Annotated in this window: 106 protein-coding genes and 1 pseudogene (1 of these 107 running past the window's edge); 54 read left to right on the forward strand and 53 right to left on the reverse strand. The window is 36.6% G+C overall.

The window, feature by feature from the left end; translation table 11 throughout:
- The 5 genes from KHA93_RS15750 to KHA93_RS15770 form a co-directional block, all read left to right on the forward strand.
- Positions 1-159 (forward strand): IS3 family transposase (locus tag KHA93_RS15750; protein WP_213112972.1); only part of this gene is annotated, 159 nt, incomplete at its 5' end.
- 655 nt (positions 160-814) lie between these two features.
- Positions 815-1516: a response regulator transcription factor gene (locus tag KHA93_RS15755; protein ID WP_213111609.1), complete on the forward strand. Its 702-nt coding sequence runs from the start codon at positions 815-817 to the stop codon at positions 1514-1516.
- Positions 1513-2877, forward strand: coding sequence for a sensor histidine kinase (locus KHA93_RS15760; RefSeq protein WP_213111610.1), 1365 nt, complete (start codon positions 1513-1515; stop codon positions 2875-2877). The genes KHA93_RS15755 and KHA93_RS15760 overlap by 4 nt, the downstream gene beginning before the upstream one ends.
- Positions 2878-2919: 42 nt before the next feature.
- On the forward strand, positions 2920-3615 hold the full coding sequence (locus tag KHA93_RS15765) for a PepSY domain-containing protein (protein ID WP_213111611.1): 696 nt from the start codon (positions 2920-2922) through the stop codon (positions 3613-3615).
- Positions 3616-3721: 106 nt separating this feature from the next.
- On the forward strand, positions 3722-4291 hold the full coding sequence (locus KHA93_RS15770) for a PepSY domain-containing protein (protein WP_213111612.1): 570 nt from the start codon (positions 3722-3724) through the stop codon (positions 4289-4291).
- A 272-nt stretch (positions 4292-4563) separates the two neighbouring features.
- On the opposite strand, the gene rlmD is transcribed toward KHA93_RS15770, so the two are convergent.
- The 4 genes from rlmD to KHA93_RS15790 all read right to left on the reverse strand — a co-directional run bounded on the left by rlmD (position 4564) and on the right by KHA93_RS15790 (position 8757).
- Complete coding sequence (gene rlmD / locus KHA93_RS15775) at positions 4564-5964, reverse strand: 23S rRNA (uracil(1939)-C(5))-methyltransferase RlmD (RefSeq protein WP_213111613.1); 1401 nt, start codon at positions 5962-5964, stop codon at positions 4564-4566.
- Positions 5965-6097: 133 nt separating this feature from the next.
- Complete coding sequence (locus tag KHA93_RS15780) at positions 6098-6982, reverse strand: hypothetical protein (RefSeq protein WP_233711182.1); 885 nt, start codon at positions 6980-6982, stop codon at positions 6098-6100.
- An 88-nt stretch (positions 6983-7070) separates the two neighbouring features.
- Positions 7071-7580 (reverse strand): TetR/AcrR family transcriptional regulator, encoded by a 510-nt coding sequence (locus KHA93_RS15785; protein ID WP_432806320.1) that lies wholly within the window; start codon positions 7578-7580, stop codon positions 7071-7073.
- A gap of 250 nt (positions 7581-7830) precedes the next feature.
- On the reverse strand, positions 7831-8757 hold the full coding sequence (locus tag KHA93_RS15790) for a substrate-binding domain-containing protein (RefSeq protein WP_213111614.1): 927 nt from the start codon (positions 8755-8757) through the stop codon (positions 7831-7833).
- A 145-nt stretch (positions 8758-8902) separates the two neighbouring features.
- On the opposite strand from KHA93_RS15790, the gene modA reads away from it, so the two are divergent.
- From modA to KHA93_RS15810, 4 genes are all read left to right on the forward strand, one after another.
- Positions 8903-9679 (forward strand): molybdate ABC transporter substrate-binding protein, encoded by a 777-nt coding sequence (modA, locus tag KHA93_RS15795; protein WP_213111615.1) that lies wholly within the window; start codon positions 8903-8905, stop codon positions 9677-9679.
- 5 nt (positions 9680-9684) lie between these two features.
- Positions 9685-10338: a molybdate ABC transporter permease subunit gene (gene modB, locus KHA93_RS15800; RefSeq protein ID WP_213111616.1), complete on the forward strand. Its 654-nt coding sequence runs from the start codon at positions 9685-9687 to the stop codon at positions 10336-10338.
- 259 nt (positions 10339-10597) lie between these two features.
- Positions 10598-11434 carry an aldo/keto reductase gene (locus KHA93_RS15805; RefSeq protein WP_432806321.1) on the forward strand — a complete coding sequence of 279 codons (837 nt, stop codon included), beginning with the start codon at positions 10598-10600 and terminating at the stop codon, positions 11432-11434.
- Entirely contained in the window at positions 11418-11693 is a 276-nt protein-coding gene (locus KHA93_RS15810) for an SDR family oxidoreductase (protein ID WP_213111618.1), read from the forward strand. The genes KHA93_RS15805 and KHA93_RS15810 overlap by 17 nt, the downstream gene beginning before the upstream one ends.
- 143 nt (positions 11694-11836) lie before the next feature.
- Here KHA93_RS15810 and KHA93_RS15815 read toward each other — a convergent pair whose 3' ends face one another.
- Positions 11837-12103 (reverse strand): DUF4190 domain-containing protein, encoded by a 267-nt coding sequence (locus KHA93_RS15815; protein WP_213111619.1) that lies wholly within the window; start codon positions 12101-12103, stop codon positions 11837-11839.
- 55 nt (positions 12104-12158) lie between these two features.
- Positions 12159-12482, reverse strand: coding sequence for a winged helix-turn-helix transcriptional regulator (locus KHA93_RS15820; RefSeq protein WP_213111620.1), 324 nt, complete (start codon positions 12480-12482; stop codon positions 12159-12161).
- A gap of 165 nt (positions 12483-12647) precedes the next feature.
- Here KHA93_RS15820 and KHA93_RS15825 point away from each other — a divergent pair, with 165 nt between their 5' ends.
- Together KHA93_RS15825 and mgrA are read left to right on the forward strand one after the other, a co-directional pair.
- Entirely contained in the window at positions 12648-13505 is an 858-nt protein-coding gene (locus KHA93_RS15825; protein WP_213111621.1) for an NAD-dependent epimerase/dehydratase family protein, read from the forward strand.
- A 30-nt stretch (positions 13506-13535) separates the two neighbouring features.
- Positions 13536-14528 carry an L-glyceraldehyde 3-phosphate reductase gene (gene mgrA / locus KHA93_RS15830; protein ID WP_213111622.1) on the forward strand — a complete coding sequence of 331 codons (993 nt, stop codon included), beginning with the start codon at positions 13536-13538 and terminating at the stop codon, positions 14526-14528.
- Positions 14529-14572: 44 nt separating this feature from the next.
- Here the strand turns inward: mgrA and KHA93_RS15835 are convergent, their stop codons facing one another.
- Together KHA93_RS15835 and KHA93_RS15840 are read right to left on the reverse strand one after the other, a co-directional pair.
- On the reverse strand, positions 14573-15757 hold the full coding sequence (locus KHA93_RS15835; RefSeq protein WP_213111623.1) for a hypothetical protein: 1185 nt from the start codon (positions 15755-15757) through the stop codon (positions 14573-14575).
- 132 nt (positions 15758-15889) lie between these two features.
- A complete protein-coding gene (locus KHA93_RS15840) occupies positions 15890-18976 on the reverse strand; it encodes an efflux RND transporter permease subunit (RefSeq protein ID WP_213111624.1) in 3087 nt (1028 codons plus the stop codon).
- A 139-nt stretch (positions 18977-19115) separates the two neighbouring features.
- On the opposite strand from KHA93_RS15840, the gene KHA93_RS15845 reads away from it, so the two are divergent.
- The 3 genes from KHA93_RS15845 to KHA93_RS15855 all read left to right on the forward strand — a co-directional run bounded on the left by KHA93_RS15845 (position 19116) and on the right by KHA93_RS15855 (position 21275).
- Entirely contained in the window at positions 19116-19952 is an 837-nt protein-coding gene (locus KHA93_RS15845; RefSeq protein ID WP_213111625.1) for a TetR/AcrR family transcriptional regulator, read from the forward strand.
- A gap of 24 nt (positions 19953-19976) precedes the next feature.
- Positions 19977-20744 (forward strand): purine nucleoside phosphorylase YfiH/LACC1 family protein, encoded by a 768-nt coding sequence (locus KHA93_RS15850; protein WP_213111626.1) that lies wholly within the window; start codon positions 19977-19979, stop codon positions 20742-20744.
- Positions 20745-20819: 75 nt separating this feature from the next.
- Positions 20820-21275, forward strand: a complete 456-nt coding sequence (locus KHA93_RS15855) for an SRPBCC family protein (protein ID WP_213111627.1) — start codon at positions 20820-20822, stop codon at positions 21273-21275.
- A 108-nt stretch (positions 21276-21383) separates the two neighbouring features.
- Here the strand turns inward: KHA93_RS15855 and KHA93_RS15860 are convergent, their stop codons facing one another.
- The 8 genes from KHA93_RS15860 to KHA93_RS15895 all read right to left on the reverse strand — a co-directional run bounded on the left by KHA93_RS15860 (position 21384) and on the right by KHA93_RS15895 (position 30449).
- Entirely contained in the window at positions 21384-22847 is a 1464-nt protein-coding gene (locus KHA93_RS15860; RefSeq protein WP_233711184.1) for a protein adenylyltransferase SelO, read from the reverse strand.
- Between the two features lie 212 nt (positions 22848-23059).
- Complete coding sequence (locus tag KHA93_RS15865) at positions 23060-23962, reverse strand: HD domain-containing phosphohydrolase (RefSeq protein ID WP_213111629.1); 903 nt, start codon at positions 23960-23962, stop codon at positions 23060-23062.
- 78 nt (positions 23963-24040) lie between these two features.
- A complete protein-coding gene (locus tag KHA93_RS15870) occupies positions 24041-24757 on the reverse strand; it encodes a hypothetical protein (protein WP_233711185.1) in 717 nt (238 codons plus the stop codon).
- A gap of 213 nt (positions 24758-24970) precedes the next feature.
- A complete protein-coding gene (locus tag KHA93_RS15875; protein ID WP_213111630.1) occupies positions 24971-25864 on the reverse strand; it encodes a sugar phosphate isomerase/epimerase family protein in 894 nt (297 codons plus the stop codon).
- Between the two features lie 105 nt (positions 25865-25969).
- Positions 25970-26851, reverse strand: a complete 882-nt coding sequence (locus tag KHA93_RS15880) for a TolB family protein (RefSeq protein ID WP_233711186.1) — start codon at positions 26849-26851, stop codon at positions 25970-25972.
- 415 nt (positions 26852-27266) lie between these two features.
- Positions 27267-28610, reverse strand: coding sequence for an MATE family efflux transporter (locus KHA93_RS15885; RefSeq protein WP_213111631.1), 1344 nt, complete (start codon positions 28608-28610; stop codon positions 27267-27269).
- 172 nt (positions 28611-28782) lie between these two features.
- Positions 28783-29562 carry an ABC transporter permease gene (locus tag KHA93_RS15890; RefSeq protein ID WP_213112977.1) on the reverse strand — a complete coding sequence of 260 codons (780 nt, stop codon included), beginning with the start codon at positions 29560-29562 and terminating at the stop codon, positions 28783-28785.
- Positions 29563-29567: 5 nt separating this feature from the next.
- Positions 29568-30449, reverse strand: a complete 882-nt coding sequence (locus tag KHA93_RS15895) for an ATP-binding cassette domain-containing protein (RefSeq protein WP_213111632.1) — start codon at positions 30447-30449, stop codon at positions 29568-29570.
- A 181-nt stretch (positions 30450-30630) separates the two neighbouring features.
- On the opposite strand from KHA93_RS15895, the gene KHA93_RS15900 reads away from it, so the two are divergent.
- The 3 genes from KHA93_RS15900 to KHA93_RS15910 all read left to right on the forward strand — a co-directional run bounded on the left by KHA93_RS15900 (position 30631) and on the right by KHA93_RS15910 (position 33344).
- Positions 30631-31416, forward strand: coding sequence for a TetR/AcrR family transcriptional regulator (locus tag KHA93_RS15900; protein WP_349772308.1), 786 nt, complete (start codon positions 30631-30633; stop codon positions 31414-31416).
- A gap of 249 nt (positions 31417-31665) precedes the next feature.
- Positions 31666-32340 (forward strand): response regulator transcription factor, encoded by a 675-nt coding sequence (locus KHA93_RS15905; RefSeq protein ID WP_213111633.1) that lies wholly within the window; start codon positions 31666-31668, stop codon positions 32338-32340.
- Entirely contained in the window at positions 32337-33344 is a 1008-nt protein-coding gene (locus tag KHA93_RS15910) for a sensor histidine kinase (RefSeq protein ID WP_213111634.1), read from the forward strand. The genes KHA93_RS15905 and KHA93_RS15910 overlap by 4 nt, the downstream gene beginning before the upstream one ends.
- Positions 33345-33633: 289 nt before the next feature.
- Here KHA93_RS15910 and KHA93_RS15915 read toward each other — a convergent pair whose 3' ends face one another.
- The 3 genes from KHA93_RS15915 to KHA93_RS15925 all read right to left on the reverse strand — a co-directional run bounded on the left by KHA93_RS15915 (position 33634) and on the right by KHA93_RS15925 (position 36939).
- Positions 33634-35550, reverse strand: coding sequence for an ABC transporter permease (locus KHA93_RS15915; protein ID WP_213111635.1), 1917 nt, complete (start codon positions 35548-35550; stop codon positions 33634-33636).
- The gene (locus KHA93_RS15920; protein WP_213111636.1) at positions 35537-36313 is read right to left on the reverse strand and encodes an ABC transporter ATP-binding protein; all 777 of its coding nucleotides are present in this window, start codon (positions 36311-36313) and stop codon (positions 35537-35539) included. The genes KHA93_RS15915 and KHA93_RS15920 overlap by 14 nt, the downstream gene beginning before the upstream one ends.
- A 458-nt stretch (positions 36314-36771) precedes the next feature.
- Positions 36772-36939 (reverse strand): hypothetical protein, encoded by a 168-nt coding sequence (locus KHA93_RS15925; protein ID WP_213111637.1) that lies wholly within the window; start codon positions 36937-36939, stop codon positions 36772-36774.
- Positions 36940-37199: 260 nt separating this feature from the next.
- On the opposite strand from KHA93_RS15925, the gene nagE reads away from it, so the two are divergent.
- Positions 37200-39086 carry an N-acetylglucosamine-specific PTS transporter subunit IIBC gene (gene nagE, locus KHA93_RS15930; protein WP_213111638.1) on the forward strand — a complete coding sequence of 629 codons (1887 nt, stop codon included), beginning with the start codon at positions 37200-37202 and terminating at the stop codon, positions 39084-39086.
- Between the two features lie 179 nt (positions 39087-39265).
- On the opposite strand, the gene KHA93_RS15935 is transcribed toward nagE, so the two are convergent.
- The 4 genes from KHA93_RS15935 to KHA93_RS15950 all read right to left on the reverse strand — a co-directional run bounded on the left by KHA93_RS15935 (position 39266) and on the right by KHA93_RS15950 (position 43698).
- A complete protein-coding gene (locus KHA93_RS15935) occupies positions 39266-40192 on the reverse strand; it encodes a methyl-accepting chemotaxis protein (RefSeq protein ID WP_213111639.1) in 927 nt (308 codons plus the stop codon).
- A 57-nt stretch (positions 40193-40249) separates the two neighbouring features.
- Positions 40250-41254, reverse strand: coding sequence for an EAL domain-containing protein (locus KHA93_RS15940; RefSeq protein WP_213111640.1), 1005 nt, complete (start codon positions 41252-41254; stop codon positions 40250-40252).
- Between the two features lie 30 nt (positions 41255-41284).
- Positions 41285-42592 (reverse strand): diguanylate cyclase domain-containing protein, encoded by a 1308-nt coding sequence (locus tag KHA93_RS15945; protein ID WP_213111641.1) that lies wholly within the window; start codon positions 42590-42592, stop codon positions 41285-41287.
- A 128-nt stretch (positions 42593-42720) separates the two neighbouring features.
- Complete coding sequence (locus KHA93_RS15950) at positions 42721-43698, reverse strand: MerR family transcriptional regulator (RefSeq protein WP_233711187.1); 978 nt, start codon at positions 43696-43698, stop codon at positions 42721-42723.
- 212 nt (positions 43699-43910) lie between these two features.
- Between KHA93_RS15950 and KHA93_RS15955 the strand changes: the two genes are divergently transcribed.
- From KHA93_RS15955 to KHA93_RS15990, 8 genes are all read left to right on the forward strand, one after another.
- The gene (locus tag KHA93_RS15955; RefSeq protein ID WP_213111642.1) at positions 43911-44978 is read left to right on the forward strand and encodes an ABC transporter permease; all 1068 of its coding nucleotides are present in this window, start codon (positions 43911-43913) and stop codon (positions 44976-44978) included.
- A 3-nt stretch (positions 44979-44981) separates the two neighbouring features.
- The gene (locus tag KHA93_RS15960; protein WP_213111643.1) at positions 44982-45683 is read left to right on the forward strand and encodes an ABC transporter ATP-binding protein; all 702 of its coding nucleotides are present in this window, start codon (positions 44982-44984) and stop codon (positions 45681-45683) included.
- A gap of 12 nt (positions 45684-45695) precedes the next feature.
- The gene (locus tag KHA93_RS15965; protein WP_233711188.1) at positions 45696-46112 is read left to right on the forward strand and encodes a DUF2177 family protein; all 417 of its coding nucleotides are present in this window, start codon (positions 45696-45698) and stop codon (positions 46110-46112) included.
- Between the two features lie 23 nt (positions 46113-46135).
- The gene (locus KHA93_RS15970) at positions 46136-47920 is read left to right on the forward strand and encodes a DAK2 domain-containing protein (protein ID WP_213111644.1); all 1785 of its coding nucleotides are present in this window, start codon (positions 46136-46138) and stop codon (positions 47918-47920) included.
- 12 nt (positions 47921-47932) lie between these two features.
- Positions 47933-48706, forward strand: coding sequence for a DUF1295 domain-containing protein (locus KHA93_RS15975; RefSeq protein ID WP_213111645.1), 774 nt, complete (start codon positions 47933-47935; stop codon positions 48704-48706).
- A gap of 284 nt (positions 48707-48990) precedes the next feature.
- Positions 48991-49893: a LysR family transcriptional regulator gene (locus KHA93_RS15980; RefSeq protein ID WP_233711189.1), complete on the forward strand. Its 903-nt coding sequence runs from the start codon at positions 48991-48993 to the stop codon at positions 49891-49893.
- Positions 49894-50068: 175 nt separating this feature from the next.
- Positions 50069-50584 (forward strand): acyl-CoA thioesterase, encoded by a 516-nt coding sequence (locus KHA93_RS15985; RefSeq protein ID WP_213111647.1) that lies wholly within the window; start codon positions 50069-50071, stop codon positions 50582-50584.
- 24 nt (positions 50585-50608) lie between these two features.
- Positions 50609-50980: a hypothetical protein gene (locus tag KHA93_RS15990; protein WP_213111648.1), complete on the forward strand. Its 372-nt coding sequence runs from the start codon at positions 50609-50611 to the stop codon at positions 50978-50980.
- A gap of 292 nt (positions 50981-51272) precedes the next feature.
- Here the strand turns inward: KHA93_RS15990 and KHA93_RS15995 are convergent, their stop codons facing one another.
- Together KHA93_RS15995 and KHA93_RS16000 are read right to left on the reverse strand one after the other, a co-directional pair.
- Complete coding sequence (locus tag KHA93_RS15995) at positions 51273-52238, reverse strand: DUF4179 domain-containing protein (protein ID WP_213111649.1); 966 nt, start codon at positions 52236-52238, stop codon at positions 51273-51275.
- Complete coding sequence (locus KHA93_RS16000; RefSeq protein WP_213111650.1) at positions 52219-52758, reverse strand: sigma-70 family RNA polymerase sigma factor; 540 nt, start codon at positions 52756-52758, stop codon at positions 52219-52221. Before KHA93_RS16000 ends, KHA93_RS15995 begins: the two co-directional genes overlap by 20 nt.
- Before the next feature lie 338 nt (positions 52759-53096).
- Here KHA93_RS16000 and KHA93_RS16005 point away from each other — a divergent pair, with 338 nt between their 5' ends.
- Positions 53097-53564: a hypothetical protein gene (locus KHA93_RS16005; RefSeq protein ID WP_213111651.1), complete on the forward strand. Its 468-nt coding sequence runs from the start codon at positions 53097-53099 to the stop codon at positions 53562-53564.
- A 267-nt stretch (positions 53565-53831) separates the two neighbouring features.
- Here KHA93_RS16005 and KHA93_RS16010 read toward each other — a convergent pair whose 3' ends face one another.
- The 3 genes from KHA93_RS16010 to KHA93_RS16020 all read right to left on the reverse strand — a co-directional run bounded on the left by KHA93_RS16010 (position 53832) and on the right by KHA93_RS16020 (position 59493).
- The gene (locus tag KHA93_RS16010) at positions 53832-56039 is read right to left on the reverse strand and encodes an ABC transporter ATP-binding protein (RefSeq protein WP_213111652.1); all 2208 of its coding nucleotides are present in this window, start codon (positions 56037-56039) and stop codon (positions 53832-53834) included.
- A gap of 607 nt (positions 56040-56646) precedes the next feature.
- A complete protein-coding gene (locus tag KHA93_RS16015) occupies positions 56647-57204 on the reverse strand; it encodes a DUF1854 domain-containing protein (protein ID WP_213111653.1) in 558 nt (185 codons plus the stop codon).
- Complete coding sequence (locus KHA93_RS16020; RefSeq protein ID WP_213112981.1) at positions 57205-59493, reverse strand: ABC transporter ATP-binding protein; 2289 nt, start codon at positions 59491-59493, stop codon at positions 57205-57207.
- 686 nt (positions 59494-60179) lie between these two features.
- On the opposite strand from KHA93_RS16020, the gene KHA93_RS16025 reads away from it, so the two are divergent.
- Entirely contained in the window at positions 60180-61349 is a 1170-nt protein-coding gene (locus KHA93_RS16025; protein WP_213111654.1) for a serine hydrolase domain-containing protein, read from the forward strand.
- A 354-nt stretch (positions 61350-61703) separates the two neighbouring features.
- On the forward strand, positions 61704-63134 hold the full coding sequence (locus tag KHA93_RS16030; RefSeq protein WP_213111655.1) for a PQQ-dependent sugar dehydrogenase: 1431 nt from the start codon (positions 61704-61706) through the stop codon (positions 63132-63134).
- A 352-nt stretch (positions 63135-63486) separates the two neighbouring features.
- On the opposite strand, the gene KHA93_RS16035 is transcribed toward KHA93_RS16030, so the two are convergent.
- Both KHA93_RS16035 and KHA93_RS16040 read right to left on the reverse strand, forming a co-directional pair.
- Complete coding sequence (locus tag KHA93_RS16035) at positions 63487-63813, reverse strand: YnfA family protein (RefSeq protein WP_213111656.1); 327 nt, start codon at positions 63811-63813, stop codon at positions 63487-63489.
- A gap of 179 nt (positions 63814-63992) precedes the next feature.
- Positions 63993-64229, reverse strand: coding sequence for a DUF899 family protein (locus KHA93_RS16040; protein WP_233711190.1), 237 nt, complete (start codon positions 64227-64229; stop codon positions 63993-63995).
- Positions 64230-65095: 866 nt separating this feature from the next.
- Between KHA93_RS16040 and KHA93_RS16045 the strand changes: the two genes are divergently transcribed.
- Positions 65096-66334 carry a saccharopine dehydrogenase family protein gene (locus tag KHA93_RS16045; protein ID WP_213111657.1) on the forward strand — a complete coding sequence of 413 codons (1239 nt, stop codon included), beginning with the start codon at positions 65096-65098 and terminating at the stop codon, positions 66332-66334.
- A 1-nt stretch (position 66335) separates the two neighbouring features.
- Positions 66336-67463 carry a carboxynorspermidine decarboxylase gene (gene nspC / locus KHA93_RS16050; protein ID WP_213111658.1) on the forward strand — a complete coding sequence of 376 codons (1128 nt, stop codon included), beginning with the start codon at positions 66336-66338 and terminating at the stop codon, positions 67461-67463.
- Between the two features lie 461 nt (positions 67464-67924).
- Here nspC and KHA93_RS16055 read toward each other — a convergent pair whose 3' ends face one another.
- The 6 genes from KHA93_RS16055 to nadB form a co-directional block, all read right to left on the reverse strand.
- Entirely contained in the window at positions 67925-68134 is a 210-nt protein-coding gene (locus KHA93_RS16055; RefSeq protein ID WP_213111659.1) for a hypothetical protein, read from the reverse strand.
- Between the two features lie 348 nt (positions 68135-68482).
- Entirely contained in the window at positions 68483-68896 is a 414-nt protein-coding gene (locus tag KHA93_RS16060) for a hypothetical protein (RefSeq protein ID WP_213111660.1), read from the reverse strand.
- A 486-nt stretch (positions 68897-69382) separates the two neighbouring features.
- Positions 69383-71098 (reverse strand): beta-N-acetylhexosaminidase, encoded by a 1716-nt coding sequence (gene nagZ, locus KHA93_RS16065; protein WP_213111661.1) that lies wholly within the window; start codon positions 71096-71098, stop codon positions 69383-69385.
- A 202-nt stretch (positions 71099-71300) separates the two neighbouring features.
- A complete protein-coding gene (gene nadA / locus KHA93_RS16070) occupies positions 71301-72254 on the reverse strand; it encodes a quinolinate synthase NadA (RefSeq protein WP_233711191.1) in 954 nt (317 codons plus the stop codon).
- 27 nt (positions 72255-72281) lie between these two features.
- Positions 72282-73121 carry a carboxylating nicotinate-nucleotide diphosphorylase gene (gene nadC / locus KHA93_RS16075; protein ID WP_213111663.1) on the reverse strand — a complete coding sequence of 280 codons (840 nt, stop codon included), beginning with the start codon at positions 73119-73121 and terminating at the stop codon, positions 72282-72284.
- Positions 73090-74658: an L-aspartate oxidase gene (gene nadB, locus KHA93_RS16080; protein WP_213111664.1), complete on the reverse strand. Its 1569-nt coding sequence runs from the start codon at positions 74656-74658 to the stop codon at positions 73090-73092. Before nadB ends, nadC begins: the two co-directional genes overlap by 32 nt.
- A 797-nt stretch (positions 74659-75455) precedes the next feature.
- Between nadB and KHA93_RS16085 the strand changes: the two genes are divergently transcribed.
- From KHA93_RS16085 to KHA93_RS16100, 3 genes are all read left to right on the forward strand, one after another.
- Complete coding sequence (locus KHA93_RS16085; protein ID WP_213111665.1) at positions 75456-76010, forward strand: DJ-1/PfpI family protein; 555 nt, start codon at positions 75456-75458, stop codon at positions 76008-76010.
- A 441-nt stretch (positions 76011-76451) separates the two neighbouring features.
- Positions 76452-76856 carry a VOC family protein gene (locus KHA93_RS16095; protein ID WP_213111667.1) on the forward strand — a complete coding sequence of 135 codons (405 nt, stop codon included), beginning with the start codon at positions 76452-76454 and terminating at the stop codon, positions 76854-76856.
- Between the two features lie 31 nt (positions 76857-76887).
- On the forward strand, positions 76888-77937 hold the full coding sequence (locus tag KHA93_RS16100; RefSeq protein WP_213111668.1) for a hypothetical protein: 1050 nt from the start codon (positions 76888-76890) through the stop codon (positions 77935-77937).
- Positions 77938-78037: 100 nt separating this feature from the next.
- Here the strand turns inward: KHA93_RS16100 and KHA93_RS16105 are convergent, their stop codons facing one another.
- Both KHA93_RS16105 and KHA93_RS16110 read right to left on the reverse strand, forming a co-directional pair.
- Entirely contained in the window at positions 78038-78952 is a 915-nt protein-coding gene (locus tag KHA93_RS16105) for an alpha/beta fold hydrolase (RefSeq protein ID WP_213111669.1), read from the reverse strand.
- Between the two features lie 309 nt (positions 78953-79261).
- Positions 79262-80422, reverse strand: a complete 1161-nt coding sequence (locus KHA93_RS16110) for an acyltransferase family protein (protein ID WP_213111670.1) — start codon at positions 80420-80422, stop codon at positions 79262-79264.
- 488 nt (positions 80423-80910) lie between these two features.
- On the opposite strand from KHA93_RS16110, the gene KHA93_RS16115 reads away from it, so the two are divergent.
- The 3 genes from KHA93_RS16115 to KHA93_RS16125 are packed head-to-tail and all read left to right on the forward strand — an operon-like array spanning position 80911 to position 83576.
- Entirely contained in the window at positions 80911-81840 is a 930-nt protein-coding gene (locus tag KHA93_RS16115) for an ABC transporter ATP-binding protein (protein WP_213111671.1), read from the forward strand.
- 4 nt (positions 81841-81844) lie between these two features.
- Entirely contained in the window at positions 81845-82948 is a 1104-nt protein-coding gene (locus tag KHA93_RS16120; protein WP_213111672.1) for an ABC transporter permease, read from the forward strand.
- 25 nt (positions 82949-82973) lie between these two features.
- Positions 82974-83576 (forward strand): DJ-1/PfpI family protein, encoded by a 603-nt coding sequence (locus KHA93_RS16125; RefSeq protein WP_213111673.1) that lies wholly within the window; start codon positions 82974-82976, stop codon positions 83574-83576.
- 126 nt (positions 83577-83702) lie between these two features.
- Here KHA93_RS16125 and KHA93_RS16130 read toward each other — a convergent pair whose 3' ends face one another.
- Complete coding sequence (locus tag KHA93_RS16130; RefSeq protein WP_213111674.1) at positions 83703-84467, reverse strand: CPBP family intramembrane glutamic endopeptidase; 765 nt, start codon at positions 84465-84467, stop codon at positions 83703-83705.
- Positions 84468-84855: 388 nt separating this feature from the next.
- Between KHA93_RS16130 and KHA93_RS16135 the strand changes: the two genes are divergently transcribed.
- Both KHA93_RS16135 and KHA93_RS23870 read left to right on the forward strand, forming a co-directional pair.
- On the forward strand, positions 84856-86037 hold the full coding sequence (locus tag KHA93_RS16135) for a GGDEF domain-containing protein (RefSeq protein WP_213111675.1): 1182 nt from the start codon (positions 84856-84858) through the stop codon (positions 86035-86037).
- Between the two features lie 147 nt (positions 86038-86184).
- Positions 86185-86337, forward strand: a complete 153-nt coding sequence (locus KHA93_RS23870; RefSeq protein WP_432806352.1) for a CPBP family glutamic-type intramembrane protease — start codon at positions 86185-86187, stop codon at positions 86335-86337.
- A gap of 263 nt (positions 86338-86600) precedes the next feature.
- Here KHA93_RS23870 and ytxJ read toward each other — a convergent pair whose 3' ends face one another.
- The 4 genes from ytxJ to KHA93_RS16155 form a co-directional block, all read right to left on the reverse strand.
- Positions 86601-86948 (reverse strand): bacillithiol system redox-active protein YtxJ, encoded by a 348-nt coding sequence (gene ytxJ, locus KHA93_RS16145; RefSeq protein ID WP_213111676.1) that lies wholly within the window; start codon positions 86946-86948, stop codon positions 86601-86603.
- Entirely contained in the window at positions 86948-87154 is a 207-nt protein-coding gene (locus tag KHA93_RS23950) for a glycine zipper domain-containing protein (RefSeq protein WP_490710553.1), read from the reverse strand. The genes ytxJ and KHA93_RS23950 overlap by 1 nt, the downstream gene beginning before the upstream one ends.
- A 117-nt stretch (positions 87155-87271) precedes the next feature.
- Positions 87272-88189 (reverse strand): alpha/beta hydrolase, encoded by a 918-nt coding sequence (locus KHA93_RS16150; RefSeq protein ID WP_233711192.1) that lies wholly within the window; start codon positions 88187-88189, stop codon positions 87272-87274.
- A 110-nt stretch (positions 88190-88299) separates the two neighbouring features.
- Entirely contained in the window at positions 88300-88773 is a 474-nt protein-coding gene (locus KHA93_RS16155; RefSeq protein ID WP_213111677.1) for a GNAT family N-acetyltransferase, read from the reverse strand.
- Positions 88774-89037: 264 nt separating this feature from the next.
- On the opposite strand from KHA93_RS16155, the gene KHA93_RS16160 reads away from it, so the two are divergent.
- Positions 89038-90489: a L,D-transpeptidase family protein gene (locus KHA93_RS16160; protein WP_213111678.1), complete on the forward strand. Its 1452-nt coding sequence runs from the start codon at positions 89038-89040 to the stop codon at positions 90487-90489.
- A 253-nt stretch (positions 90490-90742) separates the two neighbouring features.
- On the opposite strand, the gene KHA93_RS16165 is transcribed toward KHA93_RS16160, so the two are convergent.
- From KHA93_RS16165 to KHA93_RS16180, 4 genes and pseudogenes are all read right to left on the reverse strand, one after another.
- Positions 90743-92323: a M56 family metallopeptidase gene (locus KHA93_RS16165; protein WP_213111679.1), complete on the reverse strand. Its 1581-nt coding sequence runs from the start codon at positions 92321-92323 to the stop codon at positions 90743-90745.
- Positions 92324-92325: 2 nt separating this feature from the next.
- Complete coding sequence (locus KHA93_RS16170; RefSeq protein WP_213111680.1) at positions 92326-92688, reverse strand: BlaI/MecI/CopY family transcriptional regulator; 363 nt, start codon at positions 92686-92688, stop codon at positions 92326-92328.
- A gap of 85 nt (positions 92689-92773) precedes the next feature.
- Positions 92774-92875 (reverse strand): annotated as a pseudogene (locus KHA93_RS23875) (IS3 family transposase); the annotation flags it as partial.
- A 154-nt stretch (positions 92876-93029) separates the two neighbouring features.
- Positions 93030-93992: a helix-turn-helix transcriptional regulator gene (locus KHA93_RS16180; RefSeq protein ID WP_213111682.1), complete on the reverse strand. Its 963-nt coding sequence runs from the start codon at positions 93990-93992 to the stop codon at positions 93030-93032.
- A 110-nt stretch (positions 93993-94102) separates the two neighbouring features.
- Between KHA93_RS16180 and KHA93_RS16185 the strand changes: the two genes are divergently transcribed.
- Together KHA93_RS16185 and KHA93_RS16190 are read left to right on the forward strand one after the other, a co-directional pair.
- Positions 94103-94582: a GyrI-like domain-containing protein gene (locus KHA93_RS16185; protein WP_213111683.1), complete on the forward strand. Its 480-nt coding sequence runs from the start codon at positions 94103-94105 to the stop codon at positions 94580-94582.
- A gap of 22 nt (positions 94583-94604) precedes the next feature.
- Complete coding sequence (locus KHA93_RS16190; protein WP_213111684.1) at positions 94605-95069, forward strand: DUF8821 family protein; 465 nt, start codon at positions 94605-94607, stop codon at positions 95067-95069.
- A gap of 360 nt (positions 95070-95429) precedes the next feature.
- Here KHA93_RS16190 and KHA93_RS16195 read toward each other — a convergent pair whose 3' ends face one another.
- Complete coding sequence (locus KHA93_RS16195; protein WP_213111685.1) at positions 95430-96014, reverse strand: TetR/AcrR family transcriptional regulator; 585 nt, start codon at positions 96012-96014, stop codon at positions 95430-95432.
- Between the two features lie 152 nt (positions 96015-96166).
- Here KHA93_RS16195 and KHA93_RS16200 point away from each other — a divergent pair, with 152 nt between their 5' ends.
- The 4 genes from KHA93_RS16200 (at position 96167) to KHA93_RS16215 (ending at position 100073) form a co-directional block, all read left to right on the forward strand.
- A complete protein-coding gene (locus KHA93_RS16200) occupies positions 96167-96901 on the forward strand; it encodes a glucose 1-dehydrogenase (RefSeq protein ID WP_213111686.1) in 735 nt (244 codons plus the stop codon).
- Between the two features lie 50 nt (positions 96902-96951).
- Positions 96952-97707, forward strand: a complete 756-nt coding sequence (locus KHA93_RS16205) for an SDR family NAD(P)-dependent oxidoreductase (RefSeq protein WP_213111687.1) — start codon at positions 96952-96954, stop codon at positions 97705-97707.
- A 353-nt stretch (positions 97708-98060) separates the two neighbouring features.
- The gene (locus KHA93_RS16210; protein ID WP_213111688.1) at positions 98061-98789 is read left to right on the forward strand and encodes a hypothetical protein; all 729 of its coding nucleotides are present in this window, start codon (positions 98061-98063) and stop codon (positions 98787-98789) included.
- A 42-nt stretch (positions 98790-98831) separates the two neighbouring features.
- The gene (locus tag KHA93_RS16215; RefSeq protein ID WP_213111689.1) at positions 98832-100073 is read left to right on the forward strand and encodes a polysaccharide deacetylase family protein; all 1242 of its coding nucleotides are present in this window, start codon (positions 98832-98834) and stop codon (positions 100071-100073) included.
- 245 nt (positions 100074-100318) lie between these two features.
- On the opposite strand, the gene KHA93_RS16220 is transcribed toward KHA93_RS16215, so the two are convergent.
- The 3 genes from KHA93_RS16220 to codB form a co-directional block, all read right to left on the reverse strand.
- Entirely contained in the window at positions 100319-101563 is a 1245-nt protein-coding gene (locus KHA93_RS16220) for a sensor histidine kinase (protein ID WP_213111690.1), read from the reverse strand.
- 171 nt (positions 101564-101734) lie between these two features.
- Positions 101735-103003: a cytosine deaminase gene (locus KHA93_RS16225; protein ID WP_213111691.1), complete on the reverse strand. Its 1269-nt coding sequence runs from the start codon at positions 103001-103003 to the stop codon at positions 101735-101737.
- Positions 102993-104267 (reverse strand): cytosine permease, encoded by a 1275-nt coding sequence (gene codB, locus KHA93_RS16230; RefSeq protein ID WP_213111692.1) that lies wholly within the window; start codon positions 104265-104267, stop codon positions 102993-102995. The genes KHA93_RS16225 and codB overlap by 11 nt, the downstream gene beginning before the upstream one ends.
- A gap of 526 nt (positions 104268-104793) precedes the next feature.
- Between codB and KHA93_RS23315 the strand changes: the two genes are divergently transcribed.
- Positions 104794-106119 (forward strand): Ig-like domain-containing protein, encoded by a 1326-nt coding sequence (locus KHA93_RS23315; protein ID WP_233711193.1) that lies wholly within the window; start codon positions 104794-104796, stop codon positions 106117-106119.
- A gap of 408 nt (positions 106120-106527) precedes the next feature.
- Here KHA93_RS23315 and KHA93_RS16240 read toward each other — a convergent pair whose 3' ends face one another.
- Together KHA93_RS16240 and KHA93_RS16245 are read right to left on the reverse strand one after the other, a co-directional pair.
- Positions 106528-108360, reverse strand: coding sequence for an Ig-like domain-containing protein (locus KHA93_RS16240; protein ID WP_213111693.1), 1833 nt, complete (start codon positions 108358-108360; stop codon positions 106528-106530).
- Positions 108361-108793: 433 nt separating this feature from the next.
- Positions 108794-109978, reverse strand: a complete 1185-nt coding sequence (locus KHA93_RS16245; RefSeq protein WP_213111694.1) for a DUF4317 domain-containing protein — start codon at positions 109976-109978, stop codon at positions 108794-108796.
- 364 nt (positions 109979-110342) lie between these two features.
- Here KHA93_RS16245 and KHA93_RS16250 point away from each other — a divergent pair, with 364 nt between their 5' ends.
- The 7 genes from KHA93_RS16250 to KHA93_RS16275 form a co-directional block, all read left to right on the forward strand.
- Entirely contained in the window at positions 110343-111308 is a 966-nt protein-coding gene (locus tag KHA93_RS16250; RefSeq protein ID WP_213111695.1) for an NHL repeat-containing protein, read from the forward strand.
- A 450-nt stretch (positions 111309-111758) separates the two neighbouring features.
- On the forward strand, positions 111759-111947 hold the full coding sequence (locus KHA93_RS16255; protein ID WP_432806322.1) for a hypothetical protein: 189 nt from the start codon (positions 111759-111761) through the stop codon (positions 111945-111947).
- A 41-nt stretch (positions 111948-111988) separates the two neighbouring features.
- Positions 111989-113176, forward strand: a complete 1188-nt coding sequence (locus tag KHA93_RS16260) for an amidohydrolase (RefSeq protein ID WP_213111696.1) — start codon at positions 111989-111991, stop codon at positions 113174-113176.
- Positions 113177-113409: 233 nt separating this feature from the next.
- Positions 113410-113535: a hypothetical protein gene (locus KHA93_RS23575; protein ID WP_267917517.1), complete on the forward strand. Its 126-nt coding sequence runs from the start codon at positions 113410-113412 to the stop codon at positions 113533-113535.
- Positions 113532-114140 carry an EamA family transporter gene (locus KHA93_RS16265; RefSeq protein WP_233711194.1) on the forward strand — a complete coding sequence of 203 codons (609 nt, stop codon included), beginning with the start codon at positions 113532-113534 and terminating at the stop codon, positions 114138-114140. Before KHA93_RS23575 ends, KHA93_RS16265 begins: the two co-directional genes overlap by 4 nt.
- 905 nt (positions 114141-115045) lie before the next feature.
- Complete coding sequence (locus tag KHA93_RS16270) at positions 115046-115270, forward strand: helix-turn-helix transcriptional regulator (RefSeq protein ID WP_213111697.1); 225 nt, start codon at positions 115046-115048, stop codon at positions 115268-115270.
- An 18-nt stretch (positions 115271-115288) separates the two neighbouring features.
- Positions 115289-115343: the 5' end (the start) of a DUF4386 domain-containing protein gene (locus tag KHA93_RS16275; protein ID WP_233711195.1), read on the forward strand. Its footprint extends 671 nt past the window's final position; 55 of the gene's 726 nt are visible here — the first part of the coding sequence; the start codon lies at positions 115289-115291; the stop codon falls past the right edge of the window.

Consider the following 115343-nt stretch of genomic DNA (forward strand, 5'->3'; position numbering starts at 1 on the left):
CTTAAGGATGAAGCTACTATAAAGACATGTAGTTCTTTAGATGAACTTAAAAAGGAAATAAGAAGTTATATGACTTATCACAATAATTTTAGGTATCAATGGAATTTAAAGAAGATGACTCCTGTTGAATACAGAAACCATCTTCTCCAAGTTGCATAACCTTTTTTTAATGTCCTTTACAAAGGGTACAGTTTATAATTTACTGCTCTCTTGTTTTAGCAATAATTCAAATGCTTCCTCATCACCTTTTATGGCATTTTTTACAATATCTATATTTTCCATATCGATATCTCCTTTCACATTATTAGAGCAGTATCATTCAGGAAAAGTTTAAAAAAATTAAATCATTTTATAAGATTTTATCACCTCTTCTACTTCGTTATGTAATATAGATGCAGTTTTTTACTATGGAAACGCACTTAGTGATTGTCTAATCCGTATAGGATAAATGAAAAAATCGTATATCCAGTAAGAGGACCACCTAGAGAGTATTAAGAAAATAATCGGATTACATAGGAATAAATGAGAATAATGATTTTTCCCTCTCATACCAAAATTTAAATTTCCATACGTTTTACACAGAAAATATATTAGATTTTACTAATAGCTTGAGAAATGTTTTTGTTTTAGACATTATCATTATTTTCTTATGCGTAATAATGATCATACAAAATAGGACATCCTATATTTAGGGAAGAAAACGAAACGGAGTTGTTTTCCAATCAATGTTTGATTGAATAGATTTTAATGAAGCCTTATTTTTGATCTAGATTTAAAGTGGTTTATTCAAGCAAAGAAAATTAGGAGGAAAAAGATGGAGAAAGAATCTATCTTAGTAGTAGAAGATGAAGAAAAAATCTCGAGATTGTTAGAAATTGAATTAGTATATGAAGGCTATGATGTCACAAAGGCCACCGATGGATTGGAAGCATTTGATATTTACCATACCAAAAAGTGGGGTCTAATTTTGTTGGATGTTATGATTCCTGGTATAAGTGGCATTGAGCTGCTTCGTCGTATTCGCTCTCAAGATAGTATTACTCCTGTCCTTTTACTCACCGCGAAAAATTCTGTTGAAGATAAAGTATCAGGTTTGGATCTTGGAGCAAATGATTACATTACCAAACCTTTTCAAATAGAGGAGCTTTTAGCTAGAATTCGTGCTGCCCTTCGGATTAATACAAATGAAGGAAGTCTGGATAAAGAAAATGAAGACTGGATGGTGATTGAGGATTTAAGGTTGAATGAAAAAACACGTGAGGTATTTCGCGGAGACGAAAAGATTGAGTTAACCCCCAGAGAGTTCGATCTCCTAGTTTTCTTATTTAAAAATAAACGCCAAGTGCTAAATAGAGAGCAGATTTTAGAGGGAGTATGGGGATATGACTATTATGGTGATACAAACGTAGTAGATGTGTATATTCGTTATGTCCGGAAGAAAATTGATTTCCCTAGTAAACCACCACTTGTCCACACAGTTAGAGGTGTTGGATATGTATTAAGGGAATTAAAATGAAATTACGAAATAAAATCAACTTATACACATCCGTTTTATTTGTCATATTATTAGTCATTATGAATATATTGGGATATTTTGTGTTCAGCCATTTAATCATTAACAGTGAACTCAAGCGGGTACGAATAGAGACAGAAATGACAGTTGCAGGTCTGAATGAATCGCTTCAAACAATACCTGCTGAAGATTTATTAAGAGCATACGTTCCAGTTGATGGCATGATAAGAATAATATTTCCCCAAAAACCATCCCTTCCTACAGTTACCTCTTCGGCTTCAGAACAGGATTTAGGCAAATTAGACAAAGTATTTTATAAAGGAGAGAAAAGCGCAAAACTTACATTCAATAATAAAACATACGCCTTCGTAAGCGTACCAATAATATGGATGGATGGAGATGTAGCAAATCTTCAGGTAACAAGTAGTATCCAACCATCTGTTGATAATCTAAACATATTAAAAGTCGTTTTATTATTTGTCACTTTGATTGCAACTATTTCAGTTACTATTTCAAGCAGGATCCTAAGTCAACTAATTACAAACCCTATTACTTCAATGATTGAAATAATGACCGAAATTCGCCGGAGTGGACAATTTAAAAGAGTCGATTTAAATAGAAAATCTAAAGATGAATTAGTGGAAATGGGTGAAACCTTTAATCATATGATTGATTTGCTTGAAACGAATTTTGAAAAACAAGAACAATTTGTTTCAAATGCATCACATGAATTAAAAACTCCATTAACTATAATTGAAAGCTATGCAAGTTTATTAAGGAGACGGGGACAGCAAGAATCAGATATATTTATTGAATCGGTTGAAGCGATACAATCAGAATCTGTAAGAATGAGGGAATTGACAGAACAATTACTATTTATGGCGAAACATAATGAACATTGGAATATTAAAAAAAGCCGGGTAAATTTATTCGATATAGTCCTTCAATCAATTAAATCGTTTCAAAATGCGTATCAACGAGAAATTGAATTAAATCGAGTAGAAAATTTATGGATATATACGGATGAACAAAAACTAAAACAACTGCTTTTCATCATTTTAGACAATGCAAGAAAATATAGCGAGGATTTAATTTCTGTAGTTTTAGGAAAAGAAAATAATCAGTTGTATATTCAAATTATAGACCGAGGCATCGGCATTCCTGAAACGGATCAAAATAAAATATTTGATCGATTCTATAGAGTTGATAAAGCACGAAATAGAAAACAAGGTGGAACAGGTTTAGGTCTACCTATAGCAAAAGAGATAGCAGATGCGATTGGTGCCAAAATCAATTTAAGCAGTGTTGAAAAAATAGGGACAACTGTGACGATTTATTTACCTATTGATGAAAAGAGTGATTAATTCAGACTTTTAATTAGTATTGAGTCACATACGAGGTGCATCATGAAGAAGAAGAAATGGGTTTGGTTCATTGGAATTTTAACCATTGCCGTATTGTCGATTATATTTTATCAATGGTTTTCTATGGAGTCTTCGAAAACAATATCTGAACAAGAAGCTAGTGAGTTAGTAACGACTAAATACTCGGGAAAGATTTCTCAAGTACAGCTTACAGAAGATGATTACATTATTAAGTTAGAAAAGAATTCAGGTTTATACGAAGTAAAGGTGAATATTCATACAGGTGAAATTTCATCCTTAACTCAAATAAAAAAAAATCAAACTAATATCGGCAAAAATAATGTTTTAAATGAAGAGCAAATTAAAAGGATTGCCACCTCTGCTGGAACGGGTAAATTAGAATCTCTAACACAAACATTATTGAATAACCAGTTAATATTTACAGCAGTTTTAGTAGAGAAACACCAACGGACGTACGTAAAAGTTGATGCTCATACAGGTAAAGTCCTTTCAATCAATACAGAAAAACTTAACGAGCCATCAAAAAGGATAACGAAACAAGAAGCAATTAAAATTGCTATCCGCCAAGTTCCAGGTGAAGTAGATGAAGTAAAAATAAAAAGTATCGATAATTTAACTTACTATTTTGTTGAAATTGATACTAAAGATGATCGGGAAGCCACAATTCAAATACAAGCAATTACCGGGGAAGTTAAATCTGTTACTTGGGATGATTAAGGAAACGGAATGATCTCATCAATTTCTAATGTTTCTCTAAATATACTCTAATCTTCACTGTATAGACTATTCTTATAGCGAATATTAGATATAGGAGGAATTCATTATGAATAAAAATATATTAATTGGAATGCTTACTACAAGTCTCGTTTTAGGAGGAGCACTATCAGTCGGTGCAGTTGGTAATGGAAATACACATGTTTCTCAAATAACAGCTACGGGTGAAATTATTTCAAGTAAAAACGCAGAAGAAATCGCTCTTCAAAAAGTACATGGTAAAGTGGATAGCGTTGAATTAAAAAAAAAAGCAAATCAATCGTATTACGAAGTTGAAATTGAAAAAAAACATATAGATTATGATGTATTGATTGATGCTATTACAGGAAAAGTCCAATCTGTTCATAAAGATGAAAATGACAGAGAAGACAACGACAGCAAAGATAAGAGATATTTAAATACTACAGAAAATCTATCCACCATTTCTCCGATTGAAGCAATTTCAATTGCCAGAAAACCTGTAAATGGAGTTGTAACAAAAGTCGAAAAAAATACAGTTGAAGGAATACAAAAATATAAAATAGTAATGAATACTTCAAAAAACCAGGCCGCAATAGAAATTAATGCAATGACAGGAGAAATTTTAAAAGTAGATTATAACAATGACTTTGAGGTTTAATGTTTATATAGTAATGTTGATACACATTTTAAAGGGTTAATAAAGGTTGTTTAATCGTTACTTTATTTGTATCGAATAAAACAGCCTTTTTTTGCTCTCTTACTTGTTTTTTTAACAAGTACATACAAAAATAAAAGTTAACCCGTAAAATAAGAAGTAAAGAAAACTGTTTATAAATGAAAATTCATATACACAAGGGAGTGGACAGAAAAAGACCCAGAAATCGGGAAAGTGTTTTTTCACGAAATCTAGGTCTGAGTCTCAAATGTGTATTATTGAGGTACACCAACATACGTAAGGACTGCACAACATTCTACATGATACGTATGAGGAAATAGATCTACTGGTTGAACAGCTTCTAATTGATATCCAAAAGGAATGAGCTCTTTAATATCTGTCGCGAATGTATCCGGATTACAAGAAACATAGACGATCCGTTCTGGTTTGGAGCGACCTATCCTTCTCATTACTTTTCCACCAGCCCCAGAACGTGGTGGGTCAAGCAATAATAATTCAGGTTTTCCAAAGGTTTCTAAAACTTGATCAATCCCTAATCTCGCATCTTTTGCTAAGAAATATGTGTTGGTAATACCGTTGTCTTCTGCATTTCGTTTTGCAGATTCAATAGAAGTTTCTACAATTTCAATTCCAGCAAGTTCCGCTACACGGCTTGCAAATGGAAGAGAAAAAGTACCTACCCCACAGAATAAATCAATCATCTTTTCTGTCTTTTGCGGTTGACCCATTTCCAATGCAAGTTCAACTAATTTTTGAGCTTGTTTCGGATTTGTTTGGAAAAAGGTATCGAACCAAAGTCGATAGCGGTAACCTACTAACTCATCATAAATAAAATCACGGCCGGCTAGTATATGTGTTTTTTCAGCTTGAGCCCGATCCGCCCAGTTGGTGTTTTCAAGCCACAATAAGCTTTTCACTTGTGGACATTTCTGCTCAATGCGTTCAACTAAATCGTTCACAGCTTTTTCAAGTGGTCCAACAGGAGCTTCTGTAGCGAATAAGGCTAGCATCATTTCCCCTGTAGCAAAAGATTGGCGAACCATTAAATGACGAAGCAAGCCTTCATGAGAATCCTTATCATAACCTGATAACTTGTGGTCGAGTGCCCATTTCGCAACTTCCATCGCAGCTTCCACCATGTCTTTACCGGCAATGAGACAAGTTTCCAACGAAATAATGCTGCGGAAATTTCCTTGTTCATGTAAACCGAGTGTGCCATCTGGAGCAAATGTAAACTCCATTTTATTACGGTAATGCCAAGGATCTTCCATGCCAATCGTATCTCGAACAAGAGCTGGATCAAACCCTTGAGCTTCAATCGATTGTTTAACATGATCCGTTTTTTGTTTCAATTGGCCTGAATAATCCCAGTGTTGCCAAACGCAACCCCCACAACGTTCAAAATGAGGACATGCTGGTCCGATTCTTTCAGGATGAACCTCTAATATTTCATCCGCCTTTGCTCTCCATCTTCTTACCCATGGTCGCTCCACAGTTACACGTACTTTTTCACCTGGAAGAGCGTACGGAATCGTTAACTTTAATTTCTTCGGATTCCCTAGTTCATTTTCACGCCACACAACAGCTTGCCCTGAACCTTTTGCATCTAATTGGCGTATATCGGCAATCAAGGTCTCCCCTTTTATATTCGTCAATGTTGGTCCCTCCTAAAAAATTTCGTTTATATCAAATGAAAAAATCATTTATGATTATCAACATACTTTCCTATTATAGCGAAACAATGACGGCGAGGGAATAAGGGAGAAATCATTGCCAACGTGCTGTCACTTATACATCTACTTTTATTCCAGCTTGATTACCTTTTGGTAAGAAACTTTTTCGCGTAGCCAAAAATGAAATAATCAAAGCTATAAGCCAACCAAATAGAGTTATTGCTGCAAGAATAGGCAATAAACTCAGTTCAAAAATCGTACGTCCGAGAAATGTTTGAAAACCTATTAAGATAATAGAGATTAACCAAAAAGTGCTGCCTAAATGAGTAAGTAGCCGAGCTTGCTTCTCACCAGTATTTGCTTGCTCTGTAAACCATCCTAATAGCGGGAGCGTCTGAAGAGCATGAAAACCTAGCCCATGCAATACTATAAAATTACCTGATGATCCTATATAACGGCTCTGAAGAATGGACATGCAAATGCCTGCTGCAAAGGAAATCATAGTTGAGAGAAACGCATATCGAATGCTGAGGGTTAGAAGTGGATGTTGTCCTACATGCCTTTTTCGAAAAAATGAAATAGCGACTAACACTGTTAAAATAATGATTACTACAGAAATCAACCCGAAGAAACTCCCAACAAATACGTCTGTCATAGTTCCAACTTTCGTAAATCGAGGATTAATGCCACGAAAGTGCTGTATTGTTTCTATCCCATAACTGTTTAAAGTGGAGACGATAAAACCCCAACGTATCCTCTTTCGACTACGCTCACTTAATCCAGATACTTGTAATAAAACCGACATGGACAAAATAAAAACAGCAACTGCCACATTAAATGAAAAAGCACTTTCCACATTCCCTTCTGGAAGGATCATCCCACCATGTAAAGCGACATAGACTGCGCACATTGCAGCGAGTACAAAACCAATCATACTTACCATAACCAATAGCTTTTCTTTTCCGAACAATTTGGTCATTGATTTTAAAGCAGTTTTCATTTTATATTAATCTTCCCTTCTTAATTTATTTATCAATCAATAAATAATACTTTGATAAAAAAGACAGATAGATTCTGCCTTTATTTCCCTATTCAAAACAAAGTAATTGCGGTAATTCCAATACCTCAGCTACCGTAATTAAAAACCCGTTACTAAAAAATTGACTTGCACTAGCTTCTGGATTTGGACTCCCTGCCATTTTAAACTTTTCAGTGACTAATTCATGAACACTTCGAAATTTTTCTCTAACATGGTCACGGATAACCGATTCGGAAATTGCATGTGACTGCATGATCAAAATAATTTCATCTTTATGAGTCTTCATTATATTTATAAATGCATGACCCATCGTATCCATTAATTGCCCAGCAGGTGCTTCTACCCCCGAAAAAGCTTCGTTAATCCGCTTGGATGCCCGATCAATAACAGCAATAAAAAGTTCTTCTTTATTTTTAAAAAAGTGAAAAATATATGGTTGTGTAACTCCTGCGGCTTTTGCTATAAGGGCTGTTGTTGCTTTGTAGTATCCATTTTCTGCAAATATTCCTACAGCTTTATCCAAAATAAGTTCTTTTTTATCTTCACGAACGACCATCATTAAACCCCTTTTTGTTTATTGATTAATAAATAAATTTTATTTCAGTTCCAAATTATTGTCAAGGAACATTTTTATATAACTAAAAATACTTTCTGCTTTAATCAAAACGGTTAAGGCTAACACTTATTCTTTAAAGAACTAGATGTAGAGTTAATAAATCGAGCTCGCCAAAATACTTCAACCAGTTTTGATAAAACCAGCCGAAACAAGCTTGGATGATCAAATCACCAAGCTTCTTACGGAAATGTTTTTATTCTGTCTCATACATAATCTTTCCCGTCTGAGAAGTATCATAATCCCCGAGTGAGTTGACTTCTGACTTGAACTGAGTAGATGATAATATGTTTTTGACCGTATTAATCAGACGTTCCGTTTCGGGAGTTTTTAAAACGACGAGATCATAACGTTCGTTGATTAAGGGAATGAAATCAATGCCCACCATTTTTGCAACCTTTTCACTTCCCACTCCCACATCTGCCAAGCCTGCAGAAACAGCAGAAGCCACACTGATATGATTGCTCTCTTCGTAATCATAACCCTGGATGTTCTTTGAGCTAATGTTGTGGAGTCTAAGTTGTTCATCAAGAAGGATCCGCGCTCCAGAACCCTTTTCTCGATTAACAAGCTTAATATTCTCTTTATTTAAATCCAACCATGAGTTGATATGGAGAGGATTTCCTTTTTTGACATATAAGCCTGCTTTCCTTGAAAGAAGATTGAGCATTATATAAGGATAGCCAACTAAAATTTTTTTTATGTAAGGAAGATTATATTCTCCTGTATCGCCGTCAAACATATGCAAACTTACAATGTCACAGTCGCCATTGTACATGGAGATAAGACTATTTAAACTTCCAGTATAAGCTCGCAACGTCTTAAAAGATGAATGCTTCTCTATGTGTTTACCGAGAATATCCAATACAAGATCCTGTCCGCTAATAACTATTTTATCTAAACTCCTTGTGTCATTCTTGGGAGGTTCAATCGGAAACTTAAGGCTTCCGTTTGTCTTAAGCTGGAGTATATAATTGTCAAGGTCTTTCGCATCAATTCTAATCTGTCTTCCTATACGGAAAACGGGTATTTCCCCCTTTTTTACGAGATCGTAAAGGGTTAGTTTTGAAACTTTTAAAAGCTGTGACACTTCTTCAATCGTATAAGAAAGTTCCTTAGACATTTGCATCCCTCCCCTTTCTATTCTAATGTATTAACCTTAAAAAAGTACATTCTTCAAAAATATATGATATTTCCTACTCTTTTTAGTTCTAACTAATTATAATTAGTTATAAGTAGTTACAACGAGTTAGAAAGGATGATGATTGGTGAAAAAGCTAATTCCGTTATTTATCTCCGTAGTATTACTTTCCTTATGTGGATGTTCATCCAATAAATTAGAAGCATCAGAAAAAGATGTCGAGCTGACCATATCTGCTGCAGCAAGTTTACAAGATGCATTGAATGATATTAAACCCGTTTTTGAGGAGGAAAATCCTCATATAAAATTAAACTTTAACTTTGGAGCTTCTGGTGCACTTCAACAGCAAATTTCTCAAGGAGCACCTGTAGATCTCTTCTTCTCTGCTGCGAAAGATAAGTTTGATAAATTGGTAGAAGATGGACGCATTAATCAAAAACAAGGTATCGATTTAGTTGGAAATGAACTTGTATTAGTCATACCCATAGGTTCGAATATAGGCATTGAATCTTTTGAAGACCTAGTGAATGCGAAACAAATTTCCATTGGTACCCCAGAGGCTGTACCAGCTGGACAATATGCGAAAGAAACATTAGAAAATTTAAATATGTGGGGAGATGTAGAGAAGAAAGTCGTATATGCCAAAGATGTGAGGCAAGTTCTTACATATGTAGAAACAAACAATGTCGAAGCGGGAATTGTATATAAAACAGATGCATTGATTTCTCCTAAAGTTAAAATTGTGGCTACAGCGAAAGAAAATACTCATGCCCCAATCATTTATCCTGTTGGAGTGATAAAGGACAGTTCCAATCCTAAAGAAGCGCAACGATTCTATAAATTTCTTCAAAATCAAACGTCCATTGACATTTTCGAAAAGTATGGATTTAAAGGACTGAATTAATAGAAATGGCAACCAACTTTTGGGCACCTATCAAACTCTCAATAGAGGTCGCTACTTTCTCAGGAATCATCGTATTAATTGTAGGATTACTATTCGGAAAGATGATGGCGAATAAAAAATTCAAAGGAAAAACCTTTGTTGAAACGACATTTCTATTGCCCTTAGTATTACCACCTTCTGTTGTCGGATTTTTGTTAATTGTGATTTTTGGTAGGAATAGCCCTATCGGACAATTGATAGAAACCTTTTTTAAACAACCTATTATGTTTACGTGGTGGGCAGCAGTCATTGCTTCGACTGTCGTCGCTTTCCCACTTATGTATCAATCTGCGAAAGCAGGCTTTGAAGCAATAGATCATGATATTGAGAACGCAGCGCGTGTTGATGGTGCAAATGATTTGAAGTTATTTGCGTTCATCACCATTCCGCTTGCACATCGAGCCATTATTTCAGGTGCGATCTTAAGTTTTGCGCGGGCTTTGGGTGAGTTTGGAGCAACGTTAATGTTCGCAGGAAACATCCCTGGCAAAACCCAAACGATTCCAACTGCCATTTATATAGCGATTGATTCTGGAAATATGGAATTGGCTTGGCTGTGGGTAATTAGTATGGTGGGAATATCTTTTTTTATGCTATTAGGTGTACGTCTGATGAATTGATACTGAGTCATCCCATAAAGTAAAGGGGTGACTTTTAGTGAGGCCATACTCCATCCCTGATCATTGTTATTCGTCTCTTAGCCGGAAATCCAACTCATAGGGACAGACTTGATATTGGAAAAATTGGCGATAGTGAAGAAGCCTAGCACTTACTTCAAGGTAAGTTAGTTAATAAAAGTATACCTAGACAAAAAGATTTCACTACTTACAATTATAATAGTTGTCTTATACAATGAAAGGGATTACTTGATTAGGAGGAATGAAGATGACTATTCAAAATATCAAGGATTATACTGTTTTAAACAATGGTGTACATATGCCTTGGCTTGGGCTTGGCGTCTTTCAAGTAGAGGACGGCGACGAAGTCATTAATTCTGTACAGCACGCGCTAGAGGCAGGCTATCATTCGATTGATACGGCAGCTGGCTATCGGAACGAAACTGGCGTTGGCACTGCAATTAAACAAAGCGGAATTGCACGTGAGGAACTTTTCATTACAACAAAACTAGCAAACTCTGACCAAGGTTACGAATCTACTCTACGCGCTTTTGAAGAGAGTCGCAAGAAGCTAGGTCTTGAATACATTGATCTTTATTTAATTCATTGGCCAGGAAAAACGAAATTCGTTGATACGTGGAAAGCTTTTGAAAAGCTGCAAAAAGACGGATATATTCGTGCAATCGGCGTGAGTAACTTCAATATTCACCATTTAGAAACTCTCAAACAAAATAGCGATGTCATTCCTGCAGTGAACCAAGTAGAATTCCATCCTTTGCTTAATCAACAGGAACTTCGTCAATATTGCAAAAATGCAGGGATTCAATTAGAAGCTTGGTCTCCAATCATGAAAGGAAACCTAGACCTACCACAACTTACTGAGCTAGCAGAAAAACATGGTAAAACACCAGCTCAAATCGTCCTTCGCTGGGATCTCCAACATGGAGTTGTGACAATACCAAAATCAGTACACAAAGAACGCATTCAAGAAAATGCTAATATTTTTGACTTTACTCTATCAGATGAAGATATGAAGGTAATTGATCAAATGAATCAAAACCACCGATTCGGCTCGGATCCGGATGAGATTATTTTTTAAAGAGAATATGAAAAAGCGTAGAGCTCGTTCGTTGGTCTCTACGCTTTTTCACATACCAAACATCGGCTCTTCCATGACGTCGATTAATCATTTTGGTTTTTCTAGACAACATCTTGGTATGGGAATAAATTCCCGTATCGGAAAACCACAAGAAATCGCTAGCGTTGCCTTATTTTTAGCTTCAGACGACTCAAGTTTCGTAAATGGGGCGCTCATTCAGGGTGAAGTGCTTACTAATTTTTATTCCATGAAACTATGAAACTTTTGAGGACACGTGCCATACTTTATTTGTAATCGTGTCCTCCTTTTAATTTTTACCATATTAACAAAAAATCAGACCACGTGTTACTTAACCTATCAACCAAATAAGAATTGAACAGAATGGATAAATTGTAATTCAAACTATACGTTGGAAAACGAAGACCAATTAAAAATATCCAACAATATCCACAGTAAATGAATTACGGCTCCAACAATGCTACAAATGAATCCAGCAGTTGCAATTCCTCTCCCATTTTCGTTCGTTTTTTCAATTTCTTTTATTCCTATTCTAGAAAATACAAGTCCGATAACACCAAGGGCTATTCCAAACATAGGGATAAAAATTGAAAGAATTCCGAGTGTTAAAGAAATCACTGATTTACTATTTGTCTGGGCTTTTTCAACCATGCCCACACCCCTGTTCATAAATTAGTAAACAGCTAATCTGTAGTGCACAAGAAAATTACTTTGCCCAACGCGAACCCCAAATCTTCATTTCTTTTAATATCTTATGTAGCGCTTGCCCTTTTTCTGTTAAGGAATATTCGACCGTGATAGGAACGGTCGGGGTAACTTTGCGAATGACTACGTCATTTTCTTCTAAGTGGCGCAGCGTATCTGTTAATGCCTTTGGACTGATTTTTGGAATAGATTTTTGGATTTCACCGAAACGTTTTGTTCCACAAAAAAGCTGCTTTAAAATAAGAAAAGACCACTTGCCGCCAATGATATTTAAAGCCTTTTCAATCGAACATTCAATGACAAGTTCTTCCTTTAACTCATACATATTTCCATCCCTCTCACAGTTGAATAGTAACTATAATATTTATAGTAAATAACCTATCTTTTATTATATCAAAAATATTTCACTACTTGTATTAAATAAAATGAACATCTATACTTCGAAGTGAGAAAGCGTTTTTATTCTCACCCAAATAGAGAGGTGATTAACATGCCAAAGGTTGTCATTACAGGTGGAAGTGGTCTATTAGGACCTTCTGTAATAAAAGAATTTTTAGATCACGGCTATGAAGTTGTAAATGCTGATGTGAAAAAACCAAAAGAGGAGCTTTGTCGAACCGTCATTACGGATTTAACAAATCTAGGAGAGGTGCACGGAGTTCTAGTTGGAGCTGATGCGGTTGTCCATCTTGCCGCTATTCCAGTGGCTTATTCTCATCCGAATGAAGTGACTTTCCAAAATAACGTCATGTCCACTTACAATATTTTAGAGGCTGCTGGTAATTTAGGCATTAAGAAGGCGGTTATTACTTCCAGCGAGTCGTCCTACGGTATCGTTTTCACGAGGAACTCATTAGAGCCACAATATGTACCGATCGATGAGGAGCACCCTCAGTTGCCGGAAGACAGCTATGGATTATCAAAAATTGTGAATGAACAAACGGCAGATATGATTCATCGCAGAACGGGAATGCAAGTTATCTCTATGCGTTTAGGCAATGTTATTACTCCTGAGATGTATGTAAATTTCCCGGGCTTTATACATGATCCAGAGCAGCGAAAAACCATTTTGTGGAGTTATATTGATTCAAGAGATGCTGCTACTGCCTATCGACTTGCTGTTGAAACAGATGGACTTGGGTCAGTCGCGTTAAATATCGCAAACGATGAAACAAGTATGGATGTTGAAAGCAAGCAGTTGATGGAGAGCATTTATCCAAACGTAAAAGAGTTCAAAAAAGAATTAACTGGTTTTGAAACACTATTTAGCAATGAAAAGGCAAAAAAGCTATTAAACTGGCAGCCTGTTCATAGATGGAGAAATTATGTAGAAGTCTCCAAATCTTAATCTATAATTATAAAAAAAGGAGAATAAATAATGGTATACGTAGCAGATGATAAACGATATGACACAATGAAATACAACCGAACAGGAAATTCTGGATTATTGCTTCCTGCAATTTCACTAGGCCTTTGGCATAACTTTGGTGGCGTGGATACATATGAAAATGGCCGCGCAATGCTTCGTAGAGCCTTTGATTTAGGAATCACACACTTTGACCTTGCAAACAATTACGGACCTCCGGCAGGATCTGCGGAAACAATGTTTGGTCAAATGCTGGCAACAGATTTCAAACCATACCGTGATGAAATGGTCATTTCTACAAAAGCTGGGTATTGGATGTGGAATGGTCCTTATGGCGAGTGGGGTTCCAAAAAATACTTGATTGCTAGTCTTGATCAAAGCTTAAAACGCATGGGCTTAGACTATGTTGATATTTTCTATTCCCACCGTCCAGATCCAAACACACCATTAGAAGAAACAATGGGAGCTCTTGACCAAATCGTTCGTCAAGGTAAAGCGTTATATGTTGGTATTTCAAGCTATTCACCTGAGCAGACTGCAGAAGCGGTTAGAATTTTAAATGATTTAGGAACACCAATGTTAATCCATCAACCAAGCTACTCCATGCTAAACCGCTGGATTGAAGATGGGTTACAGGATGTATTAGAAGAAAACGGAGTAGGATCAATAGCATTCTGCCCATTACAACAAGGCTTGTTAACGAACAAATACTTAGGTGGTATTCCTGACGATTCACGTGCAGCGAATCCAACAAGTTTCCTTAAAAAAGACCAAGTCACTGAAGATGTGATCCAAAAAGTTCGCCAATTAAATGACATTGCTGCTGAAAGAGGTCAATCACTCGCTCAAATGTCACTAGCATGGGTACTACGCGGAGGACGTGTTACTTCCGCTCTAATTGGAGCTAGCCGTGTCAGTCAAATTGAAGATAATGTTGCAACACTAAACAATCTTGAATTCAGTGAAGAAGAATTAGCTAAAATAGATGATATTTTAAAAGGTTAATAGTAAAGAAAAAATCTTCAAGTGTTCGTCACTCGAAGATTTTTTCATTTTACTTTTGCAATAAAGTCCAATAAATGATTATACCTAACAGGGAACCTAGCTTGTATGTCGAGACTCTCACTATCTAAAATGATTATATGATTCTTCCTTCTAGCATTGCTCATCTCTTTTACATAAATTTCTTTTTCTTCTACGTTCTGATATAGAGGCTCATACCAGCTGTCAGTATTAGCAAATTCTTCGTTAAACAACTCAAACACAGGATTATCCTTTAAATTTAAAACACCCAATGAATACTTGTCCTCTCTACCTATTCCCCCTAAACAAAATAAAATCCTATGCTCATCTAGAGCTAATTGCCCGTTTCCATAAATATCATAGTAATCTTGCTTAGGTAGATTTTTAAAGGGCTCAAATATCTTAAACTTAAAATCAGAATCATAAACATACATTTTTCCGTTTTCTCCCATTATATATGCATGATCACTTGTTGAAAAAATAGGGGTTAGAGCAATATTATCTGCTCCGAAGGTTTCGTATGTTACGGTACCTTTATTTAAATCAGCAATAGCAATTCCGTGTTCTTTATACTCCTCATTGTCTCCTAGTGTCCCTGCTGTCCCATATATCATCTTCCCTCTAAAATGTAAGATTGGAGAAGAAAGTGGAGAACGGCGATACTCCGTTTCGAAGCTTTGTTGTGTAGTGGCATTTGAAATAGAAAAATAGGAACCTTGATCACCGGTTTTATGTGATGCAAGAGTCTGAAAAACCGTGTCATCTCCATAGTGCCTGATATGGTCAACCCCAACGTTATAATCAAAATAATCAAGATTCACTTTTTTAAATCTATTTTTTTGAATATCGTAAGTAAAATAATAATTATCGATACTAGCATCACCAAAAAAGGAAATAAATAATTGATTGATATTATTTGGTTTCTGATGAAGAGTCATTCTTCCAAAGTCCTCGTCAAATAACTTGTATTGTTTTACGACTTCTCCAGTGTTCGTTACTTCTTTTATTAAAGTAAATTCTTGAGAGAAACGATAATCCCGAGGATAAAAAAGAAGAAAATTACCCGAGCTGCTCGATGTCTCATTCGATAAATTTTCAATCCCATTAACGTTTATATACTCATTTTTGCTTTTTGGTTTGGTCAAAGAAACTATTAGCACAAATAAAATCGCAGAAAACAAAGGCAAAAACAACCATATTTTTTTATTCATTTTATCCCCCGAGTCTTTATTGGAAAAACTTTTATTATATACCAATTATATACATACCCTGATTTTAAATCTGCTCTATTTTCCACAATAAAAAGGCCCTACAAAGAGATATCTCCTTGCAGGACCTTTCCATTAATTTTCTTCTATTTCTTTACGGTTTTTCTTAAGCATCTTCGATAATATTTCATACACAATCGGTACGATGATAAGTGTTAATAATGTCGAGCTTGTTAAACCGCCAATAACCGTAATTGCGAGGCCTTTTGAAATCATACCGCCTCCGCCTTCTGCACCAATCGCTAATGGGATTAATGCTCCAATTGTGGCGATTGCCGTCATGAGGATTGGACGTAGACGAGTAGAGCCTGCTTCTAGAATTGCTTCACGCATATTCATGCCCCCACGTTCCATTCGAACAATTCGGTCTACGAGTACGATGGCGTTCGTTACGATAATCCCTATTAACATGAGGAGACCCATCATAACCGATACGGAAATCGTTTCACCGGCAATTAATAGACCGACAAATGAACCAATAACCGCGAATGGTAATGAGAATAGAATCGCAAACGGTGCTGTTCCTTCACCGAATGTAACGACAAGGATGAAGTATACTATTGCAATCGCCGCTAGCATTGCTACACCAAGCTGTGTAAAGGTTTCAGCCATATCTGCCGCTACACCCGCTACATCCATTGTAACGCCTTTAGGTAAATCTAGTTTATCGATCGCTTTATCTACTTCAGATGATGCTTTAGAAACATCATTGCCAATGACTGTTCCTGAAACCGATGCATAGTATTCACCTTTGCTGCGCGCAAGGGTATTTAAGGTAGTTCCTTTCTCCACTTTGACAAGATCGGAAAGTGGCATCGTTGTCCCAAGTGCTGTAGGTACTTCTGTTTTTAAAATATCATCAATGGATTTTGGCTGTTCCTTTTGTGCTTGTTGAACAATCACGTTTAAGTCATTACCGTCTTTTTTAACCGTCGTTAAAACATCCTGCGTCTTATTCGGACTTAACATCATGACGATTTGCCCAGTTGTTAAGCCGTATTGCAGCAATTCGTCCTGCTCCACTTTAAACGTATACTCAACGTAGGCATCTTCTGTACTTGAAGTGACTTTTTCTAATCCATCATTTTCCTTCATTACTTCTTCGACCATTTTTACAGCTTTATTTAGTTTATCTAAATCTTCACTGTAAAAAGTGTAGCTAACTTCATTTGAAGTCATCGACATCGAGGTGAAATTCTGACTCTTCCATTCACCTGATTGACCAATATTGGCTACATGGTCTTCAATTTCCTTACGAACCTCAGGGAAATCCTCCATTTTCGGGTCAAAGATGAGGTACATTAAGGCACCATTTCCACCGCCGCCCATCATCGCGGCCATCGGATCGCCACTATTCGTTATAGATAATTGAACGATATCAATATCATCACGCTTTAACATTTCTTGTTCTACAGCTTTAACGTTAGATAGGGTCTCATCTTTTAGCTCACCTGTTGCTGGTGTGTACGTTAAGTACATCACTTTATCTTCTTCACTACCCATGAAGCTAAATCCAATGAGCGGTGTTAAACATATACTTCCAACTAATAGCAGAATAGAAATAATCGACGTAATGGCTTTATGATTCAATGTCCAGTTAAGAATCCCTTTATACCAGTTCGCCAATTTCCCTGCTTCTTTATGACCCTTTGCTGTCTTCTCACTATATAGTTTTTTCTTAAATAAGAAGTGAGAAAGTGCAGGAACGATGGTAATCGCAACAATTAACGATGCTCCTAGTGCAAATGTCATTGTCAATGCAAACGGCATGAACAACTCGCCAACCATTCCACCTACAAAGATAAGTGGGGCAAAAACGGCAACCGTTACAATAGTAGATGATGCGATTGGCTTGAACATCTCAAGCGTTGCTTCACGAATGAGGGCTCGTCCCGTTAATTTCTCTTCTTTTAAATGTAACCTTCGATAAATATTTTCCACGACGACTATCGAGTCATCGATGACACGACCAATCGCTACCGTAACCGCTCCAAGTGTCATCATATTAAGTGTAATATCCAGCCAGTTCAAAATCATTAACGCCATAAAAATGGAAACCGGGATGGATACAATCGAAATCAAAGTCGATTTAAAATCACGCAAGAATAAGAGGATGATTAATACGGCAATTAATCCACCGAATAACGCTTTTTCAACCATTGTTTTAATCGAGTCTTCGATTGGCTTACCTTGGTCAAGTGATACATCTATAATCAGTCCGTTGATTTTTGCTTTTTCTTCTTTAATTAATTTTTTCACACTGTTTACGACATCAACAGTATTTGCTTGTTGTGCCTTAACAATTTGAATCGCAATCGCATCTTTACCATTTGTACGGGAAACCGATTCTACTTTTCCAACCACTTTAATTTTGGCAATATCACTAAGCTTTACAAATGGAGACGGATTTGTTTCTGACGGAGTGACCGGGATAAGCATGTTTTTTAATTCATCTGTGGTCATGAACTTTCCGTCGATTCTAACTGCTTCTTCCCCTTCTTTAAACTCATAAAGACCTAATGAAACAGACATGTCGCTCGCTTGAATCATTTGTTTTACAGAGTCTTCAGTAAGATCAAGTTCAGCCATTTTTTCCTTATTGTAAACAAGTTCTACTTCTTCAATATGCTGGCCAGTAACTGTGGCAGATGCTACACCTTCAATTTTCTCTAGTTTAGGCAGTAAAATATCCTCTACCGTCGAGGTTAATTCAATAATATCTTCTTTTTCACTACTTACACTAAGCGCCACGACTGGCATCATATTCATATTAATCGCCGTGATCGTTGGTTTTTGAACTACTTCTGGTAATTTCACTGCATCTAATGCGGATTGCAACGCACGCTTCGCCTCATCCATATCGATGCCATATTCATATTCCACTTGGATACTTGCCATGTTAGAATATGAATTAGAATAGACTGCTTTTACATCTTCCAGGTTTTCTGCTGCTTTCTCCAAAGGCATGGACACATCTTCCATGACCTGTTCAGGAGTTGCTCCAGGATAAACTCCCGTTACCATTAAATATGGAATGGTAATATCAGGAATCGTCTCTGTTTTCATACGAGTTCCTGCATAAATTCCAGATACTGTTATAATAATCGTTAATAACCAAACGGCTAACTTATTTTTCAGCACAAAATTGACTAGACCTTTCACTGTTGTCCTCTACCCCCAGTTTTCTATTTATACATCATTGTTCCAGCTACACAAAATTGACTTTTACAGCCTATTCACTTATAGTAATGACTAATCAGTCATTTGTCAACGATGAACTATGGGAGCGGAGTTAATAATCATGATTAAAAAACAATTAATTATGGAAAAAGCATTGGAATTGTTTGCAAAACAAGGATTTGAAGCGACTTCCGTTCAACAAATCACGGATCATTGTGGGATCTCCAAAGGTGCTTTTTATCTATCATTTAAATCAAAGGACGAATTGATTTTAACATTAATTGATCATTTTATGATGGAAATCACCTCTGATATTGACCACATAGTCAAAAATTCACCAAATGATCAATTATTATATGACTTTTACCATAAAACCTATCATTATTTTTATAAGCATTTGGATTTTGCCAAAATGTTTATGAAAGAACAAACACAATCATTTAATCAAGAGTTCATTTTTAAGATGCGCCACTATGATAAATTACACGAAAAAACCATATTAACGATGATTGAACGTTTATATGGTGAGGAAGTAAAACACACAAAATATGATTTAATTTATTGCATAAAAGCTTTCATGAAAATGTATGGCGAGTTATTCTTCTCCCAGCACGTATCAGTGGATTTCCATTTGCTAGCTAAATCACTTGTGGAGAAAACAAATATTTTGGCTAAGCATATGACGATCTCATTTGTAACAGAAGAGCATAGTAAAATGATTGAATTCGAAATTAATGAGGGTGTAACGAAGGAACAAATGGTTGAAATCTTAGGTCAAAGAATGGAAGAAATGGAAGAATCCATTGAAAAGGAATCATTAATGTTGCTCAAACAACAGCTTATAGAACCAACACTAAGTCCCGCTATTGTAAAAGGCCTAATCGAAAATATACAAAGTCACCCCCATTGTAAATGGATTGCTTTTTTACTAAGAGATTATTTTAAATCGATCATTTAAAATGTACAGAACGGCGGGGATTATTTGAAAACAAAACTGTATATAAATAACGAAAAAATGATAGCTGGAATGACGTTGAAGGATCAAGCGGAGCTAGAAAGCAATAACATGGCTCTTCATGCATGTGAAAACATTGAACATATTTTAGAAAATCGTAAGAATCTAGCTTCTTTCTTACATTGTGAGCTTGATGACTTTGTGTGTGCAACGCAAACACATAGTGCAAACATCCATAAAGTGACTGCTGATGACAAAGGAAGAGGCGCTGACCAAATGAAAACCGCTATTCCAGACACGGATGCCTTGTACACATACGATCCAAATTTATTATTATGTAGCTTTAATGCTGATTGCGTCCCCGTGATTTTTTATCATAAAGGAACTGGTGTCATCGGTGTCATCCACTCCGGATGGCAAGGCTCGGTCAAAGAAATCTCGTTGAAACTTTTTAAGCATTTAATACAGGAAGAGGATTGTAATCCAGAGGGTTTTCATGTTCAAATATGCTCTGCACTAAGTCAGGAAAAATTTGAAGTCGACAAAGATGTATATGTTAAATTCAAAGATTTAGGATATGCGGATGATTTCATTTACTATAATGAACAGACAAGCAAATACCACATCGATAATCAGCTGACCGTGAAAAAGCAGTGTATGCTTGCAGGCATCCCGGAAGAGCAAATCACAATTGACAGAACCTGCACGTATGTAAGTGAGGATGGCTTCTCTTACCGACAAGATAAACAATGCGGTAGGCATCTTTGTTTTATTATGAAAAAAACTGACTCGTGAATGGCTACTTATTTTTCCTTTGAAAGGAAATAATAATTATTGATGGTACCCACTAGAATATTTCAGGAGGAAAAAATGACGAATACATCATTTTTGTATGTAACTTATATAGCAACAACGCCAGAAAAACTGTGGGAAGCATTAACAAGCAGCGATTTCACTGAAAAATATTTCTTCGGAAGCAAAATTCAATCCGATTGGCATGAAGGCTCTATTATCACCTATTCGAGGGATGGCGAGGTCTCTGACCACGGAATCATCTTAAAGTGTGAGCCATATCGTTTACTTTCCTTTACTTGGAATTACGTACACGATAAAGCGAATCGTAATAAACCGTCACGAGTCACTTTCGAATTAAAAGCTATGGATTCAACTGTAAAATTAACTCTTAATCATGAGAATTTGGTGGCTTCAGACTTAGTGGATAAAGACGATACCTTTGAGGGATTGAATAATGGGTGGCCAGCTATTATTAGTAATTTAAAAAGCCTACTTGAAACGGGAACTACGTTACCAGCTATTTTTCTATAGCATCCAAGTTTGATAAAAGACTGTACTCCTTACATTTGGGGTACTTTTTTTTATAAAAAATAATGCTACCTATGAAAGGGAGCATTATTTTTGTAACTCCATACTGATTCATGTGCCACAATATGTTTGATAAGAGGTGTTCGTCTGAGGCACTCCAGCATATTCTTCTTGCTCATGAGAATGCTCGTAAGGGTGTGAAAGTACCGATAGAAGGCGTTCCATCACGCTATAATCTCCATGCTCCACGGCCGATTCCAAAGCCTCTTCTACTCGGTGGTTCCGTGGGATTACCGCAGGATTATTGTTCTTCATTAATTCTATTGAAAAGTCTTTTGATTCCTCTTGTCTTTCAAGTCTCGCATGCCATTTCTTTTTCCACTGTGCGAACTCAGGGGACTCGCATAAATCCTTTTCCTCCTGCGTGCCAAACGTCAATGTGCGGAAAGTATTCGTATAATCAGCCTTTTGCTTTTTCATAATGTCGAGGATTTCCTCGAATAAAGCTTCATCTTCTTTTTCCTCATTATATATCCCTAATTTCGCTCTCATTCCAGCAAGCCAATATGAATAATACAGAGTACTAAAATTTGAAATCTTTTCCTGAGCTTTTTCAATTGCCTTTTCTTGTTGTTCATCCAAAAGCGGCAATAGCGTTTCCGCAAATCGCGAAAGATTCCACGCACCAATATAAGGCTGATTTCCGTAAGCGTAGCGCCCTTGAATATCTATGGAACTAAAAACGGTTGCCGGGTCGTACGTATCCATGAAAGCACAAGGGCCATAATCGATTGTCTCTCCGCTTATCGTCATATTATCCGTGTTCATCACCCCATGTACAAAGCCAACGAGCTGCCATTTAGCAATAAGCTCAGCCTGGCGCTTGATGACTTCTTCAAGAAGTGCTACATAGGGGTTTTTATTCGCTTCAATACTAGGATAATGGCGTTCTATCGTGTAGTTAGCCAAGATTCGAAGCTCATCTACTGTCCCCCATTGCGCCACATACTCAAACGTACCGACACGCAAATGACTAGCCGCTACACGTGTCAAAACTGCTCCCGGAAGTTCGGTTTCCCTAAGGATTGATTCACCGGTCGTCACGACTGTTAAACTCCGAGTGGTCGGAATACGTAGAGAGTGCATTGCTTCGCTAATAATGTATTCACGTAGCATTGGACCAAGCGCCGCCCTCCCATCGCCACCTCGAGAATAGCGCGTTCTTCCTGATCCTTTAAGCTGGATATCAAACCTTTCACCTTGAGGAGTAATCTGCTCTCCCAACAATACAGCCCTACCGTCCCCCAACATCGTAAAGTTTCCAAATTGATGCCCTGCATACGCTTGAGCAATAGGCGAAGCGCCTTCAGGAACCTTATTTCCTGCAAACACTGCTACACCATCTTCGTTTTGCAGTGATTCAATGTTCAAGCCGAGGGATGCAGCCAATGGATGGTTGAGAATGAGTAACTTTGGTGAGCTAACAGGAGTTGGATTTGTACGAGTGAAAAATTTTTCCGGCAAACGAGCATAACTGTTATCCAAGTTCCATCCTTTTTCTATACTTTTAGCCATAGTTTCTCCTTTAATGAAATTAATGTTTTTAAACCTAGTAAAAAACATTTAAGTCTTTTTAATGTCTACTTCTTATAACTTATTATACGCTTATCTAAATTTAAAGAATCAAGCATTACATATAAAAAATCGCCCTTAAACGGACGATTTTTTCATGCTTTTACAATTTCTTTTTATATTTATTTCGTTTGTCTGTCATGCCTGCATAACCTTTAGATTTTTCCTTCTTCCTGCAAAATTTCAATTAAAACGTCCACTACCTTTTCATCATAATGAGTATGGATCAGTCGTTTTAATTCATCTACAGCAAACTGTATGCTTAAAGCTTTCCGATATGAACGATCTTCTGTCATGGCATCAAATGTATCACTTACAGCTATAATCCTTGCCTCTAGTAAAATGTCATTTCCTTTTAGTCCATTTGGATATCCGCTGCCATTTAATCTTTCGTGGTGCTGCTCAATGATTGTAGATATTTCGTTATAGTAGAGATCCTTAACCATCTCTGCTCCGTCCTTTGGATGGCGTTTTACAATGGCATATTCCTCATCTGTTAACTTGCCAGTTTTATTTAAAATCTCACTAGGAGTATTTATTTTTCCTATATCATGTAAGATGGATGCAATATATAAATTCTCTAACCTTTCTTTTGGGAGCATTAGTTTTTTTGCAATTTTCACAGCATATTCAGAAACTCTTTCACTATGTTTATATGTATACCGATCTTTTTTTTCTACCTCATCTACGACGTTTTTCAAACTTGTTATTTCTTCACTTAATTGATAAAAAGTTGGCTCAGTGATCACCCATAGATATTCCACATCTGTTAGTGTTGTAAAGTGAACCGGCTCTTTCAAGTTATGAGCAGTATAATAGTCAAAAGGACCAAGTTTTATTTGTTCACCATTCAAGTCGCAGACCATTTCACCTTTTAAAATATAAAAAAATTCCATAACATTCGGATTGTCACTTGGATAAATATAAAACAAATTATTTTTTACAATCCTCTGAATCATAATTTCAGAACCATCACCACGAGCAAGTAAACCAATATTAAAATACTCAAAATTAACCTGTTCGATCTGTTCTCCTTTTCTCCCTATAGTAAAAGCCATTTACATCACCTCTTCCCATGATACAAAGAAAGCGAGGCCTTCTGACAAGACTCGCTTTTCCACACTTTATCTAATTTTCTATCCCATTTTTACAACACGCACAGGATCAATCCATACCCATCGATCAGCAAACCGTACAAGCTGCCAACTACATTCTGCAATTACACCTTTTTTTGCAGCCTTATCAATGGTCTCAGCTGACATCTTGAATGTTTCTTTATAAATATCGTCAATTACCTTCTCAAGTTCCTTGATATATTTATCTGTTTTTTCTTTATACTTTTCTTCTTTTTTATCTAATTTTTCTTGTAATTTTTCTATTTTTCCTTCTAACTTTTTACTATCTTTCTCTCCTGACATTATTTGCCCTGAGATTGCATCTATTTCTTGTTGAATTTCAAACATTTTATTTGCAATTTTTGCTTCTTCTTTTGCTAATTTTGATTGGAGCTTTAATAATTTCTCGTAATATTTCTCTTCTTTTTTAGCATCATTTTTCGCTTTACTTAAATCAGACTGTACTTTCCCTATTTCTTTGTTTAACTTAACAACTGTATCTCCTTCTTCTATTTTCCTAACTTCATAGAGATACTCTTCCTGTAACTCATCGGCCTTTTTTACTGCTTTTTCGATTTTTTTGTCAATTTCACTGTTTGTTTTTTCAATCATTTTAAGCGCTTCCAGAATATCGCTTTCTTTCGCAGCAAAAGCAGGTGATCCGATTGTAAAAGCCAATACTATTGAGAACAAAACTGATAATAGGTTTTTCATCTTATTGCTCCCTTCTTTTTTCATAATCTTTATAAAAAAGATAGATTGGTATTCTAGCGGTAAACAAAATTATGTAAATTTCACCATTATTTTCTATGTACTATTATATCGGTACTTTATACCTATATCAACATTAAAATTTAAATATTTTATATCCTCGTAATTTTCCAAACAAATAGAGTGGCTATTCTATTTTAAATACAAAAAATCGTCCAAAGATGGACGATTTTTTGCAATTTAACTATGTTTCTTTAAAAGGTCGATTGTTTTTTGGACCCCTTCTCTTTGATTTCCGGGACCTTCAAATTCTACAGAATAGTATCCGTCGTAGTTATGTTTTTTAGCAATTTCCATGCACTTGCCAAAATCGAATTGGACGTGGCTTCCATCCTCATTGAATTCATACGTTTTAGCATGAACTAAAATAGGATTATTAAAGATCATATCGATTGCTTCATAACGAATCTCTGGATCGAAGTTTCCAAAGTCAGGGCATACTCTGAAATTCGGATGATTAACCATTTCAAAAAGCTTTATTATATTTTTCGGATCTGCCGACATCCCACCGTGGTTTTCCAAAACTAAAGCAACCCCTTTAGTCTCGGCATATCCAGCAAGTTCTCTGTATGAATCAGCCGTAATAGAAAGGTCGAAAACACCTTCAGGCTGTTGCCCAGTATTGACTCTCGCCCCCTTACTTCCTAGATAAGCCGCTATATCAATCCAAGATTTAATCACTTCTAAATCTGATTTACGTTTTTCTTCATCTAAACCTGAGATATTACCGTAGTCTATTGGCATATTAAGCACTTGCACTCCATGTTTTTCAAGAGCCGCCTTAACATCATCCAAATTACCCGGCTTATTTAAGCTCACGTTCTCCATAACCTGCATAAATCCGCCAACCGCTTGTTGGATTTTTTCAGGATCTTTATCAGGATTACTAAATTGCTCGAGTGCAAACTTCATTTTATCTGCACTTTCTGAATCCAAGTCAGCAACCATCCAATGGACCATCTCAACAGCGTCCGCTCCAAATTCCTCTTTAACGACACGAACAAAATCTACCATAGTCATTCCATTTTCAATAAATTCCTTGTTCATGCTCCAGCTTGATACACCAATTTTCATACTGTTATTCCTCCCATTATATGTAATTCACGGCTATCTAACTCTATTAGTCTCACATGTATTGGATTGTAAATTTAAGCGCTTTATTTTTCTAATTACACAAAATCATGTAAGTTCATAACTTACAAACGCAAAGTATTTACTATCTGGTGACCAGGAATTTACATTGATCGTACCTTGTCCCCCAAACAGTTTTACAAGCAAACGAGATTCACCGCCTAAACTTGGCATTAAACGTAATTCCACATTCTTATTCGGTGGATGATCGCCAGGCTCTACATCTCCTTTTTGATATGCAATATAAGCTACACTATCACCATCTGGTGATACATGTGGGAACCAGTTATTACTTTCTTCAAATGTCATTTGCGTCTGTTCGCTGCCATCCGCATTCATACGCCAAACTTGCATAAGACCTGAGCGTGTCGAGTTGAACCAAATATGTTTGCCGTCTGGAGAATATTCAGGTCCATCATCAAGCCCTGGAGTATCAGTTAGCTGCTTTTCTTCTCCACCTGTTGCTGGAATGGTATATATATCATATTGCCCATTACGCTCAGCGCAATAAGCCAACGTTTTTCCATCAGGTGACCAACCGTGCAAATAAGAAGGTGCCATCGGTGTGATCAGCGTAGGATTACCTCCCTCGAGTGGAAAAATATAAATTCGTGATTGACGGTCTTCTATCGTGTGATGACTCACAGCAAGATGAGATTCATCTGGAGACAAAACATGATCGTTGTTACAAAAATTTGCAAACCCGGAATCAATGACACGGTTTTCAAGAGTATGGATGTCAAATGAATAAATGAGACCTCCACTGTTATAAATAAGCTTGTCATCACGAGTCCAATTAGGCGCCTCAATCACATAATCAAACGTGGCCAACGTTTTTCTCTCGCCAGTTTCTACATTTATGATTTCAAGGAAACTTTTCGTATTTTCCCGCATGTGAAATTCGGATGGTGTTTTTAATGTATCCATCATTTTTCCCCCTTTTTAGCCACATTTTTCTCTACTATATTATTAATTCAATATAAAATTCGAAAGACCTTCTATTAATTTTAAAAATAAGAAGTGAGATTTATATTTTTGGTCAATCCGCGTTTATAAGTGAATATGGTTTCCTAATGCACGTTCCAGTCACTTCGTTTACAAAATTTTATTATGGAACAGATGTTTTCAGATCTTCGATTTTGATCGTTGAGGCACCCATTTCTTGAGCGAATTCAACAATTCATTTTGAGAACACATGGTTCCAGTTGAACAAAATGGTTGTTATTACAACGTTGGATTCAGCCAAAATCGACATACTTTGAAGATGCATCTTAAAGAAAATGGCGATCATAATCTTTTAAAATAAAAAAAGGATCTATTTAAAGATCCTCTTAGAATTTAACTATCACTCACTTTCTACCGTCTTCAACCTAACTGACATCCAGTCAGTCCGATAAAAACGGATCATCACGCTAATCCCAAACACTGTTAAATACAAATACAACGAAATCCACGCTCCTACACTGCCTAGATTTAGTGTAAAGGTCAGTATATAGCTCAGCGGAACGAACAAAACCCATCCTAGTATCAATGAAATTTTAAGCAGGAACGAAGTGTCACCAATTCCGCGTAGACCTCCAGCGTAGAAGTTCAATAATCCATCAAATATTTGTAAAAATGCTGAGATCATAATAAGTTTAGCCGTCAAATGAAAGACCTGTGGATCTTGGGTATAAATCTTTGCAATTTGTTCTGCGAAGAAAAATTCAACAGTACCAAGCAACAATATAAATATACAACCTAAAATGGCCGTGTGTGTGCCTGCTCTTCTGCCATTAAGAGGTTTCCCTTTTCCAATCTCTTGACCAACTAAAATAGTAGCAGTTGATCCGAACGCAAAGGCAGGCATAAACCCAAAGCTCATCACACTTAAGGCGATCTCGTTTGCGGCTAATGCTTCTGTCCCTAATCTTGTGACAAAGCCTGTAAATACGAACATCGCCATTGCTAAGGAGAATTCCTGGATTCCTAGTTTTGAACTTTCCCCAACGATTAATTTTGATTCTAAGCGATTAAAAGCAATTCTTGCACGCGTTCCATACTCCGGATGTAATTTTACAAAATATATATAAGCACAAATAAGAAAAGTAACAACTTCTCCAATAAAGAAGGCAATTCCTGCGCCAACTAATCCTATTTCAGGAAGACCCATCTTTCCATAAGTTAATCCAAAGGTGAAAAAAACCATTAATGCTCCACCTATAATCGTACTTATCATTGGAGTTTTCGTATCTCCGATTCCACGTAAAAATCCATGAAAAACGAACGTGAAAATAGAGAAAACCATCGCAAAAAAACGAATTTGCAAGTAGCTTTTACCTTCCTCAATCATTTCAGGAGAACTTCCCAACACCTTAAAAATTCCTTCTGGGAAGAGTAATCCGACCAGAAAAGTAAAGGCACTGGCAGCTAAGCATAGATAAAAGGCAATATACGTTCTTTCAATCCCTTTTTTCATGTTGTTGGACCCATAGTTTTGGGCAACTAAATAATTTGTCGTATGCCCTATACCTGAAAATAACGCCCAGGCATTGTACATAACAATATTCGTCACACCGACAATAGCAATGGCCAACGCCCCTAATTGACCAACTAAAATCAAATTTATTGTTCCCGTAAGTGTCGATGAGGCAAATGAAGCAATCGACGGAATAGCAAGTAATAGAATCTTTTTCCATTCTTTCATCATCGTGTTGTACCCCTACTCTTAAGTTTCAAATCTATTATACTTTGTTTTTCGGAAAAATGATTATTTTTTTGATTATTTGAAGGTTCTGGTAGAGGTAAAATTTACACTATACTGTCATTTGTTAACCTTACTTGCAATATTTTCGTTTATTAAAACTACGTCATTCCACATACTAGCGACGCCCTGCTTTCATTTTAAACGTCCAAGTTGCCCATATGATTGATGCGATAAGGATCAAAAAGCACCATCCAATTGCCCACCATATTTGGTTAGCTACTTCGCCGCCTACGAGAAGCGAGCGAATGGTTTCTATTATAGGTGTTATTGGCTGGTTTTCAGCTACTCCTTGCAACCATTTTGGCATTGTAATTGTCGGTACGAAGGCACTTGAGAGGTATGGAAGAAATAATATCACGAATCCATAACCGCTAGCCGCAGCTGGAGAACTAGCTACAAGGCCGATTGCAGCAAAAAGCCATGTGATTGTCAAAATAAATAAAGCAATGACTCCCACAGCAGCAAACCATTCAAAAATACTACCCGTTGGGCGAAAACCCACAAGTAGAGCAATAATGATGACTACGCCTGTTGCAAGAAGATTTCGTGCCAGGCTTGCCACAACATGCCCCGTAATTACATTCATGCTCCGAATGGGCATCGTTCTGAAACGATCAATTATTCCATTCGTCATATCAGTAGCCACATCAAATGCTGTAGAAGATGATCCAAATCCAGCACACAACAATATGATTCCTGGAACTACGTAATTTACATATTGCCCACTAGGATCAATCGCACCGCCAAATACATACGTGAACATCAACATGAGTATGATTGGGAGCACAATTGCCATTATCAAGGCATCCACGTTACGAAGGCTATGGAGTAAACTTCTTCCAATGAATACAGATCCAGTGACCAATAACGATGGTTTTTTTGTCTGAGTTATCATGTTCATCATGAAACCCTCCCTTTTTCAGAAGTTAACGATAAAAACACATCATCTAAGCTTGGTCTACGAATGCTAATTCGTGTACTTTCCGTCATAGCAGAAGTGACCTCTTCGATAATCTGTTTAACTTCATGTATACTTCCGTTCGTTGGAATCTCCTGGATAATTTCATCTTTCTCATTCCGTAATTCAACTACTTCATTGCCAACCCGCAATTTCATTTCCATTGGGGTTCCCTGTGCCACAATTTGACCATTTGAAATAACCGCGATGGTATCGGCTAACTGATCTGCTTCTTCTAAATACTGGGTCGTAAGAAAAACCGTGACGCCTTTAGCTTTAAATTGTAGAATCATATCCCATAATGTCCGTCTACTACGAGTATCGAGACCTGTTGTTGGTTCATCCAAAAATAATATAGGCCTGTGCACAACTAGACTGACCGCAAGATCCAATCGCCGTCGCATGCCCCCTGAATATGCTTTTACTCTTTTTCGAACAGCATTCGTTAAATCAAAATGTTTAATTAATTCATCCGCTCGTAAACGTGACTCTTTTCGTGAAAGACCGGAGAGCCTCCCCATCATCCTTAAATTTTCTTCCGCTGTTAACATCTCATCAACCGCCGCAAATTGACCGGTTAGACTAATGGAGCTTTTCACTTCTTCCTTATTCCTCACAATGTCATATCCTGAAACTCGAACCGTTCCTGCATCAGGTGTTATTAATGTAGACAAAATATTAATAAAAGTTGTTTTTCCTGCGCCATTCGGTCCAAGCAGTGCAAAAATCTTCCCTTCCTCTACAGCTAAATCGATACCATCTAAAACGATTTGTTCCCCAAATTTCTTCCGAAGGCCATGAACTTCAACAGCAAGCTTATTCACGCGTTTTCCTCCTTCATTTTGTTTTACATTATAGTATATGACATAAACAGTTTATTGCATACACAGTATATTGCATATACAATTAAGTTGCAACCACATAATGGAATATTTTTTTAAACCATTCTTCTTTACATAAATACTTTTGTATTTTGAATAGTGAATAAACTAGAGGTGAATAAACGTGAAGGACGAAGAAAAAATAGATCGCGAAATAGAAAAATTGCCTTCTGGCATAGCTATAAGCTGGGGGTTACGCAAACAACCTCAACGTGGTCCAAAGCGGGAACTTAGTATTGATCAAATTGTAGAAGCAGCAATAGATATTGCGGATAAGGAGGGACTTGCAGCCTTATCAATGAGCCGACTGGCATCGTCTCTAGGATTTACACCCATGTCACTCTATCGATACATTCCTAGTAAAGATGATTTACTTTTACTAATGCAGGAGAAAGTTTCTGATATTAATTATCCAAATGAAGAAGTAGAAACAGATTGGCGCGAAAAAATGCGTCAGTATATAAGAATCTGTATCAAGGTTTTTCAGAACCACCCTTGGTTTAGCGACATTCCCATTACAAGCGTACCTCTTACACCTAATCAGCTAAAATGGGTAGATATGGCACTACGAACGACTCGTAATCTACCTTTAAACGATTATGAAAAAATGTCGATTGTTCTGCTTTTGAGCGGATATGCCCGTTGGTGTGGGATTATCATGAAGGATATGAGTATGGCGATTCACACTGGAAAAAGTCCGGGTGAAATTAGCGGCCTTGACTATAGCGCAGCTCTTAAAAAGCTCGTTACACAAGAACGATACCCGGACCTTTACCCTGTGTTGATGTCGGGAGCATATACCGAGGAAAATGAAGATGCAAATACAATAGGGAATGACTTCGATTTTGGACTTGAACGGATATTAGATGGGATCGAGCATTATCTTTTAGCAAAAGAAAAGAAAGAATAAAGTTCATACACTTACTAAATAAAAACAAGCTTGCCTCTTCAAGCTTGTTTCTATTTTTATTAACAATGTATTTTATTACGACTGCTCTCAATTTGGCTTTTGATGGTATTTAAGGATTTGGTTAATTTCAGGTTGGTTGCCCCCTTTACGAAAGTTTCAACAAACGGATACGAAAAAATGCTCACTATTCATAAACAAGCCCCTGTTAAATTCTGGATTCCCTTTGTATACTTAATTTAGGTGATGAATATGTATAAGGTGTTAATTATAGAAGATGATCATAAATTGAGGAGCTTAATGGGGCAGTATTTATCAAAATGGAATTTCCAACCCTTTTTGGTCGAAGACTTCGAGCATATAGACCAAATAGCATTAAAGAAAAATCCCCACATTATCCTTTTAGATATCAATCTACCCGGAAATGATGGATTTTATTGGTGCAGTAAGCTTCGTCAGCTTTCAGATGTACCGATTATTTTTATTTCATCCCGCTCGCAAAGTATGGATATTGTCATTGCGATGAATATGGGTGGTGATGACTATATTCAAAAACCCTTTTCTCTCGAAGTGTTGGTGGCAAAAATGAACGCTGTGCTGAGAAGATCTAACTCTATTCAAAATGTTGAAAAGGACCTGCTTACAGTTGGTGAGCTTACTCTTAATCTACAAAATTCCTTCCTCGAATACCGAGATAAAAAGGCTTCTCTTACGAAAAACGAGTTTCAGATTCTTTTCCTCTTAATGAAAAAAGCCGGGCAAATTATTTCTCGGGACGAAATCATGCGGGCATTGTGGGAAGATGAGCAGTTTATTGACGACAATACACTCACAGTGAATGTGAATCGGCTTCGGAAAAAGCTGGAGGAAATTGGGATAAAAGATGCCATCACGACTAAGAAAAGACAAGGATACTTATTACAATGAGTTGGAAAAACTACCTTCGCGATAATCGATCACTTTTGCTCATATTTTTCTCGGTTTTGGCTTTTGTATCTATCATCATATGGCTAGATCCAAACGTTCACATCCATCTAAGCAATCTGCTTTATTTATTGCTTATCCTAGCATTACTTTTTTTGATATATTTACTATTTGATTACCGTAAGAAAAAAGGATTCTATCGTGAACTAAAAGAGAAAATGGAATATGGATATATTTTAGCACCTTCACAAAAACACAAATATGAAGAGAAATTATTCATTGAACTATTAAACACCCATAAGCAACAATATGAGCAAAAGATTGAGAGCTTGAAAAAAGAACAAAAAGAATGGCATGAATATATGACATCCTGGGTTCATGAAATTAAAACGCCTATCTCCGTCACCAAAATGATGATTGAGACAGACCAGATTTCAAATAGCTTAGATGAGGAAATAGAAAAAATAGACCATTTAGTCGAACAAGCCCTGTATTATAATAGAACGAGTGATTTCAGCAAAGATTATTTTATTCAGGAAATCGATGTAGAACAAATCATTAAGGAAGCAATCAAGGGGAATCGGAGGTTATTTTTATCAAAAAAAATAAAACTTCAATTGGACCTAAAGCCTCTTGAGGTTTTAACTGATAAAAAAGGACTTCTATTTATCCTCAATCAGTTTTTATCTAATTCATTAAAGTACACACCTATTGGCCGCGAAATTTCAATTCAAATCCAACAGAATGAAAGAAGAATCATTATTCGGGATCACGGAATGGGTATTCCAACCGAGGATTTGCCAAGAATCTTTCAGAAGGGCTTTACAGGCAAAAACGGCAGACAAGTTACCGCCTCAACTGGAATGGGACTATACCTTGCCAATAAAATTTCTGCTAAATTAGGGCATCAACTCTCCTTTGATTCTAAGGAAGGGAGCTATACAGAAGCTTCTATTTATTTTTCAAAAACCGTTGATTTATTACGAGAGGAATTTGCCCATAAATAAGGACGTGAAGATTGTATCACGTCCTAACTTTTATGCTTTTTCCCGATGGGGCACTAAGGGAAATATTAGGATGCCCCCAATTTATACACTGTTTTCGCGTTCCTATTAGATATTTTGAGATTCTATTAGATGTTTTCGAGATTCTATTAGCCATTTCCCGTATTCTATTAGACGCTTCGCGATTCTATTAGCCATTTCCGATATCCTATTAGCCGTTTCACGATTCTATTAGCCATTTCCGATATCCTATTAGCTGTTATAGGCGTTTTTGGTTCACAGATTTTTTAACTCACCGATTCACAATCACATTATATTTTCTTAGCGTTATAAAATAGTACACCAAATAGATTGCCATATAAATAGCGATAGTACTTAGAAATGGCAGCAGCAAGTTCATTTCTGAAAACCTGGCAAGTGCCGTAATCAAGAACGAACTATTAGGGATAGCAATCACTAATGGCAGTAAAAAGACAGGCAATAATTGCTTGGCGATCGTGCTTTGAGTTTGCTTTCGACTCATGCCAATTTTTCTAAGTATATCGTAACGTCCTTGATCAGCGGATGCTTCGGTCAACTGCTTGTAGTGCAACATGCTGCCCGTAGCGAGTAAAAATACAATCCCTAAAAAGCCGCCAATGAAAATAAGCAAACCATAAGATTGGACTCCTTGCTGATACTCATAAAAGAAGGAAGAAAATATCATAGAATCTTGATCAACTTCGAAATCTTTAAATACTACATCTTGAATCTCCTTCATTAATGTTTCCATTGATTTCTCGTTTTTCACTTTATATACTTGCATTTCTTTGGTGGTGACGTGTTCTTTAATCTGCTCGTAGTTAGCATCATTGATCACCATTGGAAATACATAATAATTTTGATTTAACACCAGCTTTTCTTCATATTTATGAATAGTAAACTTCTGATTCAGAATCGTAATCGTTTTACCTGTATACGGATCATTTTGTTGATTCATATTTCCATCATTAAAGACAATGGCTCTATCTTTTCCAACACCCTCGCTTTGCTTTCCCATATTTCCAGCAATGCGGCGATATTCCTTTTCTGATAAAAGAATTACTGGAAACCGATTCCATCTCCCTGTTGCTGACAGATCTCCTTCAACTTGTAAATACTCGACACGGTCGGAAAAGACAATCTTGTGTTGTTTGCTGCTCTTTATTATCTTATCGACTGCTGCATCCATTTCACTATTTTGCGATGTATACATGAGACTTAACGGATAATTGCTTTCAGCCATCGCGGTTACGTTATGATGTAAGCCAAAAATAGCTCCTAAAACAAAAAGCGTAACTGTGCTCAATAACGCAATCATGGATAAGATGACCGTATTTCCTTTCATTCGAAAGCGTAAATGGGAAACACTGATTAAATTTACGCCTTTAAAATAAAGACCTTTGATTTTCTTCATTCGTTCTAAAAGGACAGCAAATACGGAACGAATAAAAAGAAAAGAGCCAATTAAGATCATTAGCAAGGAAAATAGGACGGCTCCGAATCCATATTCTTTATAAATACCTGAATTACTTGGTTGGAGCAAAACAGTATACCCTACTCCAAGTGCCAATATAGATGCTATAGCGGCCACTATTGATACCTTAAGCTGTTTTTCCCCTTGTTTATCAGCTTTTAGCAAATCCAATAACGTATAACGGTAAATCATCCTGTAATTATGAATAGATGTCACTACAATAATCACAATAAAAACAATTAACGTCTGAATGACTGCTTCAGAGGATATTTCAAAGTTAGCGATGATGGAGAACCCCATTAGCCTTATCAAAAGCATCGTAAATAGTTTAGACAAAAGGACACCAATCGCCATCCCAATCCCAAGAGCAACGATTCCCATTATAAGATTTTCATAAAATAGGAGTTTGCCAACCTGCTTTTTCCGCATCCCGAACAAGGAATAGAGCGCAACTTCTTTTTTCCGTTTTCTTACAAAAAAGTCATTTGAATACCATATGAAAATCGCTGAAAACAGCAACAGCAACACAGATGCGGCCATAAAAGCAGGTTGCACTTTCCCAAGGGCTGTTGCCGATTCGTTAATTTGCTTGTTGTACTGGAGTGAAACAAATGTGAAGTAAATGACAATGCTGAATACCATCGGATAAAAATATAGCAAATAGTCTTTTGTATTCAACTTTATATTCTTTTTTGCAAGGTTAAATAACGTCATGGTGCCCACCTCCACCAAGGGTAGCGAGGATATCAATGATTTGCCCGAAAAATTGCTTGCGACTGCGATTGCCCTTTCTGATTTCTGTGAAAATCGATCCATCCTTAATAAATAAGACCCGGTTGCTAAAGCTTGCTGCATAGGCATCATGAGTGACCATTAAGATCGTTGCTTTTTCTTGTTCATTTAATTCTGCGAGCGTTCCAAGCAGCATATAAGCAGATTTCGAGTCGAGCGCACCAGTTGGTTCATCCGCAAATATTAGGCTCGGATTTGTAATAATTGCTCTTGCAGTTGCTGTTCTTTGTTGCTGCCCTCCCGAAATGTTATAAGGGTAGGATTGCAAAATATTATCAATGCCCAGCGCTTTAGATACTTTCTTTACTCGATTTTCAATTTCAAGAGGCGGAACATTTGCCAAGGAAAGTGGGAGGATCATATTTTCCTTTACTGTTAATGTGTCAATCAGGTTGTAATCCTGAAAAATAAAACCTAATTTGTCTCTTCGAAAATCAGCTAATTCTTCTTCTTTTAATGTAAGAATGTTTTTTCGATCTATCGAAATTTCACCTGAAGTAGGTGCATCAATCGTTGATAAAACATTTAATAAGGTCGATTTTCCCGCTCCTGATGGACCCATTATTCCTACAAATTCTCCTTTATACACATCTAACTCAATATCATCCAGTGCCGTGTGAATATGTCCCTTCGAACCAAAAACCTTTTTTATATTGGCAGCTTCTAAAACAATATGATTTTCCATTTCATCATCCCTCGTTTATCTTATAAACCTACTATAAAAGAAACGGGGAGGTGCAACCATAACTTATCCTTACAATTTATCCTCTAACCTTACAATTTTGTAACTTATCAAGAAAAGCGCAAGGCGCCTGCTTATCGGCGACAAGCAAATGTTCTGAGACAAAGAAAGGCGGTCTTTGCCTTTCATTGGCTCGGGTTATTTGACCTCGAGCCGATGGCGCCTGGAGCTAGACAAAAGAAAAGCGCAAGGCGCCCGCTACTATCGACAAGCAAATGCTCTGAGACGCAAAAGTCTGTTCTCTGACTTTTTGCGTCTCGAGTTTCTGGCCTCAAGCCGGAGATGCCTGGAGTTTGACGAAGGCGATCCCTCAGAAAATTATCAGTAAATTTCCCTCCTTGTAAGCAACCAAAAAACTGTCTCAATAAGGGAATTCACCCTTCACATGAGACAGTTTTTGCTTATACAGTGGCTTTTTCTTTTTGCAATTCCATAGCAGGTCCAAAAAATTCATAACGAATATTATTTTCAGGAAGACCAAGATCTTCAAGGATGTTTACAACAGCTTTCAAAAATGGAACCGGACCACATACATAACAGACAGTATTTTTATCAATTGTATTTTGCAAAAATTCTTTTGTAATATATCCAGTGAATTGTAGAAATTCTACAAGGGAGCATTCTTTATATCTGACGGATTTTTCCTATCCAGCTGTTATCGCATAATTTTTATATATTTTGGGAAAATATCCTTAATATTCATGATAAATATCTATTATTAAACGATATTTAATAGAAGATTCGGGTAAAGAATTTACATATCCACAGATTGGCGAATTCAACGTGATCGCTACATATTTCATTTTTAATAATGGGAGGGAAATCATTCATGCTTGGTTTTTTACAACGGATTGGTAAAGCTTTAATGCTTCCAATTGCTGTTTTGCCAGCGGCGGGGCTGCTTTTGCGATTTGGACAACCTGATTTATTGAATATATCGTTTATAGCTAATTCCGGAAACGCTGTTTTTAATAATTTAGCTTTAATCTTTGCGATTGGTGTTGCCATTGGCTTTGCTAAGGATAACAATGGAGCCGCCGCTTTAGCGGGAGCCATTGGGTATTTGGTGCTGACAGAAGGGGCAAAAGCGCTTAATGAATCAATTAATATGGGCGTTCTTGGTGGAATCATAGCAGGAATCATTGCGGGTTCATTATACAATCGTTACCATGATATAAAATTACCGGATTGGTTAGGTTTTTTCGGTGGCAGGCGCTTTGTACCGATAATCACCTCACTTGTTATGGTTGTATTAGCGTTTATAGCTGGATTTGGATGGCCACCTATTCAAAATGCCATTGATGGTTTAGGAAATTGGATTATTGGACTTGGTGCAGCAGGAGCAGGATTGTTCGGATTCTTCAATCGCTTGCTCATCCCGCTAGGTCTTCACCACGTTTTAAATAGTTTATTTTGGTTCCAATTCGGAGAATATAATGGGAAAACTGGGGACATTGCAAGGTTCTTTGCTGGTGACCCTACAGCCGGAACTTATATGACAGGATTCTTTCCGATTATGATGTTTGGACTGCCGGCAGCCGCTTTTGCCATCATTGCTGCAGCCAAACCAGAGAGAAGAAAAGCCGTTTTTGGGATGTTCATTAGTCTTGCGCTAACTTCTTTTATTACAGGGATAACAGAACCAATTGAATTTTCCTTTATGTATGTAGCACCGCTACTATATGGAGTTCACGCTGTTTTAACTGGGATTTCTTTATGGCTAACAACCGCTCTTGGTATCAAAGATGGATTTACGTTCTCGGCAGGGGGAATCGACTATTTACTGAACTTTAATATTGCCACAAAACCCGTTCTTTTATTGCTTATCGGATTAATTTATGCAGCAATCTATTTCATCATCTTCTATCTATTAATTAAAGCACTAAATCTTAAAACACCAGGGCGTGAGGATGAAGAAATCGTTGAGGATACAGATGAAGTTTTTAGTCCATCCGCCAATAAGTATGAACGTATGGCATACCAATTCATCCATGACCTTGGCGGTCGTGATAATATAACCGCTATCGATAACTGTACAACTCGCCTCCGTTTGAACATAAGAGACATGGACAAAGTCCAGGATAGCGCTCTTAAAGCACATGGGGCAAAAGGAATATCTAAACTAAGCAAGACGAATCTGCAAGTCGTTGTAGGAACTGATGTTGAATTTGTTGCTGACGCCATGAAAAAGATGGATATGGACTATGTAAAGTTTACCGAATCTGATTCCTGCGATGTTGATCCTGATACGAATAACCTTTTACCGCTAACAGAAAAAGATTTTGTCATGCCAATTACGGGAGAGGTCATACCTCTTACGGATGTCCCAGATCAAGTCTTCTCTCAAAAAATGATGGGTGATGGTTTTGCAATTATCCCTGAAAAAGGAACGGTCGTTTCTCCTGTAGATGGGGAAATAATGAATGTCTTCCCGACAAAGCACGCCATCGGAATTATATCTAAACAAGGCTATGAAATCTTGATCCATGTCGGGATTGATACCGTGAATTTAAAAGGTGAGGGATTTACTTTACATGTAAAAGAAGGCGACTCCGTATCAAAGGGACAAGAGATTCTTACTTTTGATTTGGACTATATTAAAAAGAATGCAACATCCACAATTACACCGATTATTTTTACAAATTTAACGAAGCTAAGCGTAAAGAAAAAAGGAAGTGTAGAGCAAGGCAGTTTAGGAGTTATTTCGATTAATTAATGAACGTAGAGGAGCATTCCTCTACATAGAAGAAATAAATTAGGGAGCATATTCTTTTACTGCTCCCTCCCCAATCAACCTTTAATAATTTTATGGGTATACTATTAATAAAATTAGCAGCATGGTTATTCACTAAATATTTCCAACAAAGTTCTTAACATTCCGTTCGGCTAGTCTCCTTACAACACATCTCCTAAGGTCTTAGCCTGTTTATCAAGTTGATCGGCAGCTGTTCCAATACCTTTAAATTGGTCAACTGCCTTATGAATACGTGTTTGACCATCAACAATAATGGTCTGTGAATGTTTCATACCTTGTACAACTTCTGCAACTTGGGAGGCTATACTTTCTAAATTCGAATTCACTTCCCTAGTAGTCTCCTCTGTTTGCTTCGCTAACTTCCTTACTTCATCTGCCACCACCTTAAAGCCGCGCCCATACTCTTTTGCACGAGCTGATTCGATAGCAGCATTGATGGCTAATAAATTCGTATAATCAGCAATTTTACGAATTTTAATAATAAGGTTCCCGACTAATTCTGCTTTTTGTTCTAAAAGTTCGAGGACTTTCATATTTTTATCTGTTTCCTGAACGACCTGCTCAGTAGATGAAGTAACTTCATGTGCAGTAGAAATACCATCTTCCGCTCTTTCTAATATTCCCTCTGCCATATGTTGCAGTTCATTCGTTAATTGGCTAATAGCATTTTCTCGAGCAGTAATATCTGTTGCCACTTTAATAATCCCTTGTATATGACCGTCGTTATCATATACAGAAGTATATGTCGCCTCAAGCCATAGGAATCGTTTATCCTTAGTGACCCGCAATACTTTTTCCTGAAAAGTACGGCCACTTCTTAAATTGTTCCAAAACACCTCATATTCTTCACTATTTACAAATTCAGTTGTACAAAACTGTTGATGTTTTAATCCTGACATTTCCGATGTATCATACCCCATAGCTGCTGCAAATTTTTCGTTTGCCCATAATACGTTCCCGTTAGTGTCGAATTCTATCATTGCCAGTGATTGTTCTATTGCTGCGAGTACAGAATTCACATCTAGGACTTGGGAGCTCGAACCGATCGTCCGTTTCGTACTAATCATAAAACTACATCCTTTGTGTAATATTTTGTGATGGTGTTGTTTATCCTCTTTCAATTTTCAATACGAACCTTCAATGCTACCTTCATAAGGAGTAGAGGATGGCTTTCCAAATAAATACCCTTGGAACAGTTGATAACCCTTTCCCTTTAACCACTGAAAATCTTCTGTACTTTCCACTCCCTCTGCTAATGGAATTGAGCCAATCGTTAAAGCTTTTTCTAAAAAAACACTAGCAATATGCTGTTTTTTTGAATCTTTAGCTACCCCTTGAACATACTTCATATCCAATTTCATAAAGTGTGGAACAAGGTCGGAAAGCAATTCTAGCGTACTATAGCCTTCGCCAACATCATCTAAGGCATACTGGAATCCCTTTTCCCTGTAATAACTTAGAATCTTTTTCAAATGATCGATATCCTCAACCTTTTCCGTTTCAACAACTTCAAAAACAAATAGAGACGGGTCTATCCCTAGCTGCTTCGCAAGAGCTGCGGTTGATTTCAAACAGTATTCCGGAGAGTAAATCGACGTTGGGATAAAATTAATAAACGCTTTTTTATTTAAAATCGCTGCATGTCTAACAGCTGTCATCCTGCATAATCGATCCAATGCGTATAGTCGCCCACGAATTTTTGCCGCTGAAAAAACTTCATTTGGAAAAATGAGAGAACCATCATGCTTTTTAAATCTCGATAGAATCTCATATGCATATATTTCTTCTTGCGCATCCACAATAGGTTGAAAATGACAAGTAATGAGTTGCTTGATGATTACTTCGTCTATCCATTGCATATCGAGAATAGTAATTATCTCTGATATCGGTTTCCAATCTTGTCCATTCAATCGAAACCATACTTTCTCTGATTCCATATGGTCATTACAAAAGTCCAGAAATTCTCTTACTCCGGATTCTTTAATCTTGAACATATTTCCGTTTACGGTAACAAACATATTCCTTCTGTTTAAATGTTGTTCTACCTCTAGTAAAATCTTAAGGTTGTGTTCCCCTTCTGCTATCATTTCAACGACCAATTCTTCTACTAGACAATGATTACACCTCATCCAATCTTCCTTTCCTGTTATCCTCTAGACCTATAAATATACGAATCTATTTTTGCCCTGTTCCTTCGCTTTATATAGCGCTTGATCTGCTAACGATATTAACTTCTTACCATCACTAGGTATGGCTGTACCTTTCGTTGCAGATGATACTCCAATACTAATTGTCACAAAACGGCTAGTATTGGAGTTAACATGTTCTATTTTTAGGTTTGCTATTTCTCTGCAAAGTCTTTTTGCTAAAGAAGTCGCTATTTCTTTGTTCGTGTTAGGTAAAAGAATGCAAAATTCTTCCCCGCCAATCCTACAAACAATGTCTGATTCTCTAACATTTTTCGTTAACGTATTCGCTACTGCAATGAGGCATTGGTCTCCTTGTTGGTGGCCATATGTATCGTTATATTGTTTAAAATAATCAATATCGACTATTAAGAGAGACAATTCAACATTATGCTTAACGACGTTTTTACAATGGCGTTTTAACTCTTTATTTAATAATCGCCGATTGTATACACCTGTAAGCTCATCTAGATTAATGGTTCTTTGTAATAACTCTTTTTCTGTTTCAAGTTTTAATAACTTCATTCTCTGTTTCGTTACATCTCTAGAAATACAAAGAATCTCTTCATCGTCTCCATTACTCGCTAATACCTTTTGACTTTTTGTTTCAAACCAAATATACTTTCCATTTTTACAGCGAATCCGATAAGATACGGTGATAATATCTTTTTTCTCAAATGCAACACTTATTTTCTCAATATCCTTTGGATGAAGAAATTCATAAATATGCTTTCCTAATAGTTCAGATGCATCGAACCCCAATAAAGGCCGACATATCGGTGACACATATGTAAAAACACCATTTGACGAATGAATTGAAATAAAATCAGTCGAATATTCAGCAATAAGGCGGTACCTTTGTTCTCTGTTGCTTAACTCTAGTTCAGTTAACTTTCGATCTGTTATATTTACATGAGAAATAATAGCTCCGTAGTCTCCATTGCCGAACAAAAAGGGGGTAGCCCGCAATAAAAACCAACGCTTTTCAGTATTGGAATGACAAGGGTATTCAAAAGTAAACGTCCCTTCACCCTTTTGCAAGATGCTTTGAATCCCTTGCTTAACCTCATCCTGACAAACATCAAGATAGTTTTTCCCGATACCATTCGTAGACAAATCTCCTTGATTCTTATTTGAAAAGTCAATCCATGATTTATTCACTGAAATAATAAATCCATCTTTGTCTACAACAGCAATTTGATCAATAAGTGAATCCAATATCGTCTGATTTAATAAATCCATTGAAAGACTCCTTGTATTGAAGATAGCTCCTCTACTCATTTCACCCCTCCCTTCACTTCTTATCCCACATTAACTCCTTATTAAAAAACAGGCTTTTAGCCTGTTATCATTCATATCAATTTTTCCCGTCACCATTTAATTCTTATCATGGTGTAATTATTTTCATATTAGCGAAGAATACCTTCGATGGAGTTAGTTATACTAATTGCCTGTAGCTTATAGTGATCTTTGTAAGCCATGGCGCCGCTCCCCCCAAGGTAAAAATCAATATTACGGTTTTTTTCAGCAAAATGATCAAGCTTTCTTAAAAGCTCTGGGTCAGTTTCAAAAGGAATCGTTGTCGTTGCCGACAGAAGAACTACATTAGGCTTTAGTTTCTCTACCAATGATTCTATCGATCCAGGAGCAGGAGAAGCCCCGACCAACTGTGTTTTCCATCCTTTTATCATTAGTTGTAATAGGACAAGATGAAGAGGAACTTCATGGTGCTCGTGTGGCAGACATGCGCCAAGAACAAAAGGAGCATTTTCTCGATATTGATAATTGCGCCGAATTTGCACTAAAAAATCTCTTACTACAAGACTGGACACTGATTCTTGATATTCATCCCACTCATTTTTCTCCCACTTATTGCCCACTTCCTTTAAAAAAGGAACTACAACTGACTCTATGAAGAGCGATAATCCTAAATGATGATAGGCCTGTTGTAAGATGAAACTCAATTCGATTTCGTCACAATGTTTACCTTTTTCAAGTAGCCTAAAAACATAGTCGTTCCATTGCTCAAAGGTCGGGGATACACCCTTTTCCAGTGGAATTTCCGGAGTGGTTATTTCATTTATCAGAAGAGCCGCCTGTTTGATTGAGTGTCCTTGTTCTGATAGTAATTTTATTTTTATTAGAGTATTAACATCTTCTTTACTATAGATCCTATAGCCGTTCTCCAATCGATTCGGTTGAATGAGTCCATAACGTTCTTCCCATTTCCTGATGACTTGCTTCGATAACCCGGTCATATCTGAGACCTGTTGGATGGTGTACACTCCCGTTTCGTCAGATTGAATCATGAAATTCATCCCTTCAATTCGATTTACCCTTTGTATAAGTATAGCGAATGCCTGTTTATCGTACAACGTTACCAGCATTACATTGTACAAAAGATTGACAGGATGTTATTTCGTAAGTTACTTATGCACGCATGATTATGTTTATCACAAAATCATTTGTATAATAAATACTATAAAACATTATACAAACATTTGACATAGAATGCTACATCTGATAATAATATTTTTAAAGCAAGTGTCTTATCAATGATTTGGTAAATCATTTAGTACACACGAAAGGAAGTGACACGATGTTTTTAGCATGGCATGAAATAAAAAAGAATAAATTGCGTTTCACATTGATTATGGGAGTGTTAATACTTGTATCGTATCTCGTATTTTTTCTGTCGGGATTGGCAACAGGTCTAGCTAATTTAAATAGGGAATCAGTGGACAAATGGAATGCGACTGCCATTGTTCTGACTGATGAATCTGACAAAAGCTTGTACCAATCATCTATGTCGACCGACGATCTAAAGGAGATAAAAGCGAAAGAAGCTGCGGTCATTGGGCAGCTGAATGCCATTGCAAATAATGGGGATGAAAAGAAAAACATCTCTCTCTTTGGAATTAACAAAAATGAGTTTCTCATGCCGAATGTTACAGAAGGTAGAGCATTTGAGAAAGCAAATGAAGTCATAGCTGATGATTCACTGAAAGAAGACGGGTTCCAATTAGGAGATGAGCTGCAGTTATCCTCTAGTGATGAACGGTTAACGATTGTCGGTTTTACCAAAAAGGCACGATTTAATGCAGCACCTGTTCTATATAGTAATCTTTCCACCTTTCACCACGTTAAATTCGGAGGAGCAGCAGAAGAAAATAACAAAAGCATTAATGGAATTGTCGTACGAAATGATTCATTAACAAACGTTACAACAAACAATAAACTGCAAGTTATTGAAATCGAAACTTTTATTCGAAGCTTACCTGGCTACACTGAACAGAAACTAACTTTAAACTTTATGATTTATTTCTTATTTGGCATTTCAGCGGTCATCGTAGCGATTTTCTTGTACGTATTAACAGTTCAAAAGATTAGTATGTTTGGAGTCATGAAGGCCCAAGGCATATCAAGCAACTATTTATCATGGTCGGTAATGGCACAAACCATTATTTTGGCAGCTATTGGTGTCGCAATTGGGCTTGTGTTGACTTTGGCATCAGGAGCGTTTTTACCAGCGGCCGTACCGGTCTCATTCGATTTAATTACACTGGCCATATACGGGTTTGTGTTGGTTGTAGTAGCTAATGCTGGCGCCGTATTCTCAGTCCTAACGATTGTAAGAATTGATCCACTAAAAGCGATTGGAGGGTAAACAATGGCAATATTGGAATTGCATCAAGTGACAAAAAGTTTTGGAAGCGGACATAAAAAAGTAGATGCCTTGAAACAGACCGACTTTTGTGCTGAGCGAGGGGAGTTAATTGCCATTATCGGTCCATCCGGTTCGGGTAAAAGTACTTTCCTTACTATTGTAGGAGGTTTATTAACTCCTTCCTCAGGTGAGGTTGTGATCAATGATCAAAATTTATCACGATTAAGTGAAAAAGAACGCTCAAAAATTCGCCTAAAAGAAATCGGATTTGTCTTACAAGCGTCAAATCTCGTACCCTTTCTAACGGTGAAAAATCAAATGAAACTGTTAGATAGAGTAAAAAAAGGAAATATGACGCCGAAAGAGCTTAATCAGTTAACAGAGGAGTTAGGCATTCGTGATCTACTAACGAAATATCCAGCTGACTTATCAGGAGGCGAGCGGCAACGAGTTGCAATCGCGAAAGCATTATATAGCAACCCTTCGATTATTTTGGCGGATGAGCCTACAGCCTCTCTCGATTCTGATCGTGCCTATGAGGTTATGGAACTACTGAAAAAAGTAACGAAGCAGAAAAATACGACTACGATTGTCGTGACTCATGATATTCGTCTTGTTGGTTATTGCGATAAAGTGTACAAAATGACCGACGGGACGCTCGCTTTGGAAGTGAAGGAACAGAAGAAGGAACCACAGTTTGTTTAGTGAAAATTAGAGATGAATAGATGGAGTATGCATTTTATTAATACCTATTTGGTCACGCTTATTGTTTTTTTCCTTATAGACATCCTTTGGTTAGGGTTTTTCGCAAAAAATATGTATCAAGAAAAACTCGGTTTTTTGTTAAAGACTAACGTCAATTGGACGGCTGCTATTCCTTTTTATCTGCTGTTTATTGCTGGAATGATCTTCTTTGTTATCAATCCAGCGCTAGCTAAAAACAGCGCATTATATGCACTTATTATCGGTGGCTTTTTCGGACTTATCACCTATGCCACTTATGATATGACCAACTTAGCCACATTAAAAAACTGGCCGCTTTCCATCACAATATTGGATATTAGTTGGGGAACTTTTCTATGTGCAATCACGTCTTTCATTAGTTTTTTCACTGTTAGAACTTTAATAAAATAATTTTAATAACGGAGTGACGATCAATGGTTGGACCATTTATCGATAGCGAGAAAATATATTATACGTTTCGATCAGGAGCAAGTGCCGTCATTCAACATAAGCGGGAATTGAACAACATCAATGTATTCCCCGTACCTGACGGCGATACAGGAACAAACTTGGCCTTTACAATGAACGCTATTCTTTCAGAAGCGAAAGTTGGCAACTCTGCTAAGGAAACGATGTATTCCATTGCAGAAGCGGCTTTGACAGGGGCAAGAGGTAATTCCGGTATTATATTCGCACAATTTATGAATGGAATCTATATGGCGTTAGAAGAGCAAAAGGACATTTCCATCGTTGCTTTTTCAAGCGCAGCAAAAAAAGCCATATCATACGCCTATCAAGCGGTTACGAATCCTATAGAAGGAACGATGTTAAGCGTAATGAAAGCTTGGACGGAATCACTTTATACACTTAAAGATCAAGCTGCCGATTTTGCGCAATTATTCCATGCTTCACTACAAGTTGCATTTGAGGCTTTAATGAATACTCCTAATCAATTGAAAGTATTGAAAGAGGCTTCTGTAGTAGATTCTGGAGCGAAAGGATTTATACATTTCCTTGAGGGCGCCACTCAATATTTAACTACCTTGGAAATGAATGAAGTAGCTATTTCCGCATCAGAAGCAGATTATCGTCCCGCCGTTCACCAACTTGATCATATAGATCTAACATACCGCTATTGTACAGAGGCGCTACTTGAAGGGGACGGCCTTGATTTAGAAAAGATAAAGCATTCGTTGCTGGACTTAGGAGATTCACTCATTGTTGCTGGAAGTGCAACGAAAGCAAAAGTTCATCTTCATACGAATTCACCATCTCTATTGTTTGATAGATTAAGAGGGTACGGGAAAATTATTAGTCAAAAAGCAGACGATATGGTTAGGCAGTATGAAACTGTTCATACAAGAAAACACAAAATTGCTCTCGTAACAGATTCAATTGCTGATTTACCACAATCGATTATGGACTATCACCAGATTCATATGCTGCCTTTAAATCTCATTATTGACGACAGTAGCTATTTGGATAAAACAACAATTAGTCCATCATATCTCTATCAATTCATGGATGACGGGGAGAATTACCCAACATCCTCTCAACCAACAAGAAAAGCAGCCAAAAGTTTTTTACAATTTCTTGAGGCCCACTATGAATCGATTATCGTTATCACTGTTTCCCAGCAAATGAGCGGAACATACGATACTTTTATGAAAGCAGCCAGAGCGATTGGTTTAGACAAAAATAAAATTGCTATTATTGATTCGAAACTAAATTCAGTTGCCCAAGGGTTAGTCGTATTAAAAGCAGCCGAGGAAATTGATTCTGGAAAACATTTTGAAGAAGTAATAGAACTCGTGGAACAGACTGTTCAAAATACAAAAATATTTGTAAGTGTTAACACCCTAAAATACATGGTGCGTTCAGGCAGGGTGAAAAAGTTGCAAGGCTTCGCTGCTAAACTTTTCAACTTAAAACCTGTTGTATCGATTGATGATCATGGCGAAGGAATGGTAATTGGAAAGGCGTTAAGTGTAAAAGGAAATACAAAAAAAATACAATCGTTGGTCTCAGAAATGATGAAGACAAAAACAATTGTCAACTATGCGATCGTTCATGCAGATGCAGAGGATAGAGCTCAACAATATGAAGGGATTTTCACTGCATTAATTGGAAGAAAGCCTAAATACACGACTGAGATTTCATCCATCGTGGCCATGAATGCAGGAATCGGATGCGTAGCTATTGCAATAATTACAGAATAAGGAGGTTGCTATATGGAAAATGTTTATATTGGTACATTGATCTCACTTCTTATCTTTTTTTCACTTGTATTTGTCATTGCTCAAGTGAAGAAAAATAATAGTTTGGTAGATATTGCTTGGGGATTAGGATATGTCATTGCCGCCCTTTACAGCTATATCGTGTCAGAGTTCAAAACCGATCGCGCTACACTGATCACGATCCTTGTTATTTTATGGGGCGTTCGTTTAGCGTACTATTTATTTCAACGAAACTGGAATATGCCAGAGGACTATCGATATGTTAATATGCGAAAGCGCTGGGGCACCCGATTTGTTTACGTCAAAATGTTTCTTAATGTATACATTTTACAATTAGTACTATTATTTATCATTGCTCAGCCTATTTTGATTACTAGCCAATCAGCAAGTGAAGGATTAGGTGTATTAGATTATATCGGATTAGGATTGTGGATCATAGGCTACTTTTTCGAAGTAGTAGGCGATCATCAACTAAAAAAGTTCAAAAGCAAGCCTGAAAACAAAGGCAAATTGATGACAAGCGGCTTATGGAAATACACACGCCACCCAAATTATTTTGGCGAAGCAACACTTTGGTGGGGGATCTTCCTTATCTCATTTTCCTCTCCAAATGGATGGGCAGGCATCTTCAGTCCAATCATTATTACCTTACTCCTCTCGTTTGTTTCTGGAGTACCACTATTAGAAAAAAGGTTTAAAGATCATCCAGACTTTGAGGCATATTCACATCGTACGAGTAAATTTATCCCACTGCCTCCAAAACAATAAGTTTCTATAAGGAGTAGGCATATGCTTCTCCTTTTTACATTTCTCAAATATCACTGATCTTATAGTATAATTCCATCGAAGAATTCTTAAGACAGATAGTAATTCTGCAAAAAACTTCTGACCTTATTTTGGAGTTCAAAAATCTTCTTATTTTAATATACATCACTCGATTACCGTTCTTCCGTAGGCTTAGATATAAAATTCAACTAATTTTTCCTATCTTCCAGCTTATGATAAACTGGTTAAAATTGATTTTTTTCTTCATTTTAAAGGTGTTGAGTAAATTGAAAACGACATACTTAGAGTACTTTATTGAAGTAGCTCGAACTAGCAGTTTTACTGAGGCTGCTGAAAACCTGTACATAACACAACCCGCTCTAAGCAGAATCATAAAATCATTGGAGGATGAATTAGGCACTCCTCTTTTTGTCCGTGCTCGAAAAAAGCTAATCCTGACCGATGCAGGTCATGTCCTAAACAAACATGCCCACATCATAGTGAAGCAAGTGGATTTGCTTAAAACGGAGCTTGGCAATTTGCTTACTCCGAAAAAAGGACATATTCGCATCGGGTTGCCTACCATTACTAATTCGTTCTTTTTTTCCAAGCTCCTCGCTTCCTTCCATCATGAGTACCCCGACGTGACGTTTCAATTAGAAGAAGATGGGTCGAAAGTAATTGAGGAAAAGATTATCGACAATCGACTAGATATAGGGGTCATCGTTCTTCCTGATGATCATAGTCGGCTTGATTACTTTTCGTTTATTAATGAGACTTTAAAGCTTGTTGTTCCTTCCTCCCATCCTCTCGTAAAAAAAGAGGAAGTAACACTAGATGAACTAAAAAAAGAGAAATTCATTATGTTTAATCAAGATTTTGAGCTAAGAAATTTAATTTTAGCCGCATGTAAGGAATCCAGTTTCCAACCTAACATTATCTCAGAAACATCACAATTAGATTTTATTGAAGAAATGGTCGCTTCTAATCTTGGCATTACACTGTTGCCGGAAAGTACATGTGCTGAATTAACAAGCCATTTACATACTATTACCATTGCCAATCCAACGATTGAATGGAATCTGGCACTTGTATGGAAAAAAGATGCGTACTTATCTCAGATTGCCAAGGAATTTATCCGCTTTGCTAAATCAAAGCTCACAAATCTTAATGATAGCAGTTCACCATAAGCTTTCCTTTTAGGGAGCTTTTTTATTTTCCCCTAACCGCTTTCATGTTAATTCGTTATGAACCCTATGTTTGATTGGCATTGTACATTCTTAATCAACAGAACTATAATTGCCGATGTGAAACGTTACATCACCATATTTTCGAAAAACACTTTAATAAAAGGGTGATATCTTCATGAAAGCAAAAAAAATGAAAGAAACACGCGTTGTTCAAACCGACCAAGTTCTAATCAATGATTTGAACAATTATCATACATTATTCGGCGGAGTCTTAATGAAAAAGATGGACGCCTGTGCAACTTTATCTGCTCGCAGACACTCGAGGGTGAAGGAGTGTGTTACCGCCTCAACTGATTCCGTCAATTTTATTGAGCCAATCAGACAAAGTGATTCCGTTTGTATCGAATCATTTGTAAGTTATACAGGAAAAACATCGATGGAGATTTTCTGCAAGGTCATTGCCGAAGATTTAGAAACAGGCAAACGCAGAATCGCTACTACAGCTTTCCTCACGTTCGTTCCACTCGATGAAAATAAAAAACCGATTGAAGTACCGGGTATTATTCCAGAAACCGAAGAGGAAAAATATCTTTTTGAAACCGGAAAAGAACGTGAAAAAATAAGGAAGTTGAAAAGGCAACAAAATAAGGAACTTGTATCCAATCTTGTATTGGATAAGCCTTGGGATTAACCATTTCTTGAAAGGAGAAATAACATGCTTGTAGCACCATGCTTAAACGAATTATTAAACACTAAGCAGGAAATTGAAAAATTAAATCAAACAAAACCGACTTTATATCGAAAGTTCATCAACGTCATCCAGCTTACTCGACAGCTACAATATGGCTATCAATTCATGGGCGCCTTGCTTATGGATGAAGATCCAAGTAATTTTTATCCATCATCTCAAGACGATTATGTATTGTCTGTTTATAAACAGGAAATTGAGAAATTAAAAAACGACAGCCGATTCCAAGAACTAAAACAAATCTTAGTCAAATATCGGGAAATAAGCTACGTAAATATAAGTAAATTGGCACTAGGCACTAACCCAAGAGTATTAGTTGGACCAACTTTGATTCGCTAATTAGGTATTCCCTATGAATAGGAAATACTATTATATAAATCCAAAAATCCTAGAGACTTTCTTTGGGATTTTTTTTGTTAATAGGACATTTTTTGCTACCTTCCTTTTATTAACACTTTTTATATTGATTTTTGAGTTTAATGGTGTTCACGTTCCATAGCATCAGAGATAATATTGGAAATCTTGCTCCCCGCTCGATAAAACATTTAAAAAGGAACGATTCTCGAGAATCGTCCCTGATTGTGAAGTAATCATTTTCTAATACTATTTATTGAAAGAATATTCTCTTCCCTTACTTATCTTGCACATTAACCATTAGCGGCTCTAACTCTGTATCTACCCCCTCTATTCTATAAATAGGGCAGATCACTAAATATTTTGTATCACCTATTCCTGTTTCAAATACAGCCGATTCAGAACCATGAGTTCGATGAGTATCTTCGGCTAATTCATTTCCTTTATCATCCATAATTTTAAAATTTAAATAATCATCAGGAATACTTGTTGTATAATCCAATCGTATATTCGTTTCACCAAGTACGATTGATTCCAATGTAAAGGAATACTTTTCATCTTGAGATGTATTGTTTTCAATTGTGAATGTTTTTAACGGAAGGTGGGTTACTGGAATATCAAATTGCCATGTACCTTCTACATCTCCCATTTTCGTGAAAGTAATCGGAACGGTAAAATCTTTCGGAAGCTGTTTATCCGGATATTGCATCTCAATTGCAGACACATAATAATCATCAACCTTTTGTAGACCCTCACCACTTCCGGTCCAGTTATATTTCATTCCGTCTTTTTCATATAGATAGAAATCATAATCATTATATAGATCTTTACTCTCAAAACCTTTCAAACTTTCTCCATCCGTTTTAAAGGTAATGCCTATATAAACCCCATCATAATAAACACTCGTTAACGTAACATTCACACCGTTGTTTGAAACTGTTTGATTCACTTCGGTTACTAAGTTTTTCGCTTCCAGATTTTTTCCCATATTTAAATGAAGGGATTCATAAATGGATCCTATTACTGGAACACTTGCCAATACTTTTGTTATTGGAGAAAATATGAAGCCTGAAACTAATATCAGAGAAGCTGCCATTGATACAATTGATAATGCCTTAAATGCGTTCTTTTTATATTTCTTTCGCTTTCTTCCTTTTTCAATACCTTTATCGATTGCTGAAAATAGTTCATCCACTGGTACTTCAATATTTTCCATTTTTACATTAAACGATATTTTGTTCATAATGGTTGTCTCCTTCCAATATCTTTTTCAATTCAATCTTGGCGCGTCGGAGGTAGGACTTCACTGTTCCTTCAGGTTTGTCCATCATCGTTGCAATCTTATGTATAGGTAAATCATGGTAATAGAATAAGATGATGGCCGTTTTATCATTTTCATTTAAAATATTTAGTGCATCAGCAAGATCGATGTTCTGATGAATTTCAATTACCTTGTGGTCCTGCAAATTAACTAAAGACTCATAATCAATCGTGGTTAATTTCCTATTTTTCTCTAGTATTCGATATGCAGTTCGAATCAATATTTTAATAATCCAGGTACTGAAGTATTCCGGGTTTTTCAAACTGCCAATTGATTTATAAGCTTTATAGACTGTTTCTTGGACAACATCTAAAGCATCTTCTTTATTCCCTACATACAAAAAGGCAGTTCTATATAATTTACTGCTCTCTTGTTTTAGTAATAATTCAAATGCTTGTTCATCACCTTTTATGGCATTTTTTACAATATCTATATTTTCCATATCGATATCTCCTTTCACATTATTAGAGCATCATCCTTTAGGAAAAGTTTAAAAAACTTTTAATTATTTTTATATGTACTTTATTTAGCTTAAGAAAAAGGCGCTGTTTCTACTAAGAGCAATCGCCGCTTACTCAATAGATGTTGAATAAGTTTTCCTTAATTACACCATAAGATTTAATCAAACAAAATAACACAAAGGTAAAATAAATTACGGGAACAAAAAACTTTTTTAATATATCAAAAAGCATAAAAGTGATAATAAAATGAAATCGATTACATTATTTCGGATTAAATAATAAAGGAGAGATTTACATAAAGAGGAAAAGATATATTTATATGTTCATTGTTTTATTGTTCATCATTTTTTTGATTTGGTACCATATGCCAATACATATTAATAAGTCAGTTTCCCTTAGTACTTTAGATGGTAGTAAACAGGCTGAGGCTAAAATTGATGTTGCTTGGCATAGATACCTCTTTAGTCCAACTGAATTAAAAGGCACCATTACGTTAGACGGTACTGAATATGTAAGTATCAATAAATTATTAAAGGTGGAATATGGAAATGGTTTTTTTGATCAACTATCAGGTAAGTTTCGAAATGTGAGACTTGTTGTAGATTTTGTTATTCCACAAAAAAATATGGCTGAACCCACTAAAGGTGACATAAGAATTAGTGTAGGGGACAAATTTGAAACCATATTTTTGATAGTATCTAAAGACGGTGAAGATCTATATGAATTTTACGGACCTGCCAAAACATCCGAAGAAGTTCATAAAGTACTAGAAAGAATGAAAAAATAAAAAACTTTTATTAATATACGGGGTGTGGCATTTATGATGAGAAAGATGTTCTTCTTATTATTTTCAGTATAATCTCCTAAATATTTATAAAGGTCATCTATGTTTCGCTATTAAATCATTAATATTTGGATAAAATCACTTTATAATCGAATTATTAAATTAATACATAGTATGTAAGCATCTGAGATATCTTATTACCGAAATATCCCATAAAAAAAGACAAAACGGCCACCAATACACTCGGTGACCGTTTATAACGTTTTTCATCTAACCTGTTTTCGCTTTAGCTTTCGTCATATTCCGCTGGGCCATAATCAAGCCATAATAGATTCCCTGTTTTTGCATCAGTTCTTGATGAGTTCCAACTTCTGCTATTTTGCCTTTCTCAAGGACAAAAAGTCGGTCAGCGTTCTTAAGTGTCGAAAGCCTGTGGGCGATTGCTATCGTTGTTCGGTTTTTCGTGATCCGTTGTAATGCTTCCTGAATCGCTGTTTCAGTGTCAATATCAAGAGAGGCAGTCGCTTCATCCAATATTAAGATGCGTGGATTATGGAGTATCGCTCTAGCAATCGTAATTCGTTGACGCTCTCCTCCCGATATATTATTGCCGTTTTCTTCTAATCTTGTATCATATCCATCAGGTAATCTAATAATAAATTCATGGGCGTTCGCTATCCTAGCCGCCTGAATAACCTCTTCCATCGTTGCGTCTGGCTTGGAATATCGTATATTTTCCATAATGGAGCCTCTGAACAGCATTGTTTCCTGGAGAACAACCCCTACTTGTGATCGAAGAACTTCCTGCTTAATCGTCCTAATGTCGATTCCATCTATTAATATCTGCCCTTCGTTAACATCATAGAAGCGAGAGACTAAATTAATAAATGTTGATTTTCCTGAACCGGAATGCCCGACTAGACCAATCATTTCTCCCGGCTTAATCTCAACATTAATATCCTTTAGTACAGGTTGATACGACTTATAACCAAATGTTACATCGTTAAATTGAATCGTACCATGGATAGAATGCTGTACGGATGTATCCTTATCTAAAATCTCCGGATCTTCATCGATTACTGAAAAAATACGGTCAATAGCAATTACTGCATTTGCGACCCACCTTGGCATGTTCATCATCCAGGCTAGAGGTCCAAAAATCATACTTGCATACCCTGTAAATTGGACAAGCTCACCAAGGTTGAGATTGCCTTTTAGAATCATATTACACCCTACTAATAAAACAAAATAAGTACTAATTTGGAGTAAATACGTTGAGATAGGTGTTAACACAGCATATACTTTTTCCGCTTTAAAGGCTGCTGCCGCATAATCCGTATTATATTGTCTAAATCGCTTTATTTCGCGCTCTTCCTTACCAAATGTTTTGACGACTCTAATTCCACTTAGTACGTCATGAAGATAAGAGTTCGCTTTATCAAATATCCTCCATTGCTTTGTGAAGAGTCTTCTGACAATCACCCGCCACGTCATAAACTGCAAATAGGCTACGAACGGTGCAGGCAATAGCACAATTAAGGCTAAGCGCCAGTCTGTCATTAATAGAAGAATCGTCACCGCTATGAGCATGATCATCTGATAGATTGCCGTTGTGAAGACCTCTTCAATTAGCCTTCTAATTCGATTCGTGTCGGATGTGACGCGGTTCATCAGGTCGCCTGCTCTTTGGGATGTTAAAAAGCCAAGCGAAAGATTTTGTATTTTTTCATAGACAAGCTTTCTTAAATCTGCAGCGATCGTCGAACCTACTGAAGCCATGACACGACCTTTTGCTACATTTAAAAGTTCTCCACCAACTAGCGAAAAAAGGATTCCGCCTATAGCAATAAAAAACATAGGCAAGCTTGGACTCTGTCCTTCCAGTGGCTGAAGTGATGAGTTAACAAGCAACTTTTGAAAATAAGGGCCTAATAAAGTGATAGCTGAAGTAATAAATAAAATAACTAACCCTAAAACAAGCATTCGCCAGTGTGATTTAGACACACCTAAAAGCCTTTTTAATACTGCCGCTTTATTCATACATTTAGGACAAACTCTTGTAGCTTGATGCAGCCTGTTACCACAATTCGAGCATACTCGTTCTTCTTCCTCATTGTAGATCCGAATTTCACTTTTCGAAGCCATGTAGTTTAATATTTGTGCAATATAGGAAAAGCGAGCCACATGTTCCATAGATACCCTTACAATGATTCGTTTCCCAAGCTCGTCAGCCGCTTCAAGGATGGCATTTCCAATGAGCGGAACCACTTTGTAATCGTGCGCTTCCTCTATAAGGCCACTTTCTTTTACTTTTCCGGCTTCAACATAAGCCCACTTTTCATCACCAATCACAAAGTATCCTAACGTTCTTCGTCCAGTAAGAGATAGATCGGCAGGCACACAATAAAGAATTCGTTCCCCTATCTCTTCATGAACAGCTAACCGATCTTCATTTGAAAGTTCATAGTTTAAGTTCATAATAGCTCCCTTATAAAAAATGGCTCTTAAACATGGATGTTGATTTCCGCTGAAGGCGCTTGCTTTCCGAGGGCGGCTCGGGAGCCTCCTCGTCGTTATGCACCTGTGGGGTCTCCCGTTACCCGTTTTTCCCGCAGCAGTCTCGTGCCTTCCACTTCAATCAACAGTGTTAAAAAATTAGCAATTACTTTTACTAAAAACATCAATGTCGCCTATTTGTATATTAGCGGGCGTCTTGACTTTTCCTCATCCAGCTACAGCGCTTATCGACTAGCAAACTTCTTGTCCTTCTCCCTACGATAAGTCAACATCGACTCGTCCCTCGTCGTGTCTCCTTTATCTCAGTCGAAGTCCCTGAAGTTTGTACGTCGATGAGCAAAGCGCTTCCGCTTTTCCCTGTCTAGCTTTGGCTCCTAACGCCTAGCGAACGAGCCTTTCCCTTCCCTAGGATAAGTCAACATCGGCTCGTTCCACGCCGTGTTTCCTTTATCTCAGTACGGGAAAAGTCTCCCGGTTCGTACGGCGCTGCGACGCACAGGATGTGCTAGTGCAGGCGTTGCCACAGGACGTGGCGCTCTTAGCCTGCTAAGTCGCCTTCCGCTTTTCCTTACCCCATTAACATTTCGACCATTCGGTATTCTTTTTCTGTTAAGGCGTTTAGGTCTTTAATGATAAAGCGGTTTCCGTCTACGTCTGTAATTAACACTCTATTTGCCGTAACGGCTGTGACGTTCCCTCTGCCGGAACGTACGGTAAAATAGCAGTTTCCGGAACTGGTTTCTGTATCCCAATAGGAATAACCGAATTCCTCGTTTATTTTATTTATTGTTGTAATTTCTGGAGCGAAATAGCGCAAGTTGATATGTTCTTCCAGCAAGGTTACGGTGTCACTTTGGAACTCATCCAAAGATTCGATCATGCCAATTTCTTCATTTTCACCCGTTCTAACTGAAATAAATATTCTATTGTTTTTATGTGGAAAAGAGCAGTGTAAATAGACTGCTGGATGGACTTCCCCATCCACGTGAACGGTCAACATATGTCCTTCCGTCTCCAAAAAAACTGCATTATCCCTCGTTAAATATTTCATTTTAGCCGCTTCCGCTAGGTCCGATTTCGTTTCGACTAGTTCGGGACCACTGAGTTCGATATCAAGCTTTGTCATTTATATCACCTCTTTCATCTTCAAGGCTTCTTCATGTTTTTTCACCATGCCAGCATATTTCTCATCTTTATTCATAAGCTCTTCATGGGTTCCGTCCTCTACGACCTTCCCATTTTCCATTACGTATAAATAGTCGGCATTTCGCAATGTCGATAATCGATGAGCAATTGCGATCGTCGTTCTTCCCTTCGCTAGTGATTCTAGCGCTTCCTGGATTTGTAACTCTGTCTTCGTGTCTAGTGAGGCAGTAGCTTCATCCAATATTAAAATTCTTGGATCGTGTAAAATTGCTCTTGCAATTGAGATTCGTTGCTTTTCACCACCAGACAAACTGTATCCCCCAGTGCCAACGACCGTATCATAGCCGTCTGGAAGATTTTCGATAAAGTCATGGGCGTTCGCAATCTTAGCTGCATAAATAATATCTTCAAGTGAGCAATCCGGATTTGCATAAGCAATGTTTTCCGCGATTGTTCCTATAAAAACATACACTTCCTGAGAAACAATCCCTATATTTCTTCGTATCGTATCCGCTGATAAATCTTTTACATTTATCCCATCAATCTTTATTTCACCTTCATTAACATCGTAAAGTCTTGAAATTAAGTTCACGAGTGTGGATTTACCAGCTCCAGAAGGTCCGACAATTCCAATCATCTGCCCTTGTTCCGCAACGAGCGATACATCCTGCAGTATCGGCTTATTCGGTTCGTAATTAAAGTGAATGTTGGATATCGTGATGTCCCCTCTAAGCTTCTCCAAATGTAGAGCATCTTCTTTTTCGGTAACTTCCGGAACAGCATCCTGAATTTCAAATATCCGCTGTGCCGCTGACATACAGTAAGACCACCATCCAGCAATGTTATTCATGAATTGGATAGGGCCAAATAGCATGTAAATATACGTAATGAATGTCATGATTTCCCCGAAAGTCATTTCTCCACCCATTACTCTCCAACCACCAAAGGCCCAGATCAATACCCCACCTATTTGGGTTAACATATTAATGATAGGAAAAATAGTGCTGCTCGTTTTGTTAAATTTTTGTTCAGCATTAGAAAAAGAAACATTCGCTCCCTGAAAACGCTTGATTTCTACTTTTTCTTTACCAAATGCTTTCACTATTCTTGCGCTACGTACCGTGTCACTAATAATGGAGTTCATAGCGCTTGCCCTTCTATGCCTTTTCCATGACATACGCCATAATTTTGGAAAAACCCAGCGAATCAATAGAATGACAAAAGGCAACGGAATCAAACAAATGAGTGTAAGTTTCCAATCCATTACAAGAAGTATTGCTGTAACCCCGATGATATTGATCGCGTTCACAACAAAATACGGAATACCGTCAACAAAGAAAAATTGTAGCTCATTCGCATCGTCGTTTACTCTCGTCATCAATTGTCCTGTTTGTCTTTTTTGAAAAAATGATAGAGACAACCTCTGCATAGAAGTAAAAATATTCGACTTCAAATCGAATACAATATTTGCGGCCATACGGGCATTTATTACACCAAATAATATTCCAAAAACAAGTGACAATGTTCTGAAAACGATGATAATCAGTATGACGAGGGCAATTTTTCCAGCAAATTGACCAGTACCTCCTAGTGCTTGGTCAAATAATACAGTACCTTGGAAATAGGGAATAACGAGCCCGGCTGCCGAATTTAGTAACATGAAAAAGATAATGAAGAAAATAGACCATTTATGGTTCGCTGTAAATCCTAACAATCTTACAAAGATAGCACCCTTCTTTAGACATTTCGGGCATACTTGACGGCCTTGTTCGGGATAAATCATCCCACATTTTGGGCAGGCACTTTTATTTGTTTCGTCCTCCTCATGTATTTCAATCGTTTCATTGTTTTTTAGTTTTGTTATAGTAGATACAAATTTAGTTGCATCGCCCATGTATCCATTTGTTATGCCCGCAACTGCCCTTTCTTCGGGAGCCTTTATGACAATGAGTCCGGAGGCAACAAGGTTTACAGTGTAAGCACTCTCAATTTCTTCAAGCATAAACTGGTCTACATAGAATTTGTCCGTTTCTATAAAACTAAAACTCTTCTTTTTCTTGTCAACAACCTGATAACCTTTAAAAACTTTTTCTTTTTTCTTATATTCATCATTTGATAATCGATAAAGCGAATCGTTCGTAAGGATCAAATATGTATCAACAAAACCACCATCAATGCCCCGGTCACAGTACATCCAATCAATAATATCCTCTTTTAATAAACCTTTTTTCGACAATAATGTTTTAAGTTCTTCAGGAAACTTTTTCATCCTTTTCAATCATGCACCTCACACAGAACAAGGTGTCCGTTACCTCATTCACTTTCATAATTTTACCAGTCCCTTTAAAATACCACATATCAGCTATTAAGTTGAGCTATTCGCTACTAAAGTATGAGATTTCTAACTACCACCCCATCGCTTAGTTATTTTCTGGCTTCTCCTGTCGCCCTCGTTTGAAAGAAGAATGGTTTAATTCTTTAGTTTGCGTTAATGTCTCGACAAGCATATTGGATATGCTATTCATGCCATTAGCAATTCATTGGTGTATTTTATCCTAGAGAATGTAGAGAGTTCTTTTTTCTTTTGAATCGAGGAGCATTAAAGCGTTTGGGGACATTGGATAAGTCCTACATGAAGATGAAAATACTGTGCTATCATCAGCCATATATGTAGACCTACAGCATTAAGTATGGAAGAAACATTTGCCAGTAGCATACTGTACTTTCCATTAAGCTAAAACAACTGCAGCTCAATGATTTGATTGCGAAAGTATCTTTAAATCGAGAATACTTCCTTTATTTTACCAATTATGCATCAATTGTAGAACAAAAAATGTTGAACCATCCTTTTACGGATGAAGAAAGAAGAAATATCATTTTTAACAAGAAAATAAAGGGTTTTATATTTGCAAAAACGAACATGTAAGAAACCAACAAAAAAGGAGTGAGATGGCATTGAGTCGCTTAGAATCAAAGCTTAAACCGCTTTTAAGAAGTTTTGTTGATAATGGACCGCCGGGCTGTGCACTTTCCGTATCCCGCAATGGTGAAATAATCTTTGAAGACTATGTCGGATTAGCAGACATTGATTCAAAAAAAGAGATAGACCCGGATACGATTTACCGAATTTTTTCCATGACCAAAGTTGTTACATGTACGGCTGCCCTGATGTTGTTTGAAAGAGGATTATTTTTATTGAATGACCCTTTAGAGGAATATCTTCCGGAATTCAAAGATCCTCTCGTTTATCGTACTAATGGTCAAGGTGAATTATATACATCACCTGCTACAAGATCGATTACGGTTAAGGATCTTTTTACGATGACATCAGGTTTAACTTATCCCGGAGAGGCTAACGAAACAGAGCGCCAAGTTGCTAAAGTGATGCAAGAGTTATATCAAAAAGATAGACTAGGCGAGAGATTATCGAATAGAGCTGTCGCAAAATCATTAGCTTCCATTCCGTTCGCTTTTGATCCAGGGACGAAATGGCACTACGGATTAAGCCATGATGTATTGGGCGCTTTCATTGAAGTCATCACAGGTAAGAGCTTTGGACAATTTTTACAAGATGAAATTTTTGAACCGTTACATATGAAAGATACATTTTTTCGCATACCTAAAGAGAAGCGAGACCGCCTTTCTAGCAACTATACATGGGATGAGAATGGCATGTTAAGAAAAAACACAGAAATGGATACGCATATTCAACCTGATGCAAAATTTGAAAGCGGTGGCGGTGGCCTACTTTCGACACTAAGTGATTACAGCCGATTTGCACAGATGTTGGCAAATGGCGGAGAGCTAGATGGCGAGCGAATCATTGGCAGAAAAACTATTGATCTTATGTCTTCAAATCATCTAACACCAGAAAACAGCCATAATTATAATTGGGGTTATCTTTCAGGATATGGGTACGGCTTAGGTGTTAGAACTTTAGTAGATCCGGCAATAGGAGGAATCAATAGTTCCATTGGAGAGTTTGGATGGTCAGGATTATTAGGAACCTGGGTATTGATCGATCCCAAAGAAAATCTATCCGCTGTGTATATGCAACAAATGCTTCCTAACTTAGAAGCTTACCATCAACCTAGATTAAGAGCGGTCATTTACGGTGAAATCTAGTAAAAGTCAAAACCTTATTTAGTAATGCTTTAAATAAGGTTTTACTCTCATTTTGCTAATTTTTTCTATAGATAGTTGTTACAGCACACTGGAGCAGCGTTAGAGAGATGCAAATAAAAACGTAAGAGCCAGATTTATCTGTATTCAATAGATAAATTGGGCTTTTTTTCGTTACTCCATTAAATTGCACGATTATGAAAGATCTTTTTGAAGATAAGCATCCGTTTACTTTAAATGATTAATTCACAATATCATTAAGTAAATTCCCAAATTTCCCGACCCTAATTTGATACTAACAGAGCAGTTGTCGTCATATTCTTATAAAGAAAACAATAAGAAGGAGTGTATAGTTAGTTGAAAAAAGTTAAGGTAAGCTTACGGCCAATTGTAAATAATATAAATTTACCCACCGTAATGAAAACAGCTCTCCTTCCGGGTGACTCAATTGAAAGATTATTCATTGCAACTCAGTTAGGAGAGATCTTTTACATAGGAGACTCAAGTTTAAGGATATTTTTAGATATTCGCTCACGAATCATAAAACTAGGTACTTCTGAACCAGGTGTTGCTGGTGGTGGATATGATGAACGGGGATTGCTAGGACTAGCGTTTCATCCGGAATTTTATTATAACGGTCTGTTTTATCTTCATTATTCAGCAGCTGGAACACAAGGTCCAGGTGCTCTTTCTGAACATTTTAAGCCTGACCCGTGTGATCTCAAAACATTAAACCTAAGGTGGCTAAATCGAGAAACTAAATATAATCATATTGATACAATTGAAGAATGGTTTTTACAAGCGAATGGCCAACCTCAAAAACGACGAACATTACTTAACTTAAGAAGACCATTTTTTAATCATAATGGTGTCAATAGCTTAAACTTTTCACCTGAATCAGGAAAACTTGTTTTAACAACCGGAGATGGTGGAGCAGGTTATGATCCATTTAATTTAAGTCAGGATGATATGGAAATCGCCGGTAAAATAATTGAAATTGATGTAAGTAAAAATACATTTATCAATAATCCGCCCGTAGTCACACGTTTTGATGAACTCCCAGCACCTATCCAGGAAACGCTTACAGTCATTGCCAAAGGGGTTCGTAATATACCTGGAATTTCATTTCAAAGGTTTTATAATCAGTATATTAAATATGTGGGAAATGTCGGGCAGGATTTAGTAGAGTCGATTTTTTCATTCGGTCAATATAAACCAATACCGGTAACTCAGCTTATACAAGCTTCTTCAATGAAATCCGAACTTGACCAAGAAGGAATCATTAACTTTGGCTGGCGAGGGTGGGAGGGTGCTTTTCCTACATCGACTATAAAGAACTGCCCTACTAATCAGGCTTTGGACGAGAAAACAATTGCTTATTACAATGAAGCAATTAACACTTTAGTAAAGCGTCTTCAGCCTTTAACTAGTTATTTTCACAAAGATAATCGCCCTGATAAGTTTGGAGGAACTGCACTTACAGGAGTCCAAGCCTATATGGGGAATGGAATCCCCGATTTAACAGGAAGCGTTGTGTTTACCGATCTTGCCCGGGATAAAGAATCCCAATCTCCGGTTAGAGGGGTTTTAGCTTATACGAGGGTAAGAACAGATTGTAAACTAAATGATTTTAGTGTTATTGAAACCGATTATAATTTCGGTTCTCAATCAGCTTATTATGTTAGTTTGGGAACGAATCTGGATCAAACTAGACTATATTTAGGGGTTTATGGCTCTATGAAAGTGACTGATCTTAACCAAGGTACTATTTTTGAAATTATTCCATGATTTATAACTATAAGATTAGACTTAATACTAGATAAATCTCTTTCTTAGTTATAATTGAATCGAAATATACAACAAACAAGAGAGCAATCATGTTCCCTCGTTTGTTTATTTTTCCGGAAATGTAAAAGCCAAACTCCCTGATTTAATATTATGGGCCTGTCCACGTGCGTCATCTTTAAAGAAGTGATATCCCATACTCCTTATACATGATTTTTACTGTATTGGAGCTTAAGTACAATTCTTCACAATCATCACCATAGTTTTAACATAAATATTCCACAACATGGCCATTTACAAAAAGAAAGAGCGACATTCTTATTCTAGAATTGCTCCCTTTACTTGAAGAAAACTTTTAATGGCGGGGTGCAAACAACATCAATGAAACACCTACTAAACATATACCAGCACCCACCCAATCGTATAGATCAGGAGTTTTTTTATCAATACCCCATCCCCATAATACAGAGAGAACAATAAAAACTCCTCCATAGGCTGCATATACTCTACCGAATGATGGGAATGTTTGAAATGTAGCAATAACACCGTATAATGCCAAAGCTATTCCTCCGAAAACACCCCAATAAAATGGCTTTCCTTCTCTTAGCCATAGCCAAATAAGATAACCTCCACCAATCTCGGCAAGTCCTGCAAGTATAAATAATACAATTGCATAAATCATTTAATCTACACCACCTCTAGTACCTAATTAACATGGTAATTATAACGTATCCCTTTAGTGGGAAAAGTATTTTATTAATTCTTTCCGGATAGGTAGCTTCATATAGTAAAGCAGGCATAGTTCTTCAGATTCACCGAATAACTAACCGAAACGTATCTTCTGAACAAGCTCGTCCTTGGTCAAGTAGTTGTATTCGATCGGAGCGACGGATTCGTCCAGCGTAGCAGAAAATCATAGCTAAAGTCGCTATCGAAGGACGAGTACCAAATAATGCTCCAACCCATGCGTTCCTTGTAGTGTTGGAGCTTAGAAAGTGGAGCACGTGATACCAGAGCCAGTGACGTGTTTCGAGCATGCAGGTGGGCGAGATGGCCGATATTGTCCGCAGCGAGCAAGCTGGACAACCTGCTTCCCATCAGAATCGAACATAAAGGAAATGTTTCTAGCAATGTAGAAGAAGTCCATATTAATTGTGTGTGATAGGTTTAAGAAAACAAAATAGAATAAAGATTGGCTAATTATTCACTTCGGATAATTTTCTATATGAAACTCTAAACAAATCTGCAATTTCACAAATTTGATTTTCACATTGCATAATTCATTCCTTCGTGATTTTGATACAAAATACAATAAAAGTGGAACTAAAAGAAACAGTTCTGTTCATGAATTTTTTAGCGTGTCAGATTTTGAAATAAATCACTTGAAAATCCTACTAATAAAAGTTTTCCACTTGAAAAAAATTTTTTAATTTTCCTATTGATATTTTTACAACATGTTGTTAATCTAAAAAAGAATTATTTTGGAAAGCTGCTATTCAATATCTAGAGTCTTTCCAAGCAGATAATGTTTTGACCACTTCCAAAAGAAGTTAAGGCCATACGGACAGCCGGGTCAAATGCCGATTGGCGACTTTCGTTGCCTTATTGATTGAGTTAAAAGCTCAACTTTTATAAGTTGGTTACTTTACAACCAGTGCATATGCACACAACTTGTGAAACGGTCAATAAGAGTGGTAAAAGTAATTATTTGCTATATAGACTCTGATCCTATGATGATATATTGAATAGTAAAAAGCTCTCTACCATATTGATTTTTATGGAAGATGTATACGTATGGCTTTTGGACATAGGTGTACTTGTGTCTTTTTAATATTTGATATTGTATCTTAAGCAAGTGTTGTGCGCAGTAATGCGTCATTTCACTTGCTTTTTTGTCGTTTCGCAACTGTAGGGATAAATCTCTCTTAGTACCACCAAATCTATTTAGTAAGGGGAGTAATAAAATGGGAAAAGCGCTTATTATCGGTTGTGGTGGAGTGGCATCTGTTGCTATTCACAAATGTGTTCAAAACAGTGAGGTATTTGAGGAAATTTGTATCGCAAGTCGTACAAAATCAAAATGTGATGCTTTAAAAGCGAAACTAGATGGCGGCAAAACGAAGATTACAACTGCACAAGTTGATGCAGATAATGTAGATGAGTTAATTGCTTTAATCGAAGAAGTTAAACCAGATATCGTTATGAACTTGGCTTTGCCATATCAAGATTTAACAATCATGGATGCTTGTTTAGCAACAAAAGTTAACTATTTAGATACAGCTAACTATGAGCCGGAAGATACGGCAAAATTTGAATATAAATGGCAATGGGAATACCGCGAGCGCTTTGAAAAAGCTGGGATTACAGCTCTTTTAGGCAGCGGCTTTGACCCTGGTGTAACAGGTGTATTTTCAGCCCATGCTCTAAAACATCATTTTGATGAAATTGAATATATCGATATTCTAGACTGCAACGCTGGCGACCACGGGTATCCTTTTGCGACAAACTTCAACCCTGAAATCAATATTCGTGAAGTTTCCGCAAACGGAAGATATTGGGAAAAAGGCGAGTGGATCGAAACAAAGCCAATGGAAATCAAACGTGTTTATAACTTCCCTGAAGTTGGCGAGAAAGATATGTATTTGTTGTACCACGAAGAGTTGGAATCTCTTGCTGTAAACATCCCTGGTATTAAGCGCATCCGTTTCTTTATGACATTTGGCCAAAGCTACCTTTCACACTTAAAATGTCTTGAAAATGTCGGAATGACTTCCATCGAACCAATTGAATTCGAAGGAAAACAAATTATTCCACTTCAATTCTTGAAAGCAGTATTACCAGATCCAGCTTCCCTTGGACCACGCACAAAAGGTAAAACAAACATCGGCTGTATTTTTAGAGGTAAAAAAGACGGAAAAGAAAAAACGTATTATGTGTACAATGTTTGTAACCATGAAGAATGCTACAAAGAAGTAGGTTCTCAAGCAGTTTCCTATACAACAGGCGTTCCTGCCATGATCGGGGCGATGATGTTGATGACTGGAAAATGGAACAAACCAGGTGTATACAATATTGAAGAATTTGATCCAGATCCATTCATGGAAGCATTGAATACTTGGGGACTTCCATGGAAAGAAGACTTTAATCCAGTGCTAGTCGACGATGAGTCTGTGAAAGAAAAAGAACTGGAGCTCGTTCGATAAGATGCGCTTTGAAGAACTACCAACACCTTGTTATATAGTCGATGAAGATCTACTTGAAAAAAATCTAAAAGTACTAAGTGGAGTTAAGGAACGTACAGGATCCAAGATTATTTTGGCTCAAAAAGCATTTTCAATGTTTAAACTGTATCCTTTGATCGGAAAGTATTTAAATGGTGCGACCGCAAGTGGCTTATACGAAGCTCGTCTTGGATACGAAGAAATGGGAAAAGAAAATCACGTCTTTTCCCCTGCGTATCGCGAGGATGAAATAGATGAAATCATAGACATCTGTGACCATATCATCTTTAATTCCTTCTCACAGGTGGAGAAATTTAAAGATAGAGTTCTTCAAGCAGGTAAAAAAGTGGGATTGCGCATCAACCCTGAATGCTCCACACAAATCGGGCATGCCATCTATGATCCTTGTGCACCTGGTTCAAGATTCGGTGTAAAACAAGAGCATTTCCGTCCTGATTTGCTAGAAGGTGTTTCAGGGCTGCATTTCCACACACTTTGCCAGCAAGACGCTGACGATTTAGAAACGACCCTTAACGCAGTGGAAGAAAAGTTTGGACCATGGCTATCACAAATGGAATGGATCAACTTTGGCGGCGGCCACCATATTACAAGAGAAGATTACGATATTCCATTACTTGAAAAATGCATTAAGAGAATGCAAGACAAGTATGGTTTAGAAGTATATCTCGAACCTGGGGAAGCCGTTGCACTGAATGCTGGATTCCTTGTAACGACGGTACTTGATACACTTGAAAACGGAATGGAGATTGCCATTCTTGATACGTCGGCTACTTGTCATATGCCGGACGTATTAGAAATGCCGTATCGCCCTCCGCTTCAAGCATCAGGGGAAGTTGGCGAAAAGCCATTCACGTATCGTCTTGGCGGACAAACATGTCTTGCTGGTGATATAATCGGAGACTATTCATTTGATCAGCCATTAAAAGGTGGAGACCGACTTGTTTTCGAAGACATGGCGATCTATTCTATGGTGAAAAACACCACTTTCAATGGCATGGCATTACCAACCATTGTAGTAAAAGATAAAAGTGGAGATTACCAGGTCGTGCATGAGTTTGGGTATCAGGATTTTAAGATGAGGTTGGCTTAGTATTCATATGATATTTACAGCAATGAAGAGGTACGGTCTTGAACGTGTGGCTTACCTAATTGATTAATTTTTTTTGAACCAGATTCCAGTAAGGAATCTGGTTTTTACTATTTAATAGTAATTTTTTTAGTATATATTGTCACTATCTAAACCACATATCCAATTTATCCCTGTTCAATTTGTTTGAGGTGCGTATCCTGTTAGCTTAATGGAACGGAAATGAAGGTTGAAAAGCTTTCTTTCTGGGTTTAACCTTTTTTTATCTAAACTACTGCTACGTTAGTGTAACAACAAAAAAAGCTCTACTCCTTATTGAAGTAAAGCCCGTTAGCTTTTCAAGGTAATAACCTTATTCTTTTATTCTTAGCTGTCTCATAAGTTCTTTGAGTGACGTAGCATAAGAGTCTTCAAACGCCACTTCTCTTTAATAAAAATCTGCACTACGTAACTCGCAATACGAATTAGCGTGACGCTTTTGGCGGTTGGCACACTTCACATTTACGTTGGTGATTATTTTTAAATTTCGTAAATGTTTTTTCAAAGTTGCTACCACATGCACATTTAAATAGTAACTTTTGAGAAAAACCGTGATATTCCGTCGTTAGCAACGTACTTTCCGAATTATGTTCAACAAATTCTTTAATTTTACCAATCGTCCATCGTTTATTCATTCTTTTACACCTCTATATTTTATCGCTAGGCGGAGGCTTTTCTTGGCATCCGTTCAATTATAGTAAAAGTCGTAATTATCCTAAGTTCCTCATTATAACATGAGCTGGTACACAATAAAACAGATGGAAGGTATCTTATTAAACAAACTGCTCTTTAGTTTAAATACATTTTTTTACATTCTAACTTTAAGGTCTTATCAAACTTTGCTTCAAATTATCAATCTTTATATTAAAGCCATACATGTGATCAAATTGTAGTAAAATCTTTTTGCAAAACGAAGAGAAAGAGCAAGTTTGAAAAAAGATTGATCAAAACATGCTCTACAAATATACTATTTGATTACTTTTTTATAAAAAAGTTTGATTGCTTTTCACCTGTGTTGTTCGACCTTTTCTGGAAGATCCCCAAGAAGCATATCCTTTTGATAAGAAATAAGAAATAATTATTAGGATTGCCAGGATACCATCAATTAGTCCGATAAATCCAGCACCTTCGGCATTATCCCTCACGAGAACTAAGGCAAAGACTGCCATACCAAGTTTGTGAAATATTACTAGTTCCCATATTCCAGTATAACGAGTCGGGTTGAAGGCTAATAATGTTAAAATACCTGCAAAGACAATAAAACCCAGCAATCTCCACAGCTCAACGATCTTATGATTTATTGAGGCTGTGACAACATTTTCAAAACCGCTGATAAAAGCAACGATTGCACTTAAAGCACAAAATAACATGATCCATCGAGCAATTTTTACTGCCATTGAACTACTCCTTTTTAAATCGAATACAGTGCATAAGTTTATGTTCAACATCCATTACTACAATTCCTCCGTACTACTCTACAATGTAGCATTATTTTTACTCATCAGTTCCTTAATCCACTTTTCAGCTTCAGTATTCCTTCCTCTTTACTAAAAAAACCCGCTTTAGATAATAAAACCAAACGGTGATACTTTTTTTATTAACTGTGATTGTTGTGGAGGAATAGGCCATTGTTAATTACCCAGCGAATCAGGTGTTCCAGTGTTCTTGCGGTTTATAATAACTGCCCTTGCCCTAATAACTTCTTGTGGAAGATAAGTTGATTGGACATATTGTCTTTTTTAAACTTTTTGGAGAACACACTTATGAAAAGTGTATGTTACAAGGAACCGCATTCGTGTTAAGATGATCTATTCGTTGTTGTCGAAATTAATCATTCACCTTGGCTTTAATACTTATTATCTTTACAAGTTACGAGATCTAAATTATTTTAAATACTCATCCAAAAGATTATTTATCGATTTATTCATCTCCCCTATATTTACATTTCCCATTTTCTCATTGTTAATTTTATATTTCCTTTTTAGCGTAATGATTCTTTCAACACTTTCATTTAATCTTTGTTCTGAGATTTCTCCTTTTTGAACCGCTGTTTTTATAGAAGAAAAAATTTCAACTATATTATCGTATTCGTGCCCCACTAAAATAATATCGCTGCCTGATTTGAGCGATTGAACCGCAGCCTGCCCAATATCAAAGTGCTCTGTAATCGCCCCCATTGTCATGTCGTCTGTTATGATAACACCTTTAAAACCAAGCTGATTTCTAAGAATATCCGTCATGATAGGTTTAGACATGGAAGCTGGAAAATTGCTATCCAGTTGTGGCAGTAAAATATGGGCTACCATTACTACATCTGCACCGTTATCGATTGCACGCCTAAACGGAATGAGTTCAAGGCCTTCTAATTGTATACGAGTTTTTTTTATAATAGGGAGCTCTAGATGGGAATCAACGGACGTATCCCCATGTCCTGGAAAATGCTTAATTGTAGCGATAACATTTTCCGATTGAATACCATTCATTGTTTGAATGCCAAGCTTACTTACAATCTCTGGATTGTTCCCGAACGACCTGTCTCCGATAATGGGGTTGTTCGGATTGCTATTGATATCAAGAACTGGAGCAAAGTCTAGATTAAATCCAAATGCTTTTAACTCCTTGCCTAAAAGCGTTCCCACTTGATAGGAGAACTGACTGTTATTGATCGTTCCAATCTCTTGATTCGTTGGAAAATTGGCCAGTCCTCCGGGAAGCCTAGTAATGTGCCCCCCTTCTTGGTCAACTCCTAATAGAAGCGGTAAAGCTAGATCATTAGACTTCAATTCATTCAGGAGCTGAACAGTTTGTTGAGGGTTGACTAAGTTTTCCCTGTAAAAAATAAATCCGCCAATTTTGTATTTTGTTAATAAGCTTTTATTATTTGTATCCATTGTCGTACCAGTAATACCAGCGAGAATCATCTGCCCAATCTTCTCGTCCATACTCATGCCTGTAATGGTTTCTGATATGCTTTTTTGTTGATTCGATTGATTCTTTACTTCAGTAAAGACAGAAATATGATCCACTTTTGGATTCGGCACTCGATCTGATGGCTTTGGTAAAATCCACTTTAAATCTGTTGAAGGAGTAACATGATAAACAAGAATGATTTGGTTATGGGTTTCATCTTGGTAGTACCGTACTTCATCTGGTTCACCACCTACCTTCTTAACCTCATTTAACGGAATGTTTTGTAATTCAGAATCATAGGACCTAATGTCATTCACAGTTTCACTTACATAACCAACTACGACATGGCGTTCTACATACTCTTCATAGATCCCGCTTTCTGCTTCTGTTGTGTGATTCGGCTCTCCCCATTTCTGATTTACTTCCATTATTTTAGTTTTACCGGTAATAAAGGGAGTGTGCACGACTTTCCCTTCTTTAGAAAATGAAAAGGTGTCCCTTACTAATGCATCAAGATTTTCACTTTTATCTGATGGTTTGTTAGTGGTCGGAGGTGAAACTATAGGGTTTTCTTTGACCGAACGGGTCCCTCCCCCAACTAGTCCGAAAGCATAGACAGCTAAAGCCAAAATAAGAAGAGGAATCAAAAAGTATAGCCAATACAGCCGGGGATTTCGTTGTTTTGCCATTTAAAAATGCCCCTTTCTTATAAAAATCATACTATTCATGTACGAGGCTGTTGTGACATTGGAATCGTATGTGTATTTATTATTATTCGTTTATGCTGAAATGATTAAAGCTATCTATTCTAATTGTAGAATAGATAGCTTTTTTTGAAGTTTACTTTAAATTATTATTTCCTGTACGCATAATAATATGACTGCCTTTTGTTTACCCAATCGAAATCATACGCTCAATAGCAAGTTTCGCTCTTTCAGCTGTCTCCTCTGGAACCGTAATAATATGCTTGTTTTCTTTTAAAGCATCTAAAACTTTTTCAAGTGTAATCATTTTCATAAAGGGACAAACGGCAGTCCGATTTGCCGGAATGAATCGTTTTTCAGGATTTTGTTTTTGCATTTGATGAATAATCCCTACTTCTGTTGCTACAATGAATTCTTCTGCCTGCGATTGTTTAGAGTGTTTGAGCATGTTGCCCGTAGATAAAATATGAGTTTTATTTTTTGGCAAAATACCCTCTGACATTAAATACATACTGGAAGTAGAACAGCCGCATTCAGGATGGACGAGCAACTCGGCTTCTGGATGTTGTGTAAGAACGTCGTCTACATGCTCCGGAGCTATTCCTGCGTGCACGTGGCATTCTCCCATCCAAATGTGCATGTTTTCACGACCTGTTTCACGCTGTACAAAAGATCCCAGGAACATATCCGGTAAGAAAAGGATCTCTTTATCTTCGGGGATCGATCGGACAATGTCGACAGCATTGGAAGAAGTACAGCAATAGTCACTTAGTGCCTTCACTTCAGCAGTTGTATTCACATATGCAACGACTACGGCATCAGGGTGCTCGGCTTTCCATTCGCGAAGCTGGTCTGCTGTAATCGAATCAGCTAAAGAGCAGCCTGCGTCAAGGTCTGGAAGAAGCACCGTTTTCTCAGGGTTCAACATAGCGGCGGTTTCTGCCATAAAATGCACACCACAGAACACGATCACATCAGCTGAAGTTTCCGCGGCAGCACGTGCTAGCGCAAGGGAATCCCCCAACACGTCGGCAATATCTTGAATCTCTGGAAGTTCATAATTGTGAGCGAGCAAAATAGCATTACGTTTTTTCTTCCATTCTTGAATATCTTCAATAATATGGCTTTTGGTTTCAATCATTGTCATATTGAACGTTCCTCTCTATTGTTATTTTTCAACGGCAACTTTGACACTAATATCAAGCGCTTTAAATGAATGGGTTAAAAAACCAAGAGAAATATAATGAACACCCGAATCGCGATAGGAAGCCAAATTGTTTAAATTTATCCCTCCGGACGCTTCCGTTACAATATGTGCAGGCACTAGCTTGATCAATTCCTTTATTTCTTCAGGAGTACGATTATCAAACATGATGACATCTGCACCCGCTTCGACCGCTTCTATTACTTGCTCTTTTGACTCCGTCTCCACTTCAATTTTCACCATATGGCCAGCGTTTTCTCTCACTAACTCCACCGCACGTTTGATAGAGCCAGCGAATGATATATGGTTATCTTTTATCATGACACCGTCATAAAGACCAAAACGATGATTATATCCCCCACCAGTACGAACAGCATATTTTTCAAGCATTCGAAGGCCTGGTGTTGTTTTTCTCGTATCGCAAATCCTCGTAAACGAGCTATCAAGCGTTTCTACTGCTTTTCGTGTTAATGTCGCAATTCCGCTCATACGCTGAACAAGATTTAAAACAACCCTCTCTCCTTTTAAAAGAGCTGAAACTTCCCCTGACACAGCAGCTAATTGCTGTCCTACTTCAATTAGTTCACCATCTTTGACAAATAACTGAATTTCAATTTGAGAATCTAAAACGTGAAAACCCGTCTTAATGATGTCCTCACCACAAAAAATCCCGTCTTCTTTCGCAAGAAAAACAATTTCCCCTTTTGGATTGTTTGAAAAAATCAAATCTGTTGTAACATCCCGTTCTCCAATATCTTCAATAAAAAATTGCTCAATTAACGAGCGCAGCTTCACCTTGTTCATGATAGATCTCCACTTCTCCTTTATGCTTCTGAATGATTAGTTTCTTGCACCAAATCTCATCTTCATATGGAAAATCACTTCTAAAATGCCCACCGCGACTTTCTGTCCTAGTTAATGCTGCTTCCGTGATCAGGCAAGCATTGATATACATAAAAATAGCTTGAATATCTTGTACTGAATAAGAATCAAGGATTGATAATTCATTTACATTTAACTGTTTCAGCCAATCTATTTGTTTTTCTAAAAGTTCTATAGATCGGACGATACCGACTCTTTTCATCATCGTATCCTTTAAGGTTTCAACATCTAGGAGGAATGTTTTTTTAACATGTTGTGTTTGACACGGCTTAGTAAACTCCGGAATTGGGTATTTTTTTGGATTTGAATTAATGAATTCCGCAAGCTTTTTCCCTTGATAAAGCCCTTCTAAAAGAGAATTACTCGCCAAGCGATTGGCGCCGTGGAGACCGGTACAAGAAGCCTCGCCGATTGCAAACAGTCCTTCTAGAGAGGAGCGACCAATTAAATCCGTTTTGATGCCCCCCATTAAAAAATGACTGCCTGGTACGACTGGAATTTTTCCCTCTGAAAGATCAATTCCACTTTTTTGGCACATAACTGTAATTGAAGGAAACCTATTTTCAAAGTTTTTGATATTCCTAATATCCAGGTAAACTTCATGTCCCCTTTCGATAACATTTAAAATAGTTTGGGAAACAACATGTCTTGGAGCTAGGTCTTTTAATGGATGGATGCCTTCCATAATCGGAGTTCCGTCTTCAGTAATTAAAATCGCTCCTTCCCCTCTAACTGCCTCTGAAATCAACCCTTTCGTTTCCCCGTCTTTATATAGAAGGGTTGGATGAAATTGCACAAATTCCATATCTACAATTTCTACACCAGCCAAATACGCCATCGCTATCCCGTCGCCTGTCACGGTGGGAGCATTGGAAGTAAAGGAATAAACTTGCCCACATCCACCAGTCGCAAGAACGACATAATTAGCATGAAAAAATTGAATATTGCCCTTTTCGTTTTTGGCTTTTACACCAATACAGTGCTTCTGATTTTGATCTACGATTAACTCGTAAGCAAAAATGTTCTCTTCAACTGTTATATTTCCTGCTAGATTCCTAATCAGGTGCTCTATTAAATGCTTTCCTGTTGCATCGCCGCCACTATGAACGATTCGACTTTTACTATGAGCTCCTTCCAGTCCAAGGTGTAAAGCCCCATCTTGATCCTTATCAAAAAGATTAAAGAAGCCGCTAATTAGTGATGGCGCTTCGTTCAATATTTCACGAACTGAAGCATCGTTATTGTGAAATCTTCCCGCTTCAAGAGTATCGGCGAAATGCTTCAAAGGGTCGTCCCCTAGCCCGATAGCGGCCGCTATGCCACCTTGCGCCAAATAAGAATTGGCATTTTTTATTGTAGACTTTGTGATAATCATCACTTTCTTATCACGTCTTAACAAAGTGGCAAGTTGTAAAGCCGCAACCCCACTTCCAACAATAAGCACATCATACATTTCCATGATGAAAGCCTCCAAATAGTTTACAGGTGTCTTGACATATATATTTACACATATTGAATGTAAAAACAATATTTTTTTATATAAAAATCATGAAAGTAAAAAGTGGATCGAGAGAAGATTCATTTTGAGGGGATACTGTATTCATGATGTAACTGCTTTTCAATTATGCTCCTGAATCCTGTAATGATGATTCGTGACGAAACTCATCAATAATCTATTTTCATCGGGAATTGCGCCTTTATTCTCGATGAAGTATAGGTCAAACTTATTTAACAAAAAGAGCAAAGAACTCCCCTCTAGAAAGGAGCGTTCTTTGCTCAAGAATAAAATTGGTATTATAGTTTATTGTTCATAACACGAAGGCTTTAGCTCCTTGTGCCTCTGGCATTAGATTTACCTTTTTTCTTTTGCTGTTCATCTGGTCGTTTTTCTTTACCATTTCGATTATTTTTATGTGCTTCTGAGTCTTTAACCATGTTATTCCCTCCGATGTCACTTAAGAATTATTACACTAGGAACATTTGTCGCTACATACAATTTAGATATTTCTATCTTGACTTTATCCATAGTCAATATAACAACAAAAGTCAGTATTATCATATCCGGAATATGGCAAATTATTCAGCATGTCCATCAGCCTATGTGCTGCATCGTTCCGTTCTTTTTTATGAATTAATCAAAAATTCAACTTTATCAATTGAAGGTTTATTCCTTATTATTGTGGAATACATATTATGTGACACCATGGAGCGATAGCACAATATTGAACGACTAAAATTGATAATGGAGGTATGTTCATGAGCAAAAAAGTGTTAATCATTACTGGTGATGCAGTAGAGGCACTAGAAGTGTTCTATCCTTATTATCGCTGTTTGGAAGAGGGGTTCGAAACAACCATAGCTTCACCTTCTGTCAAAAAGCTGTATACAGTAAGTCATGATTTTGTCGAGGGAACGGAAACATATGTGGAAAAGCCAGCGTATGGTTTAGATTCTCATGTTGCTTTTGTGGATGTGGATCCTACGGAATATGATGGACTAATCATACCTGGAGGACGTGCACCGGAATATATCCGTCTAGATGAATCTGTTCCAGTCATTGTCCGCCATTTCTTCGAGGAAAATAAGCCAGTAGGCGCTATCTGCCATGCGGCGCAGGTCCTTTCCGTCGTCCCCGATTTAATGAAAGGAAAAGAATATACAGCCTATATTGCCTGTAAACCGGATGTACAAGCATGCGGCGCAACGTATATTGATGAGCACTTGCACGTACACGAAAACCTTGTTTCCGGGCATGCTTGGCCCGATTTGCCAGGATTTATGCGTGAATTTATCCATCTATTAAACAAATGATAGCAAAAAACACTCTTTTTTAAATAAATATTTCAGTAAGAAAAACAGACTGAGATGGAAGTTATAAATTATTGTAGATTAATATTTTGTTCGTTTTTAGTTGAATATAAGCCAAAAAGCTAGATAAGATATGTCACAATGAAATGTCTTATCCAGCTTTTTTCGAAAAATGGAAATTTATAAAGGACAAGTTAACACCTCGACTAAACAGCTTGTAGAAGCTGACAAGGATTCTCGTGGACTTTACAATCAATTGCTTGCCAGAGTTTTCAGTCGGTTTTACCACATCTAGAATAAAAGATTTACATAACCATTTATCACATAATGGTGTTCAAGTTGAACCCATTCAAGACGATAACGGACAGCACCTTTTTTATTTCTACGATCCTAGCGGAAACAAACTGCAAGTCCATAACTAAATTTGATGAGGGGGTTTTTAAAATGGTACAGCAACAAACCGTTTCATATGTAAAAGGGATTAATTGTATTTATCTACCCGTTTCCAATATCCACGAATCAGCTAAATGGTATACAGAAAACCTTCATTTAGAATTATTAAAAGAGGTACATGAACATTCCACACAGGCACAACTGAAAATATCATCCGAACAGACCATATTTTTAATCAAGGTGGCTACTACCTTTAACCTTACTTATTTTGAAGTAGATGGAAACGAACAATGCGTTTTAACACTAGAGGTACCAAATATCAAACAATTGCATGAAAAACTACGTGCCAACCTAATTGAAGTAGAGGATATTCAAGATAACCAAGGATGTGGATTGACATTTGCCATAAAAGACCCCGATGGAAATAAAATTGATATTTGGGGTGGTTGGGCATAACAGTTTGGAAATTCTATTTGGAGGTGTATGTATGCAAGACGATATTCTACTAGACTCTAACAAAACGGTTAGGCTAGAAAATTACAAATTTAGCGGATTGGATGCTTCTCTAATAGGCGCGATTAAGTCTGTTATAGACTATTACGAAATCCCTGTATCGACATCGTGGATATACGGCATGACGGGGTATGCTTTTTTACATGTACTGGATGAAGGTTTAGTTAAACCAAATGCTGGACCTCCAGAGCAAGAGATTTTTAAACTTGCTCGTAATATAGGTGTAGAGATTAATGGTCTACATGTTTATGCTGAAGGGGAAAACTTTAAAAACTTACAAGCGGAAGCATGGGAGAAAGCAAGAGTAGCATTAAACGCCAAACAACCCGTATTTGCAAAAAACATTGATATCCAAAACCAAACTTCCATTGTCTATGCTTATGATGACATCGGTTATTATACCCATTCATGGCATACAGGGTATGAACACAGTGAAGATGTGATTCCTTGGAACTCACTAGGTCTTAGTCTTTGTCCTTGTATCAACTGCGTGAATTCTCGAAAAGCATCTGGATACGAAAACCCGATGGGCGGTCTTATTTCTTTACATTGGGCTAACCCGATCGAAGCTGTTGACGAAATGACTGCTTTTAAAGAAGCTCTTACATATGTAATTCGATTGAACGAAGAAGGGATTTACAATTGGGAAGGTAAAACATATTTTGTTGGACAAAAAGCTTATGAACGCTGGTTAACGGCAATGGAAAACAATGATATTAACAAATATTATTTTAGCCTTTTCGTCGAGATTTTAAATGAAGGAAGACATCACGCAATTACATTCCTAACAGAGATAAAAGAGAAGGTTCCTTCAATAAACGAACAACTTATCGATGAGGCAATTTCTACATACAGCGAGATTTCTTCCAGGTATAAAATTTTGAATAGCATGTATCCGTATGAGGAGCCGCCTGTCGTTGAAATGAAAGATAAAGAACAATGTATTGCGATTGTAAAAGAGTTGATGAGCTTAGAGGAAAAAGCAATGACCACGCTTAAAGAAATCCATGCTTGTTTACCATAGTTGCTGTGACGAATCGATTCAGTACAATCAATAAGGAAAAAAAAGTGGAAAAGCAGCAACGACGTGTACAACTCAAACCACGTTCTTGCTGCTTTTTATATTAGTCTAATAAAAAATCACTTACTAATGTATTAACGATATCTTTTTGTTCTGCAGGTAGACAATGAGAGCAATAAGGGATTAATTTTGCTTTTATTTTTGGAAAACTACTTGCATAATCAATGGCTTTTTTAGTAGATGAATAAACTACTTCTTGTTCACCAATTAGGACAAGCGTCTCAGGATCTAACCGCTCTAATTCCTGGCTTTCAAACACTCTCGGTACTACTCGCAATTGAATTTTTCCATATTTATAGCCTTTATAAAATTGTTGATATAGTATTTCATCAGGTTCATTTTGCTTCGCATACATCCAATTATACAATCCTCTAAAAAAAAATGAGTTTTTCACTGTCATAGCTGGAAATAATTTAAAAGGGAATTTCCAATTTAGGCTAGCAAAACTCATAACGGGAGCAAGTAATACCAATTTCTTTACACGGTTAGAATTCAAACTGAATTGTAAAGAAACCCAGCCTCCCATTGAGTGACCAACTAGAAAAATATCATTTAAATTTAAAGCATCCAGTATTCCATTTAGCCAAGTATCAATATGCTCCGAGGAAGAGATGGGCTTCGTACATTCGCTTTTTCCAAAATCACCTATCATATCAATCGCAAATACTCTAAAATGTTGACTCCAAATAGGCGCATTAGCCAACCACATCGTAGAGCTTACGGTCATACCGTGAATTAATACAAGTGGAGGAGCTTCCTCTGGCCCACATACTATAACATGCGTTTTTCCGAATGATGTATCTATATACAAACTTTCCGTTTCCACATTCCATTGTTTTAGTGCGAGATCATAACTCTCATAATAGGATTGTTTTTTAACTTCATCATTAAATACTAAATAGGACATATTACACCACAATTCTTTTAAATATTTCCATTTATATGAATAAATTACCATTTAGAAAGAATGCTAGCAAAAAAATATATGTTTTTTCCGTGAGAAATCTACTGTAAAAATAGTTTGTTTAGCCTATAAACGTCATATATACTGTTTTTTAAAAAGCAGAATAGTATGGTCTCGCTCTTTTTCCAATATAAAGCTTATATGGTTATCATACGGGGAATTTCCGATGTTAAGGAGGGGATTTTTTCTCCCCTCCCCTTGAATTTCGTGGTGTTCCATCTAAATTTTATAGCGGCAGTGAAAATAGCCATCCTCATAAAAAACAAAAGAACTGAGCAGAATTCAAGTGCTCAGTTCTTCAATTTACTTATAAACATTTAGATTTTGATTTTGTATCTTATCCTTTTTACGTACCTTTATCCCGAACAACATTCTTGCCACTGCAAGTCGCTTAATAACAAATTCATAAAGCAAAAATGAAGCTATTAGAGTCGCGATCATAATCATGAAGAATTTTGGAAAAATGCCAAAGTTTAATTTTACAATATAATATCCCACGATTACTAAGATGCTTTGATGAAGGATATAGATTGGGAATGCTGCTTCATTCATATAAGCAATAGCTTTATGAGGAAAATTTAAAAATTTATTTCCATAACCCAAAATAACAACTAAAGTCAGCCACATATTCATAGTTAGTAATAAAGCCTTGAATATATCGATGGCTGAAAATTTTTGTACATCTGGATATACAGTTATGAGTACGATATAAGCGGGTATCAATATGACTATTGATATGAAAGCTTTAAAACGGACTCGATTAAACATTTTTTGGTACCTAGAATCACTAGTAGCTATAAATCCAACAATAAATATTAAGAGAAAATAAAAAGGATTTTGACCACCAGGAGCAGGTAGAGCTTGTGTTATTAGTAACGCGATGATAAAAGAAATGAAAACGAACGGTTTACTAAATAGTTGATTAAACTTATTTATTTTTACTGTACTTAATTTCATATATCTGGTGAATAGTGGTAATGCAACGATTGACAGTACAAATAAATAAAGGATAAACCATAAGTGGGCGGGCGTAAATGTTCCGAAATATCCAGATAAATCACTGAAGTCGACAAAAAATCCTTTTAAGAATGAAAAATAATTTCCAGCTTCACCAGTATGGTTTAATAATGCAAAATATCCTTGCGGCGGAACAATGATTAAAACACCAAAAATGAGTGGAATAAATAAACGCTCGTATCGTTCCTTTAAATATTGGGAGCTAGATCGTTTTTGTAAAGCATACCAACTCGCTGATCCAGCTAACCAAAATAATAATGGCATAAACCAATAACTAGTCGTCGCAATAAACCAACTTAACCCCCAACTCAAACTCTCATTTTTCACATAAAATGGATCCCAATAATCAAAAACACGGGCCGAATGAAATGGAAATAACAATAAAATCCCTAGATTCCTAAGCCAGTCAATATCATACCTTCTATTTACTATTGCTTTCTCTTTCACGTTTACTCCTCCTGATTAATCATATCCAAAAAATGTCTAACATTAAGTTCTGAAGCTATCAACAGATAAATATAAAATCAGGGGAGTTGAAAAGCATTAGCCAAGCCTCCTAATATCACATTTATATCGATTTCATTGGTTCCTAGTTCCATAAGGGAAATTCTTTAGTATTCAAAACATAAAATTTCCACCTTCTGACATTATCATAAAACAAAAACAGCCCAGCGAAAACAGTTCGTTAAACTATTTATTTGAAAAACTTCCAAATTATTTATACTAGTTGAAAATTATACAATGTTAAGCAGTAGATTGAATATATAATATGTTTAAAATATGTTTTATTGTATGCAATAGGGTTGCATCTGAATGTTAAAATTGCGTAATCCTAATTTAATAATTACAAAAAATAAATTGAATTTTCCCACTCCCGGGAATACAATTAACCATGTAAAATTTTTCCATTATTTTGTATAAGGGGGATTAAAAGGGTGCCCATATTGGAAGTGAAAGACCTTCGGAAAACGTTTAAATCAGTGGTAGCTGTGGATTCGATTAGCTTTGTAGTGGAGGCCGGGGAAATCTTTACGATTATTGGCCCAAATGGTGCGGGTAAAACGACAACACTAGAGATGATTGAAGGGCTACAATCTCCTGATATGGGAGAAATCGAATTAATGGGAATGAACTGGAAAAAGGATTCTGAAAGAATTAAGCAAATCATCGGGGTTCAACCGCAGACAAGTGCACTATTTGACTTACTTACCGTTTATGAAAGCTTAGATGTATTTGCCGGTCTTTATAAACGTTCACGACCCATTGACGAAGTGTTAGACATCATCAATTTAAATGAACATCGCAATAAACGAGTAAAGGTTTTATCAGGTGGACAAAAACAACGGCTTGCCATTGGTATAGCACTCGTCAATGATCCAGATATTTTATTCTTTGATGAACCGACCACAGGGTTAGACCCACAAGCACGCAGAAATATATGGGATATTGTACTTAAACTAAAAAGCTTGGGGAAAACGACCATATTAACGACGCACTATATGGAAGAAGCAGAAAAGTTAAGCGACCGTGTTTGTATTGTTGACCAAGGAAAAATCATTGCCTTAGATACACCTCAAAATTTAATCCAACATTTATCAAATGAACGTGAAATTCACCTTTCTTTTCCGGAAATGACGAAAGATGCTAAAGAATTAGTCGATGTCGTGAAGGAATACCCCGGAGTAACAAAAGTAAAATCTGAGCAGAACACCCTTCATTTTTCAACAGCAAATCCAGAACAATCGTTATATCATCTTTTCAAGTACACGACAGACAATCATATCGAAGTTGAACAGATTGGAATTAAAGATGTGAGCCTTGAAGATGTTTTTATCTCATATACAGGGAAAGAGTGGAGGGATTAAATCGATGAAGCAGTTTCGGAAGCTTTTTGAAGCTAATTTTAAATCCACTTTTCGCGAAAAAGCAGTATGGGGCTGGTCCATTGCCTTTCCCGTCTTATTGATGGTTATTTTTCTAACCGTTTTTGCTGGGGTAAATGGCGACGACACTTCCTTTGAGGCTAATATTGTAACAGTTATGGAGGAACCGAATGAACTTGCCACAAGCCTAGAAACAACTTTAAAGTATATCCCGATGCTGACATGGAAAGAGGATTCACCAGTTAGCCGGAAACAAGCAGAAACATGGCTAAAGAATAAAAAGATCGATGCTGCCATTTTGCTTCCTACAAGTCCTGATGCAAAATCAGTAGAGCTATTACTGAACAAAGAGAAGGAAAATTCCACACTAAGTCAAATAATGGGCGGGATTGTAAACAGTATTCTGCAAGAAACGAATTATCAAATGGCCGGGGTGACACCACAGCTCTCCATGAAAACAGAATATGTTTCATCAGGCAGTGATCAGCTAAAATATACTGATTTCCTTGTTACCGGTATGATTGCTCTATCTATCGCACAAGCAGGGCTTTTCGGGATGGTTAGTCTAATCGAAATGCGACGTAATGGGCTATTAAAGCGATTAATGCTGACACCCATCACCATGAAAACTTTCGGCTTAAGCATTTCACTAGTGCGCCTTATTCTCTCCATTGTTCAAATTGTGCTACTTACTTTAATCGGCGTTCTCTTTTTCAAAGCTTCGTTACATGTAAACATCCTTTCTTTTATTATTATTTTTATCATCGGAACGATTACTTTTTCTGCTTTCGGATTTATGATAACAGCATTTACAAAATCGATGGATGGCTATATGGGACTTGCAAATATTTTCAGCTTTCTTATGATGTTTTTAAGCGGTATTTTCTTCGAACTATCCATACTGCCAAGCTATATTAAGCCGATATCTATCATCTCTCCACTCACTTACTTTGCAAATGGCATTCGTGATAGCATGATTTACGGTCTCAGCATCATGCACACTCAATTTTGGCTGAATATTGGCATACTCGCATTATGGGCGGTTGTAACATTTGCGGTTGGGGCAAGGTTTTTTAAATGGGAAGCTTAATCTTATTAACAAAAGGGGCAAGTACATGACTAGAAAAAAAGCATTATTATTTATTTTTGAGGGATATTGTGAATTTGAAATCGCTGTAGCCATCTCCATGTTAAGAAACTCTCATGACGTGGACACCTTTGGACTTGAGAAGAAGGCGATTAAATCAGAAGCTGGATTGACAACCTTACCAGACTTTACAATAGATGAACTAGTGATTGAAAAGTATGATGTTCTCATCATACCTGGTGGGGATTTAAGACCGATTGTCGAGTTTGAATCTAACCGTTTATATGATATTACAAAAGAATTTGTAGAGGCCGGAAAAGTAACCGCAGCAATTTGCAGTGGTGTCTACGTATTGGCTAAAGCTGGAGTTTTAACAGAAGTTCCTTATACGGTTACATTAGCAAAAGAACAAAGAAATTTTCTTGGCTGCTTTCAGGAGGATCATTATTGTTATCAATCAACGGTTAGGAACAAAAATATCCTAACCGCTCAAGGGCATGCATTTGTTTCTTTTGGGATTGAACTATGTAAAATGGTTAAGGATGTTAGTCATGAAGCAGTCGAATTTTATAGGGGGATGGGAAATAAAATGATGGAGGAAGGGCTTAGTATAGAACTGTCTAAGAAATAAATGATTCAGTCTTATATAATGAAAAATTGAAAAAGGAAAATGTAATCCTTTTATTATTTTAAAAAACTTAATCAAGAAACTAAAAGAACTAAGATGCTATCAAGCTGCTTAGTTCTTTATCCCTTTTCACATTGGGATCCCCGATCTTTTCATTATGGCCGTCTTCTGCACAAGTGCAAGAAGCAATAGCAAACATATAACCAATAGCACATCGAACCATTCATAATATGAATGCATATGAGGGTTTATCGTAACATCAACTATTTTTGAGCTAGATGATCCACCATCAGCACCAAGATAAAACCAAGTAAAATCCCAAAACCAATGTATACCTGCAACAAACCATATGGACCTTGTTAAAACGTAACAAATCGCAAAAAATAGTCCCATTAAGAAAAGAAAACTGATCCTTGAAAGTTCAAAGTTACCGTCAATCATATGCGCTAAGGTAAATAATAATGAAGAAATAATAACGGTAAGCTTTGACCTATAGGATGGCAGCATATTTATTACATAACCTCGAAAAACGATTTCCTCTGCAAAACCAACATAAGCTGTGGAAACTAATAATATCATTGTCGATATAATTAAGGAGCCCCAATCTTGGGATATAAACCGTATTTCATAAGCACCTGTACTATACATTAATAAAAATCGAATTACTTGAAAGATAATACCGATTAGACACCCAGACATTAAATAACCGAACCAACCTCTATTAAAGGGTAATCCTATTTTTGAAAATCCACCGATCTTCAACCATTTGGAAATAAAATGCATGGATAAGATTGAAATACATGCAGATATTCCCCAAACAAGCTCGTTCCCTTGCATTACCGTAAATACAATCATTCCCCAAAGAAGCAATAAGCAGACAAATTTATATAACATCACATCCCCCCATTCTTATATTGTTTTTAATGGTCATTATTTATTGCAAAGTCTTCTTTTAAAAAAGGTATTTCCCACCATACACTAATTAATGATCACTATCCTATTCACCACCAATCTACGTATTCCTCTTTTAAAGACAGATATAGACCAAAGCGCGAAACGATATTAATACAATGTACGGTAGTAATAATGATGTAGAATACCCTAATGTATTAAATATATTTTTAGACTATCCATCTTTGACAATTTTGAAGTACAGGCAAGTTTATAGCAGCCAATAGTGCAATATGTGAGGACTACATTTCTAAAAAAAGAAGTATATAGAGGCTCCTACTTCTGTTACAATCATAGTGATTGAATTTTCGCTCATAAGTTGGTGATTTTTTTGAATATATTTTTGGATACTAAAACCATTATTCTCTTACTTGGTATAGGCTATTTATTTACTATAATCCTTATTTTTGTATATGGACTTAATCATACAAAGGGTGCAACGACAAAAACCTTTTTTATCGCAAAAAGCTTTCAGACAATCGTATTGTTTTGTATGGTTTATCGCGGAGAAATTCCCGACTTTCTATCCATCTTTTTGGCTAACTCCCTGCTATTTATAGGAATGTCTTTAGAAGTAATAGCATTATTAAGTCTTCAAAATGGTCTCCGTAATAAGACCAAGATGTTCTATTTTTTTATGAATCTATTTGGTATTATTGGTTTTCTACTCATTTTTCTCTTTTATAACAAAGAATACGTACGAATTGCCTATTGCTCCTTTATAACTATGGCAATATTATTCCCGGTTTATCGGATGGTTATTGGGAAAGTCCCTACCTTACTTATGAGGACGATTGGTAGTCTTTATCTCCTTTTTATCGCAGGTAATTTGGTTAGAGGGCTGACCGCTCTTTTATCATCTTCTATCTCGACAAGCTTTTATACGCCTGGAAGCTACCAGTTGATTTCCTTACTATCTATTTATCTTTTAATCAATTTGGGGAATATAGGATTTTTCCTGTTAATAAAGGAAAAATCAGACTCCGAGTTAGTTCGTTTAGCCAGTTATGATGATTTAACAGGTACGTTGAACCGTAGAACCTTTACAGAAAATGCGAAACAGTATCTCATAAATTATGCTAAGAAAGGACAACCTCTCTCCTATTTTCTTTTTGATGTAGACAGTTTTAAAACAATTAATGATACTTATGGCCATCAAGTTGGAGATCAAGTACTTCAGGATCTTACTACTAGAATTAAGCAATATTTAAGTAAAGACGATTTGTTTGTACGCTATGGGGGCGATGAGTTTGGAATCCTTATGCCTGGAAAGGATGAGGGCAAATCGAACGAGATTGCCCAGCAAATTACTCAAACGTTTAATGAAGTAATCAGTCCAAATCTTCCGGTGACATATACCATTAGTATAGGCGTCCTCACCGTTATTCCAAATCAATATACACAACTGGAAAATCTTTATACTACTTGTGACAAGGCCCTTTATAAAGCTAAAAACAACGGGCGAAATGGAATATTTCGAAGCCAGATAGAAGAACAACATGCGGTTTCATAATGGAAAACTGGAAATTAAAAGCAGCTAGGTTTAAAAAGCCGTAAACTAATCGAAAGTGGTTGAATCATATCCATTTTCGATTAGTTTACGGCTTTTGATTAATATTCCTAATTTTAGATTACGATTGGATTACCCAACGCTAACCGTATTTTCAACTTTTTATTTGCACTAATCTATCCATGGTTTGAAGAAGGATATTTGAGAGGTTTAATATTGAATGCTGGTAGTACGTTGCCATTTTGGGTAAACAACAACATATACTCCACATTATTTTTCGTTTTAAGCCATCCATTGTTGTGAGGAGTCTTTTCTAGTTCATATCAAATGTACATATCCCTATTTTTAATGGGAATCATCTGGTCCATAATTCGGTACAAAACCAGCAGTTTTAAATGAGCAGTTTATTCTCACATATTGGTCGATGCCGGTATTTTATCGGTGTTTGGTTTTTATCATTTATGACTGTGTTAATTAATATTGTTGATTATTGAATTACAAATAAAAAGGACTTCGCTAATGAATTGCACTTTTGTTTTTGTATTCTCACTGATGCATCCATTCGTTCAATCCATCAACATATCTTCATAAACCTTTTTCATTCTTTTCTTCGTAATGTTCCAATGAGATGTCTCCCACAGGACTTCTTTATTTCTAATCAGCAACAATTGAGGAGATGCATGTTTCACATTCATGTCTGTTTCAATTTGGTTGGAAGTTTGGCGTTCTTCGATTACTTTTACAACATACATGTCCATTTCTTTGCTTTTTCTAATTTTCATATAACCTTCCACTTGTCTGTATGCTCTTGCACTAATCATACATGCTGTACTATGTTTTAGTAACCAAAAAGGCTGATTATCAGACCGATCTAAGATACCTTTCCACTCCTCAACAGAGTTTAATTCAATCATCAGTTTGCCCCTCTTCCACTTAAAAAATGTCCTAACAACAAGCCAGATGCCACACCTACAGGAAACCAAATAGCCAATCGGTCTAAAGAAACACCAAACGCAGCCCCTATCCCGGCTCCTAAGGCAATACCCCATCCTCTATACTTGGATTTTTTTTCGTCATATTCCCCCTTTTGTTTTTTCGTTAAAAATTCCCTGAATACTATTAAGTTACATCACTTTACTGCTTTGTTAGCTGAACAAAAAAAGTCTTAATATTGATACGTTCTTATGAGTGATAAGTTTCTTTAATAGAAAACAATCACCATTCACTATCATATTATTTATTTAGCGTTATCACTTCTTTTACCAGCATAGAACAGTAAATAACGTTCCGTATTACTTGACCAGTATTTATAATCGTGTCCCCCTAGATTAGTTACATATTGGACATCGATTTGTCTTTCTTTTAGTTTCATATACAAAGCTTTATTACCCTCAACAAGCCAATCATGATCCATTGTCCCATGGTCTAAGTATACTGAGATGTCTTCTTTTTCCAGGCTTTCAGATAGATACAGCGGGTCAATTTGCTCTCTACTATTCCCGTTGCTAAATAACCAATTGATGCCTGAACCAGCTTTTTCATCGGTCCTTATTGCCGCACTATGACCTCCGACCTTACTAAAGTGATCATTATGAACGAAAGCTAAGTGTAAAGCAGCAAATCCACCCATTGATATACCCCCTATAAATCTTCCACTTTTGTCTTGAATCGTACAATATTCTGAATCAATATAAGGAATTAATTCTTTAATAATATAATCCTTGTATAGCCCTTCATCATGATCATCAATCTTTTTAGTAATGGTGGATGTATTTATTCCATAGCTATTATCAATCATTGGACTAACAATAATCAGAGGGTTGATTTTCTGCTCTTTTATTAGACGATCCGCTGTTTGATCAATCTTAGCAGCATTTATTCCTAAAAATCCGTTAAACCAGCTCTGCTCGTTACTATCTTTTCCATGTAATAGGTAAAGAACAGGGTATTTGTGATCCTTGTTATACTTTGGAGGCAAATAGATATTGACCTTTTGTACTTTTCTCAAAAAATCACTATCTATTTTTGATTCAATTATTTGAGGATGATAGAACTCACGTACGATCGATTCTAATGAAAAACCATTCATTACCAATACAATGAAGAAGAGAAAAAGTAAAGGAGGAACAATACGATATAAATATTTTTTAATCATATTTTCCTCCTATGGCCGAGACTTATCGGCATATACTATTAAGTTTCATTCGTGAAGCATAGTTACTTCTAGCATAGCGGATATTAATACAACACAGTTAAAAAATTGAATTAACTAACAAACACTTGTGTTACTCTTCCTTCTCCTACTCGTTCACTGAATTGTCCACTTGTGTATTCATTAATTACGTTTCTCCAAAATAATTGTGCAGGTTTATTTTTTTCGATTTGGAAAACTTCCCATTTCCCTCTATGTAAACGAAATATTTCTTTAGCGACTACTTTACCTAAACCCTCTCTTCGATACTTTTTCATAATAAAAAATTCAGAAATTAAAAAGTATGATTTAGTGTCTGTTTTAATCCATTTTGCGAGGACAAACCCGGCGTTATGTCCGTTCAACCTAACTAAATATGGGAAATGATCATCCTTTGTCCAATAGTCGCTCAAAGGATATTCACTAAATCTCCCATTTTCTTCAACATGTGCCTCAATATACTCAGAAAAATCATAAATATAGTATTGCAATAAGTTCTTAAGTGTTTCTTCGTGATCCAAACCCGCTTTAATAATCTCGTAGTCCATTTTTTTAACACCTTTCTTATTTCTTTCATATGTATATTCAATATGTCCTTTTAAAACCCTGCAAAAGTTAAAATTACGCAAGCTTTATTTTTTTCAATTAAAAATATAAATAAATTTATTACTTAAACAAAATACGACACATTCCACAAATAAAGTTTTGTAATATAATAGTAATAGTTTTAATAGTAATGTAAAATGATCAAAAGTCTTTTGAAAAAATCCATTATTTTAACATAATATCTGGGTTACCAATAAGCGGAGGGAATGTTAATGAGTGCGTTAAGAGAACCAGTTGTAGAACTTAATAAAGGACGGGGAAGGCGATCCAAACCGCGATCAAACCGTTTATTTATTGGAATTGGAATAACCATTGTGGTTATTGCACTAATATTTGCGGGGCTTAGCTATTATCAGGCAACCCGGTTCAATTCACAGATTACGATTAATGATGTAAAAGTCGGTGGATTGACTGCTGATAAGGCATTAAATAAATTAAAGACAACTACGTTAACAAACAGAGTCTATGTAGGAGAAGAACTCATCTTAGATGAAAAAAAGACAGAAATGGCATTTTCAAATCAAGATACACCTGAGATTAAGAAACTATTGAAAAGCCAGTGGACCTTTTTTCCATCCTCAGAGAAAAAAGGTTATTGGTTGATGCCGAAAAAGACGGATGAGTTTCGTAGCGAAACGATGACAAAGCAACTAGAAGAAAAGCTCCTATCCATGAATGAGAGCTTAGAAGCTCCCAAAGATGCAGTGGTGAAATTGGAAGGAGGAAAAATTGTCATCTCCAATAGTAGTGAGGGAGAACAGTATGATATCGCCGCTATATTAGAAGATTATAAGAATCAGAAATATACGAGTGATATCCATCTGAAAACTGCATTCATACAGCCAATCGCAGAGGATAATCCGATTATAAAAGAAGAAGAGAATAAGTATAAGGATTTCCTGCAAAGAACAGTGGATTTTAAAGTGCAGGACAAAGTATATACGTTAAAAGCTAGTGAATTAATTAAAGATGCTACGATTTCAAAAGATAATGATGTGAGCATCACCGCAAGTGACATTCAGAAAAAAATAGATGAAATAAATGGCTCTCAATCAACATTAAATAAAAATTTCAAATTTAAGACCCATTCAGGAAAGGTCATTTCGGTAAAAGGGCAAGGCTATGGCTGGGCATTAGATGCTGAGAAAGAAGCAGCACTTGTTCAGGAAGCTTTTGAAAACGGCGAAACATCCATTTCGGCATCTAATATTTACGGTCATGGGTGGACGAATGAAGGGATTGGCTATGAAACTACAGCAAATAATGGAATTGGCGACACGTATGCTGAAGTATCCATTGCCGAACAGCGTATATGGATATATAGAAATGGAAAATTAGCTGTTACAACGCATGTCGTGACCGGAAAACATAGCACCGGTGAAGATACGTCTCCTGGAGTTTGGTATATCCTTTTTAAACGAACACCATACACGCTTAAAGGCAGTGCAGTAGGTAAAGCTGATTATGCCATTGAGGTAAAATATTGGGCTCCGTTTACAAACAGCGGGCAAGGATTCCACGATGCCAGCTGGCGATCAAACTGGGCAGGTAATGCCTATCTATCAAATGGTTCAGGCGGCTGCGTCAACACACCACCTAGTATTATGAAAACCGTGTATGATAACCTTAATACTTACGACCCAGTTGTGGTTTATTAAGAAGGACGGATCTTGAGCTTCCTACTAAGGAAGATCAAGCCCCGTCCCTTTTCTTTTCAAAAACCTCATTTACTTATTGTACGGTTCACCGTAACACTCAAAGGCGAAGTCTTCCCGTTTTACAGGAGGACCTCGCCATAAGTATTCAGGAATTAGATACGATAAGAAGAATGGCTATTTGCTAACGCTTCACTCGTTGTAAATTCATTGAGTGATGCTCTAATAAGATCAGTCAGCCCCTATTTCTGCATGCTCAAGAGTTCAGTTCAGATTCATATTTTTCAAGCTTTTCAAAAACACCATCAACCCATACTTGGTCATCCCATAGTTTTGGACCATGAAGTTTTCTATCAGCGGGATGACCTGTTACTATTGTATCTACACCATCTTTGTTTCCAAAGTACAAATCAACCATTTTTAATGCCTTGTTTTCAGCTTGAACTAACATCTTGAAGTTCATTCCAGACCCTCGGTTCGAAAAAGGTAAACTTACGTAGTAGAGATTTCCATCAAACCTCTTGAATTCTACTTCCTTGAATTCATTTTCTAAACCGAAAATTACACCGATTCCTCCCTTTAATTCCTGTCTTTGTTCTAACTCTAACATTTTATTAGTAAATTTAAGAAGATTCTCGTTAGATATATAATTTTTAAATGATACTGCTTTTTGTTCTGCAATAGCTCCGGTATATAAATTCACAAAAGCTGTTCCAAATGCTTCAACGGTTTCTTGATCATCATCACTAACCTGATTTCCTTTAATTGTAAATTGTTGATTTGCTAGGTCTCTTAATATATCTGCTGCTGATTTCTCTGGTAGTTCAAAATAAACTTCTTCACCTGATGATATATTCTTTGAGCTAGTAATTTGTTCTAAATCATCTATCACCTTAATTTTAGGATTGGCTATCAATCCAATCCCAACTGCTATCATAATGGTAATTGAGAAAGCAAGTACCCAAAACCTTGGTTTTCTATAATTTAAAACGTTTTTAATCCTCCCTTTTACATTTCCCTCACCAAAAGCAAGCGGACTTCCATTCAATATCCGTCTATCAGTAGCAAGTGATAATAATGATGATGCGTAAGATTTTTTTATATAAGTATCATAATTCAGATTTTTCAGCACACGCTCATCACAGGAAAATTCCATATCCCTACTCATTAACATGAATGCTACCCATACAAGAGGATTAAACCAGTGAACGGACAATACCAAGAAGGCTACTAGCTTAATGATATGATCATATCGTTTAATGTGAGTCTGTTCGTGTAGCAGGATGTAGCTGCGCTCCTCAGCATGAAGTCCAACGGGCAAATAAATCTTTGGACGTATCAAGCCAAGCACAAACGGTGTTTTCAAATTCTCAGCTTCGTAGATATTCTGCTCTATTAATTGTGCGTTTTTAAGCTGTTTCTTCAAGAGTAATACAGATACAAGACTATAAATAAGCAATGCTATCATACATAAAACCCAAATATATGAACCGATCTGTAAGTAATTCTGCAAATGATTCACGCTATTCCCAGCAGTCTGTGCCGGAAGTGGCCCGCCTACAAATGAATCGACCACTTCTATCCCGCTATTAATCTGTGGACTTTGCTGATGTATACTATCTTGAGGGATTGGATTCCTCTCCCTATTCCTTGGCAACAGACTAAATACACTTTCAAATGTGAATGGAACAACAAGTCGGAAAGCTACCACGCCCCATAAGGCATAAGAGATGACCTTCGGGGCTTTTTTAAGTAATAGTCTGATTAATATCACAACAAGAATGACATAGCTTGCTGTAAGGCTCATATCTAAAACAGACAGAAATAGTTCGCTCATGATTACAGCTCCTTGTGCTCATCAATCAGCTTTTTCAGCTCCTCCGCTTGGCGGTTACTTAATTTTTTTCCTCCCATAAACGCTGTTAAAAATTTGGGCAATGACCCTCCATAGGTATCTTCAACGAAACGTACGCTTTGATTTGCGTAATATTCATCCTTTGTAATCAAAGATGACACTACTGAATTTTCATTTTGAAAAAACCCTTTTTCACACAATTTTTTCAGCACGGTATAGGTTGTAGACTTTTTCCAATTCATTTCTTTTCCACATAGTTTCACAAGATCACCAGAACCAATTGGTTCGTTTTTCCAGATTAATTCCGTGAACTTTATTTCGCTTTCTGTAAGTTTGTATCTTTTCATTTTATCACTCCTTGGTCTATAAAATATCGACCTTATATTCCTAGTCTATATCTTATAGACCAAATGTCAATAGTAGATTGTTAAATTATTGAGCAGAGGTCACCTTTTTTAAATTCCATTGATATCTGTGATTGTTGTAATAATTCATGTACTCCTTAATTTCCCGTTTTAGCTCTTCTAGTATTAGAAGTTCAATAAAGAACAGTACTGATAAAAATGCTATTCCCCTTTTAAAGTATTTCTGGCATTCAGAAACCTTTATCTTTTCTGGGTGAGCGAAATTAAATGTTAACTGGCAAATGGCCAAGCTTATAATGATTTAGGGTTTTAACTGACACTGCTTATGGGTAAAATAAGCATAATCTCTCTTGCAAGCCTTCTAAGACTTCTTCTGGCACTTCCCTGACCTTGATATCCCCACCTAGGAAAAGTAACCAATTTGTTATTTCGGTCAATTCTTCGGGATTATTAACATTGATAAAAGTCTTTAGAATGGCTGTGGTTTGGTAAGGATTTGTATAGGAAATTGAAACTTTTAAAGGATGGTATTTTTTAAACTGGGCAATCGCCTTTGGACCAAGTTCAAGAATAAGGTTAATTAATTCTTCCTGTTTACTTAGTTTTTCTAAAATCTTTTTCCTGCTTAATCTTTTTTTCGTAGGGAATGGTTTGACATTGGTGAGATTGTCGACAGGGAAAATCCGCCTCTGTTCATCCTTTAAATCAAAACCTTCAATCAGCCAAACGCCTTTTTCATGATAAAGGTGCAAGAGATAAATTGGATAAGACAGTATTATTTTCTCTACTTTGATGGTAATCAATAAATAGCTATCCAAAAGAAGGATTTGGATGAGTTTTTCTAACATGGGATGGGGTAGGTCTGACAGATCAAGTAGGTCTGGATTATTGGGGTTGGTCCCTTCAAAGAGCAAGATTTGATTTAAAAGAACAAGGTCATCTTGCTGGTTTTCTGAGATGAGGCCTAGTAATTTTTCAGCTAAAGACTGACGACTCTTAAGATAAGGAAGTTGTTGATTTCTCGTGGCCATAAAGGCAATAAAAAGAGCTTTAATCTCATTATCGGTAAAGCGAACAGTAGGCAGGACAGAGTTGTTCATGACAAAATAGCCCCCATCCCTTCCAACTTCAGCGACAAGTGGCATCCCCATGGCTTCAATTTCTCTTATATCTCTAATAGCTGTCGAACGAGAGATGTTAAATTCTCGCATGATTTCAGAGATTGTAAAGTGGGAGCGATTATTGATATACCTCATAATGGTATTAATCCGTTCAACTTTTTTCATCGGGGCTCCTAAACAGTATCATTTTTTGACATGATTTAAGGCTATCATATACTTATCAAGTGCAGACGACAAGCCATTTGATAAATTTAAAAAAGAGGAAGGTTTTGAATATGGCAGATTATACTCTAGAAGAAAAAGACAGCTTTACCGTGTTAGGTATTGGAACTGAGCTTGAGAGCGATTACACAGACTTTGCTGGCATCACCAAGGAAAAGGCAGACTTCTGGTTGGCCATCAAACAAGATGGAAGGCTTGATACTTTACAAGCCATAGCTACAAATGATTACATTTTTGCCGTAAACGAAGCGGTGAATAACAAGATGATGTATTATGCTGGCGTTATGACAGATGAATCGATACAAGAAGAATCCAGAGTTATCCAGTTTCCTAAAGGGGAATACCTAGTTGTGAAAGGGGAAGCAACGACGGCTGATGAGATGAGTAATAAGCTTACTGGCATTGCCTTTGGTCAAGTGTTACCAGAAGCCAAGAATTTCGCCTATGTTGGTGGGCCAAATACAACGGTTGAGATGGGGCAGCGAAACGGGTTAGTATTTGGTGAAATGTGGATTCCTGTTGTTAGGAAATAAAGAGATAAAAGGAGAGATGGAATTGTCCTATATCGTTGATTTTAAAAATGTGTCTACGGTTGGTTTAGAGTCTTCACCAGTAGTAGAAGCGCTTGCTGGTTTACGTGCTAATGAGGCCCGTTACTTTATGAACAAATACAAGCATGAATTTACGGTTGTACCAGCTAGCGAAAGCCAAGAGACCCTTGATTATGTGAACCGAATTTTGAAAGAAGAACGTGATATTGAGTTTGCAGCCAAACCTTTAGAAACGTCTCGTTTTCAAGTGGAAAATATCAAAATGGCCTATGTCTTTTACGAGGATGGCCTTTCAGTAAACGTCATGTATACGGTTGATGACCCTAAGAAGCGGGCTGTTGGTTTTAAGCTTTCTGATGGGATGGAAGTACCAAAGGAGTTAGAAGAGAAGTTTAAGTTTGCTAGGCAAAAGTCTAAACTAGCTGGAACCATTCGAGGCTCGTATTTTGTAATTAAAGGAGAATATTAAAGTAAGTAAAAGCGCAAGTAGAGGAATTCAATCATTCTTTTTCTTCATTTGGATAAGAAAATCCTTATTGACCAAAAAATTTAGATTCATCACAAGGGCAAAAACAGCCATTCATGCAACAAATGTTTATCTAGGCATTCAAAGATCAAAAGCGTATTTTTATTAGACGTTCCTTTTTCGAAGTATTCAATAAAAATAGAACAGTCATATTGAAATTTCAAAACCCAATTTTAAGCCTCTTATTTAAGAGTCTCCAAAAATTGGGTTTTATTTGGAATTAGATCTGGTAAGTTCTAATCCCACTGGCTAATTCCGAATTTATATTGTCTATATTAAAGATTGCGACGCACATCACTTATTTCATTTTTTAAGAACAATCGCCTCTTTAAACATCTTGTTTTGTAAATACGATAATTTTTTCGCCATCACTTCAGGAGAATCTTTGAAATCCTGCTGAATCCAATATATAAAAAAGCCGAGACTTCCATATGTTAGGAAATAATTTAATGCAGGAATTTCAATTTCTGTTGTCTCACCCAGTCTTAGTTCGGTACTAGATACTTGTACTAGACTTTCACAAAATTGATTTTGCGAGCCCGGAACTACTTCTCCTTTTATAATGAGTGAAAAAACAAATTGATTTTGATACATAAATTCAAAAAGAGGCAGATGTCGTTGTTCATTCTCTGACGAAAAGCGCTCTAAATTTTGATAGCTTTTACGAAAATAAGTAATTAATTCATTTAAATAATCATCGAATATCGCAGCTAATAAAGTGTGTAAATCCTTATAATGCGAATAAAAGGTAACTCGGTTACATTGAGCATATTGCGCTACCTCCGTAACGGAGAGCTCATTTAACTCCTTTTCCTTTAATAATTCCAATAACGCATGCTTTAATTTTTTTTGCGTCCTCACTGATCGGCGGTCTTCGTTATTTGTCATAGGTTATGGTGATCCCCCTATAATATTTAAAAAAATAGACGTATTTATTATGACATTAAACATTTTATTGGACAACTCTCGTATTTTCTGTTAATTTACATATGTAGTTTATTTTTATTATACTACCATAGTATTTACAGGAGGAATAAAACATGGCTCGTTTAGACGGAAAAATTGCGATTATCACTGGTGCTGCTCAAGGTATGGGGGCTTCACATGCACGAAAATTCGTCGAAGAAGGCGCAAAAGTCGTTTTAACAGATTTAAATGAAGAAAAAGGAAAAGCCCTTGCAGCAGAACTTGGCGAAAACGCTTTGTTCGTCAAACACAATGTTACAAGTGCTGATGATTGGGCAACGGTCGTATCCGAAACAGAAAAAGCCTTTGGCTCGGTAAATGTTTTAGTTAATAATGCTGGGATTACTATGGCAAAATCAATATTAGAACTAACGGAAGAAGAATATCGCCGTATTGTAGACATTAACCAAGTTTCCGTATTTTTAGGTATGAAGGCTGTAATTCCAGTTATTCAAAAAGCCGGAGGCGGTTCAATCGTCAATATTTCATCTTTAAATGGAATTGTTGCTGGTGCAATCGGTTATACAGATACAAAATTCGCCGTACGTGGTATGACAAAAGCAGCTGCAATTGAATGTGCTCATTACGGAATTCGTGTAAACTCTGTTCACCCAGGTGTGATTGCAACCCCAATGGTTGTTCAAGAAGATACAAAAGCAGCAGTAGAAGAATTCTCTAAACATATTCCTTTAAAACGTGTTGCACAACCAGAAGAAGTTTCAAACTTAGTAGTTTACCTAGCCTCCGATGAGTCAAGCTATTCAACAGGAGCTGAATTCATCGTCGATGGCGGCTTAGCAGCCATGTAATTCAGGTATACCTTAAAGATCTCTTACTCTCATATACGAGGAGAAAATAAATGAAAAAACTACAGGATAAAGTTGCAATTATTACAGGAGCTGCTCGTGGAATCGGCGCTGGTATTGCTACAGCTATGGTAAAAGAGGGAGCAAAGGTTGTAATCGTTGATTTAAATGAAGAATCAGGTAAACAAACTGAAGCGGAACTTAAAAAATATTCACCTGAATCATTTTATTTAAACTTTAATTTAATGCAACATCAAGAATTGCATAAAATAGTAGAAATGACAGTAGAGAAATTTGGTAGATTAGATATTTTAGTTAACAATGCTCATGCTTCTAAACAAATAATGTTTGAAGAAACAGAACAAGAACATTTCGATTTTTCATTTGGTACAGGATTTTATCCCACTTTCTATTTAATGAAAGCAGCAATGCCTTATTTAAAAGAAACGAAAGGTAATATCATTAATTTTGCTTCTGGTGCGGGACTACTTGGCCAACCAACACAAACATCTTATGTTGCAGCTAAGGAAGCAATCCGTGGTATTACAAGAGTAGCTGCAAATGAATACGCTCAATTTGGTATTACAATTAATATCATTTCACCAATTGCAAATTCTGAAGGTGTTCAACAATGGGCGAAAGACTTCCCTGAAATGTATGATGGTGTGTTACAAACTATACCTTTAGGACGATTTGGTGACCCTGAAAATGATATCGGAAAAGTAGCCGTATTCCTAGCTTCAGAAGATAGCAAATATATTACTGGTCAAACCATTATGGTTGATGGCGGTTCTATTATGCTTCGATAAACATCACATATATAAGGATGTATATTTTAATTACCTGTAGCTTTAAAGAAAAGCCTATTCAAGATGCTATTGTTCTTGAGTAGGCTTGTTTGCTTTTTGGAAAAAACCTCATTTACTTATGATACGATTCGCCGTGACTAATGAGAATGATATTTTCTGTTCTTCCATTCTAAAACCCCAAAACTCACTATTTGAAGTATTTTTCATTAAAACCATCTATATTTATTCAACAATTTACATTTTTCGACAAATTTAAACCAAATAGGACTTTCTTATTATTTAATACTATTTTTTCTGTGTTAATATTTTTATTAGATTAGGTCTTTAATCTTATATAATTAGGGGGAGATATTTTGACCAAGGAAACAGACAAAACAAGAATTAGTTGGTTTAAGGGCGTTCTGTCTAATCAAAACCAACTGGATAAAAATAGTCCAGTACAGGAAGGAGCAGTAACGGAGATAGCGGCAGAAGAGTCTGACCAGCCTGTTATAAATAGCAATATCCAGTTATTCTCAAAAGATAACCAGGATAAAATAGCATCGGATGTTATTGCTTCTATCGAAAACATGCTTAAGGATCGTCAATTATTGTCATATAAGAATATTGGGCTTGAAGATCAATTATATTCAGCAAATGAAACAATTAATCGTTTTAAGCATGATCTAATTAAGAAAGACCAACTTTTACAAGAAAAAAATAAAGAAATCCGTGACTTAGAAAACAGCCTGACGAGCAAACAAATGTTGTACGATCAGCTCCTTGAAGATTATAAGGAATATCAAGCGAAATCTAACATGGAATATGAAGAGATCTCAAATCAACTTGAAAAAGAAACTGCTAAATACAATAAGCTTTATGAAGAATCTACTAATGTTCAATATCAAAATATGTTAACAATCCAAAAACTTGAAGATAAAATTAGAAACCTAGAAATAGAAAATAATAAATATGTTGAACAATATCAAAAAATTGTAAATGATAAGAAAGAATTAATGCAAACCATCAATGATTTTACTGAGAGAATGTCCTTTACTTTTTCAACAAAGACAAATGCTTCGAATCCAATAGAATCAGAATAAACCCACTGGTGGTTTGTTTAATGTCTAGGGAGGGAGGGCACAATGTCAGTATACCAAGGAAAAGTCATTGAACTATTAGCTATTGAAAAGGAAAATGAAAAAGTATTTTTACGCATAAAATTATCCTTTGAAACAGAAGTTGAACTGTTTTGGGAAATTGACAGAGATACTGCTGAAAATTTAATAACAATTTCTAACCTTACTGGGAATCATAAATACAGATTATCTTTACATACAACATTGGACCCCCATAAAGGGCAATTTATAAGTAGCATTACAAAAACATACCGTGATAAAAGTGAACGGATTGGTTTTGTCTGTTCTGTGGGTTACAAAAACAATTTGGATTCTATTAAAAATACCCAAAGTATGAACGACTTAATAAAACTACCATTTCTATCTATAGAACAATCTGCAATTGATGGAGAAAAAATTGAACAAAAAAATGAAGTAGTGATTCCAAAAGCATATACGTTTCCGTTTAAATGGGTATATGCTACTTTGATTGGTGCTATATTGGTCCTGCTTTTTGGATTTTTTAATAACATTTATTTACATAAGAATACAATGAATGATACAACAATAGCCAAAGCTCAGGTTAAAACTGCAGAAGTCCAATTAGATACTATAGAATCCGTTGTGGCACCTGTTTCCGAATTACCTGAATTAGTAAAAGACGATACTGTTCAGCTTGGTCTTCCCTATTTAGAAATCGAAGACTCCGTAGCTTTCAGCCTTCCGGCAGGCAACGTAGCCCTTACATTCGATGATGGACCATCTAAATACACGGAAGAGATTGTTGATATTTTAAAGCACTATAAGGTTGGTGGTACTTTTTTCTTTATAGGAATGAATGTAAAAAAACATCCTGACGCTGTTCGATATGTTCAATCCAATGGATACTCGATTGGCAGCCATTCTATGAATCATCCAAAAATGTCAGAACTACCCTATGAAAAACAAGTAGATGAACTTATACAGTCTACTAAAGCAATCGAGGAGATTACGAATGAAAGAGTAATCCTTTTTAGACCACCTTATGGAGCATTTAATAAACAGACAAAAGAGGTCCTATATGATTACCAGGAGAAAATGATACTTTGGAATATAGATCCAAAAGATTGGATGACTCGTGATGCAGAAAAAATATTTAATTATATTAATAAAAGTGATGGTTCCGGTGCAATAATAATTTTACACGAGTCTCAAGCTGTCATTGATGCCTTACCGAGAATAATTGAGTATTTACAAGAAGAAAATCTAAATATTGTTAGTATACAGTAAAATATAGAGTGCATAAAAAACTCTTTTATTGATGTCAATACTTTAATTAATAAACATCAAATACATTTATACTAATTATTATCGTAGAAAATAGATCCTATTAGTCAATGAATTACATTGCTCTAAAGGGATCTATTTTTTAGGTTCCTATATTCACATATAAAACCTCATTTACTTATGATACGGTTCACCCTGAAAAATCATAACAAGATTTTATTTTGAAGGGCACTGCAGGATTCGTACTCCTATTTCTTAATATAACTATTACCTTTTGACCATATTGTATTATTCTTTGATGGAAAGCGAATCGTAACCGTAGTTCCTTTACCTTTCGAACTTTGGACATCAATGGTGCCTTTATATTTTTCTGCAATGTTATAGCAAATCATCATACCTAATCCCGTCCCTTTACTTTTTAAAGAGTAAAAAGGAGTACCTAAAGACCCAACTTCTGCTTCCGACATTCCATGTCCATAGTCGATTACTTTAATCTCAACAAAATCGTTCTTCATATCAGCTGTTATCTTAACCGAATCACCAATTTCGGATGCCTCCATTGCGTTTTTAATAATATTTATTAATAATTGTTTAAATTCTATGGTGTTAGCGGCGATAAAACATTCTTCTGTCACATTTAAATCAATATTATTATCATGCAAAAGTCCATATGAATGAAGTAAATCAGTTACACTCTGAAGAACATTCTTTACATTCACTGTTTCCATTTCTTGATCTTTATTTGGTTTTGCAACAGACAACAATTGAGAAATCACGTACTCAGCTGAATTCAATTCACCAATCATCAAAGAATAATGTCTCTTTATGTCATCACTAACGGAAGTATCTTTTTCGTATAGCTCTAAAAATCCTTTTACAACTGTCAAAGGATTTCGTATTTCATGAGCAACAGCTGCTGCTAGTTGGCCACTTATCTTCAAACGCTCTGTCTGTTTTATTTGTTCATAATATAGTAGCTGTTTTTTTAAACGTCCATACGATAAATAAAATACAAAATAGATAATCACTTGACTCCCTATAAAGTTTATAACATTTCCTATTAAATCCTGTTTAATAAAGTAATATCCTTGACTAACTAGCACAATATAACTAAATGTAAACATTATGGATACACTATTTAATACTAAAGAAAAATAAAAAAGCTTGGCATCAAAAAACAAGATAGAGATTATTGGAATAAAACATAGAAAGATAAAGGTGGACCCAGTATCTGGATATAAAAAGAAAAGCGTATAAAAATAAACGGACGCTACTATCATTATGATCATTCTAAAAACACGGGTTACATATCTAGGGTAAAGCAATAGACAGACAGATAGAATGACAATAAGTACAACATGCAAGATAAAACCGGCCCCATGCTCACCCATACGAGGATTACCAATAAATAACCCCATTATCATAATGGCTATTAGAACTAACATTGTAATATAATATACTTTTTTATTTATATTAGTATAAAATTCCTTCATACATACCCCTTGTTTTTTGCTTTATTAGTATTTTCCCATGTATATATTACCATACATTTACATCTTAATATGAAAATTAGGAAAACTTGGAAGGACAAACATTATCTTTAGTCGCAAGGTATGACTATCACTAAAAAAGCGCAACTTTATTAAAGTTGCGCATAATTCTCACTATCTATTAAAATTAACTTTCTCTTCAATTTTGTTTAATGTGATTGTTGCTTCACTTGGCTTTGTTTTAGCAATCAGCTTTCCATTTCTAAAGGAATACGTAGCGACCGCTTGCTTGCGAATAGCTTCATATTCATTTTCTGCAGACAAGACAATGAAATTAGCTGGTTTACCTTCCTCAATTCCGTAATTCTCTTCAATTTGTAGTGTTTTGGCACTATTTTTCGTAATTAAATCAATGGAATTGACGATTTGCTCGTAGCCCATTAATTGCGAAGCATGAATACCCATATGCAATACTTGAAGCATATTTCCTGTTCCTAGTGGATACCATGGGTCAAATATGTCATCGTGGCCAAAGCAAACGTTTAGCCCCGCTTCCTGTAATTCTTTTACCCTTGTTAGTCCTCTTCGTTTTGGATATGTATCAAATCTTCCTTGTAGATGAATATTCACAAGTGGATTGGATACAAAGTTAATGGAAGAAAGCTTTAATAGGCGGAATAATTTATACGTATAGGCATCATTGTAAGAGCCCATTGCCGTTGTATGGCTCGCTGTTGTACGAGTACCTATTCTACGTTCGTATGCCTCTTTTGCGACAACTTCCACAAAACGCGATTGTTCATCATCGATTTCATCGCAATGAATGTCAACTAACCGATCATATTTTTCAGCAAGGTCAAAGGCAATTTTTAATGAATCCACTCCATACTCTCTCGTAAATTCAAAGTGAGGAATACCACCTACTACGTCCGCGCCCATCTTCAATGATTCCTCAAGCAATTCGACCCCATTAGGATAAGAAAGGATGCCTTCTTGTGGAAAAGCCACAAGCTGAATATCTACAAAAGGAGCCATTTCTTCCTTTACTTCCAGCATGGCTTTTAATGCTGTTAACTCTGGATCTGTTACATCAACATGTGTACGAACGTGCTGAATCCCTTGAGCAATTTGCCATTTTAACGCATGCTTAGACCTTGTTTTCACATCTTCTATCGTTAATGTTTCTTTTCGTTGCGCCCATCTTTGAATCCCTTCAAACAAGGTGCCACTGATATTCCACTCTGGCTCACCAGCTGTTAAAGTAGTATCTAAATGGATATGCGGCTCAATAAACGGAGGAAGGACTAGAGAACCATTAACATCAATGATTTCTTTTCCTTCAACATCTCCAAGTGTTTGCGTCACTTTATTGAACTTGCCGTCTTCTATTAATAAGTGCCAAAGTCCATCTTTCCCTCTAAGCTTTGCATTTTTAATGATCACTGATTACCCCGCCCTTATCATTTATTTTACTCATAGATGTTTGTTGCTGAGGAAGACATTTCATTACAACGACATAAATAATGGCAGACCCTAATAGTGCATTGATTGGAGGGATGCCCGGTGCAAATTTTGCAATTGCAACTCCACTTACCCACGCGAAGATCGCAACCCAATTAACTGCTTTAAATGTCATTGTTTCAAATGGTTCGTATTTTCCACGTTTTAAAATAAAATAATCTGCTAATATAATTGCTCCAATCGATGGTAGCGCGGAGCCTAAAACGGTTAAAAACCCAACAAAATTATTGTAAAGCCACATTGCTGCAATTGTACCAACAATCCCATTAAAGACGACAACTTTCTTTTTTGCTATTTTCGTGATATTTGCATATCCAAGTCCTGAAGCGTATAACGCACTATCATTCGTTGTCCAAATATTTAATCCGAGGACAATGATGGCTGGAATCATTAACCCTTGTAAAAACATCACGTCCGAAATATCGGCTTTATTGTAAACCATCGCTCCGACTGCGCCAAATAAAAACATGAGCGAATTTCCAAGAAAGAAAGCAATGATATTTGCAGTTACAGCAGAACGTGATGTCTTAGCAAAACGGGCAAAGTCGGGCGTAAGCGTACCAGCACTAATAAAAGAGCCGATACAAATGGTTAATGCCAATGCAACGCTAATTGCCTGTGTCGGTTCATAAGCGAACAATTCTTTAAATCCCCCAGCTGTTTCAGCGGCATCAAACATCGAATAACTGCCAAAAATCGCAATTGCCGGCACAGCAATGATTCCTAAAATGGTTAAAGTCTTCATCCCGAATATGGCCGATGCCGTCATCAACAAACCAAAAATTGTGATTAATAGATAGACATTGGCACCAGTCGCTTTTGCAACTGGGACTGCAAACATCGCAAGTCCAACACCAAACCAACCTACTTGAGTTGAAGCTAGTAAAAATGAAGATAAATATGAACCTTTTTCTCCGAAAGCATAGCGAGTCAACAAATGAGTGGATAATCCCGTTTTTGCTGCAATATGAGCCAATGATCCTGTATAAAGCCCGAGTACTAGATTACCCGCTAACACAATCCAGATAAAACTGGAAAATGACAATCCTGTTCCTAATGTTCCTCCAGACCACATGCTTGCTGAGAAAAAACATAGTGAGAGCATAACCGCAAGAATCTTCCAAAATCCATTACGATTCGCCTGAGGCACTGCCTGAAACGAGAATTCTTTATCTACCTTTGACATACCAATTCCCCCAATAAGTTAGTTGATTAGAAAACTGGTACCGAAGAAAAACTTCGATTACGTTAGACGACTAGGAAATGAAAAAAGCTTCTTGCCAATATCCCGACAAGAAGCTTCTTTACATAAAGAACATGGGGTATCCTCCACACAGGCTACCCAAGCAATGATCATTATTCCGCTGTCCTTGTCAGCCTCTCTGGACTGAATTAAAGGTACCAGTATTTAATTAAGATATATTATTGCATAAAAAGTTAGGCCTGTCACCATAAAATTTGTCACATACGATAGAAAAATGATGCTTGATATTACCCCCAACCTGAAAAACCTCACTTACATGTGGTACGGTTCACCGTAATTTATTCCCTCTTAAAAATGTTCTAAAAGACTTATCCATACATATTTTGTTAGAGGAAACGTTCGTTGTTCGAAGGGGAAAAAGAATTATTAAACTACTAAAAAATTATTTATCTTCGGATAACGCCTAGCAAAATTGAATATATTTTTAAAAAAGGAGGGAGTAACCTAAATGCAATTGAAAAATGCTGTAAAAGTTTTTATGTTTTTTTTAATCATGTTTAACCTTATCGGCTTATCTGTTCAAGCAAATACAGGGGACCGGCAAACGCCGTACTCCGCGTTTAAAAAGCACAAAATAACCTATCAGTACTATTCGTTTTATCCAAAGAGAACGATGGAGTTGCAGCTGATGGAAATCTATAATGGAGACGAAGCCAATCGAATTATTCATAGAGAATACGAGAGTAATCCTCAGCCGAAAGATGATGAAGAGTGGATTTTAATGAAATTTCATATCAAATATGTTTCCGGACCTGAGGAATTACTTCAAATTGGCGACTTCATTTCTAGTTATACGGATCAAAATTTTTTCACACCAGATGGAAAGCAAATTAGAAACCTTGGGGCGGCTTCATTTTATGATGAATATGTTGGCTATGATGAATTTGCCGTAAAACTATACCCAGGGGGTGAATCAGACGTCATTTATCCCCTTCTCGTTAAAAAATCAGTTGGTGGATATCCATGGATACGAATTAAAACAAACTCAGATGATAATGCTGATTCATTTGCTTGGTTCAACACAAATCCACACTATGTGGAGCCTATTGATGCAACAAGCGTGAAATTGAATAAAACAAACACTCGCTTAGGTGCTGGAACCTCCGAAAAACTCACTGCGATCATTCAGCCGGAAAATACTACTAATAAAAAATTAACTTGGGCAAGCAGCAATAGTACTGTTGCCAAGGTCAATACCGATGGAACCGTCATCGCTTTAAAAGCTGGCAGTACAAAAATTACAGCGAAAACTTCCAATGGGAAACTTGCAACTTGCAGTGTAACAGTTGTTCCTGTCATTAGCGTTGTTTCAAGTGCAGGAAAATCTGTTGGCAATAATGCGGTATTAAATAAAAATGTTACCGTTAAAATAACCAATAATAAATTAAAGTCGAAGGCTGTAACAAAGAATGGGAGCAAAATTACTTGGCCATCCTCCAACACATTTACGAAAGACGGAAAATACAAGATAACAGTGAAGGATGGATACGGAAAAACATACACATATAGTTTCACGATTGATAAAAAAGCACCATTAGTTCCTACGGTAAATAAAATTACTAGTAAAACCACAACCGTTACCGGAACAGCCGAAAAGGGTGCGACCGTATATATTTACAAAGGGAGCAAATACCTTGCCAAAGGAACTGCCAACAATAAAGGAACGTACCAAATAAAAATAAAAAAACAAACGAAGGGAACCACACTAAAAATCTTTGCTAAAGACGCTGCCGGCAACCAAAGCAAAACTAAAACCGTTAAAGTAGTGCAATAATATGAACGGTGTCAGGCACCATGTGAATGATCACATGGTGCCCGACACCGTTTGTTTTTGATATAGGTCATTTTCATCAAGAAATAAATTTATTAAAAAAAGGGGCTGTCCAGAGTCTTGGTAATTGATTTATGGAAACCCCTGTTAACCTTGACTGTTGATTTCCGCTGCAGGTGTTTCGCTTTCCACGGGCGGTACGGGGAGCTTCTCGGCGCCACAGCGCCTGCGGGATCTCCCCTGCCCCGTATTCCCGCAGGAGTCTCACACCTTCCGCTACCATCAACATTGTGCCAAAATCAATTATGTGCTTTTATTGGAGAAAAACGACCTGTTTTCCTCACTTGTTAATTTTAGGGACTTTTTAGACAGCCCCAAAATTATCGGCGGTAAATCCCATTAGGAATTATACTATTTGGATACTGTTACAATTCTCGTCGCACTAATGGATCCTTTCTTATCTTTTGCATTCACATATATTTTCGTTCCAACTTGTTGCTTCGGAATTGTCACTTTGTATCTACCAACTCCATCTGCTTTAGCTGTATATGTTTTTGCTCCAATTTTTACAGTGACTACCGCTTTTGGTTCTGTTTTTCCCTTCACTGATGTTGATTTAGTATTTACGGCATTGACCGTTGGCGTATTCGGTGCAACTCGAATTACTTTTGCAGTCCTTACAGCACTGATATTTCCTTTACTGTCTTTTGCTGTAATTGATATAGATGTTCCTGTATTTTGTACCGGAATGGTTACTTTGTAATTACCCTTCGCATCTGATTTAGCCGTATATGTTTTTGTTCCTATTTTTACGGTGACTATGGCTTTTGGCTCTGTTTTTCCCGTCACTGAAGTTGATTTATTATTTACTTTATTGACCGATGGCATATTTGGAGCAACTCTTATCACTTTTGTACTTTTTACAGCACTGACATTTCCTTTACTATCTTTTGCTGTGATTGAAATAGTTGTTCCCGTATTTTGCACTGGAATTGTTACTTTGTAATTACCTTTTGCGTCCGCTTTAGCCGTATATGCTTTTGTTCCAATCTTTACAGTGACGATTAATTTTGGCCCTGTTTTTCCCGTCACGGAAGTTGATTTATTCGTTATTTGATTGACAGTGGGAACATCTATAAATTTTTTGACGGTGACAATCGTTGGCTCACTTTCATTAAACCAATCATCCGTAGCGGTAACATATAATTTACTACCAACAGAAAGTGATTTTATAGTAATTTTAAAATTCCCATTTGAGTCTGCAGTTGCTTCTCCAACGAGATCGTTATTTTCGTTAACTACATGAATAACAGAAAGCTTTTCAGCCTTGCCAGTGATATACTCACTTTTATCCGTAACATCATATACAATAGGCTTTTCAGGAGGATCAAGTTTAATATTGGGTGTATTTTGGTCAGGTGCCCGTAAATAAGGTTTGAATTGGATATAAGAACCAGACGCGGGGTCGATATTCTTATCATATATCATGTTTTTTATAACTGTTTCATTTGTTGTTCCCCAATAGTTATTTATAGCTGTCATTTTTGCATATAGGTAACCACTAGGTAAAGATAAAGCATAACTAAATTGATCCTTAGGTTTTAAAAAAGAATTATATAAAACAATTGTTTCGGAATTTTTGAAAGTACTATTATTTCGAACTGCAAAATTTATATAATTGTAAAATACATTATTTAAAATATATACATTACCAACATTCGTATCTTCACTTATTATTCCACAAGAATTTATAAAAACATTTCGTTCAATATATAGATCTCTTACCGGATACCAAAGAAATAAGGGATCTGATACATTAAATAACCTTGAATCTTTTAATATTAAACCTGTAACACCATATTTAGAATTCGGTTTTCTTTTAAATAAACTACCTTGAATAATGTCGGTATTCTCAAGGTGGATACTCCCAAATTCTGGATCGACATTTACTTCGTTTAATTTTATTCTTGAACTAGGGTTACCTACTGCTTCAAAATCCCCTCTAGCTATGATCCTCCTATTATTACCATCAATCGTTATCCCTGGCTCTACCGTTAATCTAACACCACTCTCAATTGTAATATCTCCTGTTAAAGAATATGGCGAGCCTGTCTTAGTCCATGTTGTATCCTGTTTTATTATTCCACTAACATATGTCCTAGAACTTGCTTTTACCGAGATATTCCCTTGAAAACACATAAGTATTAACATTAAAATGAATATTGTCTTCCAATACCTAACCATCGATTCACCTCCCCCGCCCAAAAGGCTTTATTTCCTCAAATTTATTTATGCCGCAATTCTACACTCTAGACGTTTAAACTTTTCAAAAAATAAATTCATACGCAGAATGATGTCTTTAGAAAGTGATGCAATTTTTTACATGTTGATGTTTAAATAGAAAAAAGAGCAATTTTATAATTGCTCTTTCAAAATACTGTTATAATTTTCGTTGCACTAATCGGTACTTTTTTATCTTTTGCATTCACATATATTTTAGCCAGTTATTTACTACTCTAGGTAGATAACTGGCTATGTTATTTTATTCATCCAATGGTAATCTTTTTTACCTTTCAAAAAGACTCTTCACTTTTTTCGTATACTTGCACTATAGCTTTATCAAAAGTCACCTTTCACAATGAGCAAACTACTAAACTCCAATAAATATTTTGATATTCTAATAGTGCAACGATGTTTCCGGAATCAGTGTAAAACTTTCAATCTCAGCGTCTTCATCCACCTCAATTAATAAACAACGTTTACCATTAAAGGTGACCTGCTTTACATATCGCAAGTCTTTTGGGCTAATTGAAATATTCGCTACTTTCGTATTGATTTTAATAGATTTCGAGTTATATTTTGGCAATATACTACTTGCTTTAAGTTCGTACTTCTCGTCATCGATGACTGTTTTGAACGCCATTTCAACTTTATCCGTACTGACGTCTTCCACTCCGCTCATCTTTAACACACGTTCTACGTCTTTGTAATCCAATGTCGGATCTACTTCATCATCTTCTTCATCTTCATCAACATCCATCATACGATTGATTTCATCGTATACATTGGCAAGCGTATGAGTATCAACCTGGTCTCCAACCACTTGTTTTACAATTTCTTCAAAAACAGCTTTATCTTCTGCAGCCGTCATGATTTCTTCGCCATTCAAGACATTCTCGATAAAGTGATAATCTGGCTGATTCGCTTTTCCTGATGAGTAAAGCACGCGGTTAACATCTGCTGAATTGTCTGTGAAACTTGGAAACAAAAATCCTGCTACCGGTGATGTGAGATTGATAACGGAATCGACCACAACACTGGACTTAAATTCCTTCTCAATATAGTCAAACACTAACGATCTTTTCGGCTGTTCCGTCTGGTTAATGCTGCAAAGAATAAAAGGATGTGTATACACCTCATCCCGATCACTCACTTCAGCTTCCTCACTGCTCCTTTTCGTCGGTTTAAAATATTCTCCACGTATGAAAGTAACAACCATGTCCTTCTCATACTGAACGTCCTTAAACATCTTTTCAACAATGAGAAGCATCTGATCATTCCATTCGTCCGCATCCTCCGCTTGCAAACCTTCATACAGAATAACCTGAGTGTGATCTTCCGCCTGCTCTTGAAACTTTACTTCAAATAACTTCACATCTAATGCACCCGTTAGCACTTTTTTAAAATTTTTAATGAATAACTCCTGCTGCTCCCTATCTAACATGGAAAAAGGATTGCTCTCTTGATGGTAAATATCACTGCTTTCCTTTCTTATATACACATTAAAAATATTAGTGATTTTTAATAAATCATTATCGAGTTTGAACTGTTTACGAATGTTTGCGATATCCTTCTTGTTCATATGAAAGTGCAACTCCTTAGCTGTTTTGTCTTTTAGAGAAAAAGGAAAAGGAGACTGGGTCCTTGTTCCGGTTGAATGTAAAAAAAGGAATCCATTTTGTCGTTTTCACGCTTATGGACACCCCCTTATTATAACAAGATTGATAGTCAATCAGCTTTTTAATTTGATTGTTTACAATTCATTTCAGAAATACCAACCTAATTTAAATATTGTACGATCCTCCGCACCTAATTAAGCGGCGGTTTTAATAATGAAATGTTGCATTTAAATTGTGTTTTAAAACCACTAAACCTGTCTCTTACAAAAAGTCTTTTGTTTGAATAAATTATTAACAAAATATTCCACGAAAGGGGGTGTTTTACTTTTGGGAATTCGAAAAGATTTTCTTTACATTGGTGACACCAGCGATGACACTGTAAAACGTTTCAACGCATTTACAGGGCAAGTTCGTGACCCTTTTGTAACATCAACAAGTGGAGGCTTACACGGTCCTCGAGGCCTTATTTTTGACCATTTGGGTAATCTCCTTGTCTCCAATCAGAACGTAGATCAGCCCCAGAACGGTGAAGTGTTGAAGTACAGTAGAAAGACAGGTGCGTTTCTAGGTAAAGTAGTCAGTTCTGACCAAGAAGGAGCTCCTTTTTCGCCGCGGGGCATTGTCCTCTCAGACAACAATGTTTTGTATGTTGCAGACTTACAGAACACCAGTCCCGACGGGCAACCACTGCCAGGAGAATTAAGAGCATATAATTATAATGGCACTACTGCAGATTTTATTGGTACTTTCAACCACTCTGGCTTCAATGGTGCATTTTTCCCTCGCAGTGTCGTCATTGGACCAGAAGGCTTGCTTTATGTCTCTGTTTTTAACCCTTTTGATCCGCTTAATGGCTGGGTACTTCGTTTTGATCCAGAAACAAGGGAGTTTATTGACGTGTTTGTTGAGAGCAATGACGTCAACAATCTCCACCGTCCAGAAGGCTTAGTCTTTGGTCCTGATGGAAACCTCTATGTTACCAGTTTCCGCGCGGATGAAAACGACACTGATAAAATTCTTATCTTCGATGGTGAATCCGGCGCGTTTCTTGACAAAATTGACCTTGATACTATCGGGGGACCGCGTTCTTTCGCGATGGCAATCCTGTTCGGACCAGAAGGACAATTGTTTGTTCCCATTTCAGGTGTCGGACCAGATACAGGCTCAGTACGGAGTTATGACGTTCAAACTAAGACTTTTGATGTGTTCATCCTACCGGGCGGAACATTAGGAAGCCCTTGGTATCTGACATTTGGAAATACTGATCCTGCGACTTTGGCTTACGAAGAATAAAGATTGGGAAGAATAGAAGTGAGTTTTATTCCTATATGAAGACAAACGCCATCCATTCCTTTGATATTCGGAATGCATATGGATAATCCTTTAAGCCATTGATGTGTATCAATGGCTTTTTTGTGAACTTTACGAACTGATTGTCAAAAATCTATGTGCATTTTTTAGTTATGAAAGTTGGGAGTAACTAAACAATAATTGACTCAGTTTCATACGCTTTTTTCTATAATAGCGACATGAAGGAGATAAGAGCTAAACGTTATGATAAACAAGATTGAAAAAGTAATTATTGTGAATCGAGGCTAGTAATTTTCAATATCTCGCAAATAATAATCGTATCATTGACGATTAGCGTATAAAACTTTTAGGAGGTTCAATTGGGACAAATAAAATAATCACCCGGTGTCGCAATTTCAGCATATGTGTATAACACGATTCGGAGAATATCCAATGCTCTCTGGCTCAGAAGATTTTGCCTACTATCTAGAAAAAATCCCTGGCTGTTTCTTTTTCATTGGTTGTAAACCAAAAGGGAAAATGCTTACTTTAATCATCATCCAAAATTTGATATTGATGAAGACTGTCTTCTTGTTGCAGCAAAATCAATTGGACAAGTTGTCTGCTGCTATTATGGGCTAGAGTAGGGATTATAAAAAGTCTTGAGAAAGGAAGACATACAAATGAAAAAACAATTAATGGACATGTTAGAGGCTCGTAAAGAGGAAATGATTCAAATCCGCCGTTATTTACATGAAAATCCTGAGTTATCCTTTCATGAAGGTAAAACAGCTCAATATATTTTGGACTTCTATAAGGGGATAGAGGTAGAAATCCAATCCAATGTTGGAAATGGTCATGGAATTATCGTGACGATTAAAGGTGGAAAGCCTGGGAAAACGATTGGACTTCGTGCTGATTTTGATGCCCTTCCTATCCTTGAAGAAACGGGGCTTCCCTTTAGATCAAAAAATGAAGGTGTTATGCATGCCTGTGGTCATGATGGCCATACAGCTTACTTAATGATTCTTGCTGATTGCTTGATCCAATTAAAAGATCAGATACCTGGAACAATCAAAATCATTCATCAACATGCCGAAGAAGTACCGCCCGGCGGAGCAAAAAGTATTGTGGACTCGGGAGCACTTGACGATATAGATAATATTTTTGGTATTCATTTACTCCCCATGAATCCAGTTGGCTTTGTTGGATACCACAGCGGCTTTTCAATGGCAGGAAGATCTTATTTTAAATTAATGATTCAAGGGGTTGGAGGGCATGGCTCTTCCCCCCATATGGCCAATGATGCGATTGTGGCCGGCTCATCTTTTGTTACAGCCGTACAAACGATTATTAGCCGCCGTTTAAATCCTTTTGAGATGGGAGTCATCACTATTGGATCGTTTGACGGAAAAGGTACCTTCAATGTCATTAAAGATCGTGTCGAGCTTGAAGGTGACATCCGCTACATGACCGTGGAAACGAAAGGGATTATTGAAAAAGAAGTTCGGCGCATTGTTAGAGGGATTGAAGCTGAATTTGGTGTGCAATGTGAGTTAACCTATACATCTGATTATCCTCCTTTGTATAATAATCCAGATGTTACAGAAAGAGTAAAAACCAGCCTTGAAAAGGCAAATGATCCAGACATTAAGCACGTTGTTGAATATCCAATGATGTCACCATCCGATGACTTTGCTTACTACTTAGAAAAAATCCCTGGCTGCTACTTTTATATTGGAAGTACCCCAAAAGGCGTCGAAAAACCTTATTTCAATCACCATCCTAAATTTGATATCGACGAAGACGCCCTCATCGTAGCAGCAAAATCAGTCGGCTACGTAGTTTGTGGCTACTATGGGTTAGAGTAACTCTCTGAATTATCCCCATATATATAGAAAAAATTTCTTTAATAAATATTGAAACCATTTCAAAAAGCGCCTTCCTTGATATAAGGAAGGTGCTTTTAGTTATCTTTATTCTGTTTCACCAATCTGCACACCCGTTACTCGTTTAAATACAGAAACAAAGTGTCCCTAAGGCAGCCGTTTTTCTATGTATGATATAATAGTTCGGTAGTTTTAAGCTTCACGGAGGTTTCATAATGAAATTAAATAAAGGTATTTTATTTGTATTATTAGGTGCTGGATGTTTTGGCTTTACACCGATATTTGCTAAATTGGGGTTTAGCTACGGCTACTCACTTGCCAAATTAATATCGTTCAAATGATCATTTCCTCATTTTTATTATGGTCTTTCACTCTAATTAAACGCTCCAGTTTTAAAGGGCTTAATACGAAGAATGTTCCTCAAATAATGATAACCGGTTGTTTTATCGGATTAACAAGTATTTTTTATTATGGTGCGATGCAATATCTGCCGGCCTCATTGGCCATCATATTAATGTTTCAATTCGTTTGGATCGGAATTATTTTAGAATGGATTTTCAGCAAAATAAAACCTGCCCCTTTAACGGTATTGTCCATCATATTAATTTTGATCGGGGTCTTTTTTACTTCCAATATATTAATTGGCGACATACAAGGATTACCTTTTAAGGGTTTCCTTTTTGGTATTATATCTGCATTCACTTATGCCGGATTTATTTTTTTCAGCGGAAAGGTCGCTGTAAATGTAGACCCATGGACTCGGACTTCTTTAATGGCAACTGGGTCAACCATCTTAGTCCTTGTCCTATTCATACGTGACATTCCATCTGTACTTCCATTGGAGGCAAACCTATTAACAACCGCCGTTGGTGTTTCGCTATTTGGAGCAGTCCTTCCCCCACTATTTTTCGCAGTGGGCGCACCATTGGTTTCAGGTGTATATTAACATCTATTGAATTACCGGTCGCCATCCTATCAGCCAGCCTTGTTTTGTCAGAAGCTATAACTCCGCTTCAGTGGTTAGTCACGGCTATTATATTAGCAGCGATTGCGTTAAATGAACTTGGTAGTAGTCTTTTTAGCGTTACGAAGCATATTAAAGGGTAGTGTTTTTTTGGGTGCTTTTATTAAATTTAAATGTAAAATTATGATTATGCTTTATTTAAAAGGAAAAAACCTCATTTATTTATGATACGGTTCACCGTAATGTATCTAAATGAGGTTTTTATTATGTATTTTGAGAATAGTACGCTGTCACTCCCCAAATAATGTCCGTGAATTCGACAAAATACGATAAGTGTACACTTAATTCAATGTAAAATGTATAAAACATTATGTATACTTTACTATACATTATGCATAAAATATATTACAAAAAGTAAAGTTTAGCATACAGGAGGTGCAAAACATGACCTACCAAGAAAAGAAAAGTATCGTATCATTGATCAGCACTTATTTTCGTATCTTATTGCTTGTACATGTATCCTCAGTACCCTGAAGGAGGTAGGAGTCGATTGAAACCTTTCGCTTTTGGGGATCCTTCGTCCTTATCTTGACTATAGTTTCCATAGTTGCACACATCATTATCAGCATTATTTTTAACATTGTTTTTAGAATTAGGACGAGAGAAAAGGAACCCAGATTTGCGGATGAACTGGATAAATTGATTGAGTTAAAATCGTTCCGAAATTCTTTTTTTGTGTTTATCCTCGGCTTTCTTGTTGCAATGGGATCGCTGATCATTTATCAGCCGTTACAGGAGATGTTCATAATCCTGATCATTTCAGGATTCATTTCTGATGTGACCGGCTCCATCACGAAATATTATCACTATCGGAGAGGAGTGTAAGGGTGGGTAAAAATCTTGTCGGCAATCATATTCGAAAATTACGATTCAACCATGATGAAATGACCCAGCAGCAGTTGGCTGACAAGGTGGAAGTAACAAGACAAACGATTGTGGCTCTCGAAAAAGGAAACTATTCCCCATCTTTAGAACTGGCTTTTCGAATTGCTCATGCCTTTAACTTACCTTTAGAAGAGGTATTCTTTTATGGGGACAACACCAAAGTTTAAGAAATAGCTTTAACGTTTATGAATTTAATAAAAGGCGGAGATAAAATGAATTCAAACAAAAAAGCGGCAAAAA

It is taken from the genome of Lederbergia citrisecunda, from assembly GCF_018343695.1.
Classification (GTDB): domain Bacteria; phylum Bacillota; class Bacilli; order Bacillales; family Bacillaceae_C; genus Lederbergia; species Lederbergia citrisecunda.

What these genes read in the sequence shown, in the direction of transcription:
- KHA93_RS15880 (WP_233711186.1), bottom strand. Translation starts at nt 26,851, where the DNA reads ATGATGGATACATTAAAAACACCATCCGAATTTCACATGCGGGAAAAT.
- KHA93_RS16180 (WP_213111682.1), bottom strand. Translation starts at nt 93,992, where the DNA reads ATGAAAAAAGTTGAACGGATTAATACCATTATGAGGTATATCAATAAT.
- modB (WP_213111616.1), top strand. Translation starts at nt 9,685, where the DNA reads ATGGCAACCAACTTTTGGGCACCTATCAAACTCTCAATAGAGGTCGCT.
- KHA93_RS15945 (WP_213111641.1), bottom strand. Translation starts at nt 42,592, where the DNA reads ATGAGTAGAGGAGCTATCTTCAATACAAGGAGTCTTTCAATGGATTTA.
- KHA93_RS16000 (WP_213111650.1), bottom strand. Translation starts at nt 52,758, where the DNA reads ATGGAAAATATAGATATTGTAAAAAATGCCATAAAAGGTGATGAACAA.
- KHA93_RS15870 (WP_233711185.1), bottom strand. Translation starts at nt 24,757, where the DNA reads ATGAAAAAAGAAGGGAGCAATAAGATGAAAAACCTATTATCAGTTTTG.
- KHA93_RS15995 (WP_213111649.1), bottom strand. Translation starts at nt 52,238, where the DNA reads ATGAACAAAATATCGTTTAATGTAAAAATGGAAAATATTGAAGTACCA.
- KHA93_RS16150 (WP_233711192.1), bottom strand. Translation starts at nt 88,189, where the DNA reads ATGATTAAAAAATATTTATATCGTATTGTTCCTCCTTTACTTTTTCTC.
- KHA93_RS16155 (WP_213111677.1), bottom strand. Translation starts at nt 88,773, where the DNA reads ATGGACTACGAGATTATTAAAGCGGGTTTGGATCACGAAGAAACACTT.
- KHA93_RS16100 (WP_213111668.1), top strand. Translation starts at nt 76,888, where the DNA reads ATGCAAGACGATATTCTACTAGACTCTAACAAAACGGTTAGGCTAGAA.
- KHA93_RS16160 (WP_213111678.1), top strand. Translation starts at nt 89,038, where the DNA reads ATGTTAATGAGTGCGTTAAGAGAACCAGTTGTAGAACTTAATAAAGGA.
- KHA93_RS23575 (WP_267917517.1), top strand. Translation starts at nt 113,410, where the DNA reads ATGAAATTAAATAAAGGTATTTTATTTGTATTATTAGGTGCTGGATGT.
- KHA93_RS15760 (WP_213111610.1), top strand. Translation starts at nt 1,513, where the DNA reads ATGAAATTACGAAATAAAATCAACTTATACACATCCGTTTTATTTGTC.
- KHA93_RS16015 (WP_213111653.1), bottom strand. Translation starts at nt 57,204, where the DNA reads ATGACAAAGCTTGATATCGAACTCAGTGGTCCCGAACTAGTCGAAACG.
- KHA93_RS16040 (WP_233711190.1), bottom strand. Translation starts at nt 64,229, where the DNA reads ATGGGAAGCAGGTTGTCCAGCTTGCTCGCTGCGGACAATATCGGCCAT.
- KHA93_RS16035 (WP_213111656.1), bottom strand. Translation starts at nt 63,813, where the DNA reads ATGATTTATGCAATTGTATTATTTATACTTGCAGGACTTGCCGAGATT.
- KHA93_RS15825 (WP_213111621.1), top strand. Translation starts at nt 12,648, where the DNA reads ATGCCAAAGGTTGTCATTACAGGTGGAAGTGGTCTATTAGGACCTTCT.
- KHA93_RS15755 (WP_213111609.1), top strand. Translation starts at nt 815, where the DNA reads ATGGAGAAAGAATCTATCTTAGTAGTAGAAGATGAAGAAAAAATCTCG.
- KHA93_RS15860 (WP_233711184.1), bottom strand. Translation starts at nt 22,847, where the DNA reads ATGGCTAAAAGTATAGAAAAAGGATGGAACTTGGATAACAGTTATGCT.
- KHA93_RS16130 (WP_213111674.1), bottom strand. Translation starts at nt 84,467, where the DNA reads ATGTTATATAAATTTGTCTGCTTATTGCTTCTTTGGGGAATGATTGTA.
- KHA93_RS16120 (WP_213111672.1), top strand. Translation starts at nt 81,845, where the DNA reads ATGAAGCAGTTTCGGAAGCTTTTTGAAGCTAATTTTAAATCCACTTTT.
- KHA93_RS15810 (WP_213111618.1), top strand. Translation starts at nt 11,418, where the DNA reads ATGAGATTATTTTTTAAAGAGAATATGAAAAAGCGTAGAGCTCGTTCG.
- KHA93_RS15955 (WP_213111642.1), top strand. Translation starts at nt 43,911, where the DNA reads ATGTTTTTAGCATGGCATGAAATAAAAAAGAATAAATTGCGTTTCACA.
- KHA93_RS16260 (WP_213111696.1), top strand. Translation starts at nt 111,989, where the DNA reads ATGAAAAAACAATTAATGGACATGTTAGAGGCTCGTAAAGAGGAAATG.
- KHA93_RS15920 (WP_213111636.1), bottom strand. Translation starts at nt 36,313, where the DNA reads ATGGAAAATCATATTGTTTTAGAAGCTGCCAATATAAAAAAGGTTTTT.
- KHA93_RS16005 (WP_213111651.1), top strand. Translation starts at nt 53,097, where the DNA reads ATGTTCATTGTTTTATTGTTCATCATTTTTTTGATTTGGTACCATATG.
- KHA93_RS16055 (WP_213111659.1), bottom strand. Translation starts at nt 68,134, where the DNA reads ATGAATAAACGATGGACGATTGGTAAAATTAAAGAATTTGTTGAACAT.
- KHA93_RS16060 (WP_213111660.1), bottom strand. Translation starts at nt 68,896, where the DNA reads ATGGCAGTAAAAATTGCTCGATGGATCATGTTATTTTGTGCTTTAAGT.
- KHA93_RS16220 (WP_213111690.1), bottom strand. Translation starts at nt 101,563, where the DNA reads ATGAAGGAATTTTATACTAATATAAATAAAAAAGTATATTATATTACA.
- KHA93_RS16205 (WP_213111687.1), top strand. Translation starts at nt 96,952, where the DNA reads ATGAAAAAACTACAGGATAAAGTTGCAATTATTACAGGAGCTGCTCGT.
- KHA93_RS16200 (WP_213111686.1), top strand. Translation starts at nt 96,167, where the DNA reads ATGGCTCGTTTAGACGGAAAAATTGCGATTATCACTGGTGCTGCTCAA.
- KHA93_RS15970 (WP_213111644.1), top strand. Translation starts at nt 46,136, where the DNA reads ATGGTTGGACCATTTATCGATAGCGAGAAAATATATTATACGTTTCGA.
- KHA93_RS15975 (WP_213111645.1), top strand. Translation starts at nt 47,933, where the DNA reads ATGGAAAATGTTTATATTGGTACATTGATCTCACTTCTTATCTTTTTT.
- ytxJ (WP_213111676.1), bottom strand. Translation starts at nt 86,948, where the DNA reads ATGATTGAATTAAACTCTGTTGAGGAGTGGAAAGGTATCTTAGATCGG.
- KHA93_RS15835 (WP_213111623.1), bottom strand. Translation starts at nt 15,757, where the DNA reads ATGAATAAAAAAATATGGTTGTTTTTGCCTTTGTTTTCTGCGATTTTA.
- KHA93_RS15815 (WP_213111619.1), bottom strand. Translation starts at nt 12,103, where the DNA reads ATGGTTGAAAAAGCCCAGACAAATAGTAAATCAGTGATTTCTTTAACA.
- KHA93_RS16095 (WP_213111667.1), top strand. Translation starts at nt 76,452, where the DNA reads ATGGTACAGCAACAAACCGTTTCATATGTAAAAGGGATTAATTGTATT.
- KHA93_RS15890 (WP_213112977.1), bottom strand. Translation starts at nt 29,562, where the DNA reads ATGATAACTCAGACAAAAAAACCATCGTTATTGGTCACTGGATCTGTA.
- KHA93_RS16195 (WP_213111685.1), bottom strand. Translation starts at nt 96,014, where the DNA reads ATGACAAATAACGAAGACCGCCGATCAGTGAGGACGCAAAAAAAATTA.
- nadA (WP_233711191.1), bottom strand. Translation starts at nt 72,254, where the DNA reads ATGATTGAAACCAAAAGCCATATTATTGAAGATATTCAAGAATGGAAG.
- KHA93_RS15990 (WP_213111648.1), top strand. Translation starts at nt 50,609, where the DNA reads ATGCTTGTAGCACCATGCTTAAACGAATTATTAAACACTAAGCAGGAA.
- KHA93_RS16020 (WP_213112981.1), bottom strand. Translation starts at nt 59,493, where the DNA reads ATGAAAAAGTTTCCTGAAGAACTTAAAACATTATTGTCGAAAAAAGGT.
- KHA93_RS16125 (WP_213111673.1), top strand. Translation starts at nt 82,974, where the DNA reads ATGACTAGAAAAAAAGCATTATTATTTATTTTTGAGGGATATTGTGAA.
- KHA93_RS15820 (WP_213111620.1), bottom strand. Translation starts at nt 12,482, where the DNA reads ATGTATGAGTTAAAGGAAGAACTTGTCATTGAATGTTCGATTGAAAAG.
- KHA93_RS15845 (WP_213111625.1), top strand. Translation starts at nt 19,116, where the DNA reads ATGATTAAAAAACAATTAATTATGGAAAAAGCATTGGAATTGTTTGCA.
- KHA93_RS15960 (WP_213111643.1), top strand. Translation starts at nt 44,982, where the DNA reads ATGGCAATATTGGAATTGCATCAAGTGACAAAAAGTTTTGGAAGCGGA.
- KHA93_RS15915 (WP_213111635.1), bottom strand. Translation starts at nt 35,550, where the DNA reads ATGACGTTATTTAACCTTGCAAAAAAGAATATAAAGTTGAATACAAAA.
- KHA93_RS16085 (WP_213111665.1), top strand. Translation starts at nt 75,456, where the DNA reads ATGAGCAAAAAAGTGTTAATCATTACTGGTGATGCAGTAGAGGCACTA.
- KHA93_RS16245 (WP_213111694.1), bottom strand. Translation starts at nt 109,978, where the DNA reads ATGAACAAGAAGGATATCGCAAACATTCGTAAACAGTTCAAACTCGAT.
- KHA93_RS15765 (WP_213111611.1), top strand. Translation starts at nt 2,920, where the DNA reads ATGAAGAAGAAGAAATGGGTTTGGTTCATTGGAATTTTAACCATTGCC.
- KHA93_RS16185 (WP_213111683.1), top strand. Translation starts at nt 94,103, where the DNA reads ATGGCAGATTATACTCTAGAAGAAAAAGACAGCTTTACCGTGTTAGGT.
- nadC (WP_213111663.1), bottom strand. Translation starts at nt 73,121, where the DNA reads ATGAACAAGGTGAAGCTGCGCTCGTTAATTGAGCAATTTTTTATTGAA.
- KHA93_RS16010 (WP_213111652.1), bottom strand. Translation starts at nt 56,039, where the DNA reads ATGAACTTAAACTATGAACTTTCAAATGAAGATCGGTTAGCTGTTCAT.
- nspC (WP_213111658.1), top strand. Translation starts at nt 66,336, where the DNA reads ATGCGCTTTGAAGAACTACCAACACCTTGTTATATAGTCGATGAAGAT.
- KHA93_RS15935 (WP_213111639.1), bottom strand. Translation starts at nt 40,192, where the DNA reads ATGATTAGTACGAAACGGACGATCGGTTCGAGCTCCCAAGTCCTAGAT.
- KHA93_RS15780 (WP_233711182.1), bottom strand. Translation starts at nt 6,982, where the DNA reads ATGAAAACTGCTTTAAAATCAATGACCAAATTGTTCGGAAAAGAAAAG.
- nagZ (WP_213111661.1), bottom strand. Translation starts at nt 71,098, where the DNA reads ATGGCAAAACAACGAAATCCCCGGCTGTATTGGCTATACTTTTTGATT.
- KHA93_RS15905 (WP_213111633.1), top strand. Translation starts at nt 31,666, where the DNA reads ATGTATAAGGTGTTAATTATAGAAGATGATCATAAATTGAGGAGCTTA.
- KHA93_RS15950 (WP_233711187.1), bottom strand. Translation starts at nt 43,698, where the DNA reads ATGCTGGTAACGTTGTACGATAAACAGGCATTCGCTATACTTATACAA.
- KHA93_RS23315 (WP_233711193.1), top strand. Translation starts at nt 104,794, where the DNA reads ATGCAATTGAAAAATGCTGTAAAAGTTTTTATGTTTTTTTTAATCATG.
- KHA93_RS15855 (WP_213111627.1), top strand. Translation starts at nt 20,820, where the DNA reads ATGACGAATACATCATTTTTGTATGTAACTTATATAGCAACAACGCCA.
- KHA93_RS15790 (WP_213111614.1), bottom strand. Translation starts at nt 8,757, where the DNA reads ATGTCTAAGGAACTTTCTTATACGATTGAAGAAGTGTCACAGCTTTTA.
- KHA93_RS15865 (WP_213111629.1), bottom strand. Translation starts at nt 23,962, where the DNA reads ATGGCTTTTACTATAGGGAGAAAAGGAGAACAGATCGAACAGGTTAAT.
- KHA93_RS16215 (WP_213111689.1), top strand. Translation starts at nt 98,832, where the DNA reads ATGTCAGTATACCAAGGAAAAGTCATTGAACTATTAGCTATTGAAAAG.
- KHA93_RS15910 (WP_213111634.1), top strand. Translation starts at nt 32,337, where the DNA reads ATGAGTTGGAAAAACTACCTTCGCGATAATCGATCACTTTTGCTCATA.
- KHA93_RS16265 (WP_233711194.1), top strand. Translation starts at nt 113,532, where the DNA reads ATGATCATTTCCTCATTTTTATTATGGTCTTTCACTCTAATTAAACGC.
- KHA93_RS15770 (WP_213111612.1), top strand. Translation starts at nt 3,722, where the DNA reads ATGAATAAAAATATATTAATTGGAATGCTTACTACAAGTCTCGTTTTA.
- KHA93_RS16240 (WP_213111693.1), bottom strand. Translation starts at nt 108,360, where the DNA reads ATGGTTAGGTATTGGAAGACAATATTCATTTTAATGTTAATACTTATG.
- codB (WP_213111692.1), bottom strand. Translation starts at nt 104,267, where the DNA reads ATGTCAAAGGTAGATAAAGAATTCTCGTTTCAGGCAGTGCCTCAGGCG.
- KHA93_RS15875 (WP_213111630.1), bottom strand. Translation starts at nt 25,864, where the DNA reads ATGAAAATTGGTGTATCAAGCTGGAGCATGAACAAGGAATTTATTGAA.
- KHA93_RS16045 (WP_213111657.1), top strand. Translation starts at nt 65,096, where the DNA reads ATGGGAAAAGCGCTTATTATCGGTTGTGGTGGAGTGGCATCTGTTGCT.
- KHA93_RS15805 (WP_432806321.1), top strand. Translation starts at nt 10,598, where the DNA reads ATGAAGATGACTATTCAAAATATCAAGGATTATACTGTTTTAAACAAT.
- KHA93_RS15940 (WP_213111640.1), bottom strand. Translation starts at nt 41,254, where the DNA reads ATGAGGTGTAATCATTGTCTAGTAGAAGAATTGGTCGTTGAAATGATA.
- KHA93_RS16255 (WP_432806322.1), top strand. Translation starts at nt 111,759, where the DNA reads ATGCTCTCTGGCTCAGAAGATTTTGCCTACTATCTAGAAAAAATCCCT.
- mgrA (WP_213111622.1), top strand. Translation starts at nt 13,536, where the DNA reads ATGGTATACGTAGCAGATGATAAACGATATGACACAATGAAATACAAC.
- KHA93_RS15985 (WP_213111647.1), top strand. Translation starts at nt 50,069, where the DNA reads ATGAAAGCAAAAAAAATGAAAGAAACACGCGTTGTTCAAACCGACCAA.
- nadB (WP_213111664.1), bottom strand. Translation starts at nt 74,658, where the DNA reads ATGGAAATGTATGATGTGCTTATTGTTGGAAGTGGGGTTGCGGCTTTA.
- KHA93_RS15965 (WP_233711188.1), top strand. Translation starts at nt 45,696, where the DNA reads ATGAATAGATGGAGTATGCATTTTATTAATACCTATTTGGTCACGCTT.
- KHA93_RS16165 (WP_213111679.1), bottom strand. Translation starts at nt 92,323, where the DNA reads ATGAGCGAACTATTTCTGTCTGTTTTAGATATGAGCCTTACAGCAAGC.
- KHA93_RS16105 (WP_213111669.1), bottom strand. Translation starts at nt 78,952, where the DNA reads ATGGTAATTTATTCATATAAATGGAAATATTTAAAAGAATTGTGGTGT.
- KHA93_RS16170 (WP_213111680.1), bottom strand. Translation starts at nt 92,688, where the DNA reads ATGAAAAGATACAAACTTACAGAAAGCGAAATAAAGTTCACGGAATTA.
- nagE (WP_213111638.1), top strand. Translation starts at nt 37,200, where the DNA reads ATGCTTGGTTTTTTACAACGGATTGGTAAAGCTTTAATGCTTCCAATT.
- KHA93_RS15885 (WP_213111631.1), bottom strand. Translation starts at nt 28,610, where the DNA reads ATGATGAAAGAATGGAAAAAGATTCTATTACTTGCTATTCCGTCGATT.
- KHA93_RS15785 (WP_432806320.1), bottom strand. Translation starts at nt 7,580, where the DNA reads ATGATGGTCGTTCGTGAAGATAAAAAAGAACTTATTTTGGATAAAGCT.